96 protein-coding genes, 2 tRNA genes and 1 pseudogene (1 of these 99 running past the window's edge) are annotated in these 115,343 nt (G+C 43.9%); 35 read left to right on the forward strand and 64 right to left on the reverse strand.

Annotation, left to right across the window (positions count from 1 at the left end; genetic code table 11):
* A partial coding sequence (locus tag ACFSRY_RS11500; RefSeq protein ID WP_377507207.1) for a choice-of-anchor J domain-containing protein occupies nucleotides 1-3,002 on the reverse strand: 3,002 nt, incomplete at its 3' end.
* Nucleotides 3,003-3,239: 237 nt separating this feature from the next.
* On the reverse strand, nucleotides 3,240-4,397 hold the full coding sequence (locus ACFSRY_RS11505; protein WP_377507210.1) for a trans-sulfuration enzyme family protein: 1,158 nt from the start codon (nucleotides 4,395-4,397) through the stop codon (nucleotides 3,240-3,242).
* 255 nt (nucleotides 4,398-4,652) lie between these two features.
* Here ACFSRY_RS11505 and ACFSRY_RS11510 point away from each other — a divergent pair, with 255 nt between their 5' ends.
* Both ACFSRY_RS11510 and lysS read left to right on the forward strand, forming a co-directional pair.
* Nucleotides 4,653-5,681, forward strand: a complete 1,029-nt coding sequence (locus tag ACFSRY_RS11510) for a hypothetical protein (RefSeq protein WP_377507213.1) — start codon at nucleotides 4,653-4,655, stop codon at nucleotides 5,679-5,681.
* Between the two features lie 167 nt (nucleotides 5,682-5,848).
* A complete protein-coding gene (lysS, locus tag ACFSRY_RS11515; protein WP_377507216.1) occupies nucleotides 5,849-7,396 on the forward strand; it encodes a lysine--tRNA ligase in 1,548 nt (515 codons plus the stop codon).
* A 76-nt stretch (nucleotides 7,397-7,472) separates the two neighbouring features.
* Here the strand turns inward: lysS and ACFSRY_RS11520 are convergent, their stop codons facing one another.
* The 3 genes from ACFSRY_RS11520 to ACFSRY_RS11530 all read right to left on the reverse strand — a co-directional run bounded on the left by ACFSRY_RS11520 (nucleotide 7,473) and on the right by ACFSRY_RS11530 (nucleotide 9,102).
* Nucleotides 7,473-7,910, reverse strand: a complete 438-nt coding sequence (locus tag ACFSRY_RS11520; RefSeq protein ID WP_377507219.1) for a YtxH domain-containing protein — start codon at nucleotides 7,908-7,910, stop codon at nucleotides 7,473-7,475.
* A 256-nt stretch (nucleotides 7,911-8,166) separates the two neighbouring features.
* Nucleotides 8,167-8,520: a YtxH domain-containing protein gene (locus ACFSRY_RS11525; RefSeq protein WP_377507222.1), complete on the reverse strand. Its 354-nt coding sequence runs from the start codon at nucleotides 8,518-8,520 to the stop codon at nucleotides 8,167-8,169.
* A 171-nt stretch (nucleotides 8,521-8,691) separates the two neighbouring features.
* Nucleotides 8,692-9,102 carry a YtxH domain-containing protein gene (locus tag ACFSRY_RS11530; protein WP_377507225.1) on the reverse strand — a complete coding sequence of 137 codons (411 nt, stop codon included), beginning with the start codon at nucleotides 9,100-9,102 and terminating at the stop codon, nucleotides 8,692-8,694.
* Between the two features lie 201 nt (nucleotides 9,103-9,303).
* On the opposite strand from ACFSRY_RS11530, the gene ACFSRY_RS11535 reads away from it, so the two are divergent.
* Together ACFSRY_RS11535 and ACFSRY_RS11540 are read left to right on the forward strand one after the other, a co-directional pair.
* Nucleotides 9,304-9,534 (forward strand): Kazal-type serine protease inhibitor family protein, encoded by a 231-nt coding sequence (locus ACFSRY_RS11535; protein WP_377507228.1) that lies wholly within the window; start codon nucleotides 9,304-9,306, stop codon nucleotides 9,532-9,534.
* Between the two features lie 30 nt (nucleotides 9,535-9,564).
* Nucleotides 9,565-9,936 (forward strand): cupin domain-containing protein, encoded by a 372-nt coding sequence (locus ACFSRY_RS11540; protein WP_377507231.1) that lies wholly within the window; start codon nucleotides 9,565-9,567, stop codon nucleotides 9,934-9,936.
* A gap of 93 nt (nucleotides 9,937-10,029) precedes the next feature.
* Here the strand turns inward: ACFSRY_RS11540 and ACFSRY_RS11545 are convergent, their stop codons facing one another.
* The 8 genes and pseudogenes from ACFSRY_RS11545 to ACFSRY_RS11580 form a co-directional block, all read right to left on the reverse strand.
* The gene (locus ACFSRY_RS11545) at nucleotides 10,030-10,842 is read right to left on the reverse strand and encodes an enoyl-ACP reductase FabI (protein WP_377507233.1); all 813 of its coding nucleotides are present in this window, start codon (nucleotides 10,840-10,842) and stop codon (nucleotides 10,030-10,032) included.
* Between the two features lie 58 nt (nucleotides 10,843-10,900).
* Nucleotides 10,901-12,580, reverse strand: a complete 1,680-nt coding sequence (recN, locus tag ACFSRY_RS11550; RefSeq protein WP_377507236.1) for a DNA repair protein RecN — start codon at nucleotides 12,578-12,580, stop codon at nucleotides 10,901-10,903.
* Nucleotides 12,581-12,699: 119 nt separating this feature from the next.
* On the reverse strand, nucleotides 12,700-12,930 hold the full coding sequence (locus ACFSRY_RS11555; RefSeq protein WP_377507239.1) for a hypothetical protein: 231 nt from the start codon (nucleotides 12,928-12,930) through the stop codon (nucleotides 12,700-12,702).
* A gap of 71 nt (nucleotides 12,931-13,001) precedes the next feature.
* Nucleotides 13,002-13,907 carry a type IX secretion system protein PorD gene (gene porD / locus ACFSRY_RS11560; protein WP_377507242.1) on the reverse strand — a complete coding sequence of 302 codons (906 nt, stop codon included), beginning with the start codon at nucleotides 13,905-13,907 and terminating at the stop codon, nucleotides 13,002-13,004.
* Nucleotides 13,900-15,103: pseudogene (gene coaBC, locus ACFSRY_RS11565) on the reverse strand (bifunctional phosphopantothenoylcysteine decarboxylase/phosphopantothenate--cysteine ligase CoaBC). Before coaBC ends, porD begins: the two are co-directional and overlap by 8 nt.
* A gap of 10 nt (nucleotides 15,104-15,113) precedes the next feature.
* The gene (locus ACFSRY_RS11570) at nucleotides 15,114-15,440 is read right to left on the reverse strand and encodes a DNA-directed RNA polymerase subunit omega (RefSeq protein ID WP_377507245.1); all 327 of its coding nucleotides are present in this window, start codon (nucleotides 15,438-15,440) and stop codon (nucleotides 15,114-15,116) included.
* Between the two features lie 10 nt (nucleotides 15,441-15,450).
* Entirely contained in the window at nucleotides 15,451-16,287 is an 837-nt protein-coding gene (locus ACFSRY_RS11575) for an outer membrane protein assembly factor BamD (RefSeq protein ID WP_377507248.1), read from the reverse strand.
* 75 nt (nucleotides 16,288-16,362) lie between these two features.
* A complete protein-coding gene (locus ACFSRY_RS11580; protein WP_377507251.1) occupies nucleotides 16,363-17,982 on the reverse strand; it encodes an OstA-like protein in 1,620 nt (539 codons plus the stop codon).
* A gap of 126 nt (nucleotides 17,983-18,108) precedes the next feature.
* On the opposite strand from ACFSRY_RS11580, the gene tilS reads away from it, so the two are divergent.
* Together tilS and mdh are read left to right on the forward strand one after the other, a co-directional pair.
* Nucleotides 18,109-19,449, forward strand: coding sequence for a tRNA lysidine(34) synthetase TilS (tilS, locus tag ACFSRY_RS11585; protein ID WP_377507254.1), 1,341 nt, complete (start codon nucleotides 18,109-18,111; stop codon nucleotides 19,447-19,449).
* 159 nt (nucleotides 19,450-19,608) lie between these two features.
* Nucleotides 19,609-20,547: a malate dehydrogenase gene (gene mdh / locus ACFSRY_RS11590; RefSeq protein ID WP_377507257.1), complete on the forward strand. Its 939-nt coding sequence runs from the start codon at nucleotides 19,609-19,611 to the stop codon at nucleotides 20,545-20,547.
* 91 nt (nucleotides 20,548-20,638) lie between these two features.
* On the opposite strand, the gene ACFSRY_RS11595 is transcribed toward mdh, so the two are convergent.
* From ACFSRY_RS11595 to mutL, 3 genes are all read right to left on the reverse strand, one after another.
* Entirely contained in the window at nucleotides 20,639-21,547 is a 909-nt protein-coding gene (locus tag ACFSRY_RS11595) for a rhomboid family intramembrane serine protease (protein ID WP_377507260.1), read from the reverse strand.
* A gap of 7 nt (nucleotides 21,548-21,554) precedes the next feature.
* The gene (locus ACFSRY_RS11600; RefSeq protein WP_377507263.1) at nucleotides 21,555-22,334 is read right to left on the reverse strand and encodes a rhomboid family intramembrane serine protease; all 780 of its coding nucleotides are present in this window, start codon (nucleotides 22,332-22,334) and stop codon (nucleotides 21,555-21,557) included.
* Nucleotides 22,335-22,449: 115 nt separating this feature from the next.
* Entirely contained in the window at nucleotides 22,450-24,297 is a 1,848-nt protein-coding gene (gene mutL / locus ACFSRY_RS11605; protein ID WP_377507266.1) for a DNA mismatch repair endonuclease MutL, read from the reverse strand.
* Nucleotides 24,298-24,756: 459 nt separating this feature from the next.
* On the opposite strand from mutL, the gene ACFSRY_RS11610 reads away from it, so the two are divergent.
* The 3 genes from ACFSRY_RS11610 (at nucleotide 24,757) to serA (ending at nucleotide 30,911) form a co-directional block, all read left to right on the forward strand.
* Nucleotides 24,757-27,681 (forward strand): glycoside hydrolase family 3 N-terminal domain-containing protein, encoded by a 2,925-nt coding sequence (locus ACFSRY_RS11610; protein WP_377507269.1) that lies wholly within the window; start codon nucleotides 24,757-24,759, stop codon nucleotides 27,679-27,681.
* Between the two features lie 72 nt (nucleotides 27,682-27,753).
* Nucleotides 27,754-28,890, forward strand: coding sequence for an N-acetyl-alpha-D-glucosaminyl L-malate synthase BshA (gene bshA, locus ACFSRY_RS11615; protein WP_377507272.1), 1,137 nt, complete (start codon nucleotides 27,754-27,756; stop codon nucleotides 28,888-28,890).
* Nucleotides 28,891-29,018: 128 nt separating this feature from the next.
* Nucleotides 29,019-30,911 (forward strand): phosphoglycerate dehydrogenase, encoded by a 1,893-nt coding sequence (serA, locus tag ACFSRY_RS11620; RefSeq protein ID WP_377507275.1) that lies wholly within the window; start codon nucleotides 29,019-29,021, stop codon nucleotides 30,909-30,911.
* Between the two features lie 3 nt (nucleotides 30,912-30,914).
* On the opposite strand, the gene ACFSRY_RS11625 is transcribed toward serA, so the two are convergent.
* Entirely contained in the window at nucleotides 30,915-31,448 is a 534-nt protein-coding gene (locus tag ACFSRY_RS11625) for a DUF7935 family protein (protein ID WP_377507278.1), read from the reverse strand.
* A gap of 160 nt (nucleotides 31,449-31,608) precedes the next feature.
* On the opposite strand from ACFSRY_RS11625, the gene ACFSRY_RS11630 reads away from it, so the two are divergent.
* Nucleotides 31,609-31,956 (forward strand): HesB/IscA family protein, encoded by a 348-nt coding sequence (locus ACFSRY_RS11630; RefSeq protein WP_377507281.1) that lies wholly within the window; start codon nucleotides 31,609-31,611, stop codon nucleotides 31,954-31,956.
* Between the two features lie 70 nt (nucleotides 31,957-32,026).
* On the opposite strand, the gene ACFSRY_RS11635 is transcribed toward ACFSRY_RS11630, so the two are convergent.
* From ACFSRY_RS11635 to ACFSRY_RS11685, 11 genes are all read right to left on the reverse strand, one after another.
* Complete coding sequence (locus tag ACFSRY_RS11635) at nucleotides 32,027-32,878, reverse strand: ChaN family lipoprotein (RefSeq protein WP_377507284.1); 852 nt, start codon at nucleotides 32,876-32,878, stop codon at nucleotides 32,027-32,029.
* A 35-nt stretch (nucleotides 32,879-32,913) separates the two neighbouring features.
* Entirely contained in the window at nucleotides 32,914-33,279 is a 366-nt protein-coding gene (locus ACFSRY_RS11640) for a DUF2513 domain-containing protein (RefSeq protein WP_377507287.1), read from the reverse strand.
* 75 nt (nucleotides 33,280-33,354) lie between these two features.
* Complete coding sequence (locus ACFSRY_RS11645; RefSeq protein ID WP_377507290.1) at nucleotides 33,355-34,701, reverse strand: ABC transporter permease; 1,347 nt, start codon at nucleotides 34,699-34,701, stop codon at nucleotides 33,355-33,357.
* Nucleotides 34,694-35,605: an ABC transporter ATP-binding protein gene (locus ACFSRY_RS11650; RefSeq protein ID WP_377507293.1), complete on the reverse strand. Its 912-nt coding sequence runs from the start codon at nucleotides 35,603-35,605 to the stop codon at nucleotides 34,694-34,696. The genes ACFSRY_RS11645 and ACFSRY_RS11650 overlap by 8 nt, the downstream gene beginning before the upstream one ends.
* A gap of 203 nt (nucleotides 35,606-35,808) precedes the next feature.
* Nucleotides 35,809-36,954, reverse strand: a complete 1,146-nt coding sequence (gene dnaJ / locus ACFSRY_RS11655) for a molecular chaperone DnaJ (protein WP_377507296.1) — start codon at nucleotides 36,952-36,954, stop codon at nucleotides 35,809-35,811.
* Between the two features lie 3 nt (nucleotides 36,955-36,957).
* Nucleotides 36,958-37,536 (reverse strand): nucleotide exchange factor GrpE, encoded by a 579-nt coding sequence (locus ACFSRY_RS11660; RefSeq protein WP_377507299.1) that lies wholly within the window; start codon nucleotides 37,534-37,536, stop codon nucleotides 36,958-36,960.
* A gap of 169 nt (nucleotides 37,537-37,705) precedes the next feature.
* Entirely contained in the window at nucleotides 37,706-38,701 is a 996-nt protein-coding gene (gene obgE, locus ACFSRY_RS11665; protein ID WP_377507302.1) for a GTPase ObgE, read from the reverse strand.
* Between the two features lie 21 nt (nucleotides 38,702-38,722).
* Nucleotides 38,723-39,319 (reverse strand): adenylate kinase, encoded by a 597-nt coding sequence (locus ACFSRY_RS11670; protein WP_377507305.1) that lies wholly within the window; start codon nucleotides 39,317-39,319, stop codon nucleotides 38,723-38,725.
* Nucleotides 39,320-39,446: 127 nt separating this feature from the next.
* On the reverse strand, nucleotides 39,447-40,067 hold the full coding sequence (gene hpt / locus ACFSRY_RS11675; RefSeq protein ID WP_377507308.1) for a hypoxanthine phosphoribosyltransferase: 621 nt from the start codon (nucleotides 40,065-40,067) through the stop codon (nucleotides 39,447-39,449).
* Nucleotides 40,068-40,083: 16 nt separating this feature from the next.
* A complete protein-coding gene (locus ACFSRY_RS11680) occupies nucleotides 40,084-42,348 on the reverse strand; it encodes a sodium-translocating pyrophosphatase (RefSeq protein ID WP_377507311.1) in 2,265 nt (754 codons plus the stop codon).
* A gap of 252 nt (nucleotides 42,349-42,600) precedes the next feature.
* Nucleotides 42,601-43,515: a M20/M25/M40 family metallo-hydrolase gene (locus tag ACFSRY_RS11685; protein ID WP_377507314.1), complete on the reverse strand. Its 915-nt coding sequence runs from the start codon at nucleotides 43,513-43,515 to the stop codon at nucleotides 42,601-42,603.
* A 112-nt stretch (nucleotides 43,516-43,627) separates the two neighbouring features.
* Here ACFSRY_RS11685 and ACFSRY_RS11690 point away from each other — a divergent pair, with 112 nt between their 5' ends.
* The gene (locus ACFSRY_RS11690) at nucleotides 43,628-44,866 is read left to right on the forward strand and encodes a tetratricopeptide repeat protein (RefSeq protein ID WP_377507317.1); all 1,239 of its coding nucleotides are present in this window, start codon (nucleotides 43,628-43,630) and stop codon (nucleotides 44,864-44,866) included.
* Here the strand turns inward: ACFSRY_RS11690 and ACFSRY_RS11695 are convergent.
* The 3 genes from ACFSRY_RS11695 to ACFSRY_RS11705 are packed head-to-tail and all read right to left on the reverse strand — an operon-like array spanning nucleotide 44,863 to nucleotide 48,342.
* Complete coding sequence (locus tag ACFSRY_RS11695) at nucleotides 44,863-45,927, reverse strand: glycosyltransferase family 4 protein (protein ID WP_377507320.1); 1,065 nt, start codon at nucleotides 45,925-45,927, stop codon at nucleotides 44,863-44,865. The two genes, ACFSRY_RS11690 and ACFSRY_RS11695, sit on opposite strands and share 4 nt — an antisense overlap.
* The gene (locus ACFSRY_RS11700) at nucleotides 45,924-47,144 is read right to left on the reverse strand and encodes a glycosyltransferase (RefSeq protein WP_377507322.1); all 1,221 of its coding nucleotides are present in this window, start codon (nucleotides 47,142-47,144) and stop codon (nucleotides 45,924-45,926) included. The genes ACFSRY_RS11695 and ACFSRY_RS11700 overlap by 4 nt, the downstream gene beginning before the upstream one ends.
* A 1-nt stretch (nucleotide 47,145) precedes the next feature.
* Complete coding sequence (locus ACFSRY_RS11705; RefSeq protein ID WP_377507325.1) at nucleotides 47,146-48,342, reverse strand: glycosyltransferase family 4 protein; 1,197 nt, start codon at nucleotides 48,340-48,342, stop codon at nucleotides 47,146-47,148.
* A 55-nt stretch (nucleotides 48,343-48,397) separates the two neighbouring features.
* On the opposite strand from ACFSRY_RS11705, the gene ACFSRY_RS11710 reads away from it, so the two are divergent.
* On the forward strand, nucleotides 48,398-49,642 hold the full coding sequence (locus tag ACFSRY_RS11710; RefSeq protein ID WP_377507328.1) for a polysialyltransferase family glycosyltransferase: 1,245 nt from the start codon (nucleotides 48,398-48,400) through the stop codon (nucleotides 49,640-49,642).
* 37 nt (nucleotides 49,643-49,679) lie between these two features.
* Here the strand turns inward: ACFSRY_RS11710 and ACFSRY_RS11715 are convergent, their stop codons facing one another.
* From ACFSRY_RS11715 to asnB, 3 genes are all read right to left on the reverse strand, one after another.
* Nucleotides 49,680-50,642: a UDP-glucuronic acid decarboxylase family protein gene (locus ACFSRY_RS11715; RefSeq protein ID WP_377507331.1), complete on the reverse strand. Its 963-nt coding sequence runs from the start codon at nucleotides 50,640-50,642 to the stop codon at nucleotides 49,680-49,682.
* Nucleotides 50,643-50,644: 2 nt separating this feature from the next.
* The gene (locus ACFSRY_RS11720; RefSeq protein WP_377507334.1) at nucleotides 50,645-51,997 is read right to left on the reverse strand and encodes a UDP-glucose dehydrogenase family protein; all 1,353 of its coding nucleotides are present in this window, start codon (nucleotides 51,995-51,997) and stop codon (nucleotides 50,645-50,647) included.
* A gap of 78 nt (nucleotides 51,998-52,075) precedes the next feature.
* On the reverse strand, nucleotides 52,076-53,980 hold the full coding sequence (gene asnB, locus ACFSRY_RS11725; RefSeq protein ID WP_377507338.1) for an asparagine synthase (glutamine-hydrolyzing): 1,905 nt from the start codon (nucleotides 53,978-53,980) through the stop codon (nucleotides 52,076-52,078).
* Between the two features lie 154 nt (nucleotides 53,981-54,134).
* On the opposite strand from asnB, the gene ACFSRY_RS11730 reads away from it, so the two are divergent.
* Complete coding sequence (locus tag ACFSRY_RS11730; protein ID WP_377507342.1) at nucleotides 54,135-55,031, forward strand: alpha/beta fold hydrolase; 897 nt, start codon at nucleotides 54,135-54,137, stop codon at nucleotides 55,029-55,031.
* Nucleotides 55,032-55,057: 26 nt separating this feature from the next.
* Nucleotides 55,058-55,321 carry a hypothetical protein gene (locus ACFSRY_RS11735; protein WP_377507345.1) on the forward strand — a complete coding sequence of 88 codons (264 nt, stop codon included), beginning with the start codon at nucleotides 55,058-55,060 and terminating at the stop codon, nucleotides 55,319-55,321.
* Between the two features lie 68 nt (nucleotides 55,322-55,389).
* On the opposite strand, the gene ACFSRY_RS11740 is transcribed toward ACFSRY_RS11735, so the two are convergent.
* Nucleotides 55,390-56,793, reverse strand: a complete 1,404-nt coding sequence (locus ACFSRY_RS11740; protein WP_377507348.1) for an FAD-binding oxidoreductase — start codon at nucleotides 56,791-56,793, stop codon at nucleotides 55,390-55,392.
* A gap of 75 nt (nucleotides 56,794-56,868) precedes the next feature.
* Between ACFSRY_RS11740 and ACFSRY_RS11745 the strand changes: the two genes are divergently transcribed.
* Nucleotides 56,869-57,522 carry a C40 family peptidase gene (locus ACFSRY_RS11745; protein WP_377507351.1) on the forward strand — a complete coding sequence of 218 codons (654 nt, stop codon included), beginning with the start codon at nucleotides 56,869-56,871 and terminating at the stop codon, nucleotides 57,520-57,522.
* Between the two features lie 99 nt (nucleotides 57,523-57,621).
* Nucleotides 57,622-60,741, forward strand: coding sequence for a TonB-dependent receptor (locus tag ACFSRY_RS11750; protein WP_377507354.1), 3,120 nt, complete (start codon nucleotides 57,622-57,624; stop codon nucleotides 60,739-60,741).
* A 69-nt stretch (nucleotides 60,742-60,810) separates the two neighbouring features.
* Here ACFSRY_RS11750 and ACFSRY_RS11755 read toward each other — a convergent pair whose 3' ends face one another.
* Nucleotides 60,811-61,974 carry a hypothetical protein gene (locus ACFSRY_RS11755; RefSeq protein WP_377507357.1) on the reverse strand — a complete coding sequence of 388 codons (1,164 nt, stop codon included), beginning with the start codon at nucleotides 61,972-61,974 and terminating at the stop codon, nucleotides 60,811-60,813.
* A 22-nt stretch (nucleotides 61,975-61,996) separates the two neighbouring features.
* Nucleotides 61,997-64,567, reverse strand: coding sequence for a TonB-dependent receptor (locus ACFSRY_RS11760; protein WP_377507360.1), 2,571 nt, complete (start codon nucleotides 64,565-64,567; stop codon nucleotides 61,997-61,999).
* Between the two features lie 1,058 nt (nucleotides 64,568-65,625).
* Here ACFSRY_RS11760 and ACFSRY_RS11765 point away from each other — a divergent pair.
* The 4 genes from ACFSRY_RS11765 to ACFSRY_RS11780 all read left to right on the forward strand — a co-directional run bounded on the left by ACFSRY_RS11765 (nucleotide 65,626) and on the right by ACFSRY_RS11780 (nucleotide 69,488).
* On the forward strand, nucleotides 65,626-68,949 hold the full coding sequence (locus ACFSRY_RS11765; protein WP_377507362.1) for a TonB-dependent receptor: 3,324 nt from the start codon (nucleotides 65,626-65,628) through the stop codon (nucleotides 68,947-68,949).
* 121 nt (nucleotides 68,950-69,070) lie between these two features.
* A tRNA-Ala gene (locus tag ACFSRY_RS11770) sits at nucleotides 69,071-69,144 on the forward strand.
* A 40-nt stretch (nucleotides 69,145-69,184) separates the two neighbouring features.
* Nucleotides 69,185-69,436 carry a GIY-YIG nuclease family protein gene (locus tag ACFSRY_RS11775; protein ID WP_377507365.1) on the forward strand — a complete coding sequence of 84 codons (252 nt, stop codon included), beginning with the start codon at nucleotides 69,185-69,187 and terminating at the stop codon, nucleotides 69,434-69,436.
* Nucleotides 69,419-69,488 (forward strand) — tRNA-Ala (locus ACFSRY_RS11780). The genes ACFSRY_RS11775 and ACFSRY_RS11780 overlap by 18 nt, the downstream gene beginning before the upstream one ends.
* Before the next feature lie 53 nt (nucleotides 69,489-69,541).
* On the opposite strand, the gene cysK is transcribed toward ACFSRY_RS11780, so the two are convergent.
* The 7 genes from cysK to ACFSRY_RS11815 all read right to left on the reverse strand — a co-directional run bounded on the left by cysK (nucleotide 69,542) and on the right by ACFSRY_RS11815 (nucleotide 76,144).
* The gene (cysK, locus tag ACFSRY_RS11785; RefSeq protein WP_377507368.1) at nucleotides 69,542-70,459 is read right to left on the reverse strand and encodes a cysteine synthase A; all 918 of its coding nucleotides are present in this window, start codon (nucleotides 70,457-70,459) and stop codon (nucleotides 69,542-69,544) included.
* A 10-nt stretch (nucleotides 70,460-70,469) separates the two neighbouring features.
* A complete protein-coding gene (locus ACFSRY_RS11790; protein ID WP_377507371.1) occupies nucleotides 70,470-71,312 on the reverse strand; it encodes a serine O-acetyltransferase in 843 nt (280 codons plus the stop codon).
* Between the two features lie 117 nt (nucleotides 71,313-71,429).
* Nucleotides 71,430-72,569 carry a hypothetical protein gene (locus ACFSRY_RS11795; protein ID WP_377507374.1) on the reverse strand — a complete coding sequence of 380 codons (1,140 nt, stop codon included), beginning with the start codon at nucleotides 72,567-72,569 and terminating at the stop codon, nucleotides 71,430-71,432.
* 292 nt (nucleotides 72,570-72,861) lie between these two features.
* Nucleotides 72,862-73,548 (reverse strand): hypothetical protein, encoded by a 687-nt coding sequence (locus tag ACFSRY_RS11800; RefSeq protein ID WP_377507377.1) that lies wholly within the window; start codon nucleotides 73,546-73,548, stop codon nucleotides 72,862-72,864.
* Nucleotides 73,549-73,823: 275 nt separating this feature from the next.
* Nucleotides 73,824-75,002 (reverse strand): MFS transporter, encoded by a 1,179-nt coding sequence (locus ACFSRY_RS11805; RefSeq protein WP_377507380.1) that lies wholly within the window; start codon nucleotides 75,000-75,002, stop codon nucleotides 73,824-73,826.
* Between the two features lie 147 nt (nucleotides 75,003-75,149).
* Nucleotides 75,150-75,656, reverse strand: a complete 507-nt coding sequence (locus tag ACFSRY_RS11810; RefSeq protein ID WP_377507383.1) for a hypothetical protein — start codon at nucleotides 75,654-75,656, stop codon at nucleotides 75,150-75,152.
* Between the two features lie 11 nt (nucleotides 75,657-75,667).
* The gene (locus ACFSRY_RS11815) at nucleotides 75,668-76,144 is read right to left on the reverse strand and encodes a hypothetical protein (protein WP_377507386.1); all 477 of its coding nucleotides are present in this window, start codon (nucleotides 76,142-76,144) and stop codon (nucleotides 75,668-75,670) included.
* A 124-nt stretch (nucleotides 76,145-76,268) separates the two neighbouring features.
* On the opposite strand from ACFSRY_RS11815, the gene ACFSRY_RS11820 reads away from it, so the two are divergent.
* Both ACFSRY_RS11820 and ACFSRY_RS11825 read left to right on the forward strand, forming a co-directional pair.
* Entirely contained in the window at nucleotides 76,269-78,212 is a 1,944-nt protein-coding gene (locus tag ACFSRY_RS11820) for a peptidylprolyl isomerase (protein WP_377507389.1), read from the forward strand.
* A 17-nt stretch (nucleotides 78,213-78,229) separates the two neighbouring features.
* Nucleotides 78,230-78,649 (forward strand): VOC family protein, encoded by a 420-nt coding sequence (locus ACFSRY_RS11825; protein ID WP_377507392.1) that lies wholly within the window; start codon nucleotides 78,230-78,232, stop codon nucleotides 78,647-78,649.
* Nucleotides 78,650-78,695: 46 nt separating this feature from the next.
* Here ACFSRY_RS11825 and ACFSRY_RS11830 read toward each other — a convergent pair whose 3' ends face one another.
* Together ACFSRY_RS11830 and ACFSRY_RS11835 are read right to left on the reverse strand one after the other, a co-directional pair.
* Nucleotides 78,696-79,358 carry a thioredoxin family protein gene (locus ACFSRY_RS11830; RefSeq protein WP_377507395.1) on the reverse strand — a complete coding sequence of 221 codons (663 nt, stop codon included), beginning with the start codon at nucleotides 79,356-79,358 and terminating at the stop codon, nucleotides 78,696-78,698.
* A 509-nt stretch (nucleotides 79,359-79,867) separates the two neighbouring features.
* A complete protein-coding gene (locus ACFSRY_RS11835; RefSeq protein ID WP_377507399.1) occupies nucleotides 79,868-80,800 on the reverse strand; it encodes a DUF1684 domain-containing protein in 933 nt (310 codons plus the stop codon).
* Between the two features lie 296 nt (nucleotides 80,801-81,096).
* On the opposite strand from ACFSRY_RS11835, the gene ACFSRY_RS11840 reads away from it, so the two are divergent.
* The 3 genes from ACFSRY_RS11840 to ACFSRY_RS11850 are packed head-to-tail and all read left to right on the forward strand — an operon-like array spanning nucleotide 81,097 to nucleotide 83,462.
* Nucleotides 81,097-81,351: an autorepressor SdpR family transcription factor gene (locus ACFSRY_RS11840; protein WP_377507402.1), complete on the forward strand. Its 255-nt coding sequence runs from the start codon at nucleotides 81,097-81,099 to the stop codon at nucleotides 81,349-81,351.
* A gap of 4 nt (nucleotides 81,352-81,355) precedes the next feature.
* A complete protein-coding gene (locus ACFSRY_RS11845; protein WP_377507406.1) occupies nucleotides 81,356-82,012 on the forward strand; it encodes an SdpI family protein in 657 nt (218 codons plus the stop codon).
* A gap of 37 nt (nucleotides 82,013-82,049) precedes the next feature.
* Entirely contained in the window at nucleotides 82,050-83,462 is a 1,413-nt protein-coding gene (locus tag ACFSRY_RS11850; RefSeq protein WP_377507409.1) for an alpha/beta hydrolase family protein, read from the forward strand.
* A gap of 75 nt (nucleotides 83,463-83,537) precedes the next feature.
* Here the strand turns inward: ACFSRY_RS11850 and ACFSRY_RS11855 are convergent, their stop codons facing one another.
* The 3 genes from ACFSRY_RS11855 to yidD form a co-directional block, all read right to left on the reverse strand.
* Nucleotides 83,538-84,233 (reverse strand): ABC transporter ATP-binding protein, encoded by a 696-nt coding sequence (locus ACFSRY_RS11855; protein ID WP_377507412.1) that lies wholly within the window; start codon nucleotides 84,231-84,233, stop codon nucleotides 83,538-83,540.
* A 53-nt stretch (nucleotides 84,234-84,286) separates the two neighbouring features.
* Nucleotides 84,287-85,762, reverse strand: coding sequence for a DUF5687 family protein (locus ACFSRY_RS11860; RefSeq protein WP_377507415.1), 1,476 nt, complete (start codon nucleotides 85,760-85,762; stop codon nucleotides 84,287-84,289).
* Nucleotides 85,763-85,937: 175 nt separating this feature from the next.
* A complete protein-coding gene (gene yidD, locus ACFSRY_RS11865; protein ID WP_377507419.1) occupies nucleotides 85,938-86,159 on the reverse strand; it encodes a membrane protein insertion efficiency factor YidD in 222 nt (73 codons plus the stop codon).
* 98 nt (nucleotides 86,160-86,257) lie between these two features.
* Here yidD and ACFSRY_RS11870 point away from each other — a divergent pair, with 98 nt between their 5' ends.
* The 3 genes from ACFSRY_RS11870 (at nucleotide 86,258) to ACFSRY_RS11880 (ending at nucleotide 91,810) form a co-directional block, all read left to right on the forward strand.
* Nucleotides 86,258-88,588: a S46 family peptidase gene (locus tag ACFSRY_RS11870; protein ID WP_377507422.1), complete on the forward strand. Its 2,331-nt coding sequence runs from the start codon at nucleotides 86,258-86,260 to the stop codon at nucleotides 88,586-88,588.
* A 149-nt stretch (nucleotides 88,589-88,737) separates the two neighbouring features.
* On the forward strand, nucleotides 88,738-89,574 hold the full coding sequence (locus ACFSRY_RS11875) for a hypothetical protein (RefSeq protein ID WP_377507425.1): 837 nt from the start codon (nucleotides 88,738-88,740) through the stop codon (nucleotides 89,572-89,574).
* A gap of 145 nt (nucleotides 89,575-89,719) precedes the next feature.
* Nucleotides 89,720-91,810 carry a hypothetical protein gene (locus ACFSRY_RS11880; protein ID WP_377507428.1) on the forward strand — a complete coding sequence of 697 codons (2,091 nt, stop codon included), beginning with the start codon at nucleotides 89,720-89,722 and terminating at the stop codon, nucleotides 91,808-91,810.
* A 29-nt stretch (nucleotides 91,811-91,839) separates the two neighbouring features.
* Here the strand turns inward: ACFSRY_RS11880 and ACFSRY_RS11885 are convergent, their stop codons facing one another.
* The 8 genes from ACFSRY_RS11885 to ACFSRY_RS11920 all read right to left on the reverse strand — a co-directional run bounded on the left by ACFSRY_RS11885 (nucleotide 91,840) and on the right by ACFSRY_RS11920 (nucleotide 99,834).
* Nucleotides 91,840-92,610 carry a LytR/AlgR family response regulator transcription factor gene (locus ACFSRY_RS11885; RefSeq protein WP_377507431.1) on the reverse strand — a complete coding sequence of 257 codons (771 nt, stop codon included), beginning with the start codon at nucleotides 92,608-92,610 and terminating at the stop codon, nucleotides 91,840-91,842.
* On the reverse strand, nucleotides 92,607-93,644 hold the full coding sequence (locus ACFSRY_RS11890) for a sensor histidine kinase (protein ID WP_377507434.1): 1,038 nt from the start codon (nucleotides 93,642-93,644) through the stop codon (nucleotides 92,607-92,609). The genes ACFSRY_RS11885 and ACFSRY_RS11890 overlap by 4 nt, the downstream gene beginning before the upstream one ends.
* A 2-nt stretch (nucleotides 93,645-93,646) precedes the next feature.
* Entirely contained in the window at nucleotides 93,647-93,820 is a 174-nt protein-coding gene (locus ACFSRY_RS11895) for a DUF5694 domain-containing protein (RefSeq protein ID WP_377507437.1), read from the reverse strand.
* Between the two features lie 19 nt (nucleotides 93,821-93,839).
* Nucleotides 93,840-94,553: a hypothetical protein gene (locus tag ACFSRY_RS11900; RefSeq protein ID WP_377507441.1), complete on the reverse strand. Its 714-nt coding sequence runs from the start codon at nucleotides 94,551-94,553 to the stop codon at nucleotides 93,840-93,842.
* A gap of 114 nt (nucleotides 94,554-94,667) precedes the next feature.
* On the reverse strand, nucleotides 94,668-95,282 hold the full coding sequence (gene sigZ, locus ACFSRY_RS11905) for an RNA polymerase sigma factor SigZ (protein ID WP_377507444.1): 615 nt from the start codon (nucleotides 95,280-95,282) through the stop codon (nucleotides 94,668-94,670).
* A 104-nt stretch (nucleotides 95,283-95,386) separates the two neighbouring features.
* Complete coding sequence (locus ACFSRY_RS11910; RefSeq protein WP_377507451.1) at nucleotides 95,387-95,806, reverse strand: ArsI/CadI family heavy metal resistance metalloenzyme; 420 nt, start codon at nucleotides 95,804-95,806, stop codon at nucleotides 95,387-95,389.
* Between the two features lie 120 nt (nucleotides 95,807-95,926).
* Complete coding sequence (locus ACFSRY_RS11915; RefSeq protein WP_377507454.1) at nucleotides 95,927-97,819, reverse strand: DUF3857 domain-containing protein; 1,893 nt, start codon at nucleotides 97,817-97,819, stop codon at nucleotides 95,927-95,929.
* 44 nt (nucleotides 97,820-97,863) lie between these two features.
* Complete coding sequence (locus ACFSRY_RS11920) at nucleotides 97,864-99,834, reverse strand: DUF3857 domain-containing protein (RefSeq protein WP_377507457.1); 1,971 nt, start codon at nucleotides 99,832-99,834, stop codon at nucleotides 97,864-97,866.
* A 654-nt stretch (nucleotides 99,835-100,488) separates the two neighbouring features.
* On the opposite strand from ACFSRY_RS11920, the gene ACFSRY_RS11925 reads away from it, so the two are divergent.
* On the forward strand, nucleotides 100,489-100,806 hold the full coding sequence (locus ACFSRY_RS11925) for a hypothetical protein (protein ID WP_377507460.1): 318 nt from the start codon (nucleotides 100,489-100,491) through the stop codon (nucleotides 100,804-100,806).
* Between the two features lie 47 nt (nucleotides 100,807-100,853).
* On the opposite strand, the gene ACFSRY_RS11930 is transcribed toward ACFSRY_RS11925, so the two are convergent.
* The 3 genes from ACFSRY_RS11930 to ACFSRY_RS11940 form a co-directional block, all read right to left on the reverse strand.
* Nucleotides 100,854-101,222: a hypothetical protein gene (locus tag ACFSRY_RS11930; protein ID WP_377507463.1), complete on the reverse strand. Its 369-nt coding sequence runs from the start codon at nucleotides 101,220-101,222 to the stop codon at nucleotides 100,854-100,856.
* Between the two features lie 187 nt (nucleotides 101,223-101,409).
* Nucleotides 101,410-102,189, reverse strand: a complete 780-nt coding sequence (locus ACFSRY_RS11935) for a TIGR03915 family putative DNA repair protein (protein WP_377507467.1) — start codon at nucleotides 102,187-102,189, stop codon at nucleotides 101,410-101,412.
* A gap of 243 nt (nucleotides 102,190-102,432) precedes the next feature.
* Nucleotides 102,433-103,698 (reverse strand): putative DNA modification/repair radical SAM protein, encoded by a 1,266-nt coding sequence (locus ACFSRY_RS11940; protein ID WP_377507470.1) that lies wholly within the window; start codon nucleotides 103,696-103,698, stop codon nucleotides 102,433-102,435.
* A 230-nt stretch (nucleotides 103,699-103,928) separates the two neighbouring features.
* On the opposite strand from ACFSRY_RS11940, the gene ACFSRY_RS11945 reads away from it, so the two are divergent.
* From ACFSRY_RS11945 to ACFSRY_RS11970, 6 genes are all read left to right on the forward strand, one after another.
* The gene (locus tag ACFSRY_RS11945; protein WP_377507473.1) at nucleotides 103,929-105,830 is read left to right on the forward strand and encodes a hypothetical protein; all 1,902 of its coding nucleotides are present in this window, start codon (nucleotides 103,929-103,931) and stop codon (nucleotides 105,828-105,830) included.
* Nucleotides 105,831-105,926: 96 nt separating this feature from the next.
* Entirely contained in the window at nucleotides 105,927-106,763 is an 837-nt protein-coding gene (locus ACFSRY_RS11950; RefSeq protein ID WP_377507476.1) for a CvfB family protein, read from the forward strand.
* Nucleotides 106,764-106,853: 90 nt separating this feature from the next.
* Complete coding sequence (locus tag ACFSRY_RS11955; protein WP_377507479.1) at nucleotides 106,854-109,361, forward strand: DUF5916 domain-containing protein; 2,508 nt, start codon at nucleotides 106,854-106,856, stop codon at nucleotides 109,359-109,361.
* Between the two features lie 11 nt (nucleotides 109,362-109,372).
* The gene (locus ACFSRY_RS11960; protein ID WP_377507482.1) at nucleotides 109,373-110,044 is read left to right on the forward strand and encodes an oxidoreductase; all 672 of its coding nucleotides are present in this window, start codon (nucleotides 109,373-109,375) and stop codon (nucleotides 110,042-110,044) included.
* A 43-nt stretch (nucleotides 110,045-110,087) separates the two neighbouring features.
* Nucleotides 110,088-110,873 carry an SAM-dependent methyltransferase gene (locus tag ACFSRY_RS11965; protein WP_377507485.1) on the forward strand — a complete coding sequence of 262 codons (786 nt, stop codon included), beginning with the start codon at nucleotides 110,088-110,090 and terminating at the stop codon, nucleotides 110,871-110,873.
* Nucleotides 110,874-110,980: 107 nt separating this feature from the next.
* Nucleotides 110,981-111,475, forward strand: a complete 495-nt coding sequence (locus tag ACFSRY_RS11970; RefSeq protein ID WP_377507488.1) for a hypothetical protein — start codon at nucleotides 110,981-110,983, stop codon at nucleotides 111,473-111,475.
* Nucleotides 111,476-111,891: 416 nt separating this feature from the next.
* Here ACFSRY_RS11970 and ACFSRY_RS11975 read toward each other — a convergent pair whose 3' ends face one another.
* From ACFSRY_RS11975 to ACFSRY_RS11990, 4 genes are all read right to left on the reverse strand, one after another.
* On the reverse strand, nucleotides 111,892-112,833 hold the full coding sequence (locus ACFSRY_RS11975) for a succinylglutamate desuccinylase/aspartoacylase family protein (protein WP_377507491.1): 942 nt from the start codon (nucleotides 112,831-112,833) through the stop codon (nucleotides 111,892-111,894).
* 1 nt (nucleotide 112,834) lies between these two features.
* The gene (gene rimK, locus ACFSRY_RS11980) at nucleotides 112,835-113,740 is read right to left on the reverse strand and encodes a 30S ribosomal protein S6--L-glutamate ligase (protein ID WP_377507495.1); all 906 of its coding nucleotides are present in this window, start codon (nucleotides 113,738-113,740) and stop codon (nucleotides 112,835-112,837) included.
* 8 nt (nucleotides 113,741-113,748) lie between these two features.
* Entirely contained in the window at nucleotides 113,749-114,231 is a 483-nt protein-coding gene (locus ACFSRY_RS11985) for an ATP-dependent zinc protease family protein (protein ID WP_377507499.1), read from the reverse strand.
* A 114-nt stretch (nucleotides 114,232-114,345) separates the two neighbouring features.
* Nucleotides 114,346-115,343, reverse strand: the 3' portion of a protein-coding gene (locus tag ACFSRY_RS11990; RefSeq protein WP_377507502.1) for a PQQ-dependent sugar dehydrogenase. Its footprint extends 199 nt past the window's final position; the window shows 998 of its 1,197 coding nt (coding positions 200-1,197); its start codon lies beyond the right edge, outside the window; its stop codon occupies nucleotides 114,346-114,348.

Here is a 115,343-nt window from a genome sequence, read left to right on the forward strand (position 1 = left end):
TGCTTCAGCATTCTGCTTTGGAAGATCTCGCTACCAGCTTCAACCTTCAAAATGTAAAGGCCTTTGCTAAGCTTGTTCAGGTTCTCATTCAGCTGATGCTGAACTGCCTCCTGCGTACCGGTTACCTCCATAAGTTTTCTGCCCTCTATGCCGTAAACAACCAGGCTAATGTTACGCAGGCTAGTTACACGCTCCGGAAGATCAAATTTAACGTTAGATACAAACGGGTTAGGATACACACGGAACTGGCCTTTTGTTGCATCAGCTATACCAGTAGTTGTTTCTGCATTCAGGTAGAAGCGTGCAGAAACAGGTAAGTGATCCGAAGTCGTAGACCTGAAGTTACCGATCAGTTCAAGTAGTTGCGACTCTATTTTAACTGAGTTCTCGATGTATTCATCCTCCAGTTCATTTGAGATAATTAAGTGATCCAGGAAGCTTGCAAAAGAACTAGACTCGTATGTAACAGCGCCGGTAGTACTTAATTCATACGTTAGCGGAATATAATTATCATTATCATCTACAAACATCTTATAGGTAGAGACATTGTTTGTTCCAACTACTGACATGTCTATGTCATCATTATAGTCTCCTAACAGAATCAAGTTCGCATTAGCATACTGTGCGTCTAATGTATCCTTTAACACCTGCAGGTCATACTTACGCCTGTTGTACTGCACGATATCATCACCGCTGTTAGCTTTGGCATGGATATTTATCAGGTTATACGTCTGCTTCACACCATCTATTTCAGCCTCAAACTCTACCAGGTAAGGAAGACGTCCACTTGCCCACAAATGACTTGAAGTCCCTGATGGATAATTCTCTATGGTCGTGGGATCTACCAGGATATCTTCATAAAGCTTCTTAAGAATCACCTTCTCCTTTTTAACAGTTACTACAGCAGGATTGTAAATAAAAGCAGTGATTTGCTCATTGCTGCTCTGCCAAGACAGTTTCTCACTTACGTAGTTATAGCCAATTTCCTGGGCAAGCTGCTGTGCTTTTGTCTCATCAACAATCTCCTGCAATGCAATAATGTCTGCATTTAAATTCATAAGAGCCGCTTTTGCATTTGCAAGCTGCAGATCCTCATTCGAAGGACCATTGCTCGTAGAACCAAACCACTCCAAATTCCATGTAACCACATCCAGTGTAGCTGCTTTAAGAATAGATGAACCAGACAACTGCCCACGTGTTACTGTTGGCTCTGTTCCACTTGTGAAGCTAACAGGTCCTTTGTTAACAGCAACCGCTGTTAAAGGCTTGAACTTAACAAATACATTGTTTGTGATAGCAGCTTCTGCTGGCGTATAAGTTAAAGAAGGTGAGTAAGTCACATTATCTTTAGACAGCACAAAGTTTGCAGGAGCAGCTACAACTACATTTTCTGTAAAGCCCGCAGCCTCAAAGGTAAACATCTGCGGAGCAGATACACTACCTACAGCAGTTTCTGCAAAGCTTAGGTTAAAGTCACTGGTGTTTATGTAATTAGCTACGTTTTCTAACTTAAAGTTATCAAGCGTCCAACGGGCAGCGCTCGAAGTAGTAGAAGTATAAACGAAGGCGATATAAGTGTTTGCTGACTTGTATGCCTCTAAGTTCAGGTTCTCAAGCTTTTTCCAAACATCGGCATTGTCTGCTGATAGTACTTCAATATCCGTCCAGGTAGCGGAAGAAGGATCGCCAGAACCGCTGTAGTTTGTTGAAACTCTCACTTTTAGATCATCACCTGTATACTTCGTTCTATAGTTGAATGAAAGAAGCGGGAAAGCAAAGCTATTGATATCCAGTTTTGGAGAGATCAGCCAATCTTCGTTTGCGTTGTTTCCGCTAGAATAGCCACTCATCTGCACAGCATTTGTGCGGATACCATCTGCGCCTTCCATACCAAAAGTAGTACATTCCCATGTTTGTGCACCTGTTACACTAAACTGCATCCAACCGCCGCTAATGGCAGAGCCTGAACAATTGTTGAAATCCTGTACAAAAGGGCTATATATTTCAGCAGACAAGGTGACGTTAACATCCGCCACACCTGTACTAGCATGTGTTACACTGCCTACATAAGCTCCTGGATTAGTTGTATTAACCTTTGCATACACAGTTACACCTGTAGTCAATTCTGCTGCTGTAAAGCTCAAGCTTTGTGAAAATCCTTCAGTAGCACTTTTAGAGATGCTGAAAGGGCTTTCAGTGCTTACTGTAACATCACTAGTCAGATTGTTTCCATTTAATCTATAAGACAAAACATTACTTTCACCGCCTACTACAGCAGAGCCGAATCCAAGAGCCGCTTCGCTAGTTGTAATAGGTGGTACCGTGTTGGCTCCATCATTAACTGTTATGTTGTCTATCGCAATACCGTCGCGAGAACCGGTAACGCCAGTAACTGCTATTTCATAGGTAATCCATCTTAACTGTACTACAGGTTGATTTTCAGCCGCTACAGGTAGCGTTACTTCAAAGGCGTCCGTAGCACCTTCAGTAGTTTTCCCTATGCTACTGTAGTCTGTGTTAGGTACGGTAGTCCAGTTTCCTGTTTCACCTGCTCTATATTGTAAAGTAACCCCAACAGAACGGTTCTGGTCATTTACAAGCTCTACATCATAGGCAACCTTAACATTAGTCTTACCTGTAGTATTCACAGCTGCAGCTATTTGGTTTGCTCTGCTACCCGTCAGCTGAATATAAAGTCTGTTATCTCCACCTAGCGTATAATTATACACGCTACCACTACTTGTCTGCTTAACAGCAGTAGCCATAATAGGAGCATCAGCAGTAGGAGCTGAAGACTCGGCGGCAGCCTTAGAGCTAAAGTAGTCCGCATACCAAGCAGCAATACCGTTTGGCAACAATGTGGTATTTTGCATACTGGTGAAGTCTGTACTGAAGGGTAAAGTTTGTACAGTGGGATTACTCTGCCCCCAAGCATTGCCATTGCCTAAAAAGACAAAGCAAACCAGCACAAGAGCGAGTAGCTTTTGTAAATGTTTAGCCATAAAAATTTGATTGAGTATGAATTGGGTTGATTTACAAAGGGAGACAATCCTCCTGCCTTCCTGAGGCAACTAATTTGCTGAGGCTGGTGGATTTGTATCATCCTACAAATCTAAGCTCTTAATTGAAATAATATGTTATTTATATATTAAGTATCAGCACATTACTATAGATTCATCATTTTCACCTCAATTTTCTTTTAAAAAGACAATTAAGATGCACCTCATGTTAAACTGGAATTATACCTGCTCCAAGGCCTGTTCTAGATCCTTTATCAGGTAGTCCGGATCTTCTAAGCCTATGTAAAAACGCACCATAGTAAAAGGTAGGCTAGGTTTTAGCTTACTATCCGTATAAGATGCGGCTATAGGGAAAATAAGTGACTCATGCCCACCCCATGATGCAGCCATCAGGAAATGCTGCAGACTATTACAAAAGGCTTCCACCCTTTCCATGCTATCGGTTTTCAAGGTGATAGTAAACTGGCCGGAGTTATTGCGCATTTGCCGCTTTGCCAATTCATACTGGGGGTTCGAGGGAGAGAATGGGAAGAATACTTTCTCCACCTTCGGATGCTGTTCTAAATAAGCTACTACTTTTCTGGTTGAGGCAGCCACACGCTCCATACGAACAGGAAGTGTTCGTAGACCACGGATAAGCAGCCAGGCATCATGCGGAGACATCACAGCTCCAAGTGTCATATACTCTCTTTCGAATATTTTATTGATGGTTTCCCTGTTACCGCAGATCACCCCTCCCATAACATCCGAGTGCCCCCCGATATACTTGGTACAGGAATGCACCACGAGGTCAACACCAAACTGTAGAGGGTTCTGGTATATGGGGCTAGCATGGCTGTTATCAATTATGGTGCTGTACCCATTTTGTTTTGCGATGCTTACTACAGCGGCAATATCCTGTAACTCAAAAGTATAGGAATTAGGGCTTTCCAAGTAAAGCAGCCGGGTGTTTGGTCTGGCAACCTCTCTGTAGTTTTCAGGATCGGTGCCATCAATCATACTTACCTCAACACCAAAACGGGGCAGAAACCGTTGCATTAAAGCGTTGGTCCAAGTATAAGGCTTTTTTACGCACACTATATGGTCTCCGGCCTTAACCTGGGAAAGTACAGCTGCAGTCACAGCGGCCATACCGCTACCAAAGGCTATAGCGTGTTCTGCTCCCTCCAAAGCAGCTAACTTCTTCTCAAGAATGGTTACCGTTGGGTTATTTCCTCTGGTATACAGATGCACCTCCGGTTCGTGCTGCAGCATGTAGCGCATGTCTGCTACTGTATTGCTGGCAAAGTTGCTGGTTTGTAGAATGGGAGGTGCTACTGCATTATAGTAGTTCTGCCGCTCCTCCCCCAGTTCGTTTAGTATGTATGATAAATCCATTTTTCTTCCTGTATTTGCTCTTGTAATTCCCCGTTTTTCACCCTTCCTGTCATTCGCTGTTTAAGTACTTCAACAGGTTTTTCTATCTATTTACGAAAACCTAAAAAGCTAATTGTCAACAACTTCCAAAAAACCTTATAAGCCATCTCTTATACCACAACAAAACCCTCATTATCAGTTATTTAAACACTTAAAAAACTCTACTATTTCACCCCGATTTTGCAACTGTTGCAGCTAATAAATTGTTGTAAATACATGAGAGAGAGAGCAGAAGAAAACGTTTTTCAGATCAATCAGCAGGAGCAGAATGAGCTTGATAAGGACTGGCAAAAATCCATTCCGGCACAGGTGTTTCTGAACTACTTCTTTGCGATCAATTACCATCTGAAAAGCTCAGAAAACAACGGGGTTGAGCAACTCGCAATTTTACGGGAAGCACAGTCTGAGATCGACAATAAAGATCTGGATATTGTAAAAAAACATTTGCTCAATAGTTGGAGCACAGAGTATGCTTTGCGTGCCACTGCAGAGTTAGGAGATGAAGCTTATATGCGTAATGCCCTGCACTGGACATTCCCGCAGGCCTATTATGCAGTGTTTGCTGGCTTGCAGGCTTACCTGCACACCCGTGGAATCAAAACGAATAATGAAGACTGGATTTTACGTGAAGCAGGCCGGCTTGTAGTAAAGAATGCCTATCCAAAAGCGATCGGTTTCTATGCTTCGGGGCATTATGACGACTTTAATGTACATCGTTTACCGTTAGCACATTATAAGCCCGGACTGCAGATCGCCGGCAAAGAACTGGAAGCGCAGGCGCAGATAGGACAATTTCTACGCACTACACGACGCCAGAAAGCCAAAGCGGTAAGGCAACAGGTGCAGGCAAACCCTGCCACTGCTATACGAAGCACCAAAACAGGAGATATACTTCAGAAGTTTGGGCCACAGCATTGGCAGCAGCTTACCTGGCGCATAGGGTATACTACTTTGTTTGATCTGATGGCACGTCTGCGGATATCATCTTCACACCGTGAGATTGACCGCTTCGTGCAGGCTGAGATTGATTTTAAGCTATTCCATGAGTCGCTGCTTGAGATTGTAAGCTACCTAAACGGCATACATGAAACCTATGTGGCACAGGCCATGGGAGTGCAGCAGTATGAGGCGTTTGTAAAGGAGCTGCCTAAATACCTGCAGAACTCATTTGTAGCAGCAAGGCTACAGGAGCGTATAAAACCGCTTTTCGGAGAAGAAGACTACCAGCTTGGACAGGCAGCATAATAGCAGCAGAATTGTTTTTACTTTTGGACTCCTGCAGGTTATTACCTGCAGGAGTTTTTGTTACTCCCCCTTGCAAAACAACAATTCACTAACTAACCTTTTAAAAGCTCCCGAATATTTAGCAATTTTGCAGTTTGATATAAACTACACACTTTTAGTATAATCGCATGCAACTGAGCGAACAGGAACTACGCAGGCGCCATGAGCGCGAAGAGCTGGAGAAAATGGGTATCAACCCTTATCCCTCTGAAACATTTGAAGTTACTGCCACTGCCAAGGAGATAAAGGAAAATTTCGATAAGGAAAAGAACAACTATCAGGAAGTAAGCCTTGCCGGCCGTTTGATGAGCCGCCGCATCATGGGTAAAGCCTCATTTGCGGAATTAATGGACAGCACCGGTCGAATTCAGATCTATGTTTCGCGCGATGACATTGCACCAGGTGAAAACAAAGACCTGTACAACACTGTGTTTAAAAAGATGCTCGATATTGGTGACTTCATTGGCATCAAAGGGTATGCTTTCGTAACGCAAGTGGGTGAAATTTCTGTGCATGTAACAGAACTGAAAATCCTGACAAAGTCGCTCAGACCTTTACCAATTGTAAAGCGTGAGGTAGATGAGAATGGGGTGGAGCATGTTTATGATGCCTTCAGTGATCCTGAACTGCGTTACCGCCAGCGCTATGTAGACCTGATTGTTAACCCGCATGTGCGCGAAACTTTCAAGAAACGTACACAGCTGGTAAACTCCATGCGTAATTTCCTGAGTGGCCAGGGCTACCTTGAAGTAGAAACGCCAATCCTGCAGCCACTGTACGGAGGCGCTGCGGCACGTCCGTTTAAAACGCACCACAATACCCTGGACATGACGCTGTACCTGCGTATTGCGAATGAATTGTACCTGAAACGCCTTATTGTGGGTGGCTTTGATGGTGTGTTTGAGTTTGCAAAGGACTTCCGCAACGAAGGTATGAGCCGCTTTCACAACCCAGAGTTTACACAGGTGGAGCTTTATGTGGCTTATAAAGATTATAACTGGATGATGGATCTGGTAGAAGAAATGGTGGAGAAGGTAGCCATGGATCTGCACGGTACTACAGAGGTGAAAGTCGGAGATAATGTTATCAACTTCCAGCGTCCCTGGAAACGGTTCACAATGTTTGAAGCTATTGAGCACTTTACAAAGATCGATATCTCTAACATGGAAGAGCCTGAGCTACGCCAGACTGCAGAGAAATTAGGCATCAAGGTAGATCCTAATCTCGGCAAAGGTAAAATCATTGATGAGATATTCGGAGAAACTTGTGAGCCTTACCTGATCCAGCCAACCTTCATTACAGACTACCCTGTTGAGATGAGTCCGCTTGCGAAGAAGCATCGCGACAAGCCAGGACTTGTGGAGCGTTTTGAAGCTATCTGTAATGGTAAAGAAATATGTAACGCCTTCTCTGAGCTCAACGACCCTATCGATCAGCGTGCCCGCTTTGAAGAGCAGCTGGAACTAGGCAAGCGTGGTGACGTAGAAGCCATGGTACTGGATGAGGACTTCCTGCGTGCGCTTGAGTATGGTATGCCACCTACAGCAGGTTTGGGCATCGGTATCGATCGCTTAAGCATGATCATGACCAACTCACACTCTATCCAGGATGTGCTGTTCTTCCCGCAGATGAAGCCGGAAAAACAAGAGAAAAAAGAAGAAGAAAAAGTGAAGTAAAAAATACTTCCTTAAATTAGTAAAAGGGCCTGCTATACTATAGCAGGCCCTTTTATTTTAGTCTTATTTATTTTTTCTAAAGACCCGGAGTTTTGCGGGAGTCGTTTATCATTCTGTTTACCTCCTGGTCATCCCATTTAGCTTGATCAGTATATGGGCTCGGCTGCTTATTTTTACTTAGGTTAGGGTTAATGTAAACCTCTTTATTTTTACCGGTCCACGAATCTACTTTAGTTTTAGTAGCCGTATATCCCTTGTTTACCTGATCTCCTAGTTTTGATGCTGAGTCTGCTACTTTCTTACGAGTAACTGTACCCTTTTCTGGTGCCAACAATAATCCGGCTATAGCACCGGCTGCAGCTCCAGCGATCAATCCCATTGCTACCGCACCTCCTCCAGAGCTTTTCTTGCTTTTAGAGGTCATGTCTTTTTGTCTGATCTGACGCACAGAGGAGTTAGTAGTGTATGTTGATTTATTCTCACCAAGTGATCTGCATTCCATTTCTGTTCTCATAGTTATATTTAGGTTTAATTAGTTTAACAATATGCTTTGCCCATGCAAAGTTGTACCTTTTATAACGGGAGAGCAGACGTAAGGTTAAGCATCCAAAGCCTCTGTAAAGCAAATAGGGCTTGTTCCTTTAACAGAACAAGCCCTATTTTACCAGCAATAAACACAAAGCTGCCTCAGCAAGACCCTGTTATAAAGAACAGTATCTTCAGCTTAAAACCTAATGGATTAATTTACTGCCAGAATTTTATGTTAGTACCTAAGCGTTACCACCTGTAGTGCTGCTACCAGAGGTTCCGGTAGTTGTGCCACCTGTAGAGCCTCCGGTACTAGATGAACCGGAAGAAGAGCCAGTTGAACCAGAAGTTCTGTCACTCTTACCGCCACCAGTATTGCCAGAGCCTGACTTGCCCATGTTACCGCTCATGTTCTTTATTTCCTCAAGGCCAGCCTGTAGGTTTTTCTCCAGGTCTTTGCTCATTTTACCAGCCCATTTCTTTACACTACCACGAGTCACCTCGCCAGTATCAGGAGCCATAAGCAGTCCGGCAATTACGCCTGCACTAGCACCAGCCAGAAGCGCCAAAAGAACTTTTCCGCTATTGTCTTTCATAGTTTTTATTAATTATTGTTATATATTATTTTCTACTTTTAGATGTGATGTAATAACGTTTAAGTATTGCATTAAGTTATATCTATAGTCCAGAATACTATTATATAGGGAATTAACGTACAAAAAAAGTCTGTTGCACTACACAACAGGACTTTTAGGACATTATTTCAGCTAACGCAACTCAGACAGAAGTCTTATAACCTCGTCTTTTGTTTTACCTAAGCGCTGCTGAATTCTATCCAGAAGTTCGTGCTCACTTCCCTGGTTATATTCCAGGTCTTCCTCAGTAAGTTCATCGTAGTTCTGACGGAGTTGCCCCTTCACATCTTCCCAGGAACCATGCATTACCAATTGTTCATCATCGTCACTACTTGCCTGGCCACTCTTTAACTTCAGATTTTCTGTCCAGGCTTTTATCTTCACATTCATATCATCGCTGGCTTTAGAAAGGCTGCGCATCACACTGTCTCGTGTGGCTTTCCCATTCTCCGGCGCTAGCAGAATACCTGCCACAATACCTGCACCTATACCTGCCAGGGTAGCCATTAGTATTTTCCCATTGTCATTATTCGTGTTGTTCATGAGCTTGCTTTGTTTAAATTCTCAGTTCTATTAAATGCACAAATTTTATCGCGTTAATGATTAGAACCAGGCTTAATTCTAATTTATTTAGATAATTTTATGCTCCAATTTACATACGTCATCAACTGTAGTTGGTTAAATTATACCGCTAAACACCAAGCTAGCGTATAAACCCATGGTAATAACAAAAGCTATAGAACTATGAAAGTAATTGTGGCATCCGCCATGCTCCTCCTGATTAGTACCTCCTGCATAAACTCTAAACAAGATGATTCGGCTTGTATTGATGAAAGTCGTATTAATCCTGATCAAATGTGTACAGCACAGTACGATCCGGTCTGTGGCTGCGACGGCAAGACCTATGGCAACGAATGTGAGGCGGACCGTGCAGGTGTCACCTCATTTACAAAAAGAGCCTGCAGCGACCAATAGCCATACCATTATCTATATAAATTAAGAAGCATGAGTGATAAAAAATATATTAAGCAGACTAACCCGTTCCGGGTGCCAACCACTGATGGCAAGTTAATCGAAGAACACTTTGGCCACGCCGCTACCCGCACAGGTGCCTTTAGTGTTGCCCATATGGTTGCCCCTCCCAGATGGAGCGAACCACATCAGAAACCTGAATTTGATGAAGTAACCATTGTTTTGCGTGGCCGGAAAGTTATTGAGATAGACGGGGAAGAAGTAGAAGTAAAAGCTGGGGAATCTATTCTGATAAAAGCGGGAAGCCGCATACGCTACTCAAACCCTTATGATGAAGAAACAGAGTACTGGTCTGTGTGTGTACCTGCTTTTGATATAAACTCTGTTCACCGGGAAGAAGAATAACGAAGACTTAGAAACGTTTAATACCACAAAAGAAAAGGCCTTAGCAAAACTGCTAAAGCCTTTTCTTTTGTGGTATTAAAATATGATACTCCCTTATTTTTGGATCATATCAATCACTCCTTCGGATATACCCATGCTGCTGAAGCCACCATCATGCATCAGGTTCTGCATCGTCACCATTTTGGTAAGGTCTGAGAAAAGCGTAATCGTGTAATCTGCGCATGCCTCTGCAGATGCATTGCCAAGTGGCGACATTTTATCTGCATAGTCATAGAATACGTCAAAACCACCCACGCCAGTACCAGCCGTTGTTTTAGTCGGAGACTGTGAGATAGTGTTTACACGGATCTTTTTCTGCAGGCCTAATCTGTAGCCATAGTTACGCGCAATTGACTCTAAAAGAGCTTTTGCCTGCGACATATCAGTATAATCTGGGAATACACGCTGTGCAGCAATGTAAGAAAGCGCTACAACAGAACCCCACTCGTTCATGGCATCCATCTTCTCAGCAACATGCATTACTTTGTGGAAAGACAGTGCAGACACATCCAACGTCTTCATAAACCAGTCGTAGTTCAGGTCACCGTAAGACTTACCTTTACGGATGTTCGGGCTCATACCAATAGAGTGCAGCACGAAATCGATCTTACCACCTAAGATTTCCTGCGCTTTGGCAAACAGGTTTTCTAAGTCTTCTACAGATGTAGCATCAGCTGGTATGATCTGAGCATTACAAGCCTCTGCAAGTTTATTGATCTCTCCCATACGCATGGCAAGGGGCGCATTGGTAAGCACAAATTCAGCACCTTCTTCTTTGGCACGCATAGCTACTTTCCAGGCAATAGACTTTTCATCCAGTGCACCGAAAATGATTCCTTTCTTTCCTTCTAACAGATTATAGGACATGTCTTTATTATTTGTTTATTCCTCCTGAAACTTGAGGCAGCAATATAGTAATAAGTCGTTACAGTGACAGCAACTCTTTTGCACTTTGATAAGCATTGGCACTCGGATTTGCCCCGGCAATCATATGTGCTATTTCATTCACACGTTCCTCGTCGCTTAGCTTTTTCACGCGGCTGATGGTCCTCTCTTCGGTATCCTGCTTATAAACAAAGTAATGTGCATTACCCTGCGCTGCAATCTGAGGCAGGTGCGAGATAGCAATAATCTGATGCTTCTGCGCCATCTGCTGCATCATCTTACCTACTTTCACGGCCACCTCTCCTGATATACCTGTGTCTATTTCATCGAACACGATGGTAGGCAAGGCTGTCTTATCAGCAAGCATATATTTCACGCTAAGCATAAGGCGCGAGAATTCACCACCCGAGGCCGCTTTAACAAGCGTTTGAGGCTGTGCACCCTTGTTCGCACTGAACAGAATGCTGATTTCATCGGTACCAGTGGCAGATGGAGTCGTACTAGCATGTTGTATAACAATGCGGGCGTTTGGCATACCCAACTCAGCCAACAGGCTATAAAGCTCCTGCTCAAACTGCCCAAAAGAAGCTTTGCGACGCTCTGAAAGTATGGCTGCTTTTTCAAGAACCTCTTTCTCGGCTTTCTGCATCTCCTTTTGTGTATTGGCGATCGCAGAGTCAAGGTTCAGGACGCTTCCTACTTTCCCCTCCAGGTCACGCTGAATTTCCAGTAGCTCCGCATTTGATTGCACCTGGTGCTTTCTCTGCAAAGTATAAAGCAGGTTCAGGCGCTCCTGCACCTCTACAATCCGTTCCGGGTCTGCTTCTGTTTTACGCTCCGCATCTTCCAGTTCACCTGCTATATCATTTAATTCAATCATACAGCTCTCGGTACGTGTGCGTAACTCCTCATACTTAGGAGAAAACTGCGCCAGCTGCCCTACCAGGTGAGCCGTGTCTTTCAAAGCTGATGTGATATTGAACTCTGATTCAGTAAGGGACTGTACTGCCTGCGTCAGTTTCAGCTTGATATCTTCGGCATTTTCCAGCTGCTTCAGTTCATTTTCCAGCTCTTCCTGCTCAGCCTCCTGCAGGTTTGCCTCCTCCAGTTCATTTAGAAGGAAGGTATGGTAGTCCAGTTCTTTCTGTGCATTTGCCAGCTGATCCTCTAACTTTCTGTAATCCGACTCAAGCTTTTTATACTTGCGATAAGAGGCATTGTAATCATTTAGGTAAGAGAGGTTGCCCGCATAGATATCAAGCGATGTGTTACCTGCATACACGTCCAGGATATTAAGCTGATAGCTGGTATCACCGAGTTGCAGCGTGTCATGCTGCGAATGAATGTCCATCAGGTTTTCACCAATCTTCCGGATTACATCCAGCGTAACCGGCGTATCGTTCACAAAGGCTCTTGATTTGCCGCTCGGGCTTATTTCACGACGCAGAATACACTGGTTATCGTAATCCAGATCTTCAGAAACAAATACATCTTTCAGGTTGTAAGACGAGATATCGAACACACCCTCTATCACACATTTCTGCTCCTGGTCAAAAAGCAACTTTGAGTCAGCGCGATTCCCCAGCAATAGGCCAATAGCACCGAGCATGATCGATTTACCTGCACCCGTTTCGCCCGTTATAATATTTAACACCGGAGAAGGATTCATCTCCAGTTTCTCGATCAGGGCGTAATTTTTAATTTTAAGATCTATCAGCATATAAGTAGTCTCAAGACTATAGACATAAGTTGTAAGACTTTTTGCCTATGCTAAAGTTCGGTATTTCCGGTTTATTTTTAATTGAATTTTAAATCTTTGATGCCAAAGAAAACGCGCGCCTAGTAAGGAGATTCTAAATCGTAGATGATTTCCTCTACCTGATCTGCCGTAAAATTGTGCTTCCCGAATCTGAAATCTTCAAGCTGCAATTTACCCTCACCTAAAGTGCGTAATATCCCATGCATGACCACTTTTGAACGCAAAACAACCTGAACCGTTGGTTGCCGCAGCAGTTCTGAAAGATGTTTATCCAGATCTTTTCTAAAGATTCGTACCTGGCGTTTACCCATAGCACATTTGTAAAGAGGCAGGTTGTTCTGCCACCGTGAAGTTACGCCGTTTTAGTGAAATTCTAAAAATTTTAGCGTTTTAGCAAAACTTCGTATTTGGAGTTGTTGGTAGGATCTGTCTGCGACAGAATAGTATAAGCTTTTTGCTTTTGTGCAGGGGCGGCATTCTTAAACATGTTCACCAGCTCATCTGACTTAGCATCAAAAAAAGCACGGACAACTGCCGCATTTGGTTTCTGCTGCTGCAGGCGCTGAACGTTTTCTAACACACTCAGTACTGTCTCCCGAGCCTTCTCCGGATTCTCAATCATCAGGTCAAGGCCCTGCCGGTGCATGTTATACATACCCTCACGGAATGCCAGGAACTGTGGATCTTGTATGTTGTCAATCAGCCAGTAACGGTTTCGGTTACTGTCAAACGCCTTCCAGCCCTGGTAGCCGGCCCCCTGCGAGGCAGCCAGGTTTACAACTGCACGTGCTTTGTCAAATGCTGTGGCTCCTCCTAATTTCCCAAAGCTGTCGTTGTCCACGCCAATAATCATATAGGCATAAAAAGCCAGCATCGACGACAGGTTAGAGGAGTAGTTGTTTTCAGCGAAGTCCAGTGGCTGGGCATCATTAAACTGGAAGGTCCAGTCCTTGTCAATAAAAGAGAAAAGGATTGATTCATAGCCGGTGCCATAGGCTGGCCTTACCGACACTACCTGCACATTTGCTTTGAACACACCAATCTCAGGCATTTCTGTAAGATTAATGAGGATGCGGCACTTAATACGCTCATTCGCCCGATACGGCTGATCAGTCCAGCGGCGGTTGTTCATGAATTCAAAAATACGCGTTTGCATATCCGTGAACAGTTGCCTGTCTGTGTACTGTACTTGTTCGCTGTTAACCACAACATCGCACTGCAGCTCCTGTGCATTTGCACCCCAGGCTGTCAGGCAAAACATCAGCAAAACAAGTAATTTCTTAAGCATAAATTCTATCCCAGATCAGGTTTACTATATCTTCGGCCACCTCACTTTTCTGCTTCAACTCAAAAGCAGTGGTAGCATTCTTTTCAATAACAGTGACTTTGTTCGTATCATGTTTGAAGCCTGCTCCCGGATCATTAAGGGAATTAAGCACAATCATGTTCAAGTTCTTTTTATGCAACTTTCCCCGGGCATTCTCACTCTCATTGTGTGTTTCCAAGGCAAAACCTACAGAAAACTGTGAATCTTTTTTCTCCTTACCCAGGGCTGCTGCAATATCAACGTTCTTAACCAGCTCTATTGTAAGTTCATCGCCGCTTTTCTTTATTTTTTTATCTGCTACAACTTTCGGTTTGTAGTCCGCAACGGCTGCCGCAAACACCAGCACATCTACTGAAGGCGCTAAACGTTTAACTGCCTCATACATTTGATCGGCAGTAGTTACAGCTGTTACCTCTATCAGTGGGTGGCCTGTTTTCAGATTTACCGGCCCTGAAACCAGCTTTACCTGTGCTCCATGGTTTGCAAAGCTTTCTGCTAATGCGTAACCCATTTTACCAGTAGAGTGGTTCCCTATAAACCTTACCGGATCGATAGGTTCATGGGTGGGCCCTGCCGTAATAAGAATGGTTTTGTCTTTAAACGATTTTTTGATCACCTGAAAAGTAATTCTGAAGCACTTGAACAATCTCCTCCGGTTCAGCCATTCGCCCTTGCCCCACCAGTCCGCTGGCAAGTTCACCATAGCCTGCCTCTATAACGCGATTGCCATAGCCCTGAAGCTTCCGGAAATTTCCCTGCACTGATGGGTGCTGATACATATCCAGATCCATGGCCGGGGCTACAAAAACAGGACATCGTGCAGAAAGATATGTTGCACTTAATAAGTTATCGCAAAAGCCATTGGCCATTTTAGCCAGGGTATTGGCACTTGCCGGAGCCACCACCATCGCATCAGCCCACAGTCCCAGGTCCACGTGGTTATTCCAGGTTCCGGTCTCATCCTTCACGAACTGCGTGAGCACCGGCCTCTTGGAAAGCGTGGCTAAAGTAAGAGGGGTTATAAACTCAGAAGCAGAAGCAGTCAAAATGACTTGTACTTCTGCTTCTGCTTTTATGAGTAAGCGGACAAGCAAGGCAGCTTTATAAGCTGCTATACTTCCACACACTCCCAGTATTATTTTTTTATGCCGAAGCATGAATCCTGTATTACAGGGATGGTTCTTCTGTCTCCTCGTCTGGAGAACGATAGTAAACCTTGCCTTCCAGGAACTCTTCAATTGCCAGGTTAGTAGGCTTAGGCAAACGCTCGTAGTACTTGGAAATTTCGATCTGCTCACGGTTTTCAAATACTTCCTCCAGGTTATCTACAGTAGTAGCAAATTCAGCTAGCTTAGAGTTTAACTCCTCTTTTAGCTTAACTGCCACCTGGTTTGCTCTTTTAGATATCACAGCCACAGACATGTACATGTTGCCAGTTTGCTTTGCAAAGTCGGCCATGTTGCGGGTAACGATAGATGATGGAACTGATGCCATATATGTATACTTAAGAATTTGCTTGTGTACTTAACTGATTATTCTTTTTGATTTTCTCGAGGTCGGCCAATGCCTGCTCATAAACCTGTTCTGCACTACGTGCATACTTGCTGCCAGGATACTGATCTATAAAAGCCTGATAGTAATCCACAGCGGTATACAGGCGTTCTTCCTGCTTACTCGGAATACTTTCCTGCGCAAATCTATACTGTGCATCCAGTTTCAGGAAGGCTGCTTCCTCGCTGTAAGGAGAAGAGGCATGCTCTTTCTGGAAGTTATTGAATGCCACTGCTGCTGATCTCCAGTTACGCAGCTGGTAATAAAGCTTTGCGTTGTCAAACGCTTTTTTATCCAGCTTCACTAGCAGCTCATCAATCATTTCGTTTGCTGCAGCAACTTTATCACTGCTAGGGTAACGCGCCAGGTACTCCTGTAAGGCCTCTATGGCAGTAAGTGTACTGGTTTGGTCCTGCTCATACGAAGGGGACTGGTTATACAGCGACTTTGCCTGCATAAACATTGCCTCCTCTGCCAATGGACTTCTTGGATACGTCTGATAGAAATTTTTAAAGTGAAAATCTGCCAACAAGTAGTCTCCTAGCTGGTAATACGTTTGAGCCAGGTAAAACTTGGCTTGTTCTGCAGTTTCGCTACCTGTCAATAAAGGAGTTACCTGCTCCAGTAACTGATTAGCGCGGTAGTAGTCCTCTTTCTCGTAATACTGGAGAGCAGCCTGGTATCTCTTGTCGACGTCGTTACTCTTCAACAGTTTTTGATAGTTACTACAGCTGGTAACTATCAGCAACAAGCCTACTAAGGCAACGGTATGTAAAAAGCCTCTATTCATGAACGGGCAAAATTATACAATATCTATGTGATTTACAAAACTGAATACAGCGGACTAAACCCGTCGCAATTTATATCATTTTTTTCCACGAGCCGTTTTTTTTCTGCCTGCAGGCTTTTTAACCGGTGCCTTTTTGGGCTGCACCTTCGGCTTAGAAGGTGTTCTGGGTGCAAAAACATCTTTTTTTGTTGGCCTGAGCTCCGCCAGCCAATTGAATCCCTCCAGCCGTCTATCTCCTTCTTTCAATTCGTGGGGGGGGATAAAACTTGCATCGGGCTGCACCAAGAACGAGATTGTCTGCAGTTTATTTTCCTCAAATCTCAGGATCATATTACTGCTGATGGATTTGTTCATTCCGGTCAGTGTGCTATCTCCTTCCAGGGCAAAGTATAAGCTCTCTCCGTTACCCTGCACATCCACTTTTCGGATATCGCCTTCCTTGAAGTACGCTACCATGTCCCTGCCTTTTACCTGGTTATAGTTTTTAAGCGTGTCTTCAGAGGAAATAAAGGCATTACTGAACATGTACATTTTATCAATCGTCTTGTTACGCAGGTGGATTCGGATTGTATCGGAGACTAACTGGCTGTTATCATTCCACAACACCGGCTTCACATTCATATACATTACAGAGTCTGTGCGGTTATAGCTTACAGAATCCGCCTTCCCCTGCAAGTCTTTTTTGAAGATTTTCACGTTCGGATAAGCAAACAACATACTTGCCTTTCTGGCTCCTTTGGCCTCTCTGGAGTAAAGTGTATCAGCTGACATGTACAGCGTATCCTTATCCAGAATAGTCTCCATCACCGGACTTCCATATACCTTTGCCTCTCCCCTGTCTCTCCAGTAACGACCAATCTGCCCTCTGATTGTAACATCATCCTTTAAGGAGCGAAGCGTTACATTCTTCTCTGCATAGCCATACCCTTTTGCCTGGTCGTAAAACAGCTTGTCGCCTCCCAGACGATACTCCTTCGTAAGGATGTAAGCATTCCGGCCGAAATTAGACACTTTTGTTATAGTGTTATATGTCCCCTCCTCGGCATACAGGTCCCCTTGCTCCCCTTTGATGAAAGTAGGCCCCTGAAAGTACACAATCTTACTTTCAGTATTATACTTCATGTTTTGGGCCGTGATGTTATATTCTTTCGAGAACACTTTTACATCCTGCTGAAATGTGAACATCTTGGTCTTGGTGTCATAGGTACCCAAGCGGCTTTCCAGGCGATTCTCAGGATCTACAATTGTCCCCCCTTCGGTGTAAGAAGCTGTTTTAGTGCCGAAGTCATATACCAGGCTAGGTGTTGTAAGCGTCATGCGTGGATCCTGCATCACTACATCTCCGGTTATCCTGGCCGTCCTTTTTGTACCATCGTAGGTGGCTCTGTTACCTGTCATAGTTACGGAGTCAGCCTGGTTTATGCGTACATTACCAAAGGCCTCCAGGTACTGATCGCGGTCGCGGTACTGGTACACCGAATCGGCATACAGAAAAGTATCCTTTTGTTTAAAGATCACATTACCTATTAGTTTGGTAATGCGCTGCCCATTAAAGGTACCGCCCTCCAGTACGTCTGCGCCCTGCAGTTCCACCTGACCAGCCTGTGGTTTTGGCTGTTGTGGCGTCTGCTGGCTGAAAACTGTCAGCGAGAACAGCGTAAAGACAATAGAAAACAGTATTTTCGTGCTCTTCATTAGATTCTGGAAAAAGGACAAAAGGAGTACCCCAAACGGAAACCAAAATTTTAGTCCCTTGTGAAGCAATCTTTTGTCTGGAATTATAACTGTCAAAATTAGAAAAAAATTACCAGCCGCTGCCTTATGCTACAGAAAGTTTCAGGTTTCATTCAATCCCATGACCTCTGCCAGCCGGAGAGTAAAATTCTCGCAGCCGTTAGTGGCGGCATCGACTCAGTGGTATTATGCGAAGTTCTGCATCAGCTTAAGTATGATTTTGCTATTGTCCACTGTAACTTTGGCTTACGTGCCGAAGATGCCGAAGCTGATCAGCTCTTTGTCAAAAAGCTAGCCAAAAAGTACGATGTGCCTTTTTACACAGAAAATTTCAATACACGCAACTTTGCTGAACAGGAGCACATTTCCATACAAATGGCCGCCCGTAACCTCCGGTACCAGTGGTTTGAAAAGGTGCGCCAGCAAGAAGGCTACGACTTTATAGCTACAGCCCACCACAGCAATGACACCACAGAGACTGTTCTTTTGCACCTTACCAGAGGCACTGGCATTGCCGGACTGCACGGTATACCTGCTAAAAATGGCTCCATAATCCGCCCAATGCTTTCAGTTACCAAAGATGATATATTTGAATATGTAACCGAGCGTAAGCTGATCTGGCGTGAAGATGTTTCCAACGAGACCACAAAGTATCAGCGTAACAAAATCCGGCATGAGGTAATTCCGACACTTAAGGAAATTAACCCTAACCTTGAAGAGACAGTGCGGCAAACGGCAGAGCGCGTAAGTCATGCCGAGGCTATTGTAGCTGCTTATATTGAGAATTTGCGGGAGCAAAGCCTAAAGGAGGCTGAAAATGCTGTTTACCTCTCGTTGGTGCCATTGCATAATGCTACGGGTTTGCCGGTAGTTTTACACGAGATGCTCCGCCCATTCAATTTCACCTATGCCGTGGTGCTGGAACTCGTAGGAGCACTGGAGGGAATTTCAGGCAAGCAGTTTAACTCCCCTACCCACACCCTTGTAAAAGACCGCGACCAATTGGTGATTACCCCCCGTGATCTGAGCAGCTTCGGAAGTGTAACAGTAAAAGAAGGCGATACTGAAGCCAAGGCAGACAATTTTCATTTCAACATTAAATACATTAAGGCCGACAAGTATAAACTGAACACAAAACATCATGTAGCCGCTCTGGATGCGGATCAGTTGAAATTCCCTCTAAAGATTCGTGCCTGGCAGGAAGGTGACTGGTTTGTACCGCTGGGTATGAACGGCAAAAAAAAGATCAGCGATTTTCTGATTGACAAGAAAATTCCTGCCAACCTTAAAAGCCAAACTCTGGTATTAGTATCGGACCAATCTATTGCATGGGTGATTGGACAACGTCTTGACAACCGGTTTAAAGTAACAGACAAAACGCAAAAGGTGATGGAAATTACAATGCAGGCAAAAACATCCACCTCCTGATGAAGGATTTTAAGCAGAGGAGGAACCGATCAGAACAGCTTATTTTCTGATAAACTATACCCATTCTGCTTAAAACAAACTTTACGGGCTTTTAATAATAGATTTTCCTAATTTTACAGGAGTTAACCGAATCTCAAACAAAATAAAGTATATCCGATAATGAAAGTAACTGTAGTTGGAGCAGGTAACGTGGGTGCAACATGCGCCGATGTGCTGGCTTACCGCGAAATCGCGAACGAAGTAGTACTAGTGGATATTAAAGAAGGTTTTGCTGAGGGCAAAGCGCTTGATATCTGGCAAAAAGCGCCAATCAACCTGTATGACACGCGCACAGTTGGCGTTACAAACGATTACACTAAAACAGCTGGTTCTGATGTAGTAGTGATCACTTCTGGTTTACCACGTAAGCCAGGTATGACCCGTGACGACCTTATCTCTACCAACGCAGGGATTGTTCAGTCGGTAACAGAGAACATTGTAAAGCACTCTCCAGACGCTATCATCATCGTGGTTTCTAATCCACTTGATGTAATGACTTACGCTGCACACATTACTTCTAAGCTTCCTCGCACAAAAGTAATGGGTATGGCTGGTATCCTGGACACAGCGCGTTACAGAGCTTTCCTGGCTGAGGCGCTTAACGTATCTCCGAAAGACATCCAGGCTGTATTAATGGGTGGCCACGGTGATACAATGGTTCCACTTCCTCGTTATACAACAGTAGGCGGCATTCCGGTAACTGAGCTGATCGAAGAAGATAAACTGAACGCTATTGTAGATCGCACCAAGAATGGTGGTGGTGAGCTTGTAAAACTAATGGGCACATCTGCCTGGTATGCTCCAGGTTCAGCGGCAGCTCAGATGGTAGAAGCTATCGTTCGCGACCAGCGCCGTGTGTTCCCTGTTTGCGTAAAGCTTGAAGGTGAATACGGTATCGATGGCGTATACTTAGGTGTACCGGTTATCCTTGGTAAGAACGGTATCGAGAAGATTATCGAACTTCAGCTGAACGAAGACGAGAAGCAACTGCTTGAGACATCTCGTGGGCACGTGAAAGAAGTAATGGACGCTTTAGATAACATGGCTGCTAAAGCCTAATCAGTAAGTTGATACTTATTGAATAAAACAAAAGCGGTGCTTCAGAAATGAAGCACCGCTTTTGTTTTATTCAAGCCTAACTTTTTCTATTCTACTCCTTCTGGCTTGCCTGAAAAAGCTTCTGCTTTTCTTCCTTTGATAAACTCTCATAACCTGAGCTCGATATCTTGTCCAGGATACGGTCAATTTCACTTTGACTAGGCTTATTGCTGCCTGAGAAACTAGCTCTGGGATTTGCGCTAGTAGTGGAGGTAGTTGGACGACGGTGCGTTACCTTTAGCTTTGGCCTGCGCTTAAACAAACCTGTAAAGAAATCCAGAACAGCATGCACCGGCCTCCCCATGTCGTTGCCACGCTGTAGTTGCTTGATAAAGAGCCAGCCGATAAGGGCACCACCTAAGTGCGCAATATTACCACCTGCGTTATCACCAATAGCTCCAGAAATAGAAAGTAGCACCAGAAAGGCTGCGATATATTTTATACGGATAGGCCCAATGAGAATCAGGTTAAAAGCATAGTTGGGGAGGAGTGTAGCTGCAGCCACAACAATAGCTAAGACACTGGCAGAGGCACCAATCATAAAGGAAAAAGCAGCACGATCAGCAAAGAAAGGTATAAAGTTGTAGCTGAGCATGTAAAGAGCGCCACCTGCAATGCCACCCAGAATGTACAGGCTAAGGAGCTTTTTCTCTCCCAGGTATTCCCTCACCAACTGGCCAAACCAATAAAGATTGAGCATGTTAAAAATAATATGCAGGAAGCCCTCATGCGTGAAGAAGTAGGTGATCAGCGTCCAGGGCCGTGTAATAAATATAAGAGGATCAGAATTAAGGGCTATATAGCGCATTAGCACGTTATAGGCGCTAGAACCTCCGGTTAAATAAAGTATGGTTCGGGTAATAATAAGCACCACAAACACGATCACATTGATCAGGATGAGCTGCTTAAGGGTGTTGTTCGGCTGCCGGAAGGCGTGCTTTATATCGTCAATGATACTCATTATACTTTTAGAAATTATCCTGATAATCGCTGCGTTGCCACATCTTTACAAGTATATACGCGAACAGCATACCGCCAAGGTGTGCAAAATGTGCTACGTTATCGCCGGGCATCCGGTTGAATCCTGAATAAAGTTCGAAGGCTCCATAAAGCAACACAAAGTATTTCGCCTTGATTGGAAAAGGAAAAAACAGCAGCATCAGCTCCATGTTAGGGAACAACAAACCAAAGGCCATCAAAATCGCAAAAACGGCACCAGAGGCTCCCACAAGGGGAACATTGAACAGCGTTTCATAAACTTTGGCTACTTCAGCTTTACTTGTTTCTATGTACTGCGGGTTATCATCATTTTTTTGATATGACCTAGCAAATTGCCTCAGATACCCTTCACCAACATGTTCACTCATGTAGTTGTTGAAAGCAATCGGGCTAGGACTTTCCATGTAAATAGCTGTTTCCTCTTGCAGTTCGTTCAACTCATAGGCGCGCACTCCAGAGTACAGCAGGCTGGCCCCAAGGCCGCAAATCAGGTAAAACACCAGAAAGCGGTTAGCTCCCCAAAAGCGTTCCAGCAGCGGCCCAAAGATGAACAAACTGAACATGTTGCTGAACAAATGGCCCCAACCACCATGCAGGAACATGTGCGTAAAGAGCTGGACTGGCTGAAAATACTCAGACCCAAAATGATACAAGGCAAACTGCCCGGTAGGGAACAGCCTGTCCTGAAGTATAAATACGACCACATTGATGATCAGGAGATTCCTGACCATGGGGGTTATATTGAACATGCTTTATCTCTGTTTTTAAGTACAGGTCCAGCGCTACGGTTACTCAAGGCTGGTACTCTTATCTATTGCTGTTGGTTAAAATACTTGAAAAATCCTGATAACCCTATTCAGGGAATCAACTACTTTTTAAGAAAAGCTCGTGCAGTTGGCTAAGCTCCATAATCACTAAAGTCTTCTGTCCGCCGGGAGTATAGTTTGGAACCTGGCAGGCAAAGAGTTTATCTACGAGAGAATTCATTTCCAGGTCCGACATCCGCGAAAGTGATCTAGAGGAAAGCCGCTTTGCCATGGCACGGGCAAGGTTCTCTCTTTTATCAAGCTTTAAAGTAGCCGAATTGTTTTTGTACTGCTCCACCAACTCTTCCAGAAGCTCCTTTTCATTGGCAGCGTGCACATCGGCAGGTATACCGTTCAGAATAATGGTGTTGCCCCCGAAGTCTTCGAACTGGAAACCCATGTCTTTGAACTCAGCTGAAAGCTCTTTCACAAGCACAGCATCTGCCGGAGAAAAGTCGACTGTTTGTGGGAAGAGCAACACCTGAGAGGCCCCTGTTTTCTTTTGAAGCGAGTTTATATACTTCTCATATAGAATCCGCTCCTGCGCCGCCTGCTGATCAATGATCATCATACCAGACTTCACCTGCACTAAAAGGTATTTTTGGTGTATCTGTATTGCTTTGTTTGATGAGGCCGTCGCTATTGAATCAGAAGTAAACGCTTCATCTAATAAGCCCATTCCGGAAGAAGCTGAGGTAAATTGCTCTTCCTGTTGAGGCATAGGTTCATACAACTGCTCCCACCCTTTTGAAGTAGCCCTTCTTGTAGACGCTGGGGGGGTAAAACCGGGGAAAGCTGTACTACCACCGCTCAATGGTTTCCTTTCTGTATCAAATTCGTTAAAACCACCCTGCACCCGAATGGGCTGCAACGGCGCGAAATTAACATCTCCTTCAAAATCTAATGATGGAGCGATGTTATAAGTACCCAAAGCCTTTTTAACAGCCGCATGCACAATAGCATACACTGTTTTTTCATCCTCAAACTTTATCTCTGTTTTTGTAGGATGCACATTAATATCTATCTTCTCTGGATCTATTTCGATAAACAGCACATAAAAAGGATGATTATCCTTTGGCAGGAGCCCCTCGAAAGCCGTCATTACAGCGTGATTGAGATAACCACTCTTTACAAAGCGATTGTTTACAAAGAAGAACTGCTCCCCACGCGTTTTCTTTGCGTGCTCAGGTTTGCCAACATATCCTTTTACTACTAAAAAGCCAGTGTCTTCTTCACAGTAAGCCATCTGCTCCTTATAATTACTATTGAAGATACTTACTATTCGCTGGCTAAGCTTTGCAGACGGTAAGTTAAATACTTCTGTATCGTTGTGGTGGAGCGTGAACGCAACTTCCGGATAGGCCAAAGCCACACGCTGAAACTCATCCAGAATGTGACGCATTTCCACAGCATTCGTTTTTAGGAAGTTTCGACGGGCAGGGACGTTGTAAAACAGGTTTTTAACAGCGATTGATGTTCCTTCTGGTACTGCAGCTGGCTCCTGTAGCACAACTACTGAACCCTCAACCAATAGCCTTGAGCCAGCTTCTGCTCCTTTGGGCCTTGTTTTAAGCTCTACCTGGGCTACAGCACCAATGGAGGCCATTGCCTCACCTCTGAAGCCCATTGTCCGGATTCTGAAAAGATCATCGGTAGTGCTTATCTTAGAAGTTGCATGGCGTTCAAAACACATGCGGGCATCCGTCTCCGACATACCAATGCCGTTATCAACTACCTGCACCATCTGTTTCCCCGCCTCTTTTATTATTAGTTGAATACTATTTGCCTGAGCATCAACGGCATTCTCCAAAAGTTCTTTTACAACCGAAGCAGGACGTTGCACTACTTCACCGGCAGCAATCTGGTTGGCCAGAAAATCAGGCAGTAAATGTATTATATCGGGCATCCGCTTTGTAGAACCTTAAATATTTTTATATGTAAATTTATTTTAAAATCAGCCGGTTATATATTCCCGGCCAAATTTTTGCATTCACTAAATTGTGAAAATAGAACTTATTCAGAAGTAAATTTATTATTAATTTACAGACCGATACATTAAAGAGGCTGGTGAAATAACTAATTATCTCTTTTGCCGGTTTTCTTTAAAAAGCAATAGCAGCATGTATCTAAGAGGAGGATAGTGGCGTTAACATATATACAGAGCTGCTATTAATGGGTGCCACACTAGCTCAAGGCTGGCATATAGGCTTACTTACCTTCTCTACGATCAGCTGACGGCTTAAGGCATCACCTCAGAATTTGGTCTGTTTTACGAGCCGCCTATTGCAAAATTAGGCTTAATTTTTACTTGTTCCAATTATATATACACTAGTACAGGATGTTGAAGAGTTTTAGCTTGGGGTTGTTGATTCTTATCTTTCTCGGGATGGGGCCGTTGATGTCATTAAAGTCATCGGAGCAGCTTGTTGTGAATGTGAAAGAACAAACCTGGGTTGACAGTGTGATGACCACTCTTACTCCTGAACAGCGTATTGGCCAGCTTTTTATGGTAGCCGCTTACTCCGGCAAAACAGAAAAGCACTTCCGCGAAATTGACACCCTTGTGAGCCGCTATGGTATTGGTGGGGTAATGTTTATGCAAGGCGGGCCTGTTCGCCAGGCAAAACTCACCAACCGTTTTCAGAGACAGGCAAAGGTTCCGATGCTGATTGCCATGGATGCCGAATGGGGACTTGGCATGCGCCTGGACAGCAGCATGCATTTTGCCCGCCAGATGACCCTTGGTGCCATGCATGAAGAGAAGTATACTTACCTGATGGGTAGGGAAATAGCACTTAAAATGAAGCGCCTTGGCGTAAATGTGAGCTTCTCTCCTGTATTGGATGTTAATGTTAATGCAGCTAACCCAGTGATTGGCAGTCGCTCCTTTGGTGAATCTAAAGAGGAGGTTGCTCGCCGGGGTGTGGCTTACATCAGAGGTTTACAGGATCATGGCATTATGGCCGTCGCCAAGCACTTCCCTGGTCATGGCGACACAAACGTTGATTCACACCACTCTTTACCTGTAATACCTCATAACATGAAGCGCCTGACAGAGGTAGAGCTTTATCCTTTCCACAAATCATTTGAGGCTGGTGTAATGGGCGTAATGGTGGCCCACCTGTACCTGCCAAGCATAGACAGCACTAAGAACTTAGCCACTACCCTCTCAAAACCCCTTGTTACCGGGCTTTTAAAAGAAAAAATGAAGTACAAAGGCCTTGTGTTTACGGATGCCCTGAACATGAAGGGCGTGAGTAAGTACTATAAGCCGGGTGAAGTGGATCTTAAAGCGTTGATGGCTGGTAACGATGTTCTCCTTTTCCCTGAAGATGTACCTACAGCCATAAGCAAAATAAAAGCCGCTGTTACAGCCGGCAAAATAACACAGGATGAGGTAGACCTTCATGTTCGGAAAATACTGCACGCGAAGTACTGGGCCGGGTTAAACAACCCAAAGCCTGTTGAACTGGCAAACCTGCAGGAAGAGATAGACAGGCCACTAAGCAACGTTGTGCAGGAACAATTGTATGACCATGCTGTAACAGTGGTGCAGAATAAGGACAAGCTACTTCCTTTCCGCAACTTGGATACCTTAAACATAGCCTCTGTAGCAGTAGGTGTGACTGAATTTAACAAGTTTCAGGAAACGCTCGGCTATTATTCCCCTGTTAAAAAATTCGCCATTTCAGATAGGTTTGCAGCCGATACTGCTTTCCAAAGAATAATACCTAAGATAAAGGATAGTGATGTAGTGGTAGTAAGTATACACAACATGAACCTGACGCCGGCAAAAGACTTTGGCATTGGAGTAGGCACCAGGGCCTTTATCAAGTATCTGCAGGAGCACACCAAGAAAAAGGTGGTGGTAGTTGTAATGGGCAACGCCTATAGCCTTAAGTTCTTCGAGAATAGTAACACACTGGTTTGCGGCTTCGAGGATCATCCTGTTGCACAGTCTCTGGTACCGCAGGTGCTTTTTGGCGCGAGAGCCGCAAAGGGTAAGCTACCAGTTACTGCCTCTGCTAAGTTAAAAGCTGGCGCTGGAGTTACAACAGAAACCCTGGGCAGGCTTAAGTATGGCGTACCTGAAAGTGTTGGCATGAGTTCAACAGTACTTGAGCAGATTGATAATGTTGCCCGCGAAGCGATTGCTTATGCGGCAACACCAGGAGCTCAGGTAATGGTGGTGAAAGATGGTACTGTAGTCTTCAACAAATCTTACGGCCACTACACCTATGACAAAAAGCAGCCTGTAACGAGCAGCACCGTTTACGATATTGCCTCCATTACCAAGGTGGCAGCTACCCTTCAGGCTATCATGTTCCTGAAAGATCAGGGTAAGCTAAACCTTGATGCAAAAGTATCCGCTTACTTACCTGAGCTCAAAGGCTCTAACAAAGAGAACATTATAGTGCGTGATGTACTCACTCACCAGGCAGGCTTATTAGCCGGAATACCAGCATGGCAGAATACGCTGAAGTCTGTAGAAACAAAGAAATTATTTTATGCCAGCAGCCAAACTGATAAGTACCCGAATGAAGTTGTACCTGGGTTTTACTCTATCAAAAGCATAGAAGACTCCTTATGGACCTGGACAGTAAAATCCAGGTTACTGCCACCGAGAAAAGACGGTAGGGGGTATGACTATAAGTACAGCGACCTAGATTTCTATGTACTGAAGCGTGTGGCGGAGAGGCTACTGAATCAGCCGCTGGATGAGTTTATGGACCAGAACTTCTATGCGCCCCTTGGGCTAAGCACAATGACCTATAAGCCCCTGCTAAAGCACTCACAGAAAGCAATAGCTCCAACTGAGGATGACAAGTACTTCCGCCACAACCTGCTTTGGGGTAGCGTACACGATCAGGGAGCCGCAATGCTGGGTGGTGTGGCAGGTCATGCTGGTTTGTTTTCTAATGCGAACGATTTAGCCGTTCTGTTACAGATGAACTTACAGAATGGCAAGTATGGCGGGCATGACTTTTTTACTACTGATGTAGTGACGGAATTTTCCAGAAAGCAATTTAAAGGCAACCGCCGTGGGCTTGGCTGGGATAAGCCTGAAACGGATGGTGGTGGCCCTACTTCAAGCATGGCACCTGCCAGTACTTTTGGCCACACTGGTTTTACCGGAACAGGAGCGTGGGTAGATCCTGAAAACAACCTGATTTATATCTTCCTGTCTAACAGGGTTTATCCTGATGGCGGCAATAATAAGCTGGTAAAGTATAACATCCGTACACGAATACATGATGTGATTTATAAAGCGATAATTCCTAAAACATAAAAGATATTGTGTAGTTTAGCAGGTGCAGCCAATCATTTGGCTGCACTTGTTATTTACGCAGCATTCAGAACTATGAGAATCGGTATAGTTTGTTATCCTACCTTCGGTGGTAGCGGTGTGGTAGCAACTGAGCTAGGTAAAGCCCTCGCAATCAAAGGGCATAAGGTTCACTTCATAACCTATAGCCAACCTGCACGCCTCGACCTGTTCAGTGAAAACCTATTTTATCACGAGGTTTATATTCCTACTTATCCGCTCTTTCAGTATCCGCCTTATGAATTGGCACTCGCCAGCAAAATGGTAGATATTGCTAGATTTGAGAAACTGGATGTTTTACATGTACACTATGCTATTCCGCATGCTTCAGCGGCTTATATGGCAAAACAAATCCTCCGTACTAAAGGCATCAATATACCAGTTATAACTACGCTACATGGCACAGACATCACACTAGTTGGAAAAGATGCTTCTTTTGAGCCTGTAGTAACCTTCAGCATCAATCAGTCTGATGGTGTTACCGCCGTGTCTGACAGTTTGCGTGCTGAAACCTATGAGTACTTTCAGATCGAAAAGGATATTGAGGTTATTCCCAACTTTATCAATCTTGAAAAGTTCACCCGGCAGAAAAAAGATCACTTCCGGATGGCCATCAGTCCGAACAATGAAAAACTGCTGGTACATACTTCTAACTTCAGATCTGTGAAGCGCGTGGAGGATGTGATACGGATATTTGCGCAGGTGCGCCAGAAGATGCCGAGCAAGCTGCTCTTAGTAGGTGACGGACCAGATCGCCCTAAAATGGAAAAGTTCTGCAGAGAGTTACAGATCTGCAACGATGTTCGCTTCCTGGGTAAGCTAGATGCTGTAGAGGAAGTGCTTTCTATTGCAGATTTGTTTTTGATGCCTTCCGAAAAAGAAAGTTTTGGGTTGGCAGCATTGGAGGCAATGTCCTGTGAGGTGCCGGTCATCTCTACGAATGCAGGCGGTATTCCTGAACTTAATATAGATGGTGTTACAGGCTTTACCAGCCCTGTTGGTGCCGTGGACGAGATGGTGCAGAATGCTTTGTTTGTGCTTGATGATGAAAATCTTCCCCGCTTTAAAGCCAATGCGTTGGCACGAGCCAAAGATTTTGATATTGAAAAGATTGTACCTAAGTATGAAAGCTTCTATAAAAAGATAATAGATGAGCAGTTAGCGCTATTGTAACTTAACCTTTGCATAGCACTTAGATCAATTAAATCCGGCTACTTACCCTGTAGCCGGATTTTTTTATGTTGTATATTTAGATACTTAGGTCACTTTTAGAGTATACCCTGAACTTAGATGCTGTTGCTATGAATAAAGATAAATATTTCATACTTGATTTCGATAGTACCTTTACGCAGGTGGAGGCGCTGGATGAACTTGGGGAGATTTCTCTGAGCCAGGATGAGAATAAAGAGCAGGTTTTGCAGGAGATAAAGGACCTGACAAACAGCGCCATGGATGGTAGTAGTTCCTTTGCAGAAGGCCTTACAAAGCGTCTGAAACTGCTCCATGCGAACAAAAACCATTTACAGCAGCTTGTCAAGATTCTTGAAGAGAAGGTTTCTCACTCTATTAAACGGAACAAAGGTTTCTTCAACGAGTTTGCCGATCAAATTCTCATTGTCTCAAGCGGGTTTAAAGAATTTATAGTACCTATCGTGACAGCTTATGGCATTAAGGAGGAGAATGTATTTGCCAATACATTCCGGTTTGATGAGCAGGGCAATATCATTGGATATGATGAGGAGAATGTATTATGTCAGGATAAGGGTAAGATAAAGCTTCTGGATAAGCTAGGACTGCAGGGCGATGTGTATGTGCTTGGGGATGGCTACACAGATTATGAAATAAAAGAAGCAGGTATGGCTAACAGGTTTTATGCCTTTACCGAAAATGTAACCCGCGATAAAGTAGTTGAGAAAGCAGAATACATAGCTCCCAGCCTTGATGAGTTTCTGTATCATAACAAGTTACCAATGGCTATCTCCTATCCTAAAAACCGCATTAAGGTACTGCTACTGGAAAACATACACGCTAAAGCTACGGAGCTCTTCCGGAAAGAAGGTTACCAGATCGAAATATTACCAGGTGCCTTAAGCGAGGAGGAGCTTTGCGAGCGCATAAAAGATGTTTCTGTACTTGGCATCCGATCTAAAACACAGGTAACAGCAAAAGTGCTGGAATGCGCGAATCGCCTGATGAGTATAGGCGCCTTCTGTATTGGCATTAATCAAGTAGACCTAGACGCAAGTCTGAAAGCAGGTATCACTGTCTTTAATGCGCCCTTCAGCAACACCCGTAGTGTGGTGGAGCTAGCCCTTGGCGAGATAATAATGCTCTCCAGAAAAATATTTGACAAGAGTACCAAAATGCATCAGGGCAGTTGGGATAAATCTGCAAGTGGCAGTGTAGAGGTCCGGGATAAGAAATTAGGAATTGTAGGGTATGGCAACATCGGTGCACAGCTTTCTGTACTTGCCGAGGCCATGGGCATGCAAGTGTACTATTATGATGTAGTGGAGAAACTACAGTTAGGCAACGCCCGAAAATGCGATACCTTACAGCAACTGCTAGAGGTAGCTGATGTGGTTACACTACATGTGGACGGCAGGGCCAGTAATAAGGATATGTTTGGCAAAGCTGAGTTTGACACCATGAAAGACGGAGCTTTGTTCCTGAACTTGAGCCGTGGACACGTTGTAGAAATTCCAGCGTTGGTAGAGTCTCTTAAGTCTGGCAAAATCGGAGGTGCGGCAGTAGATGTTTTCCCTTATGAGCCAGCTAATAATGAGGAACCATTTGTAAGTGAGCTACGAGGCTTACCCAATGTCATTCTCACCCCTCACATTGGAGGTAGCACCACAGAAGCACAAGAAAACATTGCGCACTTTGTTCCAAACCGTATAATGGAATACATGAATACAGGGAATACCTATCAAAGCGTAAACTTCCCGAACATTCAACTTCCGGCGCAGAAAGAAGCACATCGCCTAATTCATATTCACCAGAATGTACCAGGTGTTCTTGCAAACATTAACAATGCGCTTGCTAAGAACCAGGTAAACATACTGGGGCAATATCTAAAAACGAATGAGCAGGTGGGTTATGTTATTACTGATATTGACAAGGCATATGACAAACAGGTGATAAGCGACCTGAAGCAGGTGCCGCATACCATCAAGTTCAGAATCCTTTACTAGGCTTTAGAATACCTGTGCTATCTCCTGCTTTACAAAGCTTATAGCACGGGCTGTTGGGTCAGTTTCTGAGTTGATAATATTTTCCAGAATTTGTTTTGCCAACTCGGTAGCCTTCGCATTTTCAGGGAGTCTTTGGTAGGTTCTGTTGATAAGGTTTACGACCTCTTCACGTGCATGCCTTACCTGTTGCCAGGCTTGCTCTGTCATGTACACCTGCTGCGACATATTATGGCTAAACTCACTTCTGATTTCAGCGAGTAGTACTCTGTGAAATTCCGCAGCTGTCTGGCCCGAAGCGCTTACGCGTACTAGTAAGTTACTTGGTGTTATTCGCTCAAGCAGCAGCACTACACGCTCGTAAGCCTGTAGTCTAATGGGTAACACTACATCCGAATTCTTTTTTCTTAGCTCTAATAAGCGCATCTTGTAGTCACGCTCATAATGCTGCTTTATAAGATAGTACATCGCTCCTGCCACGATTAGCGCAGGCAGGGTTATTTTAAAAAGTTCTATGACAAAAAGGGCTGTTCCTTCCATTTCTATGCTATGATGAAAGCCTAAATATCGTAAAAAATTAATCTATTACACATGAATCATTTTAACGTTTAACCTGTTTAAATGGTAAGACGAATAGCTACAAGCATCTTTACTGATAATTGTGTAAGTTTGTGGCTACAAATAATGAACAGGATTTACTATGGCAACAGAAACTAAAACTGCACCTATCACTCTAACTGAAAGAGCTTTAGCTGAGGTTAAAAATATAATGCAAGAAAAGAATGTACCTACTGAATATGGTCTGCGCGTTGGCGTGCAAGGCGGCGGATGTTCTGGTATGTCTTATTTGCTTGGCTTTGACAAGCCAAAAGATTCTGATGAGATCTTCCACCTGGAAGGCGTTGACCTGATTATGGACAAGAAGCATGCAATGTATGTTTTAGGCATGCAGGTTGATTTCCAGGACGGTCTAAATGCTCGTGGATTTACTTTTAACAACCCACAAGCCAGCAGTACTTGCGGCTGCGGCAGCTCATTCTCAGCTTAAACCGAAACCTTCTTTCTCTTTAGATAAGCAAAGCCCGGCTCATGAGCCGGGCTTTGCTGTTTTAGGGAAATTAGTATGTTCTTGTCATACTTGCAGGTACAACGAGTATGAAGTCTGCTTTATTTTTGTGCTCCTCTGAAAGCTTTTCTAAATCCTCCTGTAATACAGTAGTGATAGTCTGCGCCTTGATCTTCGGATTCCCTTGCTTTAGGTACCAACCTATACCCTCAAAGTTATCAGAATGGTACGCTCCGTTCAGGTGCAGCACATGTTTTCCAGTCTTCACCGGCTGAAGAATGAAGTGCGCCATGGTAGCATCTTTCAGCGCCTGTGCCTGTACAATATTCTGGCTCTTAGTATTTCCATGTGTACTGTTCCCAAACATGGCTAACATGTTCTGATAACCCGGCAGGTTCATGTCCACTTGTATAGGAAGGGGTGCTATGTATTTCTTTGCCTCTTCGGAAACTCCTTCAAGTGCTTTCAAACTACCTCCTGATACCATAGCAGCATATCGCCGAGGCACGTTAGTGGCTATAAAAGGAATGTTATTCTCTTTCGCAAAGCGCACTACTGGCTTGTAGTCAGTTTTATAATTATGCCATGGCCTGGACTCCTGTTCAAAATTACTCTCCGGCGCCTGGTTTGCTAAATATTCATTAAGAACCAACTGTACATCTGACTCAAACATTTCTGCTCCTAACACAAAATCATTCTTGTGCTCCTGGTACAGGTCTTTTGCCAACTCCAATTGTAGCCAATGGGCAATAGGGTCATTATGTTGTTCACCAAACAGCACCACCTCTGCCTTCTGTAGCTCCTTCAGCATTTTACTGTAGCTAATGCTTTTACCTTCTTTTGTAAAGAGACGATAGGCGGGTTTATCTTTTTCCTGGGCCATGGCTACTACAAATAATAGCATGAACAAACATATGAGGTTGAATCTTCTGTTTCTCATTAAATTTCTAGTCCAAATTGTTGCTTCAAAGTAACAATAAGCATTGACTTTAAAACATCGAAAGTAATTGAAGGTAACTTTTCACCAATCCTAACTTTAGTTTTATTCCAAATAGTATTATCTCTTGCAGCATCTAGAAATTCATGCCCTTGCCATGTCAAACAGATAGGGTTCCATTCATCCGGAGAGTCTCTTGTAGAATTATTATTAGCCTCAAGATATCCTGCTTGAGCTAAAAGCTTTACATGGTAAGAAATTTCTTTTTTAGAAGCCCCTTCAATTTCCAAACTTAAGTTTTCACTTAAAGTATCTTGCATCTCAACCTCTAACAGAATTTTTCGAATTAGATCAATGTCTCTTCTCATAAAATGGCTTTTATACCCTAAGATACAAAAAAGCCGGCTCTTTGCAGGACCGGCTTTTTACTTAAAAATTGTTGGTTATACTCTATAGAACAACCACTTTGATAATTCTTTGTAGTTGATTTTTTTTCCGTACATCAGGATACCAATTCTATAAATTCGGCTGGCGATCCAGGTTGTAAAGATAAAGCCCAGCACCAGCAATGCCATTGAAAGCAGCAGTTCCCATGCAGGCACGCCAAATGGAACACGGACCATCATTACAATAGGTGAGGTAAGAGGTATGATCGACATCCAAAAAGCAACCGGGCCATCTGGGTTCTTCAGAACCAGTGTGTAAGACATAATAAAGGATATGATCAGCGGAATCGTGATCGGGAACATGAACTGTTGAGTGTCTGTCTCATTGTCCACGGCAGCTCCAATGGCTCCAAACAGTGACCCATATAATAGGTACCCCCCTAAGAAATAAAACAGGAAACAGCCAATGATCAAAGGAATATTCAGATTAGAAAGAGCATTTAAACTTTTACCAACAACTTCTGCTGCACCATTCTCCTGCGCTACAGCCTCCTCATCTTCTACCTCTTCACCGGTAGCAGCAGCGCGCCCTGAGGCAAGTTGCTCCATTGGTGTAGGCGCTGCTTTAACACCAAAGGCTGCCTGTACTCCTGTTACCACAACCATCGAAAGTACTACCCAGAGCAGAAATTGAGTTAAACCAACAGCAGCTATACCAATAACTTTGCCCATCATCAACTGGAAAGGTTTCACCGAAGAAATCACGACCTCAATAATTCGACTGGTTTTCTCCTCTATTACGCCACGCATGATCTGCACACCATACATAAAGATGAAAAAGTAGATGATAACGGCACCTACTACACCTGCAGCTGAAGTAACAATAGCATTGTTATCTTTCTCCCCTTCATCACTTAAATTGATGGCGGTCAGGGAGATATTTGCCTTCATCCTCTCCAAAGTAGCCCGATCCATGCCGGAGGCAACAAAGCGTTGGTTCTCAATCTCCTTTTCCAAAGCATTCTCCAACCGTACCTGTGTCTGAAGGCTGGTGTTCTTCCTGGAGTATATTTTTATCCCCTTCGGATCAGCTATACTGAAATCATTTGGAATGTAAAGCAGAGCGGTATTATCTGTTTCCCTGTACACTGTTTTTGCCTGTTCCAGCGAACCAGCCAGAGGGAGAAATTTCAGGTCCTTTTTGTCTTCCAGCTTATCTTCAAATAAGCCGGTTTCGTCCAGCACCATCACGGTTTCACCACTATCGGAGATCGTGACCAACCAGGCAGGTATCACCATAAAGGCAGCTAACAGCAAGGGAGTTAGCAGGGTCATGATGATAAAGCTTTTCTTTCTTACACGGGTAAGGTATTCACGCTGTACAATTAACCATATCTTATGCATGGTGAGTCTCCTTTACTTTACGGATGAAAATCTCATTTATACTTGGCACCAACTCCACAAACGAATGCACTTCCACTCTTTGGATCAGGTACCGCAACAAGTCATTGGGAGTGGTATCATTCAGAAGCCTTACATCGGCCCTAAATATCCCATGATTATCATGTTGCTCCAGAACTTCAAAATCGGGAGACGTTATCAGGAGCTGACCATACCCTATGATTTGATAGGTATTTGTTTTATAGGTGTCTTTTATTTCCTGTACCGGGCCATCAAGCACTTTTCGGGAGCGGTTGATCAAGGCAATAAAATCACATAGCTCCTCCACTGACTCCATCCGATGGGTTGAGAAGATTATAGTTGCACCCCGGTCCCGTAACCTTAAAATCTCATCCTTTATCAGGTTGGCATTGATAGGATCAAATCCAGAGAAAGGTTCATCAAGAATAATAAGAGCCGGCTCGTGCATTACTGTGGCAATAAACTGCACCTTCTGCTGCATTCCCTTAGAGAGGTCTTCTATATTTTTACCTAGCCACTCCCGTATCTCAAACCTGTCTACCCACTCCTTTATTCTGGCTTTGGCTTCGTATTTACTTAGCCCTTTAAGTTGCGCCAGGTATAAAAGCTGCTCTCCAACCTTCATTTTCTTGTAAAGGCCACGCTCCTCAGGCAAGTAGCCAATTTCTTTGATATGCGCTGGCTTAAGTCGCTCTCCTTTGAAGTATATTTCCCCGCTGTCAGCCCCTGTTATCTGCGTTATTATACGAATCAGAGAAGTTTTACCAGCACCGTTTGGACCTAACAGGCCAAATATACAGCCTGCCGGGATCTCGAAGCTCACGTTGTCGAGTGCGGTGTGACTACTATAGCGCTTTGTAACGCCATCAATTTTAAGAATGCTCAACGTTTCTAGCTTTTGATTTAATCAAAAATAGTCTTATTCCTGAGATATGACAAGTATATATTAGGTACAGCATATACTTTATCGACTAAGCAAAGCATACGGCAGACCAATAAGCAAGTATAGCTGATAAAAAACAGAGCGTAAACCAAAAGAGCTGCTTTTCACGTGAAAAACAGCTCTTTTGGTTTACGCTCGTGCTTCTGTTATTGAAAATAATCCTTTACTTTCTCAAAAAAGCCTTTCTCATTTTTACCCGGATGCGGCGCAAAATTTCTTGATTCACGCAAGCCTTCCAGCAGTGCACGCTCATCAGCGCTTAATGTTTTAGGCGTCCACACATTTACATGTATCAACTGGTCTCCTTTGCCATAACCGTTTATATCCTGAATACCCTTACCGCGCAATCTGAATATCTCACCACTCTGCGTCCCAGGCTTGATATTAATCTTTACTTTACCTGTAATCGTAGGCACTTCTATTTCAGCACCAAGGGCAGCATCTACAAAGCTGATATACTGATCGAAGATCACGTTATTGCCATCGCGCTTCAAAGTTGGGTGCGGCTCCTCCTCTATCTGAATCAACAGGTCACCAGGTACACCACCCCGTTCAGGCACATTACCTTTGCCACTCATAGACAGCTGCATACCATCCATTACGCCAGCAGGCACATTTATAGTAATAACTTCTTCCTGCAGCTCTCTTCCGCTTCCGTGGCAAGTTTCACAGTTACTCGTAACGATACGGCCTTCGCCGTTACAGGTAGGGCAAGTAGCTGTTGATACCATCTGGCCCAGCATAGTGTTTACCACTTTACGAACCTGACCAGACCCCTGACACGTACCACATGTTTGCATTTCAGTACCATTCTTGGCACCGTTACCGCCACATGTACTACATGCTACATATCTTTTAACTTTAATCTTCTTCTCTACGCCATTCGCTACCTCTTCCAGGTTTAGCTTTAACTTAATACGCAGGTTTGATCCTTTGCGGGCACGACGTCCGCCACCGCCAGAGCGGCCACCTCCGAAGAAACTCTCAAACGGGCTCCCGCCGCCAAAAATATCACCGAACTGGGAGAAAATATCTTCCATGTTCATGCCACCGCCGCCAAAGCCGCCGTTCACACCCTGGTGACCGAACTGGTCGTAACGCTGGCGTTTCTGCTGGTCGCTTAGTACTTCGTAAGCCTCTGCAGCTTCTTTGAATTTATCTTCAGCCGTAGGGTCATCAGGATTTTTATCAGGATGATATTTAATGGCTATTTTACGGTAAGCCTTCTTTATCTCCTCCTGACTCGCACTTTTGCTTACTCCTAAAATCTCATAATAATCTCTCTTAGCCATTACTTACGCTCCTATTATAACTTTTGCAAACCGGATTACCTTCTCATTTAAGGTGTATCCCTTCTCAATCACATCTACAATTTTACCTTTAAGTTCTTTTGATGGAGCAGGTATTTGTGTAACAGCCTCATGCATATCGGCATCAAAGTCATCGCCGGCATGAATATCCATGGGTTTCAACCCTTTCTGTTGCGTTACATGCTTTAGCTTATGAAACACTAGCTCCAGACCTTGCAACATAGCGTCCACATCCCTGGTTGCTTCCATTGACTGGCGGGCACGCTCCATATCGTCCAGAACAGGTAGCAGATCACCCATTAAATCCTGGGTAGCTGTTTTAGAAAGATCTATCCGCTCTTTAGCAGTTCTGCGTCTGAAGTTCTCAAACTCAGCCATCAGGCGAACGTATTTATCCTTCATTTCTGCTAACTCTGCGGCAGCGCTAATTTCCGGCGCGCCATCAGTAGTTTCTGTTTCCTCTTCCTGATCCAGGTCCTGCTCCTGCCCGTCTGCCTCAGTATTGGCAGTGTTCTCCTGCAGTTCTTCGTTATCCTGTTCTTTCTTAATATCTTTATCTGACATAATGCCTTAAAAAAGTTAGGTTGATAAGTCTACTTTGTCTTGTCAATTAACTTGCCAAACCGGCTTTCGTGCCAAGTTGACATTTGTTTTATTAAACAATCCCTCAAAAAAAATCGGTAGAAAGCTTTTCAACCTCTACCGATTCGCAATTTATTTCAATGGGTTGTACTTAACTGTTTAGCGCTTCCCAAATCATATCTTTCAGTTTAGTAATATTTTTCCCGGTAATACTTGAGATGAATACGGTGGGTAAACCCTCCGGCAGTGTCTTTCGCATCTCCTCTTCCAGCTCCTCATCCAACATGTCAGACTTGGTTACGGCTAATAGGCGCTTCTTATCCAACAACTCCGGGTTATAAGTCTTTAGCTCGTTTAAAAGCACATTATACTCTTCCGAAATATCAGCAGCGCTCTCACAGGAAACCATGAACAGGAGTATGGAGTTCCGCTCGATGTGGCGCAGGAAACGTAAACCTAAACCTTTTCCTTCCGAAGCTCCCTCTATGATTCCCGGAATATCAGCCATTACAAAAGACTTATAGTCACGGTAAGCTACAACTCCCAGGTTAGGCTCTAATGTAGTAAAGGCGTAGTTAGCAATTTTTGGCTTGGCAGCTGAAACAACAGAAAGCAATGTTGACTTGCCTGCATTAGGGAAACCAACCAGACCAACATCAGCTAATAGTTTTAGTTCGAGAATAACCCACTCATCTACACCAGGTTCACCTGGCTGTGCATAGCGGGGTGTTTGGTTTGTAGGCGATTTAAAATGAGCATTCCCCAAACCTCCTCGTCCTCCAGGAGTTAAAATGATCTCCTGTCCGTCTTCAGTGATCTCGCACATGAATTCACCGGTTTCAGCGTTTCTGGCGATTGTACCCAAAGGCACTTCCAGAATTTCATCTTTACCTTGCGCTCCGGAAGAATGATTTGGCCCACCGTTATGACCATTTTCCGCAATAATATGCTTGCGATACTGCAAGTGCAGCAGGGTCCATAGTTGAGAATTGCCTTTTAAAATAACATGCCCACCACGGCCACCGTCGCCCCCGTCGGGACCACCTTTAGCCGTTAGTTTATCACGATGCAGGTGAGCGGAACCTCCGCCACCATGCCCAGATCGTGAGCATATTTTAACGTAGTCTATAAAGTTGCTTTGAGCCAAATCAGGTTAGCGTAAGTATGCTTATTTTTTTGCGTTTTGTTTCTCTTTCAGCGTATCTATCTGCTGACAAAGCGCATTAAAAATGTCTTCTATTTCTCCAATTCCTTCTACAGCACAGAATTTACCCTGACCAGCATAATAATCAGCTACCGGGCGGGTCTTTGTATTGTATTCCATCACACGTCTGCGGATCAGCTCCTCGTTCTGATCATCAGGACGCCCGGATGTTTCGCCACGAAGCAGAAGGCGTTTTGTCAGCTCCTCATCATCCACACGCAGTGCGATCATGCAGGAAATCTCTGTTCCATTCTCATGAAGCAGCTTGTCCAGCCCCTGTGCCTGTGGTACAGTACGCGGAAACCCATCAAATATAAAGCCGGCAGCATGTCTGTGCTCCTTCACTTTATTTTCTATCATTCCGATTACTACCTCATCTGGCACCAGGATACCGTTATCCATCAGCTTTTTAGCTTCAAGACCTAGTTTTGTCCCAGTTGCAATCTCAGAGCGCAACAGATCACCTGTAGAAAGGTGAATAAGGTTGTATTTATCTATAAGTTTTTGACTCTGGGTACCCTTTCCGGCACCTGGAGGACCAAACAAAACGATGTTGAGCATATCTTCTAGCTAAATAAAAGGCAAATGTAACTATAATTATGATGTACTTTCTACTTTTTTGGTTGGCAGTCACTCCAGGAGTTCATCCCTCTCAAAGGCCTGCTAACGGAGCTACCACCATCTTGGGTTACGACACAATCTTATATATGTCTCTTAAGTTGCGCCCCAAGCCATTATAATCTAATCCGTAGCCTACCACAAAGTCATTTGGTATTGAACGGGCCACATACTTCACATCCAAAGGGTGCTGCAGACAATCAGGCTTCAGCAGCAGCGTAGCCACCTCAACTGATGCCGGGCTTTTAGATTTTAGCTGCTCCAGGAGCCCATGCACGGTATGACCAGTATCAACGATATCCTCCAGCACAACTACATGTCTGCTATGAATATCCTCCGTAAGCCCCAGCACCTCTCTTACATTACCGGTGCTCTTCATATCCTGGTAAGATGAAAGCCTGATGAAAGACACTTCACAGGGGATATTTACACGCTTCAGAAGATCAGATGCAAACATGAAGGATCCATTCAAAACCGCCAGGAACAATGGCTTTTTATGCGCATAGTCCCTATCAATCTGCTCTGCCAACATGTTAATGCGTGCAATTATCTCTTCCTCAAAAATGTAGGAGCTAAACTCACAGTCGTGCAGTTGAATAGTACGTGGATGCATGGGGAAAATGATTGATATCCAGACAAAGGTAAGTATAAAATAAAAAATAAGCCCAACACGATGGCTGGGCTTATGCATTTTTAAGAGGTTTTTTCTAATTCTGCAGGGTTACGTGTCGTAACACCACTGTATTCTGCTTGTCTATTTCTGTATTTGCAGTCTCAGGCGTTAGGTGCCGTTCATGCATGTTCTTTTGCCCTATTTCGAGCGGCGGCTCCGGAATGGCTGGTTCACGCTCTAAAGCAATGTGTGGTGCAATTACCAGCGACACAATCGACATCAGCTTAATCAGGATGTTCATTGAAGGACCTGATGTATCTTTAAACGGATCACCTACTGTATCTCCGGTTACAGAAGCTTTATGTGGCTCAGAACCTTTATACTCTATCTTGCCATTTATCTCCACACCCTTTTCGAAGGATTTTTTAGCATTGTCCCAGGCACCGCCAGCGTTAGACTGGAACATTGCCATCAATACGCCAGACACAGTCACACCTGCCAACACTCCACCAAGCATTTCAGCAGATGAGGTATCTGCGAATACACCTTTAAAGCCAAACCCAATGATTAGTGGCACTATAAGAGCTATGGCTCCCGGAAGCATCATTTCACGAATGGCTGCTTTTGTAGAGATAGCCACACACTTCTCATACTCTGGCTGACCCGTTCCTTCCATAATACCTGGAATCTCGCGGAACTGACGACGCACCTCATGTACCATGGCCATAGCCGCTCTACCTACCGCAGCAATTGCAAGGGCAGAGAATACAAATGGAATCATAGCACCAATAAATAAGCCTGCCAGAACAGGAGCCTTATAAAGATCTATGCTCGGAATGCCAGCTATGCCAACAAATGCCGCAAAAAGTGCAAGGGAAGTAAGAGCAGCAGAGGCAATTGCAAATCCTTTACCTGTTGCAGCAGTTGTGTTACCTACCGCATCTAATATATCCGTACGCTCACGCACTTCCTTCGGCAGTTCACTCATCTCGGCAATACCACCCGCGTTATCAGCGATCGGGCCGAAGGCGTCAATGGCTAACTGCATGGCAGTTGTTGCCATCATACCAGCTGCAGCTATTGCCACACCATATAAACCAGCAGCAGTATAAGACAGAACAATACCTGCCGCAAGTACGATGATCGGCATTACGGTAGAATGCATACCCACAGCCAAACCAGCAATAATATTTGTTGCATGACCTGTAGAAGACTGCTGTACAATAGAATTTACCGGCTTTTTACCCATTGCCGTGTAATACTCGGTTATGATACTCATCAAGGCACCAACAACTAAACCCACTATCACAGCGCCGAACACGCCATCATTAGTGAATTCGAAGTTACGGAGCACCAGGTTCTCTGGAAGAAGCCACTGAATAACAAAATATCCAGCAACAGCAGTAAGGACAACAGATATCCAGTTACCGCGGTTAAGCGCTGCTTGTACATCTCCTCCCTCGCTTACCCGCACGAAAAGCATGCCGATCAGAGAAAAGACGATACCCAGACCAGCAATAAGCATGGGAAGGATGATAGGAGAAAGCCCACCGAAGTTATCTTCTGCAAATACCTCACGTCCTAATACCATCGTAGCCAGAATTGTGGCCACATAAGAACCAAATAAGTCGGCACCCATACCAGCCACGTCACCTACGTTATCACCTACGTTGTCGGCAATAGTAGCAGGGTTACGAGGATCGTCTTCAGGAATACCAGCTTCTACCTTACCCACTAAGTCAGCACCAACGTCGGCTGCTTTCGTATAAATACCTCCACCCACACGGGCAAAAAGGGCAATACTTTCAGCGCCCAGCGAGAAACCTGTTAGTACTTCGAGGGCGATTTCCATTTCTACGCTATTGGCGGAAGCACCCGTTGCCTGCACGAAAATGTAATAGAAAAGAATAAAGAGGGAGCCAAGGCCAAGAACTGCCAGGCCCGCCACCCCCATACCCATCACAGATCCACCTGCAAATGACACATTCAATGCCTTCGAAAGACTTGTGCGCGCGGCCTCTGCTGTACGAACGTTTGCCTTGGTAGCAATACGCATACCCATAAAGCCCGCCAAAGAAGATAAAACGGCACCTACAATAAAGGCACCTACAATCAGCGGATGAGATTTCTCGCCCGTTATACCTAAATAGGCGAGGAAAATGGAGGCGATAACCACAAAGTAAGCCAGCACTTTATACTCCGCTTTCAAAAAAGCCATGGCACCATCGGCGATATGGCGTGCAATGCTGCTCATGCGCTCGTTGCCTGCTGGCTGCTTCGTTACCCAAGCTGACCTTATCCAGGTGTAGATTAAGGCCGCCAGTCCAAATGCAGGAATTGCGTAAAGAATAGGTTCCATTCAGTTTGATTAAGGTTAGATAATATTCGAATATAGCTATTAAAGAAAGAAGTTTCCTTAGACTTTTCCAAATGTTAGGCAGCCTTTCAGTTATTATCATTTAGCCGGTATTTCTCTATTTATTAATAAGTTGAAGGTTTGCCTGTGTAAACACCTCCAATACCCCTTCCTGTACCGTTTTCAGCCTTACCGAGCAAAAGAAAGGCTGGCCCTTTTCAGAACCAGCCTTGAAACTTTAAACTTTATTTGTTGCTAGAGTTTTTCCATCAGCACCCGATACAGATCAACCATGCTCTGGATATCCTTTTTGTGCACAATCTCATCAGGAGTATGCACATTATCTTCCGGAGCACCTACAAAACACCAGTCCCAGGGATAAGCGCTTCGCTGTAGTTCCTTCGCATCACTTCCTCCTGCTCCTTCTACCTCTATCTGGTAAGGTATACCAGACTCCTTTGCAATAGATAATATCTTCTCTACGTAGGAGCGCCTTGGAATCAGGCTATCCCGCATAGATACCACAACTCCTTTCCCTGCATGCACTCCCTCTGTTACCCAGGTAATATCAGACACAATGGCCTGCTTTACACCATAGTTTTCATAGATATACTTGCAAAGATAAGCCACCGAACCACCTCCGTGCTCTTCCCAGCAACTAAAAGCAATTATACCGTTCTCCAGCGTCTCGGCCACTTTTAAGGCGCTCCATACTCCCAGGCGGTTATCCATGTAGCAACTTTGAACCGTTTCTTCTGTTTCCCGGAAATCACATTTAAAAACCAGTTCAGTGCCTCGATCTATTTCACGCTCAAAATCATACAGCAACTCACCTTCCTCCTCATCATACTTAAGCGTGCATTCTATCTTCCCCTTCGCATCCTCTCCTACCAGCTTAAATCCTTTCTCAGCCACAGGACCTCCAATCTTTACCAGTTGTTTGCCATACCGCACTGTAAAACCAATGGAGTCCATGTGTGCAAAAATGGCCGCTCGTGGCTCTCCGAATACCAGCAAAATACAATCCTGAAAACCTTCACCGGATAATACGACTGGTTGCGTTTTCCACTGAACTTTATGCTCTTCTATATAGTTTAGCAGAAACTCAGAAAGGTTTTTCTCATTTCCTGAAGGGGCATGTATTTTGCAGAGTTGTTCTAGTAGTCTCATAGGTTATTTTCCATTTATGGAATTCAAATTTAATATAATTGTTGTACTTTTATTACCTACGGACATCCCTGAGGGCGACACGGCAAACAGACACTGAAATTTTATTTTCTTCATGAAGAAGCTATTATTCACCATCTTCACACTTAGCATATCAGCCTTAGCAGTAGCACAAGCTCCCACTGACACTACTGCTATGCGCCAGGTTACCATTGAGTCTATCGAGGTTTTACCTGAGGCGGTGAAAGTAAGAGGTATGTTGCTGCTAAATAAAGAAGTGCAGTATGAACTGGAGGGTGCTGTGGACAACATGTACAACTTCAAATATGAGCGTGCTGAAAAGCAGTTCAAGTCTTTGCGCCGCCGTTACCCGGAACATCCTCTGCCACACTTCCTGATGGGGCTGAGCCAGTGGTGGAAGATCGTACCCACCAATATTCAGACAACAAAATACGACAACCTCTTCTTTGCTTACATGGACACCACCATTCAAAAGGCAGAGAAAATGTATGAGCAGGACGATAAAAATGTTGAGGCGGCTTTCTTTCTGGCCGCAGCCTACGGTTTTACCGGAAGACTTCATTCTGAACGAAGCAACTGGCGCAAAGCTACTGTAGCCAGTAAGCGCTCTTTAGAATATATGGAGCGCGCCAAGGCTGGAAATGGCCTTAGCCCTGAGTTCCTGTTTGGGGAAGCTCTTTTCAACTACTACGCCGTCTGGATTCATGAGAATTATTCCATGCTGCGCCCTGTACTTATGTTCTTCCCTGACGGTGACAAGCGTTTAGGTTTGAAACAGCTCCGCTATGTAGCGAATACAGGTTTTTATACAGGCACTGAGTCCAAGTTCTTCCTCATGAAGATCTATGCCAATGAGGAAGGCAATATGAACGAAGCGCTAAGGATATCGCAGGACCTGGCACTTAAGTACCCGGACAATGCTTATTTTCAACGCTATTATGCCAGATTATTATTTGTGCAGGGACATTTTACCAGAGCAGAACGTATATCAGAGGATATTTTAAGCAAGTTATATCAACAAATGCCTGGATATGAAGCGGTAAGCGGCCGTTATGCATCTTATATTTTGGCTTACATACATCAGAACAAGTATCATGATCTCGAGAAGGCGAAGAAATATTATCAGGATGCCATTATGTACGCTGAAATCAGCAACGAACGTGATTCTGGTTACTTTATCAATTCATATCTGAACCTGGCCCGCATAGCAAACCAGCAGAAAGATAAGGCTGTGGCTAAGCGCTACTACAATATAGTTTTACAGGCTAGTGAAAAGAAGTCTGCAAGCTATAAGGAGGCAAAGAAATACCTGAAGGAAAACAGGAGAAGCTAAGAAAACAAGGAAACAAAAGTCTGCTCGTACGCCTGCAGCGCATATCTTTCTTCAACCTGGGCACGCCCAGCTTCACCTTGTTTGGCTCTCAAGTCAGGGTCAGTTAAAAGCCGTTCAAGGCTCTCATACCATTCCTGCTCCGTGGTGCAAGTGTAGCCTGTCTCACCGTTTAGCACAGCTTCTGTATTGGCACCCACTGCCGATACGATAGCCGGAATACCCAAAGCCATATATTGTATTGCTTTAAAAGCACACTTACCTCTTGCCCACTCTGTGTCTGGTAATGGCATTACTCCTATACTAAACCTTAATAACCCATCTACTTCAGTCTCCTGATTCCAGGGAACGAATACCATAGAGTCTATTCTCAGTTCCGGACTTCTATCGGCAATAACTATAAAATCAAAGTCGTGTTTCTTTTCCAGTCTTTGTAATGCAGGCTCAATCAATTTCAGATATGGCAAAGTGGAGTGCGAGCCTATCCAACCTACTGTTATTCGTTCTACTTGCTGATTCTTTAGTTTATTGTATTTATTAATCAGATCCACAGCACTCGGTAACAACACAACCTGCTGATTAAACTGCTGTGCATACTCCTTCAGGAAATTGTTACCAACGCTCACTTTGTAGCTCCACCTGCAGATTTTCTCTGTTTTATGTTGCCATTTATATCTTGTTACACTTTTATTTTCATCGGAGGTGTTATTAAGCCAAATAGCATCATCAAAATCATAAATCAGTTTCTTTCGGAACACTTTAGCCGCAATCCACTCAAACCATGGCGGACCTACAGGTGTGGCTTCCCTATGAATAAAGACATAGTTGTAAGATGGCAACTGTAATAAAAGCAACGCTCTCCTCAAAAAACCATCAAAAACTCCAGTAGCCTTTCGCAAGAAATGTCCTTTTTTATAAAGTACAGTCCAGGTAGAAGCATCCCAGAAAGGGGCTACTTTATACTTTATTCCTCTTTTCTGCAGGAACGGGAGAAACTGCTCAACCCTGTATCGTTGAGAAGCTGCTTTGCCTAAAGGAAACGGCACAACAAAAAGCACTTTCACCTTTGTCCCCCCTGCTCTTTTCCAAAGAAGTAGTCAAACGCCTCCTGCATTTTGTTTTCTGATCTATATTTCTCAGCCAGTTTACATATCTGTTTTCGGTGGTTAGGTTCTTTCACTACCCTTATTACTTTAGCTATTGCCTTCTCCACACTTTTATCTTCCTCTAAATTAAATAATGCCCCTCCCCCTTCTCCCTTGATGATTTCACTGTCATCACCCACTCCTTCAGTTAAAAGTACAGGTAAGCCATTTGCCCAGTACTCTCCTACTTTTACCGGAGACAGGTACTTCTTTGAAGGGGATGCTCTGTAAGTGGCAAAGGCAAAATCTGAGGCAGAAAGGTAAGCAGGCACTTCATGATGGAGCACAGAAGTCACATAGACTTTACTGCTATCAATATTGTTCTCTCGCAGCAGCTGCAGGATTTCTTCCTTTGGCTGTGGGGAGAGTATAATTAGCCGGAAGTCATCTATTACGTCAAAGCATTTTTGGTAGATACAGAATGCCTCCTCCCTGTAATACATATCCCCATACTTTCCGGCATATATACCTACGATAGCATTTTGAAGGTGCAGCCTGTCTCTTACTTTTGCTCTTAAAGCAGGATTAAAAGCAAATTCCTGTAATCGGACAGGGCTTGGCACTACCTTCACCTTATGAGCCGGAACACCTTTCTGAAGCAGACTCTGCCGGTAAGTTTCTGCTACAGGAATTAGTCCGGACGCATGTAGTATTTGCTTTCTTTCCCAATATTTTTGAAAGAGATACTTCAAGCCTCTTTTATTCCACACTCCTGACTCTAACATGTAATCAGCATGTGGCTCAAAAGAACTTACATAGAAAGGTAGCCTATTCGTCTTCCAGACTTTATAGGCTAGTGCCCCTGCCGGTGCACCATGCGCAAATAACAGATTTGCCTTATGCTGTTGCACCAGGTGGCTTATCTCTCTCGGAAATTGCATAAAGTCGCTAATCTTAGTAGCCAGCACAGCTCCCCTGCTGACGGAGTAAAGAGGAACATGCTTGATTTTTAATAAGGCAGTCAGGTTATTATTTGCACCTGGCGGCACTGAATTTCGCTCTATGGTGCAGAACGTGACTTGCTCTACTTCTTCAGCAGCCTGCATAATTCTTAACCAAGGAATTATGGTGGAAACAGTTAACCCCTCCTCGACACCCCAATAGCCTATAAAGACAATTCGCAGTTTATCCATCATGTCAGGTATTATCTATCAAAGAAACCACCTCCTGCATGTGTTTCTCAAAACTAAACTTACCATGTAATAGTCTGGCAATTTCTTCCTTATCTAATATAGCTTTTCCACGCTGATGATAAATGAGGTTTATCTGTTTTAGACAATCATCATCATCAGATGTTTTAAAAGTAAACCCGGTTATTCCATCTTCTACTATCTCTTTTAAGCCCCCAGCATCAGAACACAAAACAATTCTACCGCAGATAAGCGCTTCTAACACAACTAGTCCGAAACCTTCACGCAAAGAGGGAACAGCAACTAAATCAGCATCATATATAAACCGCTTTATAGCAATGTTACTTATATAGCCGGTTACTGACACATAATCTTCTATATTAAGAATCTTAATTTCTCTAGTTGCTTCTTCACATAAACTACCTCCGCCAGCCAGAATTAGCTTAATTTCTGAGGGTTTTAAACTATTTCGCCTTAAAAACTCTTTAAAAACACCTAAGAACCAAAGCTGTCCCTTTACCTCCTCAATTCTACCCGGAATAACAATAGTATAAGGAAGAGTACTTTGGGAATGAGGCTTTTCTAAAGAATCAACATGTTGCTCAGCTTCTATAAAAGGTATTGCATTGAAGATAACACGATAATTCTTCAAGCTAACTAAGTTCTGCTGAACATCTTCTTTTGCTGCTTTCGAGACAAAAATATGCCCATCATCAAATCGCTTAGCTAGATGTCGATTAACAACATTTATTAGCTTTCGCCTCCATGTTGTCAAAGGAAACTCAGCATATTGCGTTATATGGAAGTACTGCCAAAGCTTAATCTTATCCTCTTCGCTAAAGCTTAGCAACTTCACCAGCCTCATTACAAAATGAGCATAAGGAGTATGAGCAAACACAACAGCAGGCTTCCATTCTTTTAGTAACTTGCTAATTTGCAAGGCAACAGATGGAGAGCCTTTTAACGCCTTGACAGATAAATAAGCATCAGGTTGTTCTAGTTGAATGACATTCTCCTGATCCAGTTTAGGAGCGAGTTCAAAAATAACGTTATCGTTAACTGTAGTTAAAGCTATAAGCTTAACAGTATATCCTCTTTCTATGAGCGCATCAATTTGCAAAAGCACCTGTTTAGAGATACCTTCATATGCTATTGCAGGTACAACATAAACAACAAGCTTTTTTTGGACAGTAACTTCTTTCAAGTCAGATTAGCAGGAATAATTTACGAAATATAGTTATTAATCTACTTACAAACAGATGTACAGGAAGCCCAAGATCATATTTGTAGGGGACTACGGTAGAGAAGACTATGTTTGTTTGTTGAAAGCAGCAAAGGATTACTGTGACTTCATTTTCTTATTTTATACTACACCCAACGAAGAAGAAAATACTTTTTACCAGTCTTTTGGTAAAGCAATTTACTGGGAGAACTATGACAGTGCACAGCAGTTAATAGAAAAGGTTTCTCCTGACAAAGTAGTGTTTCTTTACATTGAATCATATAACCATATTGTTCTAAACCTGGCCTGTAAAGCTGCTTCTACACCTACTTATCTACTGGAGCATGGATTAAGAGCGGACTATATTTTCGGCTTTGATCCGGAAATAAGTCCTGGTAAAGAGCAAAGCTTGAAAAGAAGGATAAGGTATTATTATCAGCTGGCGCGCGACTTCAAGAGTCGTATTCGGTCCCGACAATTCTTGAATAACAGCCTTGCACTTCTATCTGCAGATGATAGGGCTTTCACAAAAGACTTTATAGAAGTTAGAGGCCGCCACAACTACCTGGGTACCTTTAGAGCAATTAAGTCAGAAAAGAGATTTGCAGATTATTACATTGGTTTTAGCACAAAAATTTATGAAGCATATAAAGGTCATGAGGCTGCATACTTCGGTGGTCAGGTAAAGCTTATCGGCATACCTTATTTTGATCGTTTAGCCAACTTGCCTTCCGCTTCTGTTACTAAAAGTGTGCTTCTGATAGACCAACCTCTTGCAGAGCAGGGACTATTGCAGTGGAATGAAGAACACAAGAAAGCGTTTGCAGCTGGGTTGTCTGGTATTTGTAAAAAGCATGGGTATACGCTGTACATAAAGCCCCACCCCAAGCAAGACATTAAAATCTGGCAAAAGCTTAAACAAGAACAGAATTGTCGAATAATTGATGATGCAGAGCTTGCTGAACTTGCTCCTTCTATTCCGGTAGTAATAGGATTTTATTCGACTTACCTAATGCCTTTTGCTGCTTTTCCTCATACTACTGTGCTTACCTACGAAAATCATCCTGCTGGTGAATATTTAGTTTCTAAGCCATTGGTTGATGCTGGTGTGGCAAATGCATTTTTTGATTTAAAAGAGCTGGACAGACTTTTGCCTAACATAGAAGAGCTGCACCAGAAACAGCTTCCTCAGAAAGTCATTTTTACAAAAGAATGGATGTTTGAATTTGATGGCAAAGCAGGAGAAAGGCTTCGCGACATCTTATTAGGTAAGAAACCATAAACAAGAGAGGCTGCAAATGCAGCCTCTCTTGTTTTACTTAAGCTTCCTGCTCAGCAGGAATAACTATTTTTTCTTTAAAGTACTCAAGGGTTCTCTTCAATCCCTCCGCACGTTCAACCTGCGGCTCCCATCCAAGGATGTCCTTGGCTTTGGTGATATCCGGCTGGCGCTGTTGCGGGTCGTCTTTCGGCAGTGGCTGATAGTCCACCTTTAGCTCCGCACCCGTCAGTTTGCAGATTTCCTCCGCAAACTCTTTGATGGTGATCTCAGAAGGGTTACCAACGTTCACCGGCATGTGATAATCACTCAGAAGCAGGCGGTAAATACCTTCAATCAGGTCATCCACATAGCAGAAAGAGCGTGTCTGGCTTCCATCGCCGAAGATACTGAGCGGCTCCCCTCTTAGTGCCTGGCTTAGGAAAGCAGGCAACACACGGCCGTCATCCAGACGCATTCGCGGACCGTAGGTGTTAAAGATACGCACAATGCGCGTCTCCAAACCATGGTGCATGTGGTAAGCCATAGTCATCGCCTCCTGAAATCGCTTGGCTTCATCGTAACAGCCTCTCGGCCCCACCGGGTTCACATTGCCCCAATAGTCCTCCTGCTGCGGGTGCACCAACGGATCGCCGTATACCTCCGAAGTGGAAGCGATAAGCATCCGTGCGTTTTTGGCTTTTGCGAGCCCAAGAAGGTTATGCGTTCCAAGGGAGCCAACCTTCAGGGTCTGTATCGGAATCTTCAGGTAATCGATCGGGCTTGCCGGAGAGGCAAAGTGAAGTATGTAATCAAGTTTGCCGGGCACGTGCACGAACTTAGACACGTCGTGATGGTAGAACTCAAAGTCCTCCAGTTTGAACAGGTGCTCAATATTCTCCAGGTTACCAGTAATCAGGTTATCCATGGCAATCACATGGTAGCCTTCTTTGATAAATCTATCGCATAAGTGGGAACCAAGAAACCCGGCTCCACCGGTTATCAGTACTCTTTTCTTTGACATTGTTATACTACCTCCTTTTCCTGCTGAACTTGTTGTTTTATACCAATACCGTAGTAGGTAAAGCCCTTCTCGCGCATATCAGCGGCATCGTAGATGTTTCTTCCGTCAAACACTACCTTGTCCTTCATCAGCTTGCTTACTACGTTGAAGTTAGGGGAGCGGAACTCCGGCCACTCCGTCACCAGCAACAGCGCGTCCGCATCGATCAGCGCCTCGTATTCATCCTTGCCGTACTCGATGGTGTCACCCAGCGTGTGCTTGGCCTCTTTCATGGCCACCGGATCATAGGCTCTCACTTTGGCCCCTCTGGCCAGCAGCTTCTCGATGATCACCAGGGAAGGCGCCTCGCGCATGTCGTCGGTCTTCGGCTTGAAGGAAAGGCCCCACACGGCAAAAGTCTTGCCGGTCAGGTCACCGTTGAAGTGCTTTTCTATTTTATTGTAAAGTACCGACTTCTGGCTCTCATTTACCTGCTCCACCGACTTGAGCACCTTCATCTCATAGCCGTTGTCCGCAGCTGTCTTGATCAGGGCCTTCACGTCTTTCGGGAAGCACGAGCCACCGTAGCCAATACCCGGGTAAATAAACTTATTTCCGATACGCGCGTCTGAGCCGATGCCCTTGCGCACCATGTTCACGTCGGCGCCCATGATCTCGCAAAGGTTAGCGATGTCGTTCATGAAGCTGATCTTGGTGGCCAGCATAGAGTTGGCAGCGTATTTGGTCATCTCGGCAGAAGGGATATCCATGAAGATAAGCGGGTGCCCGTTCATCAGGAATGGCTTGTAAAGCTTCTTCATAACCTTCTCGGCTTTCTCAGAGGCCACGCCTACTACAATGCGGTCTGGCTTCAGGAAGTCCTCAATGGCAGCTCCCTCTTTTAGGAACTCCGGGTTAGAGGCCACATCAAAGGGAACGTCTACGCCTCTTGCCTCCAGCTCCTCTTCTATCGCCTGGCGTACCTTCTGGGCCGTACCTACCGGCACTGTGCTCTTGGTCACCACCACCATGTAGTCGTTCATGTTGCGTCCTATCTCACGGGCCACCGCCAAGACGTACTTCAGGTCAGCCGAGCCATCCTCACCCGGAGGCGTTCCCACTGCAATGAAGGCAGCCTCGCAACCGCAGCTCTGGATCACCGATGGCAAGTCATTTGAGAAGGTCAGACGCTCTTTCTGCGCGTTCCGCGCAACCATCTCGTCCAGGCCCGGCTCATAAATAGGCAGGATACCCTTCTTCAGGTTCTCTATCTTCTTCTCGTCGATGTCAATGCATGTAACATCGATGCCCACCTCGGCAAAGCAGGTTCCTGTCACCAGGCCCACATATCCAGTACCAACTACAGCTATTCTCATAGGTAAAACATTAGTGTAAGACTACAAATTTATCTTTTTATTTAGTTACTCTTTAACTTAAACAGTAAAAATTTGATGTTAGGTCATATGCCTTTTCCACCAATACTGAAATATTATCAAACTCCATACTGTTGTGTAAGCAGCTGCACTGTTACCGCTAAGTATGCTTTTACGTATCTTTTGTACCTGATGCACATCAAATATTCCTTGTTCCTTAACAAAATCATCTGCCAAAAGCTCACTCAGAAGTTCACTCCCTTCAGAGATTAAAAATGACCTTAACGGCACCTCAAAACCTTGCTTTTGCCTCTTTTGTAATTCAACAGGTAAAACATCTTTAAAGGTATCCAGCAAAATACGTTTTCGCTTTGCCCCGTCTATCTTAGAAGAAGAAGGCAGGGAGAAGGCAAACTTAACCAACCGATGATCCAGAAAAGGGCTCCGCACCTCCAGCCCGTTTGACATCCCCATTAAATCAATTTTTGGAAGCATATCGTTTGCCAGAACAAGATTCCAGTCGGCACAAAGTACGCTATTCAGATCATATGGTTTTTTGTCGAGGCAATCCAGCAAGCGGCTCTTACGGGCAATGTATAATCTACTGGCAGCTGCGCTCCGGTTTTCAGGATTAAGTAGCATTAGTGCTTCGTCTTCCTTTTGCCATGTAGCCCAGAACCAATAGCGATTATGTGGTGCCAAGCCAGCCCCTTCAGCGAAACGCTGTAGTTGTCTTACCTTATTTGATGTAAAAGAGTTTCTCGATTTTGGCAGAACATCCCATAAAAACTTCATTCTTTTTATAGCAGAGGCTCCTGTATTCTCTGTTATCACCTTATACTCAGCCAAATGCTTATTATAACCTGCAAATAGTTCATCAGCTCCATCACCAGACAGAACAGCTTTTAGTTTTTGCCCTACCTGCTTGCTTAAACTATAGACTGCCAGAGCCGATGAATCTGCAAAAGGTTCACTCATACTATCAAGCATTCCATACAGCCCGTCATAGAGGTCATTGCTAGTTAAAAGCACCTCTGTATGACTGGTGTTATACTTCCTGGCCACCAGCTGTGCATATTTTGTTTCGTCAAAATAAGGGTGCCCCGGAAATCCGACTGAAAAAGTCTGCAGCTTATCTACCTGCTGTGCTGCCAGCGCCACAACAATTGATGAGTCAATTCCACCACTCAGAAAAGCTCCAACCGGCACATCTGCTGTTAACCGATCACTTACAGCCTGTTCGAGTAGTTGATAAAGCTTTGCTTGTTGCTGTTTATAAGGAAGACGATTGTGCGCCGCCTTATCCGGATCAAAAGGAAGTCGATACCACATACTGCTGTGGACCTTGCCATCCTTTACAAACAATGAATGCCCGGGCAACAGCTTCTTAACTCCTTTCAGCATACTTGCAGGAGCTGGCACATAGGTAAGCTGCAGGTATTGATACAGGGAGGTGTAATCCAGTTCACGTGGAACACCTAGCTCCAGGAGGGCCGCCAGCTCGGAGCCAAATAAAAACTTATCTCCATCTTTGTAATAAAGCAGGGGCTTTTCACCAAACCTGTCACGGGCCAGAAAAAGGCTTTTATCGCGTGAGTCGTATATAGCTAAGGCAAAGAACCCGCGCAGCTTTTTAAGGAAGTCCTGCCCTTCCCGCTTATAAAGCTGAAGTACCACCTCTGTATCAGAGGCTGTCCTGAACTCAACTCCCTTAGCCTGCAGATCTGTTCTAAGCTTCTGGTAATTAAAGATCTCCCCATTCAGCACTACTGTGAAGCGACCCTGACTATCAGTGAAAGGCTGATCTGCATCAGCTGTTGGGGCTATGACTGATAACCTTTTGTGGGCAATTCCTACCTGGTCCTGCACAAACATACCGGATGCATCTGCCCCCCGGTGCTGCAAAGCATCTGAGGCCATTTGCAGCCGCTCCAATGCTACTGCTCCAGCTTCCGTAAAGGCAAATGCTCCGGTTAATCCACACATAATTATTGGTAAAGTTAAGCTTTCTGTTTTACTGTTCGCATAAAGCAATTACGCCGCCCCTAAATTTTATTAGCAGACTAACCTTATTTTAAAGGATTTAAACAACCTCCCTGTCCTATCAAAGTATATCTTAATCAGACACACCCTGATCGCTATGAAACCAGAATGGTTGGATACAAAGGAGTATCCTTTTAAATCGCACTACCTACAGTTAGAAGCTGGTAAAATGCATTACGTTGATGAGGGCCAAGGGGCTCCGATAGTAATGATACATGGCACCCCTGCCTGGTCTTTCCTGTACCGTAACCTGATAAAGATCCTCAGGAAGAAATACCGCTGCATTGCCTTAGACCTGATTGGGTTTGGTCTTTCTGACAAGCCGGATGACTTTAGCTATAAACCTCGTGCCCATGCAGCCAACTTTGAGCAGCTGATGGATCATCTTCAATTGAAAGACATTACCTTACTGGTGCATGACTTTGGCACACCTATTGGCCTTGCATACGCTATCAAACATCCTGAAAATGTGCAGCGGATAGTTATGATTAACTCCTGGACCTGGTCCCTGTCAAAGCATCAGTCTTTTAGCAAAACGAGCAAATATCTTGTAGGACCTTTGGGTAAGTTTTTACATTCAAAGCTCAACGTTTCTGCCCGTACGTTGGTAAATGAGTTGTTTGGGAATGAGGACAAGTTGCCTGAGCCAATAAAGCAGCATTATATAAAAGCCTTGGGGAACCCTGACCAACATGTAAAGAAGTTAGCCTGTGCCCGCGAATTAGTTGGGGTTAGCAAGTGGTATGAAGAGCTTTGGCAGCAGCGAAAAAAGATACAGGATATACCCACTCTTATACTTTGGGGAGAGCGTGACAAGCTAATAAAAATAGAAGCACTACAACGCTGGAAGAAGTTCTTTCATGAATGCTATGTAATCCATTTTGAAGAAGGAGGCCATTTTTTACAGGAAGACAGTGCTGAAGAGGTGGCTAACTACGTGAGCAACTTTGTAAAGGAAGAACAAAAAAAGCACCATCTAATACCTGATCATTAACCTTTAATATATACACCTTAAACATTATGAAAACAGAAAAAGCCCATAAAGAGGCAATTTTACGAGCGCATCAAACCACAGAAGAAGCAAACCAGGCCCAGGAAGAGCTTTTACACTTTAATGAAAAGTCAAAACCGTCTGCAGACAGTACGCAACTGCACGAATCACCTGCAAACCTGATGCAATCCTGGCATAACCTTCGGAACCTTGACCAGGACCTGGCAGAAAACAAGTACAGTGATTTAGCAGATGACATCAATAAAGCTGATAAAAAAGGAAACCGTACATGAGCACACATTTAGAAAGAGTCATATCAAAAGCAGAGCAGGCGCAGTAATTATACATGCGCCTGTTCTGTTTAAAATATTTTGCCCGGGTTAAGAATGCCATGTGGATCAAAAGTATCCTTAATGCCCCGCATCAAACGCAGTTGCACCTCATTTAAAGCAATTCCAATGTATGACTTCTGCACCAGACCGATTCCGTGCTCTCCTGAAATTGTACCGCCCAGCGCAACACAAAGCTTAAAAATTTCCTTTATCCCCTCCGGCAGCTTGTGTTTCCAGTCCTCATCGCTCATTTCTCCCTTTACAATATTAATGTGCAGATTCCCATCACCGGCATGCCCGTAGCATACTGATTTGAAGTTATACTTTCTACCTATCTCCTTAACACCTTTTAGCAGCACTGGTAGTTCGGCACGCGGAACTACTGTATCTTCTTCTTTATAGATAGAGTTACTTTTAACTGCATGACCTACATTCCGGCGCAAGTGCCACAGATCAGCTTTCTGCTTTTCGGTGTCCGCCACCAGGATGTCGCCTACATCAAATTTTTCCAGCACCTCATATACCTCCTCTGCATCCTGGTACAACAAGTCCATATCTTTCCCATCAAGCTCTATTAACAGGTGGGCCCTGATGTCTTCCGGCAAACTCAGATTAAGATTCAGGAACTTGTTCGTCCATTCAATAGCATCACGTTCCATAAACTCCAAAGCCGAAGGCACAATACCTGCCATGAAAATTTGCGAAACAGCAGCACAGGCCTCCTCCTCTTTCCGGAAAGGCACTAGCATTACCAGTGTCTGGGGTGGGTAAGGGATGAGCTTGAATACAATTTTGGTGATCACGCCTAAAGTGCCTTCGCTGCCTATCATCAACTGAGTAAGATTATACCCGGTGGCATTCTTAAGAACATTTGCACCAGTCCATGTTATTTCACCGGTTGGCAGAACCACCTCCATGTTGAGCACATAGTCTTTAGTAACACCATATTTAACTGCCCTGGGTCCCCCGCTCGACTCACTCAGGTTGCCACCCAAAAAACAGCTACCCCGGCTTGAAGGGTCCGGGGGATAAAATAAACCGCGGGCTATTACCGCCTCCTGAAAAACCTGTGTAATAACTCCTGGCTCTACAGTGGCTTGCAGGTTACGCTCATCAATATTCAGAATGCTGTTTAGCCGCTCCGTAGACAAAACTACTCCCTTATGCACAGCCAGTGCCCCACCACTTAAACCAGTACCTGCACCGCGAGGGGTAACAGGTATGTAATTTTCGTGGCAATATTTTAAAATACTGCTTATCTCTTTGGCGTTAGCAGGTTTAAGAACCAGTTCCGGCTCATAACGCAGATCTTCCGTCTCGTCGTGCGTGTAGCGCAGCATCTCGTCGGCAGCTGCAGGTAGTAGCACATACCCTGAGCCAACAATGGCAGAAAGCGCTTCTATAGCCTGAGGTGATATTGAGTTAAATTTCATTTTTTAAAAGAATAGCTAATGTGTAAATTAGCAAGTAGATATATACAAATACCCTTTATTTGCTAAAAATACGCTTTGAGAACACTTTTAACTACCTCCGCCCTATTTATCCTTTTCCTGCTCTTAATGGTTTCCTGCCAAACATCGCAGCCAACCTTCAGCAAACGCGGCGAAGACTATATGTCTGCCAGAGAAATTGCTGAAGCCAAAAGGCAGGAGCGTAAAGCAAGACGATTAGCCCGCAGAAACGGTGACAAGGAAAGCTCCATTGCCCACAGGAATAAGAGAATTCCCCGTGACCTTGACAAGCAAGTGGAGATAGTTGTAAAAGCTGCCCGCTCCTACACAGGCACCCCATATAAGTGGGGAGGTACAACACGTGCAGGAATGGACTGCTCCGGCTTACTCTGTACTTCTTTCCAAAGCATCGACGTTATCCTTCCACGCACTTCTAACGAGCAAAGCAGATACGGTAGCGAGGTAAAACTAAAGAACATAAAAGAAGGGGATTTGGTTTTTTTCGGAGCAAACAAGAACAGTCGGGAAATAACTCATGTTGGCATGGTAACAGAGGTAGTCAGTGATGATGAGATTCGGTTTATCCATGCATCATCCTCTTTAGGAGTTATTGAGAATAATTTGTTCTCTAATTATTATCAGCGAATTTTTATTAAGGCGGTAAGACCCCAAAACTTTTTAGCCAAGCCCACTTATTCTTTAGCAGAGTAAACTATATCTGTTATTAACATAAACATAACATTAACCTATTATAACATACGTACTTAAAAACTAGTAAAAGCTATTGTCAATCAACTAGTTATAAGTACTATGAAACTTTTTTACACTATTTTACTATTGTGTCTGGCTTTAGTACTACCTGTACAGACGGTACTGGCGCAAGGTACTACAACAGCAGCTCTGATAGGTTCTGTTAGAGATCAATCTGGCACCGGGTTACCTGGTGCTACAGTTATTGCCATACACACGCCGACCAACACACAGTATGTTGCGAACACTAATGCTGAAGGTTTTTACAACATACAGAACATGCGTGTTGGAGGGCCTTATACGGTTTCCACCTCTTATATTGGATATCAGGGACAACGAATAGAGAGTCTGAATCTGGCTTTGGGCCAGGCTGCTCGTGCCGATTTTGTACTGGTAGAAAGTACAAGACAACTCGGTGAGGTAGAAATCATTGGTGAGCAGAACGACATCTTCAACCAGGATAGAACGGGAGCTGCCACTAACGTTTCTCGTGAGCAGCTTGAAACTCTCCCAACACTTAGTCGAAGTCTGCAGGATTTTACCCGTCTTACACCACAAGCTTCTGGCAACTCAATAGCTGGTACAAATAACCGCTTCAATAACATCACCATTGATGGCGCGGTGAATAACGACGTCTTTGGTTTATCAGGAAGCGGAACTCCAGGAGGCCAAGCGGGCACCCAACCTATTTCACTGGATGCTATTCAGGAAATACAGGTAGTGGTGGCGCCATATGATGTGAAACTAGGCAACTTTACCGGAGGTGGTATCAACGCTGTAACCCGATCTGGCACAAACACCTTTTCAGGATCAGTATATGGATTTGGGCGCAACGAAGATATTATAGGAAAAGCTGTCGTAGGACCTAGAGTAAGGGCAGATGAATTTGAAAACTATCAGTATGGCATCAGAATAGGTGGCCCTATAAAAAGAGACAAGCTCTTCTTCTTCGTAAATTACGATGCAACTCGCATAACGGAACCTGTACGGTTCGCCCCCGGTTCTGCAGAGTCCATTATTCCATTAGATGCTGCCCAGGACTTAGCAAACTTTGTCAGGACTACTTATGGATATGACGTTGGATCTTTTGGAGAACTAGACCGGGAAACACAAAGCGATAAACTATTTGCCCGCCTAGACTGGAACATCACAAATAACCACCAGCTTACTTTACGCCACAATTATATAGAGGCATTCGATGACAATATTTCCAGAAGCAACGATTTTCTTCGTTTTGGAAATAATGCATACCGATTCAACAGCGAAACAAACGTTTCTGTACTACAGTTAAATAGCCGAATTTCTAATGAAATATCAAACAATTTGATTGTAGGCTACACGAGCATCCGAGAGAATCGCGACATAAGAGGCGAACTTTTCCCACAAGTTTCGATTCAGGATCCAATAGGTGAGTTTGAATTCGGATCCCAACGCTCATCAACTGCCAACGAACTGGATCAGGACATCTTCGAATTCACCGATAACTTTACCTACATACTAGGAAGGAACAACTTCACGATTGGTACACATAATGAATTCTTCAGCTTCCGAAATCTGTTTATTAACAACCTGAATGGCCGATGGGATTTCCGTAGCTTAGAAGACTTTTTTAATGATAATCCTAACCGCGCTCGTGCAACCTTCTCCTTAACAGACGACCCACGGCCTGCTGCTGAATTTGATGCCATGCAACTTGGCTTCTATGTGCAGGATGAGTATACTGCTTCTGAGAGACTAAGATTAACTCTAGGTTTACGCCTGGACATTCCGGTATTTCCTGACAAGCCCGCTGAAAACCAGAAGCTGGAAAACGACTTCCAGAATATTCGTCCGGGCCTAGAAACAGACCGTGCTCCTAGTGGTCAGTTGCTGTGGGCACCACGTTTTGGTTTCAATTTTACTCCAACAGATGAACGCTCTTTTCAGATAAGAGGTGGTACAGGTATCTTCACAGGCCGTGTGCCTTTCGTGTGGCTTTCTAACCAGTTCATAAATACGGGTACAATATTAGGTACTGTTGATGTCAGAAATCCCGATTCTTTTGTACCAGATGTTACTGAGCAACGAACAGTAGGCCCACCTCAGCAAACAGTGGAGGTAAACGTAATTGATGATGACTTTAAACTGCCACAGGTATGGCGAAGCAATCTTGCAATTGACTACACGTTGCCTTATGAAGTATTCCTGACCTTGGAAGGTATCTATTCGAAAACCGTAAATGATGTTTTTTACCAGGATCTTAATTTAGTTGAGCCGACTGGCACTCTGCCTGGACCTGATAACAGGGAGCTATTCCCAAGGGATCGCCGCATTAATGAAGATTATACGAACGTAATACTGCTGAGCAACACCAGCAAAGGGTACCGCTATAACCTGACAGGTCAACTGCGTAAAGACTTCGTTGGTGGCTTACAAACCTCTGTTGCCTATACTTATGGCAAGTCTAAAGATGTGAACAGTGGTACGAGCTCTACTGCTTTATCAAACTTTGAGTTTAACCAGATTGTTAATAACCCTAATGTTCCGGCACTGTCTTTTTCAAGATTTGATATTCGCCATAGGATCATTGCAACCAGTGGATATACGTTCAGATTCGGGGAAAACTTTGCAACAGGTATTTCCTTGTTCTATCAGGGTCAGTCAGGTTTGCCGTTTACGTACCTTTACAGTGGGGACCTGAACCGCGACGGAAACTTTGGCAACGACCTTATTTATGTACCTCGCAATCAAGGTGATATCAACCTGATACCAGTTACTAATAGAGCAGGTGAAGTTTTATTTACCGTAGATGAGCAGTGGAGAGCACTAGATGCATTTATTGCTTCAGACGATTACCTAAATGACCGTCGTGGGCAGTATGCTGAACGTAATGGTGCCCGTATGCCATGGACACATCAGTTTGATGTGCGCTTGTTACAGGACTTTTACATCTTTACCGGCGACACCAAACACACTTTCCAAATCACTTTTGATGTGTTTAATGTAGGTAATTTGATCAACAAGGACTGGGGCAGACAATACTTCGTCAGGAACAGTGCTAATGAAGTCGTCCGCTTCGCGGGTTTCAACGCCGCCGGGGAACCGACCTTTACATTCAACCCTAATACACAAGCTTATAACATTGCCCCGTTTGACTCCAGATGGCAAGGGCAACTGGGCCTGAGGTATATGTTTAACTAATTAGTTTTAAATGCTATAAAAAAAAGCCTCTCGGTTCTTCCGAGAGGCTTTTTCTATAAAAAGTTTTACTTATTCACCTTCCTTAGGAACTTCATAGTTTCCGTTAGCTCTGCGGATTAAGTTAACCTCTACTAAGCCCGTTGGATAAGCGTCATAAGTAACTGTGAACTTTTGGCCTTCAGGAGCATTAGGGAATTTGTTCTTTAGCAATTCACTCATGGCAAATAAAATATCTTCGTTTGTCCAGGAGAAGGTGTTAAAGTTACCATACTTTGCTAAGTTAGCTCTGTTACCTGCTGTACTGATATTAGCCTGACCTGCAATCCAAGCGTAATCAGCAGGAACAAGGCTGTATGTAATGCTTCTATCAGCAACCCACTTAGAATCTTTCTTCTGGAAACGTAAAACAGGATGTACTATCAAATCATCCTCCACCGGAACCCATTTCGTACCATTATAAGTCATGGCCATTACCTGCTGCACTGTGGATTTGCCGTTGTAGTAAGCATAACTTACATATTTAACATCACCTACTTTGTGTCCAACAATGCTATTGCTCAGAAAGATATTGAAGTGGTCTGCCAGGAAATCGTCATCTGAAGTTGTGAAGTTATTAAAGCGGTTACGCCCTACAGTTACATAATCTTCATTTGAAACATGGTAGGTATCCAGCCACTCCCCATTTGTGAAATAATAAGAGTCTGTTACCGTAGATGATCTTGGTTCAGCACTACCATTATACCAGGTATAAGTAAGAACTGCCAACGTACCCTCTACAGCATTCGGATATTTTGCATTCAGGAAAGTAGTTACTTGTGACTCTCTGTCGAAATTTGAGAACCTGGCTCCACCAAGTGCATAGTCAGACGAAATCAAATCATACTTCTCTACTTTATTTATCTCATTGTCACCAAACTTAAAAGTAAGCAGGTTGTAAGAAATGGCAGCTTTTGTTTTGTTACCTACCTGTGGATAGTTTTTATCCAGAATTGCAGGAATTAGCTCACTTGCCTGATCCTCACTTGTAAAATAGTGGCCAGTGGCTACATAAGCCGGAACAGTTTGCTTGCCTTTGTAGAACTCATAATCCTTATCAGTAAGCGCTGTTCTAATATCAGCAACATACTCATTGGATATTTTAGAATCAAGTTCTTCGTATACATCCTCCATAGGATCGCAGGCTGTAAAACACAACGCTGCGAAAGAGGCTACTACATATATGTATTTTTTCATTTTGATACTATTATCTGCTTGATTAGAAGTTGATTTTCAGGCCAGTTGTCCAGGTTCTGCCTATACCAAAGTAAACTGAGGTACCGATTGCATCGCCATTTACATCGTCATCAAACCTGTCATCGCCATTACGTGCATCAGAAATATATTCTGTGTCAAGAACGTTGTTAACGTTTGCATAAACAGAAGCTCTTAAACCTGCTACTTCAAAGTTAAATACAGCGTTCAGATCTAATAGCGAGTATGATGGAACCTGCCAAACTTTAGTACCTGGAGTTAATAAAGTAGTTGGCTCAAAATCAGCATAGTAATTAGTGTAGTAGTTATAGTCAAGGCCGATTTTAAGATCTTCAACCACTTTATAACTCATACCTAGTGCTGCTGTAGTCTGAGCGGCATCTCCTACTTTAACACCTTTCATGTAGATAGGACCAAAAGTTTCAGACTCGGTTCTGTCTTCGTTAAATACTGTTATCTCATCTAGGTTATTAGTCCATGTCCAATCACCGATAGAGGCCATACCTCTTATATTCAGCTTAGTAGTTGGCTGGTAAGTGAAATCTACTTCAACACCCTGGTGTAAAGCGTCTACGCCAAGCAAGTTAGCAAAGAACACATCTCCACTTTGAGTAAAAATAGGCTCAGTAAAAGATCTGTCTTTCCAAGAAGTACGGTACAAGTTGATATTACCATTTAATGTAGCGCTTCTGTAGCCGTAACCTAATTCGTAGCTAAGGATTTTTTCCTTTTCTGCTTCTTCATTAATGATGTTCTTGTTATCCTGGAAAACCGCGTTGAAGAATGGTGCTTTCTCAAAATAACCTAAGTTGGCAAACACATTGTGATTTTCTGTAAGGTTATAGTTAGCACCACCTTTTGCCTGGTACCCGAAGAAATTAACAAAATCTGTTTCCTGGTTACCTTCCTCGTACTGGAAGTAGTCGATTCGCTTGTAAGAAGTGTTTGAAGCTGCAAGTGACACAAAAGCTGATAATGTACCGTTAGTGTACTCACCCTGCAGGAAGCCTCCTTCCCAAAGCACAATGCCATCGTTGTTGTAGTTGATCTTATCACCAACTTGCGCTCTGCGGTTCGGGTTGTTGATATCTGAATTATCTAGCACGTAATCAGCACCTAATAAATCAGTAAGCTCTGTAAAGTGCTCCCCTTTGTAGTAACGTAAATCAAGTCCACCTAAAAGGTTAAAATTAGCATTCAGGCTTTTCTGATAAGTAGAAAGAGCGCCATACCATTTGTGGTCGTTTCTTGATGCTCTCAGATAAGCTCTGGCATCTCCGTCTGTAGACGCTCTGTTGATATCTACAACACGGTCTAAGTCATATGGAGAAAACTTATCTCCTGTTCTGATTGTGTCTAAGTTTAGTGAACGGTCTGTGCCGTAACCACCGCCACCGCCAGTACCAAGTGAGGCATATACAGCAGTTGACAAGAAAGATGATTCATTAATGGTCCAGTAGTGGTTAAGAGAAACCTGTGGCTTATGGTAGAAGTTATCTTCAACGTGTACCACTTCACCATTTTTCACACCCCAGTCAGCATTCCATCTTCTACCTTGTGGTGCTTCTCTGTACTCTTGTATATTCTGTGCATTTTGGCGCTGCCCGTGGCGTTGTGGAGCACCAAAACCTGTAAGGGAAATAGTATGTTTGTCGTTGATCAGCTTCGAAACATTAAAGAAGTAGTTGTAAGCTTCAAACTGTAGTCCCTCTGCCCAGCCATTACCCTCTGTTTTAGATCCGGCAGCTGCAAAAGCCCATCCATCCTCAGTAAGGCCAGTTGCATAAGAGAACCCAACTTTATTATAACCATTGTTACCAATGCCATAAAACAAAGATCCACCTTGTGTTGCATCTGTTGTTTTTGTGATGATGTTGATAGTACCACCGATAGATGGCACGGCTACTTTAGAAGCACCGAGACCTCTTTGAACCTGCATTGATTTTGTAACGTCTGTTAGACCAGCCCAGTTAGACCAGTACACGCGACCATTCTCCATGTCATTAACAGGAACACCGTTAATCATTACGGCTACGTTTTCGCTTTGGAAACCACGCAGGTTTATACGTGAATCTCCAAAACCACCACCTTGTTTTGTTGCATAAACACCTGGTGTAGATTTTAGCAGCTCAGGAAACTCCTGATTTGATGCTTTCTCAACAATAATGTCGCTAGTGATAGTAGACATTGCAACCGGAGTTTCTCTATCAATAGCGTAGCTGTTAGTAGTAATGAGTACCTCATTGATTGAAGTAACATTAGGCGACAAAGTAATTGCACCTAAGTTCTTAGTACCATTTAAACCAGCAACAGACACCTCTTTTTGAATGTATCCGATGTAGTTTACTAAAATAGCCGCTGCATTTGCATCGTCTACTTTCAACGAGAAGGTACCGTCCGCAGCAGCAGGAACAGCTTGATTTGTACCTTTCAGGATTACTGTCGCTCCAGGCAAAGGTTCTTTTGTTGTTGCATCAACAATTTTACCTTTGACAGTCCCTTGCGCGAACAAATCCGCTGGTGCTAAGCTAATACACAGCATCAGCAGGAATAGACTGAGTAAATTGTGCTTCATCTTAAATACTATTAGTGATTGGTTGGTTGATTTAATTCGGGGCGAAGATACAACCTCCTAAGGCTAAAGCACAACACCTTATATTAAAAAAGAATAAAAACAGTTTGCAAAAATTCACACTAACTTAACTTGAAAAACATGCCAGGTATATGCATATACAAGATTTTCAGGTATTTGCAAACAACTAAAAACATTTAACCAACAAACTACATTTAGCAAAAGTACAATTCACACCAAAGCAACATCTAGAACAACAACTTGTATTTTACCAACAAAAGCACCCACCTCCACAACACACTCACAGAGACATATATTGCTAATTATTAAATATTTACATAGTTATATAGCTATAACAGGGGGTATAAAAAGATTTCTCACCCTTGCAATAACAGAACATGCTATGTTATACACACCACGTCCACAGACAAAGAATATCACAACTAACCATAGGGATTAAACAGGAAAACCTATAACTATTTTTCTTGTTTAAGCTCCTAAAAAGCCTCTATGATTACAATTTATACTTATTACCGGCAGAAGCAATATCAGTTAAATTATATAATTAATGGGGCTACATAGAAATCAAAAATCGATAAAAGACAATTCAGCAACTTTCTCACAGTATTAGCGCTCCAACTAAACCATTCAATTTGATTAAAAAAAACCCAAAATTAACTTGAACACAAGACAAGCTTTATTGGCAGAACCCAAAATCTCAACATTCAAAATACAAATCAACCTCGTAAACCAAACTTTACTAAATCCCATTATCAAACAGTTTCCCGCACAACTCTTACCACCATATAACCCCAATTCGCATACACAGTTGCACTATCTTAAATCCACTTAATTTTCACTTTAAACCCATAGAATATTATTTGATCAGAAACAAAATACAACATATATAAATAACTGAAAAACTTAATATTAGAACAACCTGCCCCACCTTTATTCGCCTACACGGTTACAACTAAAATTTATAACAAATAAATAACACAGGAGTGATTGTAAATTGAAAACAGCGACTTACTTTTGCGCCAAAATCAATCAACCCTTTTATGAAAAACTTTTTATTCTCTACTCTTTTAATGTTGCTGTGCGCCGCAGGTTTGCATGCACAGGTAACAACAAGTAGTATTACCGGATCCGTTAAGGATTCGAAAGGAGAAGCTCTGATTGGCGCAACAGTTAGAGCAACTCACCAACCTTCAGGTACTACTTACGGTGGTACAACAAATGCTGAGGGTCGTTTCAACATTTCCAATGCACGTATTGGTGGTCCTTATCAAATTGAAGTAAGCTATCTGGGCTACACAAATAAGACCTACAATGGTGTAAACTTAAACTTAGGTCAGCCTTACATACTGAACGCAGTTTTGTCTGAATCAGGCACAGAACTGAAAGAAGTGGTTGTTAGCGCAGACAGGACTTCTGTCTTCAACTCAAGCAAAACTGGTGCTGCCACAAACATCAGCAGCCGTCAGCTTGAAACGCTTCCAACAATTTCAAGAAGTATTCAGGATTTCACGCGTACAACACCACAAGCTAACGGTAACAGCTTTGGCGGTCGCGATGCCAGATTCAACAGCATTCAAGTAGACGGCGCCAACCTGAACAACAACTTCGGATTGAGCTCTAGCCCAATGCCAGGTGGTGGTGCACAACCAATCTCTCTTGATGCTTATGATGAGATCTCTGTAAACATTGCCCCTTATGATGTTAGACAGTCTGGATTTACAGGTGCAGGTATCAACGCTGTTACAAAAAGTGGAACCAACACTTTCAAAGGAACTGCTTATACCTTTTTCAGAGACCAGAGCTTCATCGGAACGAAAGTAGGAGACAATGACATCAGTGCAAATATTCAGGATTCAAAGAGCCAGACATACGGCTTTAGCTTAGGCGGTCCAATCCTTAAGAATAAATTGTTCTTCTTCGTAAATGGTGAAATTGAGAAAGAGTCCAGACCAGGTATCGCTTTCTCACCAACAGGAGGCTCAGGATTAGGAACTGTTTCTACAACTCCGGTTGCTGACCTGCAGGCTGTTTCTAATTACTTGAAAAATGCTTTTGGTTATGAAACTGGAGGTTTTGACAACTTCCCTAACTTCGCCAATGACAACCGCAAGTTCTTAGCAAAATTAGACTGGAACATCAGTGACATTCATAAGCTTACTGTAAAATACACTGACTTCCAGAACACTAATGATCAGATAGTAAACGCTACAAGCATACCTAATGGTGGCGGATTCTCTGTAACTGGCAGATCAGGTACTTTGAGCAGATTACCATACTCCCGTTTCAGCAACAACGCTATGGGTTTTGCTAATTCTAAGTACATCTTCAAAGACATCGTTAAAACAGGTACTGCTGAGTTAAACAGTAACTTTGGAGGCAAAATGTCTAACCAGCTTTTGGCGACAGCTAGTAAAATCCAGACTACACGTGATTATCCTGGTGGTATATTCCCTACTATTGATATCTTCGATGGCAAGGGTAATAACTACATTCACGCAGGTATGGACCCTTTCACTTATAATAACGACGTTATCAATGATGTTTACAGCATAACAAACAACTTCTCTTACTATGCTGGTAAGCACACGATCACTGCAGGTCTTAACTACGAATATCAGAGAGTAGCAAATATGTTCATGGCAGCTTCTAACAGCTACTATGCATTCAACTCACTGGATGACTTCTTAAACAACAGAGCTCCTGCTTATTATGCCTACACTTACTCTTTAGTACCAGGTCAGGATGCCGTATACTCTGCAGAACTGAAAGTAGGTCAGCTAGGACTATACCTACAGGATGAGATTCAGGTAAAGACAGGCTTAACTGTTACTGCTGGTTTACGTGCTGACAAAGCAATCTATCACGAGCAACCAATCGAGAACCCTGCTGTAACAGAAATGCAATTCTTCGACGAGAAAGGCAACCTTACTAACTATACTACTGGTTCATGGGCAAAGAGCAAGGTTTTACTTTCTCCTAGAGTAGGTTTCAGATGGGATGTAATGAACGACGCATCATTAGTACTTCGTGGTGGTACAGGTTTATTTACAGGTAAGTTTCCATTTGTATGGCTTACTAATATGCCAACTAACTCTGGTATGTACCAGTTTGGTTCAGGAGTTACTAAAGCTGCCGATCTTGACAAAATCAGATTCAATCCGAATCCGGATGCTCACGCAGCTATGTTCCCTAGAACTGCCGGCACTTCAGTTCCACCAAACCTGGTGTTTATGAACGAAGATTTCCAGTTCCCTCAGGTATTCAGATCAAACCTTGCAGCAGATAAAGACTTAGGCAGCGGATTTACTTTGACTCTTGAAGGTATGTTCACAAAAGAGATCAATGGAATCAAAATGCGTAATGCTAACCTTTACGAGTCAAATGGCACCTTCACAGAAGGCGGTAACACAAGAGAGCGTTACCTTGACAGAAACAACGATAAAAAGCTAAATAACGACGACAGAAGACTTAACTCAGCTATCAATTCAGCTATTGTGTTGGAAAACACTAACAAAGGTTATTCAACTGCTCTTACTGCTCAATTGAGTAAGTCGTTTGCAAACGGTTTCTATGGCTCTGTGGCCTACAATTATACATTAGCGAAGGGTATCACTGCAAACCCTGGATCACAGGCAGGTTCAGTATGGTCTCAGAACCCAAATATAGGAACAGCTAACGGTGAAGAATTAGGCTTCCAGTCATTTGCTACTCCTCATCGTGTTGTTGCTAACCTGTCTTACAGAAAAGAGTATTTGAATCACTTTGCCTCTACTATCTCTATCTTCTACGAAGGTGCTAACCAGAGCAACTACAGCTTCATCATCAACGGTGACCTGAATGGTGACGGCAACTCTTCTTCTGACCTGATGTACATTCCTGCAGATCGTTCTGAAATGAACTTCGCAGACTATGTGGTAAAGAACAAAGCAGGAGAAGTACAGTATAGCTTCACTGCAGCAGAGCAGGAAGAAGCGTTTGAGCAGTTCATCAACAACTCGCCATACCTGAGCAAAAACAGAGGCCAATATGCTGAAAGAAGCGGTGCTTTGCTTCCATGGTACAATAGAATGGATATGCGTTTCTTACAGGACTTCTTTATCGTTACCGGCAAGAAAGACACCAAGCACACATTACAATTCAGTGCTGACGTTCTGAACCTGCCTAACATGATTAACAAGAACTGGGGTATCGAGAAGAGATTTGTAACTGCGAATCCACTTAAGTTTGAAAAATTTGACAGCGAGAACAAGCCTGTTTACACCTTCCAGAACCAAAATGGTGAGCTAGTTACAGAACCATTTGAAGATGTAATTACAACTAGCAGCACTTGGAGACTTCAGTTAGGTCTTCGTTACAGCTTCTAATTGGATGTTATAGCTTAATTATAAAAAGGGGCAGCAATAGCTGCTCCTTTTTCTTTTACAGCATTTTATGTGGCGCTATTTTGGAATTCAGAAAAATAATCTATTTTTGTGACACACAAGCGGGGGATTAGCTCAGCTGGCTAGAGCGCTTGCATGGCATGCAAGAGGTCATCGGTTCGACTCCGATATTCTCCACAAAAGGCAACCGTAATGGTTGCCTTTTTCTTTTAGGCACATGCCATACTATACCTATATCTTATATTCTGAGAAAACTGATCGCTACTACATTGGCAGCTGTGAGAGTATAGAAACACGCCTTATTCAACACAACTCAGGCAGGAATAAGTCTACTAAAAGTGGAGCTCCCTGGCAACTCAAGCACCTAGATACTTTTACAACACGCATCGAGGCTGTTAAACGTGAAAATGAAATCAAAAAGAAGAAGAGTCGAAAGTATATCGAGTACCTGATTAGCTCAGCTGACTAGAGCGTCCCGAAAGCATTCGGGAAGGTCATCGGTTCGACTCCGATATTCTCCACAAAAGGCAACCGTAATGGTTGCCTTTTCTTCTTATGCCACACTTCGTCTGTCTCAGACAAACAAGTCTTCTACAGAAAGATAACGCTCTCCTGTGTCGTAGCAGAAAGTGAGAATCTTTGTACCATCTGGCAAGCCCTCCTCCACTTTCTTTTGGACAGCAGCTAGCGATGCCCCCGAAGATATACCAATAAAAATTCCCTCTTCACGCGCAGCACGTCTTGCATAGTCAAATGCCTCATCGCGCTCTACCTGGATTACACCATTCAGAAGCGTGGTATCCATTATTGTAGGAATGAAACCTGCACCTATACCCTGGATTGGGTGAGGCCCAGGCTGCCCTCCACTAAGAACCGGCGAGGCAGTAGGCTCTACAGCAAATACCTTCAGATTTGGGAAGCGACCTCTTAATACCTTAGCTACACCAGTTATATGCCCTCCGGTACCAACACCAGTAATCATGTAATCCACCCCATCCGGGAAATCCTCCAGAATCTCTTGTGCCGTTGTTTCAATGTGCACTTTCACGTTGGCTTCATTATCAAACTGCATGGGCATCCAGGCATTCTCATTTTCTTCTGCCATTTCTTTAGCCTTTTCTATAGCTCCTTTCATTCCTTTTTCACGTGGCGTCAGTTCTAATTTGGCACCATAGGCAGCCATTAACCTTCTTCGTTCTACAGACATGGATTCCGGCATTACCAGGATTAAATGGTAACCCTTTACGGCTGCAACCATAGCCAGTCCCACACCAGTGTTCCCGGAGGTTGGCTCTATGATCACACTATCTTTATTGAGCACTCCCCGGTTCTCCGCATCCTCTATCATCGCGAGAGCAATTCTGTCCTTTATACTTCCGCCCGGATTACTTCGCTCCAGCTTCATCCAAACTTCTACACCTTCATCGAACAACTTATTAATACGCACATGCGGCGTACTACCGATAGTGCCTAATATTGATCCTGCTTTCATATGATAATTTTTATATTGAGAAATTGAGCACATCTTCCGGCTCTGAGGCCATCCTTACTTTTATCTGAGGGCGGTGGTAAACCCTTGAAAAAGGAGGCACGCTTTCTGTCAGCCATACGTTACCACCAACTATACTCTGTTTGCCTACCACTGTGCTGCCTCCTAGTATAGTTGCACCAGCATAAATTACCACATTGTCTTCTATAGTAGGGTGCCTCTTTATGTTTGCCATTTCCTTTTCCACACTTACTGCTCCAAGCGTTACCCCCTGGTATATTTTTACATTACTTCCTATTATAGCAGTTTCTCCAATCACGATGCCCGTGCCATGGTCAATACAAAAAGGGCTGCCGATTATTGCTCCGGGATGGATATCAACTCCGGTCTTAGCATGCGCATACTCTGACAGCACACGGGGCAGTAATGGCACATGCTCCTGGCAAAGCAGATGTGCTATTCTGTAAACAGCCACGGCATAAAATCCAGGATAAGTACGGATTACCTCCTCAATGCTTGCTGCGGCCGGGTCTCCGGACTCAATGGCAGCAGCATCTGCAACTAACTTATTGTAAACCCGTGGAAGCTCTTCAAAGAACTTTTTGACAACTACAGACGGAGGTTCTGGCAACCTTTCCTGAAGCCTTACTAACAGATACTCCAGATCTGACTGCAACCTGTCCATATAAGTCTGCACCTCCGAAACCGTGTGCAGGGTCTGTTCTGAAAGAGGTGGAAAAAGTAGCTGCAGAAGGCCATCTAAAAAGGCGCAGCTCAATGATCTGGGCACTACATGAATTGCCTGCTGATGCTTTGCTGCCAGATGCTCGATAAAGGATATGTTATTAATAGTCATAACATTAAAACAGTAAGTTCTTATTAACTTAAGAAAAAAGAATATGTTTGCTCCAGACAAAAAATAAAGCCCCTGGCATACACCAGGGGCTTTACTGAACTTAGCTTTTGGTACTATTTATTCGTCGCAGTGTGGCACTCCCATTTTGCCGTTGTTGTATTTATCGAGTACTTCTGCCCAATGTAGAAGAGTGCTTCTTTCTGGAGTAGATGTTCCGTTAAAGTAAGCAGTCGCCATATCGTATGCAGATTGAACTTCGGCAGGCATTGAGGCACCTGCCATAACATTGAGTTTAGCTGCAATGTACTGGTGCGCAAGAATCAGGTAAGCGTCTCCGCCCTTAGGAGCCGTTTCCAGAACTTTGAGGTACGTCATTCCACTACTGAAAAACGTCTCATCTGTCATGTCACCCCACGTAGCGTCTTTTTTCTTACCAGTGGCATGGTTCTTCCAATAGCCCTGGGTACGTGTACAACCAGTAATTTCATGCATGGTTTCAACGCAGAACATGATGTTATCTATACCACCAGAACCCACTATACCTTCACCATCAAGGATTACCATCAGCTTTTTAACATTTTTGGTGCCGCGCAAATCAACTGTTTGCACATGCCCTTCATCTGCAAAAGTGGCAAGAGGGAAATCAACATTGCTATTATCAGCTAACACCAGGCGCACAAAAGACTGGTTCTCATTTGGTGATTCATCGATGTCAACTACATCAATTGAATTCAACATCACTGATCCTTTAATCTCACTGAAATCAAGCTCCATTGTAGCTCCCCAGGCATTGTCATTTGGTCCGGCAATACGGATAGGATTTCCGCTTGGGCTATAAGTACTGTCAGGGTTAGTTGCTATCTCTGCTTCTGTAAACTGGTTGGCTACTAAGATCTTGCTCAACATGGTTGCCTGTCCCAAATCATGCGCATCATCGCCAGTCGGTTGCTTCGTATCGTAAATTCTGGCAACATTTGTATTTGAGTAATCTCCATCCTGGCTCCTCTTCGTATTGTGAACACGAACTTTACCGAAGGGAGTGGTAACATGATCTATAAAAGGGAGATTTTCAGGGTTATCTGGTGTGAATTCTTCAAAATTTATGGCGTAACAGTCTCCGTCCATAACTTTTTGCCCGGCATTAGCTGAGAAGTCCGGGTTTATTTCTTCTTCATTCTGACATCCAAATAGGAATAGGGCGCTTAGGAAAGTAGCTCCTAACTTTGTTAAATTTTTGTTCATAATTTTTGCTTTCATAGTTAAAATAAGTGTGCAATTCATTTTTGGTACACAAAGCGGCACCCACCACTGCTCTAACTGGCAGCGGACAGTGGAATCCTTTACACGGGTAGTTTAAATCAATCATTTTATGCTCTTAAACGAGCTTCCAGAAATCAGGAGGGTGAGCCTGACTCGGTGTCAACGCGAAAAAGCTATTCGCATCTGATACAATTGCTATACTGGGTTTAGCAAAAAAAGTATACAAAAAAAATCCGGCCTACCGCGTAAAAGTGCAATAAGCCGGATTTTCTAACAGTTAATTATAAGATTAGCTACGGCAAAATTCAATTACATCAATTGCTCCGGAGCCACCTTTTCCATTCTTTGATTCAAATGTCAGGCGAAGTTTTACTACTCCCGGCATATTTCCTGTGTTCAATCTTGTAGCACCATGAGCACCCGTAACAGGCAACTTCATAGTTCTGATTACTTTACCGGACGCATCTAGCATTTCAAGCTTTGAACCAGCTTCATCTTCTGTTATGTCAAGTATATGAATCCCTTTTAAGGTAATGCTACCCATAGCAGAGAAGTCAAGCTCAATGCGGCTCCCATTCTCACGAATTTCCACACCATTTTCCTCCTGATCCCCTACAGTAAGAACATTACCCATGGGCCTGGCTGCAGCACCACTAGGTGTCTTAAATCTTCCATCTGGCTGATTTGTGTTTACCAAGACCGCAGCATTAAGACCCTCATAATCTCCTCCGGCAGATAGAAACTGCGCTGATACCTGTACAGGTGTATTGTCACTATATATCGCAGAAACTACTCCATTAGCACTTTGTACTTTATTAAACTCATCAAACTCAATTACCTCACAGCTTTCAGGATTTGTACCCCATACTATCATTTCAGTTGCCTTAGCTGGCTTTACCTGATCTTTGCTGTTAAAGCTCATTAACACTGCACCTGCTAAACCGAAAACAACCGTTCTTAATGTAAACTTTTTCATACCACACATTTAAACCACATACTACGAGCAGACTTCTTACCTGGCCCCATGCAACCACAGTGGCACGTGGAATAAGATAAATACTATTATATTGATCTTGGTAACTGAAGAGATAAAAAGAACTGCTTTGGTACCTTGTACGGAGAAGATGCACGAACAGCTAAAGAACAAGCGTCTTTTTTTATTAAATTTTAGATGCAAAAATCAGCCTTATATTATACTTGAAGGGCTTTTTAATAAATAATGCAGGTTAAATCCAATACAAAACCATAAAGCTATCCAAGCTGAACTTTTCTGTTCTTAACAAATAGAAGCAAGTATAAAAAAGAGACAGCGGCACAAGCTGCAGCAACCCAGAATACAATTGGGAAATTATCAGCTTCATTGCTGTACAACCACCCTGAACATAATGCGCCAAGCCCAATTCCTGCCTCAAGAGCGATATACATTGTGGCCATGGCCCTCCCCCGGTGAGACTCATGGCTAAGGTCTATGGTCCAGGCGAATACAGTGGGTGAATTCATACCTACGGCAACACCAAACAAGGCACCAGCAAGCAATAGCTGAGTGGCAGACACGCAAAAGCCTATCAACACCATGGCTATTGTAAGCAGCCCGTTGCTTACCCTAAGTACATTGATCCTCCCATACTTATCCGAGGCACGGCCTGCCAAAAAGCGAATAGCCAACGACGATAACGTAAAGCTGGTAAAAAAGAGACCTTTATTCTGAATGCCTAAGAACTCACTAAAGTCAGGTATGATGGTAAGCACCGTACCGAAGGAGAAGGTAGAGAAAAGCATAACAACAGAAGGAGAAACTACCCGTGGTTCAAAAATCTCTTTTCTGGATATGCTCAACAACCCCATACGGAAACGATGCGGGTTATCCAAGGTTTCATGCATGCGCACTAATACTGCCACCGATAAAAATGCGGCAAAGGAGGAAGCGTAGAACATTGTGTCCATAGAAAACTGGTTGGCAATGGCTCCCCCAAGGGCAGGACCAGCAGCCATACCCAAACTTCCCGACAGCCCCAGAAGCCCCATAGCCTCACCGCGCCGCTGCAAGGGTATAACATCTGCCACATAGGCCGCAGTACCAGTGGGGGTAAAGCCAGTAGAAAAACCATGCAGGAAGCGCAGCAACAGAAAAGCTGCAACAGAACCAGTAAGTGGATAGATGAAACCGGCTATGATACAAACCAGACCACCCACCACCATCACAGGAATCCGCCCAATTTTATCAGCCAGTTTCCCACTAAAGGGCCTGGATAAGCCAGCCGTAAGCGTGAACAGGGAAATTATAAGGCCTTTGTATTCTGCGCCTCCCAGGCTTGTCAGGTAATCTGGCAGCTCAGGTATAATCATGTTAAAGCTGGCAAAAAAAAGAAAGGAGCTCAGGCACAGTAGCCCAAATTGAAGTCCGTATACCCGCGTAACTGTTTCTGCCATAGCTGCTGCAAAGGTGGCAAAGCTTTGATTCTGATACCAGTAAAACCTGTTAAATATGCGTTATGACACTAATGCCGGGTAACCGTCAACGAGGGGAAAGGTTGCTTTTGCCCTGCTATCTATTTGAAATGAAAGAATAAAAGAAGATTACTGTGCAGCTGGCTTGGTTTGAGTAGGCTGAACACCATTTACCATTATTTGTTTTTCCAGGGCTGCCAGGTGGATGCTTCTGGACACATGGCGGGCTACTTCAGGCTGCTGTATGTTTCCCAGCCGCATCCTGATCATTTTACCAGAGGTGAGCTGAAAGGAAATAAGCTGCTCCTCTATCTGCAGAGCGGTGATATCTGCCCAAAAAATTACGACCTCTCTTCCTAAAACTGCCAGTCTGTAGCTTATCCGCTCCGGGTTCATTGAACAGTAAGCATCCCTAAACAGAAGCGAATTTTTACCTGCTAAACCCCAGAGCAGGCCTGCTATAACGATCAAGGCACTTGCGATGGCCCAGCTTAACCTGAACGAATCCTGAAAAAACAACTCCCTCACCAAGGCATAAATACCTCCTGCGGCTAATAGAACACCAACAACAAAAATGAATTGCTTAGTTTGTTTTAACTGTTTGCGTGAATACAGACTTACGTACATCGATTCCATTATAAAGTAGCTCAGGATAAAACTATATCTTTCCTGATCACCATTGACTTAATTCTTTCCCTCACTTGCTTTAGCACTTGGTCGTTTTGGATTTGCTCCAGGCTAACCACGTGCTCTTCTTCGTTCTTAAGCAAGAAAACCACTTTTAATGATTGCAGGCGAACCAGGTCAACTTCATCCCAGTCAAACTCCTGCTCTGTCTGCATAAACCTAGTGCGATACTTTACCCCCTCTTCCGTCAGGGTAAGATGCCTTCGGTAATGCGGCTTATTATCAAGCCAGGCACTATAAAGAAAGTAAGCTGGTATGGTTACATTGATCAAGAATACAACGACAACACCAGCACTAAAAGTTTCAAAAAAAACAAGGTAAAATACTAACACAAGCTGAAAAGTCACAGCAAATGCTGATAGCCATTTCAGCCGCTGCTCTGCTTTAGGTTTTATGTCATATGCACCTGTATACAGCTTTATGCTTAATTCCTGCATAGGCAGTATTTATGTCTTTCTAAAAATAGAGAATTTCCAAGATATTCCCAAACCAACCTTTTAGGTCTGCTACCAACCTCTAAGGTATTTTGCTTATATTGAGATGCAAAACAATCCATCACCCATGAAAAAATATTTTCCCTTTGCACTGTTACTAATGGTTTCGGCGGCATGCCAGCAGCTTCCGGAGCAAAGCCAGAAACCAACAGCTGTAAATAAATTTGCAGACAATACCCTACAAAAGATATACACCCTACAGGATGAGCGTAACACTGCTGAGCTACTACCTTACCTGCACAATGCCAAAACGGAATATAGAAAAGAGGCCGCACTGGCCTTTGCCTCTGTTCAGGATACCTTAGCAGTTCCTGATCTACTAGGCATGTTATCTGATACTTCTGCTGCAGTACGCCAGGCTGCGGCCTATGCCTTAGGTCAAATTGGTCATAGATCAGCCGAAGCCACTTTAATTACCACCGTGCAGCAGGAGGACCGCCCAGATGTACAGGCAGAACTGTTGGAAGCCTTGGGCAAAGTAGCTACACCAACGGGAACAACTTTCCTGGCTAGCTATAACGCCCCAAACCCTACCGCTTTAGGCGGGCAAGCCTGGGGCTTGTACCGTGCAGGTTTGCGACAGCAATATACCCCACAGGGGGTTGAGCAGGCTGTAAAGCTTCTTCCTCCTGACAAACCTTATGAAGCCCGGCTTGCAGCCGCACATTTTCTGGCTCGCACTCCTAAGTTAGATCTTACACCCTACAAGAAACAATTACTAGATGCCGCCACCTCTGATAGTAAGCCAGAAGTCCGGATGGCAGCAACCCAGGCTCTTGGTAAGGTAAGAGCACAGGATAAGTATTCTTTCTTATCAAATATTGTACAGAGCGACCCGGACTATCGTGTTCGTTTAAGCGCTATCCGGGCAATGGCAGGCCTTGAGTTCATACAGATAAAAGATGCCATATTAGCCGGTCTTCAGGACAAAAACATAAATACAGCAGTTGCAACATCTGAATTTCTACAAGCAAATCCTGCCGGTGTAGAGGTGGCTGCTTTGTTAGATGTGCTTCCGCAGATACAGGATGCCCGTGTGCGGGGAAACCTTATATGGGTTATTCTTCGGAACAGCCAGCCTGAAGCCAAGCCTTTTCTGACTAACCGGTACAAACAGCAGTATCAAAATGTTCGCTCACCCTATGAGAAGGCGCACCTGCTAAAGGGGCTTGCCGGTTATGTCGAAAACTATAAATTTATCGCTGATGAAGTTTTCTCTACAGAGCACCCGGTAATAGCAACAAGTGGCATGGAAGCTCTCATTAATATACGACAGCAATCGGATTTCCCAAGAAACCTGGAAGCCGAATTTGCAGACATCTTTAAGAGAGGGATAAACTCAGGTGATGTGGCACTGGTGGGCATGGCTGCAGCAGCCATCCGGGAGCCGAAACTCAACCTGCGTAATCAATATAAAGATTTTAGTTTTCTGACAAAGGCACAGGAAAAGCTGCAACTTCCCCGCGACATGGAAACTAATATTGAGCTACAGAAAACTATTGACTTTCTGAATGGCAGGCAAGAGAGCATTACCCCTGAGAATCCGTTCACACATCCTATTGACTGGTCTTTAGTAAAAACCATTCCGATTGGTCAACAAGTGCTCCTGAAAACGGAGAAAGGTACTATTGTGCTACAACTTTTTGTAGAAGATGCCCCGGGTTCTGTCGCAAATTTTGTAGAGCTGACAAAGAAAGACTTCTTTGACAATTTATACTTCCATAGAATTGTACCTAACTTTGTAGCACAGGGCGGAGACAAGCGCGGCGATGGCTGGGGCAGCTCTGATTACTCTATACGCTCAGAGTTTGCGCCACTACATTACCTGGAAGGTTATGTAGGAATGGCATCAGCAGGCAAAGACACTGAAAGCAACCAGTGGTTCATCACTCATTCTCCTACACCCCACCTCGATGGCCGCTACACAATTTTCGCAAAGGTTATTGATGGCATGGAAGTAGTACACCAACTGGAAGTAGGCGATAGAATTTTAGATGTGGATTTAAAATAAGAGCGGATATAAGTCAAATGGAAAATGTATGGCCTGAAGACTTGCCTGTGGCACAAGTGCGCATAGCAAGGCCTACAGACAAACTAAGAGAAGTAGAATCTTTTTACTGCGATGGAGTAGGCTTAAAGAAACTCGGCTCCTTTGAAAAGCATGCAGGTTTTGACGGAGTGATGATAGGGCTTCCAGGGCTGCCGTATCACCTGGAGTTTACACGGCACGAAGATGGCAGCCCCGGCCCTGCTCCAAGTAAAGAAAACCTGCTCGTGCTATACATCCCAGACCAGAAAAGTATACTTCGTATAGCAGAACGCCTGGCGCAGATGGGATATCCTGAGGTAGTGCCAGAGAACCCTTATTGGAAACTTAAAGGCGCTTTAACTATAGAAGACCCCGATGGATGGCGACTGGTACTAGTGCCTACTGCCGGCATAAACTAAAAGAGGCGGCACTACGGTGCCGCCTCTTTTAGTTTATGCCGTTTTCTTAAGAACATCTTTCTACAAGTTGTTCCTTCAAGGCATTCAGCTTACCCCATTTCGGAATCAACTGGCTGAACTCTTGCTGCAAGGTTCGGCATCCATCTTTTGCATACCACCCGTGTAGTTGTTCCGCCATTTCTTTGAATGGAGTATTTTTATCTTTGGCATCCATCACTAAACGCTGTGCCGGTTCCGGACGAGGTCCCCAGGTACCCACCACATTTAGCGTTTCAGCATCCATAACAATAAGTTTAGGAATAGAACGCGATCCGTTTGTGAGGTAAGCGTCCATTATTTCCGGATTTTCATCACGCAGCAACAGCTTTACCTCAACAAGTGGAGATGCATCTGCAATTTTAACTATAGCCGACACGTTCTGCGCAGCATCACCGCACCATGCCTCAGTTAATATCACCCATACCATTTTATTTTGAAGGCTCAGCATTTGCATAACTATCTCATCCTCCAGAACAGTAGTTTTTTCTACCCGGCGCATGCGGTGCATGTTCATGCGCGTGTACTCTACCATACCTTCCGAATGGTCAGTACCAGTCGTCTTGTTCTCAGCTAACAATAAGTCTATTAGCTCGCGATATTGTCCGTAAGTAATTCCTTTTGCTAAGTGTTCGTGTGTGATAGGGTTTGCTGTCATAGGTAAATCAACCATAATTACTTTTTTAGTTACTGATTTCAATATATACTGTGTTATATATTTTTGGGTTTAGATATTAGTCCTTTCTTGCCTTTATTGCAGGAAAATAGCACTTTCCCATGCAATCCTGCTGTGCATAGCCACAGCCACAATCAAAGAAAGAACATTTTTATAAAGCTTTAGAAGCAAAAAAGATTCCCGAATACCTTCTCAGAATATTCACTCCCAGTAAAGAAACAGCGAATAAACCCCTTTGTTAAAACATTTTAGAGGTATTCCAAAAAGGTACCTACTGTAGCCAGTTTATTAGGTGAATGGTACAGCACGTTTTATTTTCTTGAAGGCGAAAGGGAGCCAGGGAAGCAAATAAAAATCATTTTTGCACTGCCTGAAACGAAGATACAAATTTTAACGGAAAAGTGCTAGATGTTAAAACAGAAAAAAATCCTCTTCAGGTTTATATCCCTAAAGATCCAACAAGCACACTCAACATATTAGCATCTTGAAATCAACAACATACACTGTCAATAAGAGGAATAATAAACTTTTTCACCGGCAGTTACATTCAGTGGCAGGAAGTTTTGCTTCGGGGGTAGCGGACAGGTAGCATAACCAGTGAATGCACATGGCGGGTTATAAGCTTTATTAAAGTCAATAACTGTCTTACCATCAGGCCCAGGTTTGGGCATATACAGATAGCGTCCTGATCCGTATGTCTCACTACCATTGGTTTTATCTGCGAAAATAATAAACAGCTCCTCCCCTTCTTCCAACGCATCCAAACGGTACTGCTGGCCATTTAATGTAAACACCACTGCTCCCGGTGATGGCTCACTCGAAGTTTGTCCCAGCACGTTGGTAATAGCTATTTGCTTTGGCAGTGGATGCCGCTCCAGCCTTGCCTCCAGCTTCCACTCCTGCTGTACAGGAAACCGCTTTATTCCTGCAAAAGCCTTACGCGCCTCACTTTCAGCATCCCATAAGCGAACGCCATACTTTTCGCCTCGCTTAATAACCACCCACTGTAAAGAACCATGGGTTAACAGAGGCGGTTGTTTCATCTCAGAAGAATACACTACATCTTGCTGCTGCACTGGCTTTCCATTGTGTTCTATAGCAATACCCTCTCTGACCTGAAGCCTTACGACATCGCCATCAAGGATAAAGTTACCTGCCACCGGAGCAATTTTATCAAAAGGGAACACAATACTATTACCCTTTGCGCTGCCAAAGCTATTTATACCCGGCTCAAGCCAGTAAAGCCCGGCCAAGGCTAACCAACCGTCTTTTTTCTGCAAGTCCTCTTCCCGCTCGGAGTGCCATCGATCAATGCTTGCCACATATTCATTGTTCACCACTTCACTAGTGCTAGCATCTCTCTTCTCTTGTGGTGCCTGTGAGCAGGCTATAGTCATAAACAGCGCAGTAAAAGCTAAAAATGTGACTCCTCTTCTCATATATCACTAAATTTAACCGACAAAGATAACCAATACATTTCAACAAATCTTCCCGTAGCTCCTGACATTCTGTTCATTAAAACTAAATCCAACCCTACAAAATAATGGATAAATAGTATTCAGAAGTAGTGCACCCATAGTAAAGGCAAGCCATTTAGCTTGGAAAGAAAGCTTATAAAAAGACGAACCACAACCTATTGTTCAATTTTTAACCCGTATGTTACTAAATTAACAACACGAAATAGTTGCTCATAAAAATAATATTTAGATATTTGTCTAAATGTTTAAACAATCTGGTGAATCAGCTATTTAAGGCGCTAAACGACCCAACCCGGCGTGAGATATTAAACCTGCTAAAGGAAAAAGATATGACCGCAGGCGAAATAGCCAATGCATTTAATATAACGAAGCCGAGCATTTCACACCACCTGGATATTTTGAACCAGGCTGGACTAGTGACATCGGAGAAAAAGGGACAATTCGTTATATACGCACTCAACACCACAGTCTTGGATGATCTTCTAAGCTGGATTATAACCTTAAAGGAATGACAGGATGAAAAAGGCAAAGCTTTCTACTGAACTTATTACATGGGCCATAGCACTGATACCACTGGTTTACTTGTGGATTATGTGGGAGCAACTACCAGAGCGAGTTCCTGTTCACTTTAACTTACAGGGAGAGGCGAACGGTTGGGCAAGCAAGCCTTGGCTTGTAGGCATTACCCTATTTACTACAGTCGGCATTAACCTGATCATGTTGCTCATACCTGCCATAGACCCTAAAAGAAGGATAGAAGGAATGGGCGACAAGTATGTAAACCTGCGGCTTATATTAGTGCTGTTCATGTCTGCACTTTCTCTCTTTATTGTTCATAGTGCAGCATCTGAAAACGGCCTAAACCACAATATTATGCTTGTTCTGATAGGTACTCTTTTCGCTGCTCTGGGCAATTACTTTCAGGCTGTAAAACCGAACTATTTCATAGGGATCAGAACGCCATGGACACTGGAGAGTGAAAACGTTTGGCGCAAAACCCACAGAGTGGGAGGACGCCTTTGGCTAATAGGAGGAATCCTGATGGCACTACTACCCCTCATCTCTGACAATGCGCTAAGAGAAACTATTTTTCTAAGCATTGTTGCCGTAATTGTTGTAATTCCTGTGCTATATTCCTTCTTAGAGTTCAAAAGGGAACAGGTAGCCAGATAACTAAAGTTTATTCAACCGGATAATAAAACTTAATACTATGAACAGATTTTTATTTCCTCTGGTGCTAATACTCACAATACACGCAGCCGCACTAGCACAGCAAGCAGTAAGAGTAACCGGTGACTGGAGTGGCTCCCTTAACGTGATGGGCACTGCGCTTCCTATCATCTTTCATATTAAAACAGATCCGAATGGCAGCCTGTCTGCAACGATGGACAGCCCAAAACAAGGCGCCACAGGTATACCGGTACAATCAGTTAAGTTAGTTAAAGACAGTCTTTTTATTGATATGAAAGCAATTGGAGGAAGCTATGAAGGGAAACTAACAGGTACTGAGACAATAGAAGGTAATTGGAAACAAGGGGGGCAATCTTTTCCACTACAACTTAAAAAAGGTACTACTACAGCGGCTACAAACCGACCCCAAGAACCAAAGGAGCCTTTCCCTTACCAAAGCACTGAAGTAACTGTGGAAAATAAGACCGCTGGAATTAAGTTGGCAGGCACCCTTACAATACCCAGAACAAAGGGTCCACACCCTGCAGTACTACTTATTACTGGCTCCGGACCTCAGGACCGGGATCAGACAATAATGGGCCATAAACCTTTCCTGGTGATCTCTGATTACTTAACCCGCCAAGGATTCGCCGTACTTCGCCTGGATGACAGGGGTGTGGGAAAATCCGGTGGCGACTTTAATACTGCTACCACAGAAGACTTTGCCTCTGATGCCACTGCGGCTTTTGAGTACCTGAAGAACCACAGCAGCATTAATAAAAAGAAGGTTGGCTTAGTTGGTCATAGCGAAGGAGCTTTGGTAGCAGCAAACGTTGCTGCCAAAAATCCTGAGGCAGCTTTTGTAGTATTGATGGCCGGTAACGCCGTTCCAGGCACTGAACTACTGGTAGCACAGAATAAAGCTTTGCTAGAAACCGCAGGTGTGCCACAAGAACAACTACAAAAATATCTGGCCCTACGAGAGGCACAGTTTAAGGTAGCGGCATCAGAGAAAGATGTGACTAAAGCTGCTGAGCGGATCAGGAAGCTTGATCAGGAAGCTAAAGCTCAAATGAATGTAGAGGAACAACAACAGCTAGGTCTTACAGACAAAGCAGAACAAACTATAGTAGCTCAGCTCAGTTCCCCCTGGATGCGCTATTATCTCGCGTATGATCCTGCCCCAACTCTTCAGAAGTTAAAGATGCCGGTGTTAGTACTTAACGGAACTAAGGATTTACAGGTGCCCTATCAGCAAAATTTAGCAGCCGCAGAGAAAGCCCTGAAGGCAGGAGGCAATAAAAGATATTTGGTTAAAGAGCTCCCTCAGCTTAACCACCTCTTCCAAACCTCCAGGAGCGGCTCACCGGCAGAGTACGGGCAGTTAGAGGAGACATTCGCACCAGTGGCACTGGAGACTATTTCGAACTGGATAAAGAGAGTAACGGAGTAGACAGCCTGGCTTTGACAACACAAAAGGCCCCTCTAGTAGATGCAGAGGGGCCTTTTGTGTTCATATAACATTGGCTCACACGGTGAAATAAGTCTCCAATTCACGAAGTGTGTTCTCGTTTGTTTTCATATCCTGCACCAACTCCCCTTTTTCCAGAATCATAATACGTTCACATACTTCTATTACATGACTTAGATCGTGGCTGGAAATAAACATGGTTATTTGTTTCTGCTCACGCACCTTTCTCAGCAGGTTCTTTAACCTGATCTGAGAACTTGGATCCAGGTTAGCAAATGGTTCATCCAGTATGAGTAACTCTGGGTTTGAAAGAGCAGCCGCAGCGATACCTATTTTTTTCTGATTCCCTTTTGAGAAATCACGAATGTATTTCTTTTGGTTTAAAATCTCATCGTTAAATAAGTCCGTAAATGGTAACAGTCGCTCTGTAATGTCCCCATTTGTTAGGCCGTGCAGGTCTCCAATAAATTTAAAATACTCCTCGGCTGTTAGGTAGTCAATCAGAAAACCTTCGTCTAGATGCGATCCGGTATAGTTCTTCCATTCTTCCGATTTAGCCACATTTACTCCTTTTGAGTACACCTCCCCTTTTGTAGGTCTAATAAGGTCAAGCATCATGCGAAAGAGCGTAGTTTTTCCTGCCCCGTTGTTACCCACCAGCCCTACTGCCTCACCAGGTGAAATATTCAGTTCGGGAACATTAACAACCGTCTTGCCGCTGTAAACTTTTTCAATATTTTTTATCGCTATCATTTGTTGGAGTGATTTAACCTTTAGATGACTTATACTTTATAGGAAAGATGTTTTTAAGCTTGCCGGAAGCCTGTTGCCAATTTATACTTGTGTCTCAGGAACCAGTTGGCAGACCACTGCAGCAACTGTTTTTGGAAAATAAATCCGATCAGGCCCAGCAATCCGATGGCAGCAACGCCAATGTAAGGAACCCCCATATACTTAAAAGGTAAATAGATCAGAACAGGCAGAAGCATCATTGGCAACATCATTACAAAACGTGAAGCACCTACTCCTTGCCAGTTAAAGGCAGAGCCCTTGCTCAGGTCCAGACGGCTGGTGTTGTATACCGAAAAGAAGAAAATGATGAACACGTTCACGCCAATGTTAAAAAGAAAGGCAGCCGTGTTTATAAGGATGATTTTATACCCGAAGAATCCGTAAGGAAGTGTAATCAGGTATGCAAGCGTGGCAACCGGTACAAAGATCCAGAACTTAGACGCATAAAACTGATAAGGCGAAATACGCCGGGTAAGTATGGCGTCGAAGTGGCCACTCTGCCAGCTCGGCACAAACTGACCGTAGTTGAACATAGGCATGCCCGTCAGCATGATACCTACAAAAATCAGCACTGCAAAGCCATCCATGTATGTCTGGTTCCGGTAAAAAATCAGTCCGTAGAACAGGAAAAAGACAGACATGGTAACCAATGACTTAGATCGCTTATGTCGCCAAATAAGTTTTAGCTCCAGCTCAATCAACTTTCCTAATTCACCAAAGCGGCTCAGAAAGGCAATACCTTTCCCCTCTACCTGTGTTGTCTTATGCACCGCTAGCTCTTCCGGGTAAGTGTGCGCTTTCAGGAAACTATAGTTAAGCAGGTATAAACCAATCACAAAAAAAAGAGGCACTACAGCTAACCAGGGCTGGCTTAATACAGCTCCGAAAACAGCTTTTGAGATTGTAACGAGCGAAAATGCACCAACATAATCCAGTAACATTAAGCCAGCCACCACTACCCCAAAAGCTAATGTGAGCATTGGTTTATTGCTTAGCTGGCGTTTGAAGTATAACGACAGAAAATTATTGGAGAGGGTAAGGCAGAGAATAGCAAACAGCCAAGCCAGCCCCGCACCTATACCATAGGCTGGCATTACCGCATTAATAAGAAAAGGCACAAAGACCAGCAGAAAGATGAGGTTGAACATACTCGGAAGCGACTTCACAAGCACAAAATGAATGAGCTTATTTTTTCGGACAGGCAAATGCAGGTAGGGCTGAACAGCTAAAACCGGCAATTCCTGCAGCAGGAAGCGAAAAAATAAATCAACTAGAAAATAAAAAATCAGTCCCCCGTTGAAAACAATGACTGGATTTTCGTTTGGGAACAGTCCCAGAAGGATTTTTTTGGATGCAAAACCGAGAACCAGAAAAATAGCACCAAAATAAAGGATCAGCAAGCCTATGATAATGTTTAGTGCAATGCTCTTCTGAAACACGGAAGAGCGACTGCTTGCTTTCCACTGATGCGAGAGTAAAGTTAGAAGCATAGGGATTAAATAAGGAACAATATTATTTTCTAAATATCCTTAAAAATAACCATATGCTCAAATGAGGTTGTAGTCCTTTAGACTAACATTGGAAAAATATATACTTACGCTAAAGAACTTCCGATAAAGCCACTCAAATTGAATAAAGAGCCTGTTAAGTAGAACATCAAAAGAGTTACTTCACCGGATCATAGCCACTTCCGCCCCATGGGTGGCAACGGCCAATTCGCTTTAGCGCCATCCAACCCCCTTTAAAGGGTCCATACTTATTAACTGCCTGCACCGCATAAGTAGAGCAGGTGGGGGTATACCGACAGGCGGCGGGAGTCAGTGGTGATATCATATGTTGATAAATCCAGATGATTGCCAGCACTATTTTTTTAACGATCCAGGTCATGGTAAGATTTTTGCAAAGCTTAAAGTACCCTAACGGCTGTTAGGAGCTGCAATATTTTATTAAATTTGCGATAGTTTAACTCATCTAAACAAACATTCATGTTAAAAAGAATCCTTTCACTCTTACTTTTAGTCTCGCTTAGTGCGCCATTTGCCGCCAAAGCAGACGAAGGTATGTGGCTACCGATGCTTATTAAGCGTCTGAATTACACAGACATGCAAAAGCAAGGTTTACAGCTTACTGCCGAAGAAATTTATTCCGTTAACAAATCCAGCCTTAAAGATGCTATCGTGCAGTTCGGTGGTTTCTGTACTGGTGAATTCATCTCTCCGGAAGGCCTGTTGCTAACAAACCACCACTGTGGTTATGGTGCTATTCAGTCCCACTCTACACCGGAGCATGACTATCTGACAGATGGTTTCTGGGCTACTTCAAAAGACCAGGAGCTTCCAAACGAAGGCCTTTTTGTTGACATCCTGCACCACATGGATGATGTAACAGGCAAGGTACTTGAGGGCATCGACAACAACACGTCCGAGCAGGAGCGCCAGAAACTGGTAAACCAGCGTATGCAGGCTATAGCCAAGGAAGCTTCTGAAAACGGCAAGTATGTTACGTATGTGCGTGACTTCTTCAACGGCAATGAGTTCTACCTGTTCGTGTACAATCGTTACAACGATGTGCGTTTGGTAGGTACTCCTCCATCATCTATCGGTAAGTTCGGTGGCGACACTGATAACTGGATGTGGCCACGTCACACTGGTGACTTTTCTATGTTCCGTGTGTACATGGCACCAGATGGCTCTCCTGCCGCTTACAGCAAAGAGAACGTACCTTATAAGCCGAAGCATCACCTGCCGATAAACATCGGTGACAGAGAGCCTGGTGACTTCTCTATGGTGTTTGGTTTCCCTGGACGTACAAAGCGTTTCATGACGTCTCATGGACTTAAGCTGGAAGTAAATCAGTTGAATAATTCACGCATTAAACTGCGTAACGACAAGCTGAACCTATGGAAGGCAGACATGGACAAAGATCCTGCTACACGCATCAAGTATGCTTCTAAGTATGCTTCTACTGCTAACTACTATAAGTACTCAATCGGCCAGAACGAAGGTATCAAGCGTATGAAGACCATAGAAGGCAAGATTGCCGACGAGGACAAGTTCCAGAACTGGGCTAACGCCGATGCTACCCGTAAGGCTACCTTTGGGAATGTACTAAGCGATATTGCTGATGCTTACGCTAACATTGAGAAGTATAACCTGGGCAACGTGTACCTGAACGAAGCTGTGCTTGGCACTGAGTCTCTTTTGATGGCTTACCGCCTGATGCCACTTTACAATACCTTGAAATCAGGTAACAAAGAAGCTGCACAGAAAGCTGTTGAAGACCTGAAACCACGTGTGGATGCCTTCTTTAAGGATTACTACATGCCGGTTGACAAGAAGGTGTTTGCTGCCCTGCTAAAGTACTACTACAACGATATTCCGAAAGATCAGCAGCCAGATGCTTTCAAGAACATGGTGAAGAAGTTTAATGGAAACTTTGACAAGCTGGCTGACCACGTATACAGCAACTCTGTAGTGACTACTGAGCAGAAACTGCGCAACTTCCTGCAGAACCCAACGCAGAAAGCGTTGGAGAATGATCCGGCTTTCACCATTGTGAACTCAATCATCGATAACTACAGAAATAACATTGCTCCTGCAGTTGCAGAAAGCAATGCGAAACTTGAAAGAGCAAATCGTCTGTATGTTGCTGGCCTGCGTCAAATGCACCCTGACAAAGTTTTCTATCCTGATGCTAACTCTACGCTGCGCCTAAGCTACGGTGCTGTGAAGGACTATAGCCCACAGGACGGTGTGGTTTATAACTACTATACTACATTGGATGGTGTAATGGCCAAAGAAGATCCAAATAACGAGGAGTTTATTGTACCAGCTAAGCTTAAGCAACTTTACCAGGCTAAAGATTATGGCCGCTATGCTAACTCTAAAGGAGAGCTGGTAACCGACTTCATCACCGACAACGACATTACAGGTGGTAACTCTGGTTCTCCGGTGATCAACGGCAAAGGTGAATTAATCGGCCTTGCTTTTGACGGTAACTGGGAAGCTATGACAGGTGACCTTGTTTATGACCCGGCTTATAAGCGTACCATCAACATGGATGCCCGTTATGTGCTGTTCATCGTTGACAAGTATGCAGGTGCTCAGAACCTGATCAATGAAATGACCATTGTGAAGAGTGACAGCCCGGGAGCTGGTGATGCAGCTGCAGCAGGAGTAGTACCAGAGACCCCTCAAGCAATATTACTGGAAGCTACCATGCAGGAGGCTAATGAGAAGCTTCGTGCTGGTAAAACAGAGTTTAAGATCGAGAAGAAAAAAGGCGACGCGAAAGTGAAGCTGCAAGTAAAAGACTAATTAAAGCTTTTATTTCATAGGAAAAGGCGCTGGAGATTTCCGGCGCCTTTTTCTATTTAAAGGAAAACGTTCTCTCTCATAAAACCATCAAATTACCACCTAAACCTTGTTACCCCGTAGTCTATACTTAAAAGCTGAAAAACCTTGAATTGAACGACTACAAGAATTATTTACTTCTACTGATAACGTGCCTATACCCGTACCTTGCATTTGCGCAGGCAGACACTCCCATTGGTGCCCGTGCAGCTGCCCTAGGGAATGCTTCTGTCACTTTACCTGATTTGTGGGCTGTGCACAATAATATAGCTGGCGTTGCTAGTCTCGAGCAACCACAGATTGGAGTCTATATGGAGAATAGATTTGGTGTTCAAGCTTTTACTACTGCCGCCTTCGCGGCAGTATATCCAACAAAACAATATGGCAGCTATGGGTTGAGTATAAGCAGGTTTGGGGATGAGCTTTTCAGTCAGCAGCACCTGGGCTTAGGCATAGGGCATAAGCTAGGGCAATTTAGTTTAGGTGCAAAGCTGGACGTGTGGCAGGTATCTGTAAAAGGGTATGGGAACCAAAAAGCGTTAGCCCTATCTGTTGGTGGTCAAGCCGAAATCATACCCGGACTATATTTTGGCGCTAAGGCCTATAATCTAAACCAGGCAAAATTATCTGCTTTTGAGGATGAGCGTCTGCCGACTGTTATGAAAGCCGGACTTGCATATAAACCATTTCACAAGTTGCTATTAGCAGTAGAGACAGAAAAGAACATCGATTATGATGCAAACTTCAAAGCTGGAATTGAATATCAATTACTGCAGGAGAAGCTGGTACTACGAACCGGCTTTCACACCTTAACAAACCAAGCCTCTTTTGGTGCAGGATTTACAGCCCGCCACCTAAAAATAGACTATGCCTTTGGCTCTGCAACTTTACTAGGCCCAAGTCACCACCTTTCCGTGGGTTATGCGTTTCACAGGAGCGCTACTGAGTAAAAGATCAGTATTTCTACGAGAAGCGATCAAATGTCCCTAGAGAAAGATACAGAAGGTATCTATGTAACTATTTGTAGGTGATATGCAGTAGTGGTAGTACATGCCTTGCACAAAATATTCTTTTCCCGCCACTCCCAAACTATCCATGTTGCGGATTTTACTCTTGTGCCTGCTTTCTGTTTTTGTATTCAATCCGGCAGAGGCACAAGATTACCCACGCCAGCAGATAGACTTTGACCTGTTTGTGCAGGAGCTTTTCGCGCTGCAGGAAGAAGATGACGTTCCCTACGAAGACTTCTACGAAACACTTCTCCAATATTACCAGCGCCCTCTCGACCTTAATAATACAAACCCTGAAGAACTAGCTTCACTCTTTATACTTTCACGTCCGCAGATTGCCTCTCTGTTTAAGCACATCAGGGAGAATGGAAAATTGCTTAGCATTTATGAGCTACAGGCTGTTCCGGGCTTTGACCTGATTACAATTTATCAGCTTGTGCCTTTCGTAAAAGTTGAGGATGCGGGTTTATATTCAGATCAGCGGCCTCTCTGGCAGCGAATGATTGGAGAGGACAACAATGCCCTTATACTACGTTACGAACGCACATTGCAAATGCGGCGGGGCTATACTCCCGTTGATACGAACAGCCGGTCCACCAGTCGTTATCTTGGTTCTCCCGAAAAACTTTATCTCCGTTACCGCACCAGCCACACCCGTGACTATAGCTTCGGTGTTACAGCAGAAAAAGATGCAGGTGAACAATTCGCTTGGGACAAAAACACCAGGCGCTATGGCTTTGACTTTTATTCAGCACATCTGCAGCTTTACAATAAAGACAGGTTCAAAACAATTGCTATAGGTGATTATCAGCTGCAGTTCGGGCAAGGTCTGCTGTTTTCTTCCGGTTACAGCGTGGGCAAGGGCAGTGAAACAATCACAACAGTAAGCAGATCCAACCTTGGCATCCGGCCCTACAGTTCAGTGTTAGAGTATGCTTTTTTCCGGGGCGGAGCAGTAACATATAACTTGGGCAGAGTAGATGCTACCTTGTTTTATTCTAACAAACGCATTGATGCTAACCTGCAAACGCAACCGGACACCTCAGCCCTACGCAGTGACTTTTTCACCGGCTTCCAAACAACGGGCTTTCACAGAACTGCTACAGAGCTGTCCAATAAGGACCAGGTACGGGAGCAGATCTACGGAAGCAATCTAAGCTATCAATCAACCAACAATAGATTCACTGCCGGTCTTACCGCTTCCGGCACCCATTATAATGCTCAAGTACGAAAAGCAGGAGCACCTTATCAAAGGTTTGAGTTTAACGGCACCAGCAATTTCAACATCGGCACAAACTACAGTTATACCTGGCAGAATGTGTATTTATTTGGTGAAACAGCTGTGAGTAAAAGCGGAGGCACAGGTACTGTTAATGGCTTAATCGCCAACTTATCAAATAAAGTGGAATTTGCGATGCTATACCGGTACTATGCCCGTAATTTCCACACCTTTTATGGAGGCGCTTTTGGTGAGGCTACCCGTAACATAAATGAACAAGGATTGTATACAGGTGTGAAAATAAAACCCCTGCCAAAATGGGAAATTACAGCCTACTATGACCGGTTCAAGTTTCCATGGCTACGATACCGGATAGATGCTCCCTCCTATGGTGATGAATACCTGGTACGGTTACTTTTTAAACCTAGTCGCCAAGGCAGTTTGTATGCTCAGTTCAGAACAGAGAGCAAAGGTCTTAATGCCGCAGACAATAGTACTAGCCTTGATTATGTGGCACAGACACTCCGCCGGAATTATTTGCTGTACTATGAATTTGCCCCCATCAAAACTGTGGTTCTGAAGTCACGGGTACAGTTTAGCAGCTATGAACAGGAGTCGCCACAGGAAACAGGATATCTCATTGCACAGGATATCAATTTTAACTGGGGAAATGTACGCCTCAGCACTCGCTATGCTATCTTCGATACGGACAGCTACGATACCCGGCAGTACGTTTACGAGCGCGACGTGCTGTATGCCTTCTCTATTCCGGCCTTTAGCGGCAGAGGAACCAGAATGTATGCTTTGTTACAGTTCAGGCTGCTTCGGAATCTGGATGTGTGGATTAAATATGGCATGACGCACTACCGCAATCAGGACAGCATTGGATCTGGTTTAGAGACGATTGAGGGCCCCAGAAGATCTGATTTAAAGGCACAGGTAAGGTATAAATTTTGACTAAGCCTGCGGTCTGACCATCAGACCTTTTACCTCTCCCCCTCCAGCCACTCTTTAAACATTGGTGCACGTTCCTGGCTAACAATTACCTCCTGAGAAGCAGCAGGCTTCAATTCGATCTTCAGTTTCCCTTTAAAATAGCTGTGGATCTCGGCAAGCGCATGAAAGTTTGTGATTGTTTGGCGATTGAGGCGAAAAAAAGACTTAGGATCAAGCATGCTTTCCAGCTCCTCTAAACTGTAGTTTACACTGTAGCGCCTTCCTCCAAACGTCATTAAGTGTACTACCTCTTCATCACGGTAAAAGTAGGCTACCTGTCCTATTTCTATCGGCAGTAGCTTTGATCCGGCTTTTACCAGAAACCGGCTTTTATACTTCTCCTGTGGCTGCTGCAGGCTGTTAAGAACCGACTCCAGCTTGTGCAGCATGGGTGCAGTAAATGTCTCCCGCTGTTGTTTAAAGCGTGTTAATGTTTGCTGCAAACGATCTGAACGGATTGGCTTGAGCAGGTAGTCCAGGCTGTTCAGTTCAAAGGCTTTTACGGCATAGGCATCAAAGGCTGTGGTAAACACTATTGCAGCTTGTGGTATCACCTGCTCAAACACCTTAAAGGCAGAACCATCTGCTAAGTGTATATCAAAAAAGATCAGGTCTAGCTGTGGGTCAGCTTGCAGGAAATCTACTGTTTTTTTCACAGTGGGTAACACAGCAGCAATTTCCACCTGCGGTTCTAGCTGTAGCAGCAAGTTCTTAAGCGTTCGTGCGGCTACCTGCTCGTCCTCTACGATCAACACTTTCATGAGCTCAAAGTTAGAAGTGGTACGCGTACTTTGTACAACTGCATCTCTTCCGTTACCTGCATCGCTTTGTCGGTCAGGTAACCCAGGCGCTGCTGCAGTTGCTGAAGTCCTAATTTTGTAGAGGGTACATCGTCGCGCTTCTTCACCGAATTACTAACCTCCAGGTATCCATCATTTTTAATACTTATCCAGATGCGTAATGGCTCTTCCTCTTCTATGCTGTTGTGCTTGATGGCGTTTTCCAGCAGCATTTGCAGTGTCAGCGGTGGCAGGTAAAAAGGTGTATCTCCTGCATTTAAACTCCAGTCTACGTCCAGGGCTTTTCCATAACGGTTTTGCAGCAGGAACAAGTAAGACTTTGCCAGCTCTACCTCTTCGTGAAGGGGCACCACTTCCTGCTCTCTGTGCTGCAGAATGTAACGGTAGATATCTGATAACTGCAGCAGGTACTCCCCTGCCAGCTTCGGCGACTCCTGTATCAGACCGTAAAGTGTATTAAAGTTATTGAACAGAAAGTGTGGATCTATCTGGCTTCTGATGGCATCAAGCTGGGCTTTTACCGTTTCTTTCTGGAGCTGTTCTGTCTCTAGTTTAGCATCTTTCCACTTTTCCATAAAGTATAAGCTCAATTGCAAGCCTGTCACCAGAAAGGCAAAAATAAGAACGTAGCCATTTACCATCAGCAATACGTAGCCAATCGAACCTATACTTCCAGGTGTTTCCAGGTACGTAATACTGTACCACTTGTAAATCCCATAGGGAATGTTGCAAACTACCAGCGCGCCGAGGCAAGTATAAAACAACTGCAGAAACAATCTTTTACCCAACCCCTCCGACCACAAAACGGTCTTGTCCAACTTACCCGAAACCCAAACTGCCCACTCCCAGATAAGAAACAGAAAAGCTGTAAGCACCAAAAATACCCAAACGCTAAATTCCGAAGGCTCCAGGTAGCTAGCTGCAAACGCTACCACCGACAGCAAGGCTGCAATAAACAGTGAGCTAATAAACCGGAGCCTTCGGGTATTCAGCATAATCAGGATTTTTTGTTTTGTTGCATTCTCTTTGCCTGCACAGGCTTCAGATAATCATTCACCTCCACATATTCCAGGTCCGGCGACTCTTTAATTAAATCTCGCAGGTATTTTACATGGCCGGCACCTACGATAAGAATTATACGATCTTCAGGCCCTGTAACTATTCTGTTCAAGTTAGCAAAAATTCAGATTTTATGCTTGTACCAGTCTGCCACCAGGTTGGCTCCTAGTTGCCGGAGAAGTATAAAGAAATTTTTTAGTCAGGCTGTAGCCAACCACGCATAGCACCTCCACGAGCACCAGTAAGTAAGGTATACCAAGTATAGGCTGGCTCAGGAACTGTAACTTCAGCAGCAGGTACTCTTCCAAAAACAGACCCGCAAAAAGTATAACGAACACAAATGGTAGTGTAAAGAAGCCCAAAAACCATAGCCAGCGGCGACGGTTTTCGATCTGCAGAAAAGCGGCCGTCAGTGGAGGAACAGTACATATTAGAATCAGGAGAATGGTAACCCAGAAAGCAACCTGAGAATCTCCATAAAGCTGCCTGGCCACCCACTGCTCATCATTGGCTCCCATAAAGGCAAAAGCAATTCTATTGATAGGGAAGTTAGCAAAGATCAAGGCAAAGCCAAGCTGCTTGTTCTTATGATCAGGTTGGCGCAGTTGGTACCAGCCAAACCACATCAGGCCAAAGGTAAAGGCAGGCCCGGCTATTGTTGCCCAGAAACTGTATGGATTACCTTCGCAGGAAGAACAAAGCACAAAGGAGTTAAAGGTTTTGTAGCCCCAGCAGCCACAGATAGCCGCACCCGCTACGTGGTGCACCATCTCATGCGACAATCCTGCCAGCATTGTAAGCAGCAGGAAAGCAAGCACATACTTTAGGTTTAATCTTATTTTCATAGTTTTTAAGTTTTATACCCAAAACTAATCAAGACTAAACCCTTGAGAAACAAGCGTTAGTGTGAAACAGGAATAAAGTAGTCTGAAGCAGGAAGATTTCGCTTTGTACCAGACTTACTCTTTGCTAAGATGCTTCAATGGTTTACAACTTTCTTTTACGCTTGCTCCTGTTACTTGTCCGTCATGGCTAAATTCCAGATGGCAGCACTCCATAAACAATGCTTTTAGCTTATCACGACCACGCTGTACACGCGACTTAGCACCAGAGTATGAGATGCCCAGACGGACCGCAATCTCTTTTTGGTTTATACCCTCCAGTTCACTCAGGCGCAGGGCCTCCGCATATTCGTCTGGCAGCAGTTTTATAAGTGGTTCTACCAGTGCTTCTACTTCATGGCGGGTATCTTCCGGCAACTCGCCTTCTGAAAGCTCCAGTTCTGCTATACTTTGCCGGCGGCTGTTCTCCCTGAAGAAGTCATAAACTGCGTTGCGGGTTATCTGATACAACCAGGCCTTTACATTCTTTACCTCCTGAAGCTGCTCACAGTTCTTGTAGACCTTTAAGTAAAGCTGTTGCAGAATATCGTCTGCCTCAGCCTTATCCAGGATCCGCTTTTGCACGAAGCCTTTTAATTGCGCCTCATAAGCCAGGTATACAGGAGCCACTGCTGAACAGGTGTCAGCAAAAGGCTGGTTTTTTTCTTCTGTTTTGGTGCAGCAGTTTTCCATCTCTAAATAAACGAAGATTTAGCAAAAAAACGTATCAACAGAAGGGTTATGTTTACCCTCTGCTGATACGTTTGCCTGAAAGTAGGCAGATGTTTTATTTTGTACTAAATGGCAGCTGACTCGTGGTTAAATTCTTTGGCATTAGCGCCTTCACCATATACGGTAGATTCTCCAAAAGTATAGAAGGCTTCCCAGTCTACTCCCTGCGGATCTGTTATCCATGACTTCTCTGACTTTGCGTAGCAGCAAGTGCATTTTCCTTCTTCACGGATGGTACCCTTTGCTTCTTTCAGGCGCCCATATACTTCTGCCAGTTCAGCTTCATTTTCTGCTTGAATACCCAAGTGTTCAATGCCTGCGTTTTCAGGGTGTAAGGAAATAGCAAAATTGATGCGCGGATCTTCCAGCATCCATTTTGCATAATCTTCTTTCAATACAGTTGCCTCTGTTCCAAACAAGGCATTGTAAAATCCAACCGACTCTTTTAAATCCTTTACTCTTACGTTTACATGGAATCTTTTCATGGCTTATCATTTTAAGGTGTTTTACTTATTTACACCCTGATGACGGAGCCACTTCTGAAAAGACGCAGGAGTTTTATATTTTATTTTTTTAAAAATATTTCACCTAAAGGAATTCCCCTACTACTGCACATTCTTTACAAATACCACCTGCTGTTTATCCGCGGTAATGACACTGTTAAGGAACTCAAGGTATTTTGCATAGGTATCTGGCTCGAATGTTCCCTTGTCCATCTTGAGGGAACGAACATATATCACTTTCTGCCCCTCAATTGTTGTACTCGACTTGTATTCACCGAACATAGATTTGAGTTCACGGTCCTGCGGCTTGTGTTCCAGCGTGTATCCAACGGGTAGCTCAAATGTTACCGTGTCCACATCCAGAAACGCCATTGAGCGAACAACATCGGTGGTACGGTTCTCAATCGGCTCAGGAGCATAGGTCCACTTGTTCATCAGGTTAGGACTAAGGAACAGGCGTTTTCCGCTGAGGGTGGCACATTGGCGCAGGCTCAGCTCCATCTTCTCCGTTACTTCAGGTATAAACTTCTTCTGTTGCTGCCAGGCATAATCTTTAATCTCAAATGATGGCACCTTCACTTGCTGGTACAGCCATTTGCGTTGCTCCTCCGGTTTCAGGTTGTGAAGCACATAGTCCCGTGACTCCTGCTGAATACCGGTGTACACCGTTGTTACTTGCGCTGTACCGTTACCTGTCTCATCAAGCTTTACATGTATACTTCTCTTTTGCAGGTTATCCTGCGCCACATAATCTGGTGTAGTAACTAGCTTGCCTCCCTCTGGTGTAATCAGCAAAGCATGGCGCCCACCTGTAAAGCTACCAGCAAAGCCGGCAGCATTCGTTTGGCTGGTACATTCAAGCCAGATAGTATCGTTCGCAGTTGGCACGCAAAGCACTACGTGATTAAACTGGCTGCTAGGGAAATCAGTCAGAATATCTGATTCACCATCTCCAGCTAATATCAATGCCTGGTAAGATTTTATCCCAACCGCTTTCAACATAGCTTGTGTGTAATTTGTAAGAGCTTTACAGTCGCCGTAGCCTTTGCTATCCACAAAGTTAGCTTCAAAGGGCTGCCATCCTCCTATACCCAACTGTATGGATACATATCTTGTCTTACCCTGCAGGTAATCATATACCTTCTTTATTTTCTCCTCAGGTGTGTTTAAATCCGCAACCAACGCCTGTAGCTTCTGTTGTGTCTCCAGGGGCAACACATCACGGTCTTTGTTCAGCTTTTCAAAAAAGAGTCCATAGCTCTCCCAGCTTTCCATGTTACCCTGATAACCATCTACTTCGAAATCAGCAGGAGCGGTGCGCACCTGTGGTACAGTCTCCTTTAAAGGAGGACCGGAGGGTTCCTGCCGCACGGGTGTTAGTTTCTGCACCTGCCACACATATACATCATGCAAATCTGTACTTTCTTTCTTTACCTTGTCCGGCATGTTAGTTTCTCTGTAGCGTAGCTTACTTCCTTTAGGAACCAAGACAGATAAGGACGCCTTCTCCACCATCATATTCTCCTCATCCAAGGGTCTCCACAGAGGGTAAAACATCATGTTTTTAGAGGTGATCTTATACTCAAACTCTACCAGGTAAGGATAAACAGTGTGTGTCAGGTTGGCTACTTTCACTCTGTTATCAGTTACCAGGGAAGAATTAGACACTGCACTGATATCAGCTATCTCGCTGTTCTTAAGCTGCTTTATTCTTCTGCCTTTCCCATCATACAAGGTCCCCTTTATATAGTTGACCTTGCTCAGCTTGTCATAAGGCACGTACAGTTTTGCCCGATGTTGTCCGTTAGCATTAAGTATGGTGATTGAGGTTTTGAAGGTGGTCGTACCACTGTGTATGGCATCAACTGTAAAAACCGTTTCTTCTGAGTTGATGATCAGGTTTGTATCCTTGATAAACTTGTTGTTTTCATTCGCGATAGCTGGCAGAGTAGCCAATAATCCTAACAGCCAGGCAAAAGCACAGATATACTTCATGTTATTCTTATTTTCTAAATTTAGAAAGCAGCGTGTCGCATTGATTAGTTACTTGCACTGCCTTTTTTAATGACGATTTGCTCTGCATGCTTAGCTACAATGTGGTTGTAGAACTCTTTCAGGTTTGCATATTCGGGCGCAAAGAACACAGGCTTATTGATATTGATTTTACTCATTACCTGAACCACATTTCCCCGTTGCTCCACCATATACATAAAACGTCCACTATTCTCAGGTAGGTTAACAGCTACACTTTTAGGAGCTTCCTCAATTATATAACCTTCCGGGATGGTAATATTACAAATGTACGTCTCATCAATAGGCGTCGCGAAGTCCACAGGGTATAACCGCTCACTTAGTTTAAAAGGATTTTCTTCCTCCCCATAGCCTAACATCGGGTTCAAATAGATAATATCATTTGTCTGGCCGCTACCATTAGCCTTTATATCATAGCTAATGTTCAGGGAGTTGTTTATATCGCCTAGGTTTTCTATTTTAGGTTTACCAACACTAAAGTCTCCTACTTCTTTCGCAACACGCTCCATGTACTTTGTTTCACCTTCATCCAGAATAGATCTGCGCAGGGAAAGTGCACCATATCCTCCTGCCGACTCTTTACCTGAACCCATGATCTCACCTTGACTACTGATGGTCATGTTAGTGCTGAAAAGCTTTGTATAAGAGGTTTGTGGCTGCAACGCTACCCAACGCTGATCATTTCTCTTGATCAGACGCCCTTCTCCATTCAAACATCGCACTGGTAACATACCTGCCGGAAGGAGTGGATCTGTTGCATCCAACAGGTACTCTTTGTCTCCAATCTTCACGTGCGCAACAACATAGTTAAACTTTGAAAGCATAGGTGAGTAACCGGTACGCACCCGGCCATGGCTGCGAGTGCTCAGCAGTACAGGAGCCGCATCAAGTCCAGCTTCCAGTAGCATGGAGGTAAGCAACAAGTTTATTTCAGCTACACTGCCACTCCCTGTATCGTACACTTTCCTGATAGGGTTTTTCGCATAGATCTCATACTTCTCATCCCACTTCATTTTCTTCTTTACAAGCGCATATATTGCCTCCATCTGTTGTTTTGGCTCCTTACTTGATGCCATGATTACAGCGAGATCATCTTTGAAGAAATTATTCCGGTTAAGCTGCACCCCAAACTTATCTGCCGCTAACAAGTCTTTTGTAACATCTTCCCAGTTACCGGTCATTGTCTTAGGTGATTCTCCCGGCCACTTAACCCTCTCCAGTTCAAACTCTATTTTAGACCGGTAGTCATTTAAGGTGGTTATATACTTTTCTTCCTTCAATGCAGGTGCCTCTTTAACTATCCAATAATATTTGTTGTTCTTCATGTTCGCCCCTGCACCATTGCTCTGGCTTCGGTTCGCATCATTCACCGCTAAATATCCCTGCATCAAAAACTTATAATCAAAATATTCTGGAATTTCGACTTGGTACTCGCTCCATAGTGTAGGGATAGAGGACTGAAACTCCCAATCCCGCAAGGTGTAAATAAAATCAGAGTGAACAGTGTAAGTTATATCCAGTACAGAACCTTCCTTTACGTTAGGCATCGAGAACTTTTTGGCATGCCAGTTCTCCGTTTGTTGCTCCTCATACACGCTTTTTGACTCCAGTTTGTCTTTCTGTTCCTCGCCATTTACCATATTAAAGGTGTAGCCTTTAATATTTGTTACTCTTTCTTTATCAGAATTTTTCACATAATACGGGATAGACACATTTGCCCAATCGTAGCCAGACTTCTTAAGAATCTTTATTCGGATGTGCCTCTCAAAAACAACTTTCACTTCCTGGTTAAAAGTGAATCTACTTTCACCATAATCAAACAATATGACTGCCGCCGCACTGGTGTCCTTCGCGTAGGAGTTCATGTTTAACTCGGCTTCTTCTACTTTTCCGAACTTTTTTCTTTGAGCGTCAGCCCCTGTTATGCTACAGAAGATAAAACAGGCAATAAGGGTTGTGAGAGTAGAGATTGCTTTCATAGGCAAGCTTTTAATTTAGAGTTGATAGTCATGAGTTGGGTAATTATTAAGCTTGCTAGAAATGCCTGCTAAAGCTGCTCCAGGCTTTCTTTTCATAGAAATTGGGAGTATCAGAATATAAATAAAGCATTATATAACTATATATTCAAGCTTATATTCAAATTTTATCGATTGTAAGTGTAACTATTGAGCCTTTCAACCAACTCTGTAAGGTGCAACTTATCCAGCTGAAAAAGCTACTGCACCCTTTGTTAGCATGGTTTCATACTAAGGTTGAGGCTATGAATCTTTTTTCTCTTCACCTGTCTCTGCTCACCCTTATGTATCCTATCAGAATCCATTTTAAAAAGGGTGAATGAGGTAAAAGAAAAGGTAACAAGTGCTTTTGGAGGTAAAGCCGTTCTGTAAGGTGTACAAAAGATGACCTATACCATAGAAAGGATAAAATTTGGAGCGGATACGAGTATTACGTTTACGACCTACTTCTTAAACTTGCCAAAGAAGTACATTACCGTTAAAGAGTACTCGGGAAATGATAGCCTGATCAAGAAGACTGACGCGCAGAGCACCGGGTTAATAAGTATATGAAAGAAAACACCTCTAACCAGAAGAAGAAAAAAGCTACAACGGGTATTTCTAATAAATTCTATCCCGATGCTCCGGAATGACACGCTGGTATACGAACATGTATACTTTTTGACTTATAAGAATAGTGAAGTAGGTATTATACGGGTTGTCACGCCCGGGAAGCAGGATGTAATTTTTGATATTAATATAGACAAAGAACCTGGGCGGATTGTGACTTCCTCAAAGCCTGATCCAGAGACAGGAGCTTATTCTTTTTACGCAGACGAAGAGAACTTTAAGCAAACTGAAGGAGGACTGCTCTTCCCTTTGATGTATCGGATTGTCGGAAATTACAGACTATTAACTGAAGGGATTTCAAAATGTTTAGTATCAATAAAAATGTGAAACGGCAGCCCGGGGAGTGAAATGGGGACTGCCGTTTCTGAGATTTATTATAGGTAGGATGAAAAATTTTTCTTGTCTTGCCAGAACTCTCGGCATGCTTCCCGCTGATCCTCAATAAATTTAGAGTTACGCTTCAGCTCTTTCCAACTGCCTAAGCCAAGTCTTTCGCAGAGCCTAAAAAAGCTATCACCTTGATTTTTCTGCCCTTTTACCCTCACAAGAGAGCTCAACAGGGGTCTACCTTCTTTGTACTCTCTCTCTGAGATTTCATCGATCACTTCTGCAAGCATCGATTTCTCATGAGGGTTCTCTAAATTAAGGCCTAATTCTGCCTCATAAATAAGATTTTGGAAGGTCATTAGATGAGCTCTACCGCGAGCTACTTGAATGAGTTTCTTTCGTACGCGTGTATTCATAGTGCAAAAATATGATTTGCGCAGTTCATGCTTCCAAGCCATAAGATTGGCCTCAGAAGCTTTCTCTGCAGTACAACTAAACTGATATATATTATTATAAACGTATTTTTTGCAGAAATGGTTGCAGCTGAAGTACAATTTGCAGCAATTATAATTTTTTGATCTTCAGATGCTGCTGCAGAAGTGGCTAAGCCTTTATTCTAGGCTGTTTTTCAGAAAGGTATTTCCAATAGCGTTTGGGGATGTGACGCAGGTGGAGCTTAGGATTCTTACGTTCAGGGATATTGACATGATCAAAATACACCTGCCACAACTGCTTGTAGTTTTCTTCTTCATCAGAAAGTAGTTCTGCGGGTAAGTTCCTGAGGCGAGAGAGTGAAACCTGATCCAGGTTAATAAGCTCCGTATTCTGCAGGTTATAGAAGGCACCGTAATGGCGCCTGATATCATAAATAATCCATTGCTGATCCGCATAGCGCTTTTCAAAATGCTTTATGATAAGGGGCAATACATTAAAGTCCGGGGAAATAGCCGCAAAAAAGACACCATCAGCAGCCTTCTGGAAACGCACAAAAGCCTCCATTCTGTGTTTTTCCCTAAACATTTGTTTTGCGGCCTGCTGCACTTTCAGCACACACGGCGCTGCATAATTATCTTCTATGTTGTGTTGTGTTGTAAAGGCTAGTTTAATGTAGTCAAAGATTACCATTTCGAACCCCGGCTGCTCCCATAAAAAAGTATGGTACAATGCTGTTAAAGCAGAAGCCGAAAGCTTTTTTTGCAGCCCCTGCCATACTCTGCTCACCTTTTGTTCATCCGTTGTGATCTTAATTGTTTCACCAAAAATCTGAGGTTGCGCCAAATGCTCCTGCTCAATGCTGCAGGGCCAGGTTTTACGTTCATACGCCTCGAACACTACTGTAAGAATTCCTTCAAATGTCCCATCATAGGTATAAGAGGTCTTCATGTACAGACTGTGTTATTTGCTATAGGTTTGACCGCCTCTGCCTTTCTCGCTGTTTTCTGTGTTCATTCTGGCTGAAAGGTTTTGCAACTGGGGCACCAGCATACTTAGCTTGCAATACATTGAAACACGAGCGACTTTTTGATTCTTTCTCATAATCAGAACTTTCTTAGGTTGTATAGATTGGGAAGTATGTATGTGACTATTTGATTTCTTCTTTGGTGTTGCCATGATAAAAGACGTTTTTCAACCTACCTGACGAAACAGATCCAGTTGCTGTGTTAAAAGAGTACTTCTCACAGCCCCATCCCCAAATAAGATTCTGCGTTTGATTGCCTGAGAGTCGAAATCCTGGCGTTGAAGGCTTTTTGACTGACAGGTTATAAAATACTTTGCCCTCTTAAGCACCACCCCCATCTGGCGCAAGTGCTCAAAATTCAACTGCGCAAACCTTCTGGCAGAGACGATCTTTTTAGCTGATTTCACCCCAACGCCAGGCACTCTTAAAATCATTTCATAATCAGCAGTGTTTATCTCAACCGGGAAAAAGTGCCTGTTTCGCAACGCCCATCCCAATTTCGGGTCAATCTGCAAATCAAGATTAGGGTTTTGCTCATCAACTATTTCCTGCACATTAAAACCGTAAAAGCGCATCAGCCAGTCTGCCTGGTATATTCGGTTCTCCCGTATGATGGGTGGCTCATGAATGACAGGCAACCGACTGTCATTGCTAATCGGGACATAGCCTGAATAGTATACCCGCTTTAGATTATAGCCTTTGTATAATTGATCAGAGAGTTGAAGAATCTGATGATCGTTCTCTACCGAAGCTCCAACAATGAGTTGTGTACTTTGCCCTGCCGGTGCAAAAATTGGAGTAGCTTTAAAAAGCTTCTTTTCCTCCTGTGCCTGCATGAGTTGCTTTTGTATGTTACTCATAGGCAGCAGTATCTCGGAATAATTCTTTTCAGGCGCCAACTGCTGCAGGCTTTTCTCTGATGGCAGTTCGATATTAACGCTTAACCTGTCTGCATAAAGCCCGGCTTCTTTAATAAGTTCTTCACTGGCACCCGGAATTGTTTTAAGGTGTATATAGCCGTTGAATTTATGCTCTTTGCGAAGCTTTTTTGCCACCCGCACCAGACGTTCCATTGTGTAGTCAGCATCTTTGAAAATACCAGAACTCAGGAACAGTCCTTCAATATAATTACGCCTGTAGAAGTTAATGGTAAGGTCTACCACTTCCTGTACCGTAAAGGCTGCACGCTTTATGTCGTTACTTTTGCGGGTAACGCAATAGGCACAGTCATAAATACAAAAGTTAGTCAGCAGAATCTTCAATAAAGAAACACAACGCCCGTCTTCTGTATAACTGTGGCATATACCCATACCCTCTGCGTTACCCAGCCCTTTGTTATCATTCTTTCGCTTACCTCCACTAGACGAACAGGAAACATCATATTTAGCAGCATCTGCTAATATCTTTAGTTTCTCTGTAATTCTATCATCCATAACAGGTTTTTTACCTTTACAATGCTCTAAAGATAAGACAAAGCCAGCGAAAACCCCAAAAATATTAGCAAAAACTTATCAACAAAAGGCTGTATTACTAAATTAATTAGCACTTAATTGTTGCTCAAAAAACTAGATTGGGCAAAAAAGGAGCTTAATTACCACCCTAGCAACCAGAATTCGTTATATTAGGAAGTTTATTTGATGCCTTTCGAATACCATCTTCTGACATGCAGTCATCACACCCTTGGTTAAGACATTTGCTGTGCCCTATCCTTGTAGGAGCAATGTTATTGTGCGCGGGGTTTTGTTTGGCCCAGGAAGCACCGAAGCAGAAACCTAAAGCAGATACTACAACCGCACCCGTTGATACCACAAGGCAGAAATTTGATGAGCGGATAATGGACAACCTGCGCCGAATGTCTGAAAGAAAAACAATTATGGGCAAACTGCTAAAGGCCATACTTGTATTTGACAGAAGCAGCGAGGAAGTGTACGGGCTGGATGCCGAGTTAATTCAGCGGGAATATGAGAAGCACAATTACAAAATTGTCCGGAACCTGGATATCATCACCTTGGATGCATTTGGGTACTCCATTAATGACACATCAAGGGTGCCTAAAACTTTCTTCGAAAAGGCTGGCAACTCACTTCATGTAAAAACCGGCCGCGGACAGGTACGCAATAAATTGCTTTTCAAGAAGAAGGAGCCCCTTCAACCTCTAGCACTGGTTGAATCTGAACGTTTACTACGCCAGACAGAATACCTGCTGGATGCACGCATCATTGTAAATGAGCAAACAACCACTGAAGACAGCGTGGATGTGCTTGTGATAACAAAAGACATTTTCAGCTTAGGCGGCTCCGGCTCCTACTCTCCTTCCTCCGGATCAGGCAGGATATCACTGCGTGAGCTAAACTTCTTAGGGCAAGGACACCAGCTAAGAAGCACCTACCGCTTCAATATGAACCGCCCTCGCCCCTGGGAGGTCTCAGGAGAGTATAGCATTGAGAACATCGGGAAAACTTATATATCTGCCGATGTCGCCTACATAAATCAGAACTACTACAAAGAGAAAAGCCTGTTCATCCGCAGAGACTTTTTTTCGACCAACACCAAATATGCAGGTGCAGCAGGAGTAGCATGGATAGATGAGCAGTTGCTGTTACCCCCCATACCAGAAGACACCATTCCCCGTTTCGGTGACCTGAGCTATTCCCGCCGAGATGTCTGGTTAGGCCGGGCCTTTAAATTCAAGTCCTACAATCTTGGCTATGAACCCAGAGGACGCCTGATTATGGGATTACGTGCCATTGATACAGACTATAGTAAAATGCCAACGGATAATTTCCAAAGCAACATCCTTGTGTTAGGCAGTGTAGGCTACAGTATCCGGAAGTACTACAAAGACCATTACCTCTTTGGTTTCGGACGAACAGAGGACATTCCTGCAGGCACATTAGTATCGTTTACAGGCGGCTATGAGAAAGGTGATATTTCGGAACGACGTTACTTTGCTGCCTCTACCTCTTTTGCCAAATACAGCCCCAGCTTTGGGTATCTTTATACAGGCGCCACCTATGGCACCTACATCCGTGATGAGCGCCTGGAGCAAGGCGTGCTGGAGGTACAGTCTTTATATTTTACCAGACTAACCGAGTGGGGCAACTGGAAATTACGCCACTATATATTAGGCCGTGGCACCTTTGGCATTAACCGTAACCCGGAAGAGCTACTGGCAATTAATAATGAGAGTGGCCTGCGGGGATTCCGCTCCGATCTCCTCAGGGGCTCACGCAGGGTGACGTTTAATTACGAGGCTAATTTATACACACCCTTGTCTTTATTAGGCTTTCGGCTGGCAACTGTTTTGTTTGCAGATATTGCCTGGCTGTCTACTGGCAACAAGAGCTCTCCGTTTACAGAGACCCCGTACCGGGGATATGGCATTGGCTTCAGGTTCAGGAATGAGTACCTTTCTTTTAGCACCATCCAAATCCTTCTTAGCTATTATCCAAAGCTGCCTGTAAATGAAGACTTCAGAAGTTTCAGAATTTTTGAGTCCTCGAGACCGTACTACGACTTCACAGACTTCCGCTTTACCCGGCCTGGTGTAGCAGAATTCCGGTAGAGTTCATACATAACCTTCATTAATCCATTGTTACAACTTTCAAGCAAGCCTGCTTTTTGTTAGTTTTGTAAGACAGCACCTTACATTAAGATAACAATGGTAGAGTTAGGCGATTACAACGAGCTCGAAATAGCACGTGAAGTAGACTTCGGAGTCTATTTAACTTCTGAGGATGGAGACATTTTACTTCCAACTAAATACATACCAGAGGGCGCCCGTGTGGGCGATACAGTACGTGTGTTTGTTTACCGCGACTCCGAAGACCGTATTATAGCTACTAACCTGGTTCCCCACGCTACTGTAGGAGAATTCGCCTGCCTTACCTGCAACGATGTATCGCCTTTTGGCGCCTTTCTGGATTGGGGACTGGAAAAAGACCTGTTAGTACCGCTCAACAACCAAAAGAACAAAATGCAGGTTGGAAAGAAGTACTGCGTATACCTTTACCTGGATGAAGCCTCTGACCGTGTTGTAGCTACCTCTAAACTAGGAAAATACCTCCAGAACGAAAACATACAACTTACAGAAGGAGAAGAAGTACAATTGCTTGTAGCTGGATACACCGACCTTGGCACAAAAGTGATCATCAATAATGCATACATGGGGATGCTTTACAAGAGTGAAACTTTCAAGGACCTACGCATCGGCGACAAAACTACCGGCTATATCAAACTCATTCGCCCTGACAACAAAATTGACGTGACCCTACGCAAACCCGGGGCTACACAAAAAACAGAATCTGACGAAGCCTCTGATAAAATCATGAGGTTGTTGGAACAAGGCAGCGGCTGGCTTCCTTTATCTGATAATAGTACGCCTGAGGAAATATACCAGGCGCTGGGAATGAGCAAAAAGACTTTCAAACGTGCCATTGGCGGCCTGTATAAAGCAGGTAAAATAACCTTATCAGAGGATAGCATTCGCCTTGCATAATTCCCTCTGATTATTCCTGCTACCGGACCTGAACTATCTATACTTTAACTATCACAAAGCAGCGCCCTCACCCGGCGCTGCTACACAAAAATGCTTAACAAACTACTACCACTTGCCTTAACACTTATACTATTTACCACTACCGTACACGCCTCAGGTTCTGCCAAGGATCCAGAAGGTAACTCAAAGTTGAAGACAACACGGGCTATACGCACCACCAAAGCTCCTGAAATGGATGGCATTTTAGAGCCGGAGGTGTGGCAAGTTGTAGCGCCAGCCACCAACTTTGTACGTTTTGATCCGCTCAACGGCAAACCCTCATCACAGAGGACGGAGGTGTACATGCTGTATGATAACGAAGCTGTATACATTGGCGCAAAACTTTATGATACAGCCCCTGATTCTATACTTACCCAGCTTGGGCAGCGCGATTCTGGTGAGAACAATTCAGATATGTTTGGCGTGTACCTTGATACCTACAACGACAAACAAAACGCCTTCGCCTTTTTGGTTTCTGCGGCAGGCGTACAAACAGATATAAAATTATCGCAGGGCAGAGAAGACCGAAACTGGGATGCTGTCTGGGCCAGCCATGTAAAGCGGCATCCGGAGGGCTGGACAGTGGAAATGCGCATTCCCTACGGAGCCATTCGTTTCCCTAAAGCAGAGGTGCAGACCTGGGGTGTTAACTACATGCGTATAATCCGCCGTACCCGCGAGAAGTCTTTCTGGAATCATGTGGACAACGCTGTAGAGGGTTTCGTGAACCAGGAGGGAAGAGCAGTCGGAATAGAAAACATAAAATCGCCGGTGAGGCTTCAGTTTGCGCCTTATGTTTCAGGATACGTAAATCATTATCCTTCTAATATCGAGGGCAAGAGCAATTACACTCACTCCATCAATGGTGGGATGGATGTAAAGTATGGCATCAATGACGCCTTTACACTTGATGTAACACTTATCCCCGACTTCGGTCAAACGCAATCCGATAACCAGATACTAAACCTTTCTCCTTTCGAAGTAAAGTTCAGTGAAAACCGCCAATTCTTTACTGAGGGAACAGAGTTGTTTAACAAAGCAGGGTTGTTTTATTCCCGCAGAATCGGAGGCACTCCATTACTTTTTGGCAGTGTAAGGAAATCCATGCATGAAGGAGAAGTAATACTAGAGAATCCGGCCACGAGCAGCCTGCTGAACGCAGCAAAAATCTCGGGCAGGACCCAAAATGGTCTTGGCATCGGGTTGTTTAATGCGCTAACAAGAAACATGTTTGCTGTAGTTGAGGACTCAACAGGTAACACCCGAGAAATACTAACAGACCCCCTTACGAACTACAGCGTATTTGTACTGGATCAAACACTCCGAAACAACTCCTTTATTACCTTTACAAACACCAATGTAACTCGCTCCAAAAATCTTTATGATGCCAATGTATCCGGGTTACAAATACGTTTTGCTGACAGGACGAATACCTTCGCCTTGCGTGCCGGTGGTAACATAAGCCAATTGTATGGCAAGCATAAAGATGCAGCAGGCGAACCTGAGGTGACGCTGGGCCATCAGTATAACATCAGTCTTGCAAAGGTTAGTGGTAACCTACAGTACAGCCTGAATCATAGTGTTGAGTCTGACACCTATGATATAAACGACTTAGGCTATCTCCAGAATAGTAACGAGATGAGCACTTCGGCACAGGTAAACTACAATTTTTACCAGCCCATCTGGAAATTCCTGAACTGGAACAACCGGCTGCGTGTGAACCACGGAATGTTATACGCTCCGCGTGAGTTTACCAGTTTAAGCTTTGATGCCCGTCATTTTGTTAAGTTCCGGAATTTCACCAGTGCTAACCTTAACTGGGGCTTCAGACCCGGTGACGCCTATGATTACTTCGAGGCCAGAACTTTCCCACAAGTGTTCATCAAACCACCAGCTTATGATATAAGTGGCAGCATTTCATCAGACTACCGCAAAAGACTTGCTTTCGATGCATCCATAGGCCATTGGGAATCTAAACGCTACAACCAGAGCGATTGGTGGTTCAGCATTGATCCACGTTTCAGAGTAAGCGATAAGTTACTCCTCGTTAGTGGCAACAACTACAACATCAAGAAGCACAACATTGGCTATATACCAGACCCGTCCAACCCGGGCAAAAGCAGCGGAATCTTTTCAGACAGAGATGTTAAAACCCTTACTACCACCTTGTCAGGAGAGTATATCTTTAATGAAAATACAGGTCTGACACTCAACGTTCGCCATTACTGGTCAAGAGCTAAGATAAACTGGCTATACTATCTGCAGAAAGACGGAACACTGTCACAGATAACGGTTGAGCAGGATTCTAAACAATCCAGATTCAAGGACATTAACTTTAATACGTTTAACCTGGACTTGGTGTATAGCTGGCGCTTTGCCCCTGGAAGTGAGTTACGAATAGTATGGAAGAACGCTATATTAGAAAGGCTTCAGCAGATACCTTCATCCTATTATGACAACCTCTCACGCACTTTCCAGGCACCACAGAATAATAATTTCTCCGTTAAGCTACTATATTTTATAGACTATATAAGTATAAGAAACGTACTCTCTGCGTAAGACAAAATGAGATGCAAAAAGTTAGAACCGCACTTATAGCTGGTGCCAGTGGTTTAGTGGGAGGTCACTGCCTGAATCTGCTCCTTCAAAGCGACAGGTACAGTCAGGTAATTTCTATAGGCCGCCACGACCTGCCCCTGATCCACCCGAAGCTGGAGCAGAGGGTGGTTGCGTTTAACAAGCTAAAGGCATCTTCCAGTATACTGGTTGCGGATGATGTTTTCTGCTGCCTGGGCACCACCATTAAAAAAGCTGGCTCTAAAGAAGCATTTTATAAAGTAGACCATACATACGTGGTGGAGCTGGCAAATATAACAGCACAAAAAGGTGCTGCCCAGTTTCTGGTGGTATCAGCAATGGGTGCTGATGCCGGCTCTATGATCTTTTACAATAAAGTAAAGGGAGAGATGGAGCGTGATGTGCAGCAACAGGGATTTGATGCAGTACATATCTTCAGGCCTTCCTTGCTCCTTGGCGATCGTGAGGAGAAAAGGTCAGGTGAAGAACTGGCCTCTAAAATAATGAAGCCCCTCAGTAACCTTATGGTGGGGCCGCTTAAAAACTACAAACCCATAGAAGCAGAAACAGTGGCTAAAGCCATGGTATATGCTGCAGCCCAGAACCAGAAAGGGGTGCACATTCATTCTTCTGATGAAATTGCAACACTAGGCTCTAAACTATAGGCCCTACCCTACCGTAAGCTGCAGACATGTTTACCCGAATTCTATGCAGCAACAATACCTGAAATACGTTTTCCCGAAAGCCTCTCATTATGACCCAGAGTGGGTGCGCAAGCACTCTATGGGTGAAAATGTTCTTTTCAATTTGGAAAGCCTAACCAAATCACTTGACCTGGAACCAGGTATGCATGTGCTGGATCTTGGTTGTGGCAAAGCCATCAGTTCTATCTTCCTGGCAAAAGAATTCGGTGTAAAGGTATGGGCAGTAGATCCCGCTGTTTCGGCAAGTGATAATTTTCAGCGAATAAAAGATGCAGGCTGCGCAGACAAAGTCACTCCCATTGAGGCCGATGCCCGCGCACTTCCTTTTGCCGAAGAGTATTTTGATGCAATTATCGTTGTAGACTCTTACACCTACTTTGGCACAGACGAAAAGTACTTGCCGTACATTGCCCGTTTTATAAAACCAGGGGGATATTTAGCCATAGTAGATGTTTGTTTCACAGAAGAAATAGAGACGCCAGAACAAGTACCTGATTTTCTTGAAGAAGATTATCAAAACTACTGGTATTTTATACATACTATAGATTGGTGGCGAAAGCTCTGGGAAAAAACAGGCCTTGTAAAGGTGGAGTCTGCCCAGGAGCTAGAAGAGGCCGGGCACATCCGTGAACAGTATATTAAGGACTATGAGCAGAGCGATGAGGCAGACGCCTTCGCCAGAGCCCTTCAGCATGACAATCAAAACTTTATCTCCTTTTTCAAGCTTATAGGTCGCCGTACAAAACGCACGGCCTACCTGCAGGACTATAAAGAGGAAATTAAAAGTTAGCCCCTCAGCACAATATTCCCCTTTAACTACGTTAGAAGTTGTAATTTTGCAGCCACCGCAGCATACCGTATGCTGTGGTTAAGCACATCTTACAAATCATAACTTAAATGAAAATCTTACTACGCATTTCGTTTGCATTTGCACTCTTACTCTCTGTTGCCGTTGGTGCACAGGCTCAGAGCAGTGGCTACACAACAGGCATTGGATTTAGAGGTGGAGCCGCATCTGGTTTAACTATCAAACATTTTATTAAAAGTGATGCGGCCATCGAAGGCATTATCAGCACAAGCTTTAAGTACAGAGGAACTGTAATTACTGTACTATATGAGAAGCATGCACAGGCTTTCAATGCCAAGGGCCTGCAGTGGTACTATGGAATAGGGGGCCATGTCGGATTCTATGACGGGCGTTATTACTATCACCGTGGCCACGATCATTACGACGATGATGTATTCGGAGTAGGCATTGACGGAGTATTAGGTTTAGAGTATTATATCCGTGATATTCCTTTCACTATTGGTGCAGACATCAAGCCTTACATAAACATACCTCGCGGCGGCGGATACTGGGACAGTGCCCTGCACGTACGATATGTGTTTTAACCAAGCTATTCATTCTTACAGCATATAACAAAGGCCTCGCTAGTTTTAGCGAGGCCTTTGTTATATGCTATGCTTTTTTGTATCTACTGCTGCTAGTGTGTAACATTAAATATAAATCGCCCTACTGACTCACCCACCATCAAACCTACACAAAACAGAATTACAATAACAGCCAGCAAAACAGGTAGTGAAAATCTGGTTCTTTCAGTACTACAGCTTTTGAAAAATCTTATCATAAGTGGGTTGTGTTTTAGTATCAAGTGAAGCCTACAGTGTTTGCCACTCCTGGTGCCAGCTTAAGCCTGCCCCAAGATCCGGATATAATTAAATATATAAATTTACTTTTAAATACAGAAGGCAAAGGCTACCGTGTTAGGTAACTTTTGCCTTCTGTATTATCTGAATCAGCTTAAATCTTAAAATACTATGTGCAACAGCGCATCCCCCTGGTTAACCACTGGCATGTTGTTAAGTCCGATTACATATCCGGCAGATGGTGCATTTAAACGAACTTCCATCTCACCATAAGGATCCGTAATAGTGCCAATGAACTGGTTCTTTTTCACATACTCTCCTATAGAGATGAAGGTGCGCCATAAGCCGGCATTTTTTGCCCGAAGCCAAACATCTTTTGAGCAAAGCACAGTAGGCTCGGTTGGCTCCGTATGATTTGCCATCATACCCAGGTGATGCAGCACACGGCAGGTGCCATCGATGCCCATATTTATCCCTTTCTCATCAAAACGCAGGGACTCACCGGTTTCATACACAAGTATGGATTTCCCTAGTTTGCCAGCCTCTTTTCTTAACGACCCCTGGCGATAGGGTGCATTCATGATAAAAGGAGGGGCAAAGGCCCTTGCAAGCTCCTCGTTTCTATGGTCAGCAAGCATACACCTGATCTGTGGGTAGTTTGCACGACTGGAGCCTCCGGTATGGAAATCAATTCCATAATCAACATAAGGCATCACCTCTTTCATGAAGCGATGTGCCACCCTGCTTGCTAAGGATCCATCCCTGTTCCCCGGGAAACTACGGTTTACATCCTTTCCATCCGGCACTTCCCTTGAGAAGTTCAGGAACCCGTAAATGTTCAGTACTGGCACAGCTATAATGGTACCTTTGAGCGGGTACAGCATCTTTCGGGAAAGCATTCTGCGGATTATCTCAGTACCATTTACCTCATCTCCGTGCATGCCCGCCATTAAAAGCACTACCGGCCCGTCATGCACGGATCGGAAAACGTAAACGGGAATTTCTATTACTGTACCGCTAGGCAGCTTGCTGATCACCAGCTTCGTCAGAACTTTCTCACCACGGTCTATACTCCTGCCGTTGATTACAATAGTTTCCGGCATGCTACTCTTTCACTCTTTTTTTAGTGGGTTTCTTCTGCACCAGCCCTTCCATGTACTCTATTATTTTTACAGCAATGTCTTTCTGAGTAGCTTTCTCTATACCCTCCAGACCTGGGGAGGAATTAACTTCAAGAATGAGTGGCCCTCGCTTTGACTGTAGCATATCTACACCGGCCACACCCAGACCCAATGATTTAGCAGCAAGCAACGCTGCGGCCTTCTCCTGCCGGCTAAGCCTGATCAGCATGGCCTTGCCACCACGGTGCAGGTTAGAGCGGAACTCGCCCTCCTTGCCCTGCCGCTTCATAGCTCCCACAACCTCACCATTCACAACAAAGGCACGAATGTCGGCACCACCAGCCTCGGCAATGAACTCCTGCACAATGATACGGGCTTTTAAATTATGGAAAGCTTCAATTACTGATTCGGCAGCTTTCTTGGTCTCAGCCAAAACTACCCCTAGACCTTGGGTACCCTCCAGTAGCTTTATTACCAATGGAGCTCCGCCAACCTCTTTTACCAGTTCCGAAGTTTCTTTAGAATAATTAGTAAAGGCTGTTTTAGGCATACCCAGTCCTGCACGGGATAGTATCTGGAGGCTACGCAGCTTGTCCCGGGAACGCACAATTGCCTGAGAATCCACGGCACTCTTTACTTTCATCATCTCGAACTGGCGCACAACAGCAGTACCATAGAATGTTACAGATGCTCCAATACGTGGGATAACAGCATCGATTGCACTCAGGCGCTCCCCCTTGTAAAGAATGTGAGGGTTACCCTGCTCTATTATAAGGTCGCAACGCAAATGGTCTAATACAATGGCTTCGTGCCCGCGCAGCTCTGCTGCCTCCACCAGCCTGCGGGTAGAGTAAAGCTTAGGGTTACGGGACAGAATGGCTATTTTCATACAATAAGTTATTTCTTCTTTTGCCTGTTTTTATACTTCTGAGAGACGTTTTTACGGGAAACGTCAACAACAAACCGGCCTTTGAGCAGCTTTCTTCCAATAAGTACAGGATACTTCATGTCGCTGCGGTCTGATAAAGAGAATTCTGCTTCCAGTGTCTCATCGAATAGCCTGATCTTTGTCCGGATCACGTAACGCTCCTGCTTCTCCCCAATTGAACTCTTTATCTCACGCAGGTCATACTCCGTAAACTCCAGCTTCTTGTGGTTATACTGCGGATGCGATGGGTCCAGTAAATCCAGACAGATTACTTTTGTACCATCAGAGCGAGTCTCCTCATGTATGTCAGAACAGTGAATGGCTGATGTAAAGGCCCCCGTATCAATTTTTGCCTCAATTTCATCAATATCCAGCTCAGGGAAAGAAACAAGTTCTCTCCTGCCTATTACCTTCTTTTCTGGTTTAACTTTTTCTGAATTTTCCTCTTTCATCAGAGGCAAGTTAGTAATTAAGCTTTACGTATTACGAATGACTAATTAGTTTTAAACAAAAAGCACAATCTATCTTGATTAATTAATGGCTAACCAAAGAAGCACGTACCTTACTTATTTTGTGTAGGTGATCCGGTAAATAGCATCGTTCTTGTCATCTGAAACGAGTAGTGACCCATCAGGCATAACCAGAACATCCACGGGACGCCCCCAATCATACTGCCCCTGCAACCACCCTTCCGCAAATGGCTCGTAAGCTGTTACATTTCCACCACCATCCGTTTTAGCTTGCATCACACGATAACCAATCTTGTTGGATCGATTCCAGGAACCGTGTTCCGCAATAAAGATATTGTTGTTATACTGCTCCGGAAACATGCTTCCTGTATAGAACTTCATGCCAAGTGCAGCACCATGCGGACTTAAATTTTGTACCGGCGACACAAATTCACTGCAGTCGCGCAGCTTGCCAAATTCAGGATCTGTGATAGTGCCTGCGTGGCAGTAGGGAAAGCCGAAATGTTGCCCTTTTTCCGTGGCACGGTTCAGTTCATCTGGCGGGAGGTTATCACCCAGCATATCACGGCCGTTCTCAGTAAAGTATAAATTTCTAGTTTGCGGGTGCCAGTCAAATCCTACGGTGTTACGTACGCCCTCGGCATAAACTTCCAACTCAGATCCATCAGGATTCATACGGGTAATGGAAGAATAAACAGGATTTTCTTCCTTACATACGTTACAGGGTGCACCAACTGGCACATATAACTTGTTATCCGGGCCAAAGGCAATGTACTTCCATCCATGATGTCGATCTGAAGGAAATTCATCATTCACTACTTCATACTTTGGCTGCGTTGCATATGTCTGCTCAATGTTTGGAAACTTGATCACCCTGCTTATTTCCGCCACATACAGATCCCCGTTATGTATAGCCACACCATTGGGTGAGTTCAAACCTCTGGCTACCACTATAGTTTCATCGGCTTTACCATCTCTGTTCTTGTCTACCACGGCATAAACTTTATCCTCTTCACGGGTGCCAACGAATAAAACACCTGACTTACTAAGAGCCATTGACCTGGCATTGTCCACGTCTTTAGCATAGTAGTCAA

Origin of the sequence: Pontibacter locisalis (assembly GCF_042684605.1) — a bacterium.
GTDB lineage: Bacteria > Bacteroidota > Bacteroidia > Cytophagales > Hymenobacteraceae > Pontibacter > Pontibacter locisalis.

What these genes read in the sequence shown, in the direction of transcription:
- ACFSRY_RS11835 (WP_377507399.1), bottom strand. Translation starts at nt 80,800, where the DNA reads ATGAGAAGAGGAGTCACATTTTTAGCTTTTACTGCGCTGTTTATGACT.
- ACFSRY_RS11750 (WP_377507354.1), top strand. Translation starts at nt 57,622, where the DNA reads ATGAAACTTTTTTACACTATTTTACTATTGTGTCTGGCTTTAGTACTA.
- ACFSRY_RS11830 (WP_377507395.1), bottom strand. Translation starts at nt 79,358, where the DNA reads ATGGTTGATTTACCTATGACAGCAAACCCTATCACACACGAACACTTA.
- ACFSRY_RS11880 (WP_377507428.1), top strand. Translation starts at nt 89,720, where the DNA reads ATGTTGCGGATTTTACTCTTGTGCCTGCTTTCTGTTTTTGTATTCAAT.
- ACFSRY_RS11595 (WP_377507260.1), bottom strand. Translation starts at nt 21,547, where the DNA reads ATGAGTATCATTGACGATATAAAGCACGCCTTCCGGCAGCCGAACAAC.
- ACFSRY_RS11970 (WP_377507488.1), top strand. Translation starts at nt 110,981, where the DNA reads ATGAAAATCTTACTACGCATTTCGTTTGCATTTGCACTCTTACTCTCT.
- ACFSRY_RS11545 (WP_377507233.1), bottom strand. Translation starts at nt 10,842, where the DNA reads ATGTCCTATAATCTGTTAGAAGGAAAGAAAGGAATCATTTTCGGTGCA.
- ACFSRY_RS11985 (WP_377507499.1), bottom strand. Translation starts at nt 114,231, where the DNA reads ATGAAAGAGGAAAATTCAGAAAAAGTTAAACCAGAAAAGAAGGTAATA.
- ACFSRY_RS11975 (WP_377507491.1), bottom strand. Translation starts at nt 112,833, where the DNA reads ATGCCGGAAACTATTGTAATCAACGGCAGGAGTATAGACCGTGGTGAG.
- ACFSRY_RS11530 (WP_377507225.1), bottom strand. Translation starts at nt 9,102, where the DNA reads ATGAACAACACGAATAATGACAATGGGAAAATACTAATGGCTACCCTG.
- ACFSRY_RS11950 (WP_377507476.1), top strand. Translation starts at nt 105,927, where the DNA reads ATGGTAGAGTTAGGCGATTACAACGAGCTCGAAATAGCACGTGAAGTA.
- ACFSRY_RS11900 (WP_377507441.1), bottom strand. Translation starts at nt 94,553, where the DNA reads ATGAAAATAAGATTAAACCTAAAGTATGTGCTTGCTTTCCTGCTGCTT.
- ACFSRY_RS11660 (WP_377507299.1), bottom strand. Translation starts at nt 37,536, where the DNA reads ATGTCAGATAAAGATATTAAGAAAGAACAGGATAACGAAGAACTGCAG.
- ACFSRY_RS11810 (WP_377507383.1), bottom strand. Translation starts at nt 75,656, where the DNA reads ATGGAATCGATGTACGTAAGTCTGTATTCACGCAAACAGTTAAAACAA.
- ACFSRY_RS11765 (WP_377507362.1), top strand. Translation starts at nt 65,626, where the DNA reads ATGAAAAACTTTTTATTCTCTACTCTTTTAATGTTGCTGTGCGCCGCA.
- mdh (WP_377507257.1), top strand. Translation starts at nt 19,609, where the DNA reads ATGAAAGTAACTGTAGTTGGAGCAGGTAACGTGGGTGCAACATGCGCC.
- ACFSRY_RS11570 (WP_377507245.1), bottom strand. Translation starts at nt 15,440, where the DNA reads ATGGCATCAGTTCCATCATCTATCGTTACCCGCAACATGGCCGACTTT.
- ACFSRY_RS11945 (WP_377507473.1), top strand. Translation starts at nt 103,929, where the DNA reads ATGCAGTCATCACACCCTTGGTTAAGACATTTGCTGTGCCCTATCCTT.
- ACFSRY_RS11690 (WP_377507317.1), top strand. Translation starts at nt 43,628, where the DNA reads ATGAAGAAGCTATTATTCACCATCTTCACACTTAGCATATCAGCCTTA.
- ACFSRY_RS11625 (WP_377507278.1), bottom strand. Translation starts at nt 31,448, where the DNA reads ATGGAAGGAACAGCCCTTTTTGTCATAGAACTTTTTAAAATAACCCTG.
- ACFSRY_RS11680 (WP_377507311.1), bottom strand. Translation starts at nt 42,348, where the DNA reads ATGGAACCTATTCTTTACGCAATTCCTGCATTTGGACTGGCGGCCTTA.
- bshA (WP_377507272.1), top strand. Translation starts at nt 27,754, where the DNA reads ATGAGAATCGGTATAGTTTGTTATCCTACCTTCGGTGGTAGCGGTGTG.
- ACFSRY_RS11930 (WP_377507463.1), bottom strand. Translation starts at nt 101,222, where the DNA reads ATGAATACACGCGTACGAAAGAAACTCATTCAAGTAGCTCGCGGTAGA.
- ACFSRY_RS11720 (WP_377507334.1), bottom strand. Translation starts at nt 51,997, where the DNA reads ATGAGAATAGCTGTAGTTGGTACTGGATATGTGGGCCTGGTGACAGGA.
- ACFSRY_RS11845 (WP_377507406.1), top strand. Translation starts at nt 81,356, where the DNA reads ATGAAAAAGGCAAAGCTTTCTACTGAACTTATTACATGGGCCATAGCA.
- ACFSRY_RS11815 (WP_377507386.1), bottom strand. Translation starts at nt 76,144, where the DNA reads ATGCAGGAATTAAGCATAAAGCTGTATACAGGTGCATATGACATAAAA.
- asnB (WP_377507338.1), bottom strand. Translation starts at nt 53,980, where the DNA reads ATGTGTGGATTAACCGGAGCATTTGCCTTTACGGAAGCTGGAGCAGTA.
- yidD (WP_377507419.1), bottom strand. Translation starts at nt 86,159, where the DNA reads ATGACCTGGATCGTTAAAAAAATAGTGCTGGCAATCATCTGGATTTAT.
- ACFSRY_RS11540 (WP_377507231.1), top strand. Translation starts at nt 9,565, where the DNA reads ATGAGTGATAAAAAATATATTAAGCAGACTAACCCGTTCCGGGTGCCA.
- porD (WP_377507242.1), bottom strand. Translation starts at nt 13,907, where the DNA reads ATGCTTAAGAAATTACTTGTTTTGCTGATGTTTTGCCTGACAGCCTGG.
- serA (WP_377507275.1), top strand. Translation starts at nt 29,019, where the DNA reads ATGAATAAAGATAAATATTTCATACTTGATTTCGATAGTACCTTTACG.
- ACFSRY_RS11630 (WP_377507281.1), top strand. Translation starts at nt 31,609, where the DNA reads ATGGCAACAGAAACTAAAACTGCACCTATCACTCTAACTGAAAGAGCT.
- rimK (WP_377507495.1), bottom strand. Translation starts at nt 113,740, where the DNA reads ATGAAAATAGCCATTCTGTCCCGTAACCCTAAGCTTTACTCTACCCGC.
- ACFSRY_RS11800 (WP_377507377.1), bottom strand. Translation starts at nt 73,548, where the DNA reads ATGAAAAAGTTTACATTAAGAACGGTTGTTTTCGGTTTAGCAGGTGCA.
- ACFSRY_RS11755 (WP_377507357.1), bottom strand. Translation starts at nt 61,974, where the DNA reads ATGAAAAAATACATATATGTAGTAGCCTCTTTCGCAGCGTTGTGTTTT.
- ACFSRY_RS11715 (WP_377507331.1), bottom strand. Translation starts at nt 50,642, where the DNA reads ATGTCAAAGAAAAGAGTACTGATAACCGGTGGAGCCGGGTTTCTTGGT.
- ACFSRY_RS11775 (WP_377507365.1), top strand. Translation starts at nt 69,185, where the DNA reads ATGCCATACTATACCTATATCTTATATTCTGAGAAAACTGATCGCTAC.
- dnaJ (WP_377507296.1), bottom strand. Translation starts at nt 36,954, where the DNA reads ATGGCTAAGAGAGATTATTATGAGATTTTAGGAGTAAGCAAAAGTGCG.
- ACFSRY_RS11825 (WP_377507392.1), top strand. Translation starts at nt 78,230, where the DNA reads ATGGAAAATGTATGGCCTGAAGACTTGCCTGTGGCACAAGTGCGCATA.
- ACFSRY_RS11685 (WP_377507314.1), bottom strand. Translation starts at nt 43,515, where the DNA reads ATGAGACTACTAGAACAACTCTGCAAAATACATGCCCCTTCAGGAAAT.
- ACFSRY_RS11635 (WP_377507284.1), bottom strand. Translation starts at nt 32,878, where the DNA reads ATGCTATTATTTGTAGTAGCCATGGCCCAGGAAAAAGATAAACCCGCC.
- ACFSRY_RS11855 (WP_377507412.1), bottom strand. Translation starts at nt 84,233, where the DNA reads ATGATAGCGATAAAAAATATTGAAAAAGTTTACAGCGGCAAGACGGTT.
- ACFSRY_RS11885 (WP_377507431.1), bottom strand. Translation starts at nt 92,610, where the DNA reads ATGAAAGTGTTGATCGTAGAGGACGAGCAGGTAGCCGCACGAACGCTT.
- ACFSRY_RS11925 (WP_377507460.1), top strand. Translation starts at nt 100,489, where the DNA reads ATGCTCCGGAATGACACGCTGGTATACGAACATGTATACTTTTTGACT.
- ACFSRY_RS11640 (WP_377507287.1), bottom strand. Translation starts at nt 33,279, where the DNA reads ATGAGAAGAGACATTGATCTAATTCGAAAAATTCTGTTAGAGGTTGAG.
- ACFSRY_RS11535 (WP_377507228.1), top strand. Translation starts at nt 9,304, where the DNA reads ATGAAAGTAATTGTGGCATCCGCCATGCTCCTCCTGATTAGTACCTCC.
- ACFSRY_RS11790 (WP_377507371.1), bottom strand. Translation starts at nt 71,312, where the DNA reads ATGACTATTAATAACATATCCTTTATCGAGCATCTGGCAGCAAAGCAT.
- ACFSRY_RS11960 (WP_377507482.1), top strand. Translation starts at nt 109,373, where the DNA reads ATGCAAAAAGTTAGAACCGCACTTATAGCTGGTGCCAGTGGTTTAGTG.
- ACFSRY_RS11850 (WP_377507409.1), top strand. Translation starts at nt 82,050, where the DNA reads ATGAACAGATTTTTATTTCCTCTGGTGCTAATACTCACAATACACGCA.
- ACFSRY_RS11700 (WP_377507322.1), bottom strand. Translation starts at nt 47,144, where the DNA reads ATGATGGATAAACTGCGAATTGTCTTTATAGGCTATTGGGGTGTCGAG.
- ACFSRY_RS11730 (WP_377507342.1), top strand. Translation starts at nt 54,135, where the DNA reads ATGAAACCAGAATGGTTGGATACAAAGGAGTATCCTTTTAAATCGCAC.
- ACFSRY_RS11580 (WP_377507251.1), bottom strand. Translation starts at nt 17,982, where the DNA reads ATGAAGAGCACGAAAATACTGTTTTCTATTGTCTTTACGCTGTTCTCG.
- ACFSRY_RS11600 (WP_377507263.1), bottom strand. Translation starts at nt 22,334, where the DNA reads ATGTTCAATATAACCCCCATGGTCAGGAATCTCCTGATCATCAATGTG.
- tilS (WP_377507254.1), top strand. Translation starts at nt 18,109, where the DNA reads ATGCTACAGAAAGTTTCAGGTTTCATTCAATCCCATGACCTCTGCCAG.
- ACFSRY_RS11795 (WP_377507374.1), bottom strand. Translation starts at nt 72,569, where the DNA reads ATGAAAGCAAAAATTATGAACAAAAATTTAACAAAGTTAGGAGCTACT.
- ACFSRY_RS11870 (WP_377507422.1), top strand. Translation starts at nt 86,258, where the DNA reads ATGTTAAAAAGAATCCTTTCACTCTTACTTTTAGTCTCGCTTAGTGCG.
- ACFSRY_RS11510 (WP_377507213.1), top strand. Translation starts at nt 4,653, where the DNA reads ATGAGAGAGAGAGCAGAAGAAAACGTTTTTCAGATCAATCAGCAGGAG.
- ACFSRY_RS11555 (WP_377507239.1), bottom strand. Translation starts at nt 12,930, where the DNA reads ATGGGTAAACGCCAGGTACGAATCTTTAGAAAAGATCTGGATAAACAT.
- ACFSRY_RS11645 (WP_377507290.1), bottom strand. Translation starts at nt 34,701, where the DNA reads ATGCATAAGATATGGTTAATTGTACAGCGTGAATACCTTACCCGTGTA.
- ACFSRY_RS11920 (WP_377507457.1), bottom strand. Translation starts at nt 99,834, where the DNA reads ATGAAAGCAATCTCTACTCTCACAACCCTTATTGCCTGTTTTATCTTC.
- ACFSRY_RS11710 (WP_377507328.1), top strand. Translation starts at nt 48,398, where the DNA reads ATGTACAGGAAGCCCAAGATCATATTTGTAGGGGACTACGGTAGAGAA.
- ACFSRY_RS11760 (WP_377507360.1), bottom strand. Translation starts at nt 64,567, where the DNA reads ATGAAGCACAATTTACTCAGTCTATTCCTGCTGATGCTGTGTATTAGC.
- ACFSRY_RS11505 (WP_377507210.1), bottom strand. Translation starts at nt 4,397, where the DNA reads ATGGATTTATCATACATACTAAACGAACTGGGGGAGGAGCGGCAGAAC.
- ACFSRY_RS11820 (WP_377507389.1), top strand. Translation starts at nt 76,269, where the DNA reads ATGAAAAAATATTTTCCCTTTGCACTGTTACTAATGGTTTCGGCGGCA.
- ACFSRY_RS11670 (WP_377507305.1), bottom strand. Translation starts at nt 39,319, where the DNA reads ATGCTCAACATCGTTTTGTTTGGTCCTCCAGGTGCCGGAAAGGGTACC.
- recN (WP_377507236.1), bottom strand. Translation starts at nt 12,580, where the DNA reads ATGCTGATAGATCTTAAAATTAAAAATTACGCCCTGATCGAGAAACTG.
- hpt (WP_377507308.1), bottom strand. Translation starts at nt 40,067, where the DNA reads ATGCATAAGCCCAGCCATCGTGTTGGGCTTATTTTTTATTTTATACTT.
- mutL (WP_377507266.1), bottom strand. Translation starts at nt 24,297, where the DNA reads ATGCCCGATATAATACATTTACTGCCTGATTTTCTGGCCAACCAGATT.
- lysS (WP_377507216.1), top strand. Translation starts at nt 5,849, where the DNA reads ATGCAACTGAGCGAACAGGAACTACGCAGGCGCCATGAGCGCGAAGAG.
- ACFSRY_RS11940 (WP_377507470.1), bottom strand. Translation starts at nt 103,698, where the DNA reads ATGGATGATAGAATTACAGAGAAACTAAAGATATTAGCAGATGCTGCT.
- ACFSRY_RS11860 (WP_377507415.1), bottom strand. Translation starts at nt 85,762, where the DNA reads ATGCTTCTAACTTTACTCTCGCATCAGTGGAAAGCAAGCAGTCGCTCT.
- ACFSRY_RS11735 (WP_377507345.1), top strand. Translation starts at nt 55,058, where the DNA reads ATGAAAACAGAAAAAGCCCATAAAGAGGCAATTTTACGAGCGCATCAA.
- ACFSRY_RS11525 (WP_377507222.1), bottom strand. Translation starts at nt 8,520, where the DNA reads ATGAAAGACAATAGCGGAAAAGTTCTTTTGGCGCTTCTGGCTGGTGCT.
- ACFSRY_RS11805 (WP_377507380.1), bottom strand. Translation starts at nt 75,002, where the DNA reads ATGGCAGAAACAGTTACGCGGGTATACGGACTTCAATTTGGGCTACTG.
- ACFSRY_RS11575 (WP_377507248.1), bottom strand. Translation starts at nt 16,287, where the DNA reads ATGAATAGAGGCTTTTTACATACCGTTGCCTTAGTAGGCTTGTTGCTG.
- ACFSRY_RS11740 (WP_377507348.1), bottom strand. Translation starts at nt 56,793, where the DNA reads ATGAAATTTAACTCAATATCACCTCAGGCTATAGAAGCGCTTTCTGCC.
- ACFSRY_RS11935 (WP_377507467.1), bottom strand. Translation starts at nt 102,189, where the DNA reads ATGAAGACCTCTTATACCTATGATGGGACATTTGAAGGAATTCTTACA.
- ACFSRY_RS11915 (WP_377507454.1), bottom strand. Translation starts at nt 97,819, where the DNA reads ATGAAGTATATCTGTGCTTTTGCCTGGCTGTTAGGATTATTGGCTACT.
- ACFSRY_RS11965 (WP_377507485.1), top strand. Translation starts at nt 110,088, where the DNA reads ATGCAGCAACAATACCTGAAATACGTTTTCCCGAAAGCCTCTCATTAT.
- ACFSRY_RS11955 (WP_377507479.1), top strand. Translation starts at nt 106,854, where the DNA reads ATGCTTAACAAACTACTACCACTTGCCTTAACACTTATACTATTTACC.
- cysK (WP_377507368.1), bottom strand. Translation starts at nt 70,459, where the DNA reads ATGAAAGCAGGATCAATATTAGGCACTATCGGTAGTACGCCGCATGTG.
- sigZ (WP_377507444.1), bottom strand. Translation starts at nt 95,282, where the DNA reads ATGGAAAACTGCTGCACCAAAACAGAAGAAAAAAACCAGCCTTTTGCT.
- ACFSRY_RS11910 (WP_377507451.1), bottom strand. Translation starts at nt 95,806, where the DNA reads ATGAAAAGATTCCATGTAAACGTAAGAGTAAAGGATTTAAAAGAGTCG.
- ACFSRY_RS11520 (WP_377507219.1), bottom strand. Translation starts at nt 7,910, where the DNA reads ATGAGAACAGAAATGGAATGCAGATCACTTGGTGAGAATAAATCAACA.
- ACFSRY_RS11890 (WP_377507434.1), bottom strand. Translation starts at nt 93,644, where the DNA reads ATGCTGAATACCCGAAGGCTCCGGTTTATTAGCTCACTGTTTATTGCA.